The sequence below is a fragment of the Macrococcus bovicus genome (assembly GCF_030376725.1).
Classification (GTDB): Bacteria; Bacillota; Bacilli; order Staphylococcales; family Staphylococcaceae; genus Macrococcus; species Macrococcus bovicus.
Window position 1 is genome coordinate 921,543 of the sequence record NZ_CP128470.1, and the last position, 115,343, is coordinate 1,036,885.

The 115,343-nt window shown below is 46.3% G+C and carries 106 protein-coding genes, 2 pseudogenes and 1 riboswitch (2 of these 109 cut by a window edge); of the genes and pseudogenes, 94 read left to right on the top strand and 14 right to left on the bottom strand.

The window, feature by feature from the left end; translation table 11 throughout:
* The 33 genes from frr to QSV55_RS05240 all read left to right on the top strand — a co-directional run.
* Nucleotides 1-87: the final stretch of a ribosome recycling factor gene (frr, locus tag QSV55_RS05080; protein ID WP_133451920.1), read on the top strand. It extends 471 nt beyond the left edge of the window; the window shows 87 of its 558 coding nt (coding positions 472-558); its start codon lies off the left edge, out of view; its stop codon occupies nucleotides 85-87.
* Between the two features lie 111 nt (nucleotides 88-198).
* Nucleotides 199-948, top strand: coding sequence for an isoprenyl transferase (locus QSV55_RS05085; RefSeq protein ID WP_289650947.1), 750 nt, complete (start codon nucleotides 199-201; stop codon nucleotides 946-948).
* Entirely contained in the window at nucleotides 945-1,733 is a 789-nt protein-coding gene (locus QSV55_RS05090; RefSeq protein WP_289650948.1) for a phosphatidate cytidylyltransferase, read from the top strand. Before QSV55_RS05085 ends, QSV55_RS05090 begins: the two co-directional genes overlap by 4 nt.
* A gap of 8 nt (nucleotides 1,734-1,741) precedes the next feature.
* Nucleotides 1,742-2,872 (top strand): 1-deoxy-D-xylulose-5-phosphate reductoisomerase, encoded by a 1,131-nt coding sequence (gene dxr / locus QSV55_RS05095; protein WP_289650949.1) that lies wholly within the window; start codon nucleotides 1,742-1,744, stop codon nucleotides 2,870-2,872.
* Nucleotides 2,873-2,875: 3 nt separating this feature from the next.
* Complete coding sequence (gene rseP / locus QSV55_RS05100; RefSeq protein WP_289650950.1) at nucleotides 2,876-4,156, top strand: RIP metalloprotease RseP; 1,281 nt, start codon at nucleotides 2,876-2,878, stop codon at nucleotides 4,154-4,156.
* A 14-nt stretch (nucleotides 4,157-4,170) separates the two neighbouring features.
* Nucleotides 4,171-5,874: a proline--tRNA ligase gene (locus QSV55_RS05105; protein WP_289650951.1), complete on the top strand. Its 1,704-nt coding sequence runs from the start codon at nucleotides 4,171-4,173 to the stop codon at nucleotides 5,872-5,874.
* A 79-nt stretch (nucleotides 5,875-5,953) separates the two neighbouring features.
* Nucleotides 5,954-10,255, top strand: a complete 4,302-nt coding sequence (locus tag QSV55_RS05110; protein ID WP_289650952.1) for a PolC-type DNA polymerase III — start codon at nucleotides 5,954-5,956, stop codon at nucleotides 10,253-10,255.
* Nucleotides 10,256-10,368: 113 nt separating this feature from the next.
* Complete coding sequence (rimP, locus tag QSV55_RS05115; RefSeq protein ID WP_133451913.1) at nucleotides 10,369-10,836, top strand: ribosome maturation factor RimP; 468 nt, start codon at nucleotides 10,369-10,371, stop codon at nucleotides 10,834-10,836.
* A gap of 15 nt (nucleotides 10,837-10,851) precedes the next feature.
* A complete protein-coding gene (nusA, locus tag QSV55_RS05120) occupies nucleotides 10,852-11,913 on the top strand; it encodes a transcription termination factor NusA (protein ID WP_133451912.1) in 1,062 nt (353 codons plus the stop codon).
* A gap of 11 nt (nucleotides 11,914-11,924) precedes the next feature.
* Entirely contained in the window at nucleotides 11,925-12,209 is a 285-nt protein-coding gene (gene rnpM / locus QSV55_RS05125) for an RNase P modulator RnpM (protein ID WP_289650953.1), read from the top strand.
* Nucleotides 12,206-12,535 (top strand): YlxQ family RNA-binding protein, encoded by a 330-nt coding sequence (locus QSV55_RS05130; RefSeq protein WP_133451910.1) that lies wholly within the window; start codon nucleotides 12,206-12,208, stop codon nucleotides 12,533-12,535. The genes rnpM and QSV55_RS05130 overlap by 4 nt, the downstream gene beginning before the upstream one ends.
* On the top strand, nucleotides 12,532-14,700 hold the full coding sequence (gene infB / locus QSV55_RS05135; RefSeq protein ID WP_289650954.1) for a translation initiation factor IF-2: 2,169 nt from the start codon (nucleotides 12,532-12,534) through the stop codon (nucleotides 14,698-14,700). The genes QSV55_RS05130 and infB overlap by 4 nt, the downstream gene beginning before the upstream one ends.
* Nucleotides 14,701-14,805: 105 nt before the next feature.
* A complete protein-coding gene (locus QSV55_RS05140) occupies nucleotides 14,806-15,165 on the top strand; it encodes a hypothetical protein (RefSeq protein WP_289650955.1) in 360 nt (119 codons plus the stop codon).
* Nucleotides 15,166-15,339: 174 nt separating this feature from the next.
* Nucleotides 15,340-15,759 carry a hypothetical protein gene (locus QSV55_RS05145; RefSeq protein ID WP_133452453.1) on the top strand — a complete coding sequence of 140 codons (420 nt, stop codon included), beginning with the start codon at nucleotides 15,340-15,342 and terminating at the stop codon, nucleotides 15,757-15,759.
* A 187-nt stretch (nucleotides 15,760-15,946) separates the two neighbouring features.
* Entirely contained in the window at nucleotides 15,947-16,291 is a 345-nt protein-coding gene (gene rbfA, locus QSV55_RS05150; RefSeq protein WP_133452455.1) for a 30S ribosome-binding factor RbfA, read from the top strand.
* Between the two features lie 62 nt (nucleotides 16,292-16,353).
* The gene (gene truB, locus QSV55_RS05155; protein WP_289650956.1) at nucleotides 16,354-17,250 is read left to right on the top strand and encodes a tRNA pseudouridine(55) synthase TruB; all 897 of its coding nucleotides are present in this window, start codon (nucleotides 16,354-16,356) and stop codon (nucleotides 17,248-17,250) included.
* A 20-nt stretch (nucleotides 17,251-17,270) separates the two neighbouring features.
* Complete coding sequence (locus tag QSV55_RS05160; RefSeq protein WP_289650957.1) at nucleotides 17,271-18,230, top strand: bifunctional riboflavin kinase/FAD synthetase; 960 nt, start codon at nucleotides 17,271-17,273, stop codon at nucleotides 18,228-18,230.
* Nucleotides 18,231-18,315: 85 nt separating this feature from the next.
* The gene (gene rpsO, locus QSV55_RS05165) at nucleotides 18,316-18,585 is read left to right on the top strand and encodes a 30S ribosomal protein S15 (RefSeq protein WP_133452458.1); all 270 of its coding nucleotides are present in this window, start codon (nucleotides 18,316-18,318) and stop codon (nucleotides 18,583-18,585) included.
* 101 nt (nucleotides 18,586-18,686) lie between these two features.
* Nucleotides 18,687-20,813: a polyribonucleotide nucleotidyltransferase gene (gene pnp, locus QSV55_RS05170; protein ID WP_289650958.1), complete on the top strand. Its 2,127-nt coding sequence runs from the start codon at nucleotides 18,687-18,689 to the stop codon at nucleotides 20,811-20,813.
* A gap of 48 nt (nucleotides 20,814-20,861) precedes the next feature.
* A complete protein-coding gene (locus tag QSV55_RS05175) occupies nucleotides 20,862-22,010 on the top strand; it encodes a M16 family metallopeptidase (protein ID WP_289650959.1) in 1,149 nt (382 codons plus the stop codon).
* A gap of 57 nt (nucleotides 22,011-22,067) precedes the next feature.
* Nucleotides 22,068-22,319, top strand: coding sequence for a hypothetical protein (locus tag QSV55_RS05180; RefSeq protein ID WP_289650960.1), 252 nt, complete (start codon nucleotides 22,068-22,070; stop codon nucleotides 22,317-22,319).
* Nucleotides 22,320-22,424: 105 nt separating this feature from the next.
* Nucleotides 22,425-24,098 carry a ribonuclease J2 gene (gene rnjB / locus QSV55_RS05185; protein ID WP_289650961.1) on the top strand — a complete coding sequence of 558 codons (1,674 nt, stop codon included), beginning with the start codon at nucleotides 22,425-22,427 and terminating at the stop codon, nucleotides 24,096-24,098.
* 59 nt (nucleotides 24,099-24,157) lie between these two features.
* The gene (locus tag QSV55_RS05190) at nucleotides 24,158-26,392 is read left to right on the top strand and encodes a DNA translocase FtsK (protein ID WP_289650962.1); all 2,235 of its coding nucleotides are present in this window, start codon (nucleotides 24,158-24,160) and stop codon (nucleotides 26,390-26,392) included.
* Nucleotides 26,392-27,102, top strand: coding sequence for a GntR family transcriptional regulator (locus QSV55_RS05195; protein WP_133452464.1), 711 nt, complete (start codon nucleotides 26,392-26,394; stop codon nucleotides 27,100-27,102). The genes QSV55_RS05190 and QSV55_RS05195 overlap by 1 nt, the downstream gene beginning before the upstream one ends.
* Before the next feature lie 4 nt (nucleotides 27,103-27,106).
* Nucleotides 27,107-28,330, top strand: a complete 1,224-nt coding sequence (gene yfmF, locus QSV55_RS05200) for an EF-P 5-aminopentanol modification-associated protein YfmF (RefSeq protein ID WP_289650963.1) — start codon at nucleotides 27,107-27,109, stop codon at nucleotides 28,328-28,330.
* The gene (gene yfmH / locus QSV55_RS05205; protein ID WP_289650964.1) at nucleotides 28,327-29,598 is read left to right on the top strand and encodes an EF-P 5-aminopentanol modification-associated protein YfmH; all 1,272 of its coding nucleotides are present in this window, start codon (nucleotides 28,327-28,329) and stop codon (nucleotides 29,596-29,598) included. The genes yfmF and yfmH overlap by 4 nt, the downstream gene beginning before the upstream one ends.
* The gene (ymfI, locus tag QSV55_RS05210) at nucleotides 29,591-30,277 is read left to right on the top strand and encodes an elongation factor P 5-aminopentanone reductase (RefSeq protein WP_289650965.1); all 687 of its coding nucleotides are present in this window, start codon (nucleotides 29,591-29,593) and stop codon (nucleotides 30,275-30,277) included. The genes yfmH and ymfI overlap by 8 nt, the downstream gene beginning before the upstream one ends.
* Nucleotides 30,278-30,284: 7 nt before the next feature.
* Nucleotides 30,285-31,070: a YmfK family protein gene (locus QSV55_RS05215; protein ID WP_208001529.1), complete on the top strand. Its 786-nt coding sequence runs from the start codon at nucleotides 30,285-30,287 to the stop codon at nucleotides 31,068-31,070.
* 14 nt (nucleotides 31,071-31,084) lie between these two features.
* Nucleotides 31,085-31,900, top strand: a complete 816-nt coding sequence (locus tag QSV55_RS05220) for a helix-turn-helix domain-containing protein (protein ID WP_289650966.1) — start codon at nucleotides 31,085-31,087, stop codon at nucleotides 31,898-31,900.
* Nucleotides 31,901-31,914: 14 nt separating this feature from the next.
* The gene (gene pgsA / locus QSV55_RS05225) at nucleotides 31,915-32,484 is read left to right on the top strand and encodes a CDP-diacylglycerol--glycerol-3-phosphate 3-phosphatidyltransferase (RefSeq protein WP_289650967.1); all 570 of its coding nucleotides are present in this window, start codon (nucleotides 31,915-31,917) and stop codon (nucleotides 32,482-32,484) included.
* A 257-nt stretch (nucleotides 32,485-32,741) separates the two neighbouring features.
* The gene (gene recA / locus QSV55_RS05230) at nucleotides 32,742-33,776 is read left to right on the top strand and encodes a recombinase RecA (protein WP_434784213.1); all 1,035 of its coding nucleotides are present in this window, start codon (nucleotides 32,742-32,744) and stop codon (nucleotides 33,774-33,776) included.
* A 170-nt stretch (nucleotides 33,777-33,946) separates the two neighbouring features.
* Nucleotides 33,947-35,500: a ribonuclease Y gene (gene rny / locus QSV55_RS05235; protein ID WP_289650969.1), complete on the top strand. Its 1,554-nt coding sequence runs from the start codon at nucleotides 33,947-33,949 to the stop codon at nucleotides 35,498-35,500.
* A gap of 136 nt (nucleotides 35,501-35,636) precedes the next feature.
* Nucleotides 35,637-35,861 (top strand): hypothetical protein, encoded by a 225-nt coding sequence (locus tag QSV55_RS05240; protein WP_289650970.1) that lies wholly within the window; start codon nucleotides 35,637-35,639, stop codon nucleotides 35,859-35,861.
* 105 nt (nucleotides 35,862-35,966) lie between these two features.
* On the opposite strand, the gene QSV55_RS05245 is transcribed toward QSV55_RS05240, so the two are convergent.
* Entirely contained in the window at nucleotides 35,967-36,533 is a 567-nt protein-coding gene (locus tag QSV55_RS05245; protein WP_289650971.1) for a hypothetical protein, read from the bottom strand.
* Nucleotides 36,534-36,710: 177 nt separating this feature from the next.
* On the opposite strand from QSV55_RS05245, the gene QSV55_RS05250 reads away from it, so the two are divergent.
* The 7 genes from QSV55_RS05250 (at nucleotide 36,711) to QSV55_RS05280 (ending at nucleotide 43,073) form a co-directional block, all read left to right on the top strand.
* Nucleotides 36,711-37,508, top strand: coding sequence for a TIGR00282 family metallophosphoesterase (locus tag QSV55_RS05250; protein WP_289650972.1), 798 nt, complete (start codon nucleotides 36,711-36,713; stop codon nucleotides 37,506-37,508).
* 93 nt (nucleotides 37,509-37,601) lie between these two features.
* Nucleotides 37,602-39,344 carry a 2-oxoacid:acceptor oxidoreductase subunit alpha gene (locus QSV55_RS05255; protein ID WP_289650973.1) on the top strand — a complete coding sequence of 581 codons (1,743 nt, stop codon included), beginning with the start codon at nucleotides 37,602-37,604 and terminating at the stop codon, nucleotides 39,342-39,344.
* Nucleotides 39,344-40,207 (top strand): 2-oxoacid:ferredoxin oxidoreductase subunit beta, encoded by an 864-nt coding sequence (locus QSV55_RS05260; RefSeq protein WP_133452480.1) that lies wholly within the window; start codon nucleotides 39,344-39,346, stop codon nucleotides 40,205-40,207. Before QSV55_RS05255 ends, QSV55_RS05260 begins: the two co-directional genes overlap by 1 nt.
* A 4-nt stretch (nucleotides 40,208-40,211) precedes the next feature.
* Nucleotides 40,212-40,310, top strand: a riboswitch (TPP riboswitch).
* A gap of 37 nt (nucleotides 40,311-40,347) precedes the next feature.
* Nucleotides 40,348-41,349 (top strand): ABC transporter substrate-binding protein, encoded by a 1,002-nt coding sequence (locus QSV55_RS05265; RefSeq protein ID WP_289650974.1) that lies wholly within the window; start codon nucleotides 40,348-40,350, stop codon nucleotides 41,347-41,349.
* Nucleotides 41,349-41,636, top strand: a complete 288-nt coding sequence (locus tag QSV55_RS05270; protein ID WP_289650975.1) for a thiamine-binding protein — start codon at nucleotides 41,349-41,351, stop codon at nucleotides 41,634-41,636. The genes QSV55_RS05265 and QSV55_RS05270 overlap by 1 nt, the downstream gene beginning before the upstream one ends.
* On the top strand, nucleotides 41,633-42,373 hold the full coding sequence (locus QSV55_RS05275; protein WP_133452483.1) for an ABC transporter permease: 741 nt from the start codon (nucleotides 41,633-41,635) through the stop codon (nucleotides 42,371-42,373). Before QSV55_RS05270 ends, QSV55_RS05275 begins: the two co-directional genes overlap by 4 nt.
* On the top strand, nucleotides 42,366-43,073 hold the full coding sequence (locus QSV55_RS05280) for an ABC transporter ATP-binding protein (protein ID WP_289650976.1): 708 nt from the start codon (nucleotides 42,366-42,368) through the stop codon (nucleotides 43,071-43,073). The genes QSV55_RS05275 and QSV55_RS05280 overlap by 8 nt, the downstream gene beginning before the upstream one ends.
* Before the next feature lie 92 nt (nucleotides 43,074-43,165).
* Here QSV55_RS05280 and QSV55_RS05285 read toward each other — a convergent pair whose 3' ends face one another.
* Nucleotides 43,166-43,819, bottom strand: coding sequence for a VTT domain-containing protein (locus tag QSV55_RS05285; protein ID WP_289650977.1), 654 nt, complete (start codon nucleotides 43,817-43,819; stop codon nucleotides 43,166-43,168).
* A 134-nt stretch (nucleotides 43,820-43,953) separates the two neighbouring features.
* On the opposite strand from QSV55_RS05285, the gene QSV55_RS05290 reads away from it, so the two are divergent.
* The 20 genes and pseudogenes from QSV55_RS05290 to QSV55_RS05385 all read left to right on the top strand — a co-directional run bounded on the left by QSV55_RS05290 (nucleotide 43,954) and on the right by QSV55_RS05385 (nucleotide 69,189).
* On the top strand, nucleotides 43,954-45,669 hold the full coding sequence (locus tag QSV55_RS05290; protein ID WP_289650978.1) for an ABC transporter ATP-binding protein: 1,716 nt from the start codon (nucleotides 43,954-43,956) through the stop codon (nucleotides 45,667-45,669).
* The gene (locus tag QSV55_RS05295; protein WP_133452486.1) at nucleotides 45,662-47,488 is read left to right on the top strand and encodes an ABC transporter ATP-binding protein; all 1,827 of its coding nucleotides are present in this window, start codon (nucleotides 45,662-45,664) and stop codon (nucleotides 47,486-47,488) included. Before QSV55_RS05290 ends, QSV55_RS05295 begins: the two co-directional genes overlap by 8 nt.
* A 72-nt stretch (nucleotides 47,489-47,560) precedes the next feature.
* Entirely contained in the window at nucleotides 47,561-49,093 is a 1,533-nt protein-coding gene (miaB, locus tag QSV55_RS05300; RefSeq protein ID WP_289650979.1) for a tRNA (N6-isopentenyl adenosine(37)-C2)-methylthiotransferase MiaB, read from the top strand.
* Nucleotides 49,093-49,518: a YlbF/YmcA family competence regulator gene (locus QSV55_RS05305; protein ID WP_133452488.1), complete on the top strand. Its 426-nt coding sequence runs from the start codon at nucleotides 49,093-49,095 to the stop codon at nucleotides 49,516-49,518. The genes miaB and QSV55_RS05305 overlap by 1 nt, the downstream gene beginning before the upstream one ends.
* Nucleotides 49,519-49,573: 55 nt before the next feature.
* Complete coding sequence (gene thiW / locus QSV55_RS05310; protein ID WP_289650980.1) at nucleotides 49,574-50,062, top strand: energy coupling factor transporter S component ThiW; 489 nt, start codon at nucleotides 49,574-49,576, stop codon at nucleotides 50,060-50,062.
* Nucleotides 50,063-50,074: 12 nt separating this feature from the next.
* The gene (gene mutS, locus QSV55_RS05315) at nucleotides 50,075-52,564 is read left to right on the top strand and encodes a DNA mismatch repair protein MutS (RefSeq protein WP_289650981.1); all 2,490 of its coding nucleotides are present in this window, start codon (nucleotides 50,075-50,077) and stop codon (nucleotides 52,562-52,564) included.
* Between the two features lie 8 nt (nucleotides 52,565-52,572).
* Nucleotides 52,573-54,438: a DNA mismatch repair endonuclease MutL gene (gene mutL / locus QSV55_RS05320; protein WP_289650982.1), complete on the top strand. Its 1,866-nt coding sequence runs from the start codon at nucleotides 52,573-52,575 to the stop codon at nucleotides 54,436-54,438.
* On the top strand, nucleotides 54,439-54,978 hold the full coding sequence (locus QSV55_RS05325) for a glycerol-3-phosphate responsive antiterminator (protein ID WP_289650983.1): 540 nt from the start codon (nucleotides 54,439-54,441) through the stop codon (nucleotides 54,976-54,978).
* 108 nt (nucleotides 54,979-55,086) lie between these two features.
* A complete protein-coding gene (locus QSV55_RS05330) occupies nucleotides 55,087-55,923 on the top strand; it encodes an MIP/aquaporin family protein (RefSeq protein WP_289650984.1) in 837 nt (278 codons plus the stop codon).
* Between the two features lie 12 nt (nucleotides 55,924-55,935).
* The gene (gene glpK, locus QSV55_RS05335; protein WP_289650985.1) at nucleotides 55,936-57,444 is read left to right on the top strand and encodes a glycerol kinase GlpK; all 1,509 of its coding nucleotides are present in this window, start codon (nucleotides 55,936-55,938) and stop codon (nucleotides 57,442-57,444) included.
* A gap of 118 nt (nucleotides 57,445-57,562) precedes the next feature.
* Complete coding sequence (locus QSV55_RS05340) at nucleotides 57,563-59,233, top strand: glycerol-3-phosphate dehydrogenase/oxidase (protein WP_289650986.1); 1,671 nt, start codon at nucleotides 57,563-57,565, stop codon at nucleotides 59,231-59,233.
* Between the two features lie 79 nt (nucleotides 59,234-59,312).
* On the top strand, nucleotides 59,313-60,212 hold the full coding sequence (locus tag QSV55_RS05345) for an alpha/beta fold hydrolase (protein WP_289650987.1): 900 nt from the start codon (nucleotides 59,313-59,315) through the stop codon (nucleotides 60,210-60,212).
* A complete protein-coding gene (gene miaA / locus QSV55_RS05350; protein WP_289650988.1) occupies nucleotides 60,205-61,131 on the top strand; it encodes a tRNA (adenosine(37)-N6)-dimethylallyltransferase MiaA in 927 nt (308 codons plus the stop codon). Before QSV55_RS05345 ends, miaA begins: the two co-directional genes overlap by 8 nt.
* A 14-nt stretch (nucleotides 61,132-61,145) precedes the next feature.
* Nucleotides 61,146-62,420 (top strand): GTPase HflX, encoded by a 1,275-nt coding sequence (gene hflX / locus QSV55_RS05355; protein ID WP_289651053.1) that lies wholly within the window; start codon nucleotides 61,146-61,148, stop codon nucleotides 62,418-62,420.
* Nucleotides 62,413-63,651, top strand: coding sequence for a methionine gamma-lyase family protein (locus QSV55_RS05360; RefSeq protein WP_289650989.1), 1,239 nt, complete (start codon nucleotides 62,413-62,415; stop codon nucleotides 63,649-63,651). Before hflX ends, QSV55_RS05360 begins: the two co-directional genes overlap by 8 nt.
* 142 nt (nucleotides 63,652-63,793) lie before the next feature.
* Nucleotides 63,794-64,099, top strand: a complete 306-nt coding sequence (locus QSV55_RS05365; protein ID WP_434784214.1) for a MerR family transcriptional regulator — start codon at nucleotides 63,794-63,796, stop codon at nucleotides 64,097-64,099.
* Between the two features lie 18 nt (nucleotides 64,100-64,117).
* Nucleotides 64,118-65,455, top strand: a complete 1,338-nt coding sequence (gene glnA / locus QSV55_RS05370; RefSeq protein ID WP_133452564.1) for a type I glutamate--ammonia ligase — start codon at nucleotides 64,118-64,120, stop codon at nucleotides 65,453-65,455.
* A 530-nt stretch (nucleotides 65,456-65,985) separates the two neighbouring features.
* Entirely contained in the window at nucleotides 65,986-67,464 is a 1,479-nt protein-coding gene (locus QSV55_RS05375) for a hypothetical protein (protein WP_289650991.1), read from the top strand.
* A 101-nt stretch (nucleotides 67,465-67,565) separates the two neighbouring features.
* Nucleotides 67,566-68,710 (top strand): annotated as a pseudogene (locus tag QSV55_RS05380) (IS3 family transposase).
* A gap of 74 nt (nucleotides 68,711-68,784) precedes the next feature.
* On the top strand, nucleotides 68,785-69,189 hold the full coding sequence (locus tag QSV55_RS05385) for an HIT family protein (RefSeq protein WP_289650992.1): 405 nt from the start codon (nucleotides 68,785-68,787) through the stop codon (nucleotides 69,187-69,189).
* Between the two features lie 16 nt (nucleotides 69,190-69,205).
* On the opposite strand, the gene QSV55_RS05390 is transcribed toward QSV55_RS05385, so the two are convergent.
* Nucleotides 69,206-69,751 (bottom strand): hypothetical protein, encoded by a 546-nt coding sequence (locus QSV55_RS05390; RefSeq protein WP_289650993.1) that lies wholly within the window; start codon nucleotides 69,749-69,751, stop codon nucleotides 69,206-69,208.
* 231 nt (nucleotides 69,752-69,982) lie between these two features.
* Here QSV55_RS05390 and QSV55_RS05395 point away from each other — a divergent pair, with 231 nt between their 5' ends.
* From QSV55_RS05395 to QSV55_RS05405, 3 genes are all read left to right on the top strand, one after another.
* Complete coding sequence (locus QSV55_RS05395) at nucleotides 69,983-70,468, top strand: arsinothricin resistance N-acetyltransferase ArsN1 family A (protein WP_289650994.1); 486 nt, start codon at nucleotides 69,983-69,985, stop codon at nucleotides 70,466-70,468.
* A gap of 135 nt (nucleotides 70,469-70,603) precedes the next feature.
* Nucleotides 70,604-71,011, top strand: a complete 408-nt coding sequence (locus tag QSV55_RS05400; protein ID WP_133450545.1) for a MarR family winged helix-turn-helix transcriptional regulator — start codon at nucleotides 70,604-70,606, stop codon at nucleotides 71,009-71,011.
* 77 nt (nucleotides 71,012-71,088) lie between these two features.
* Nucleotides 71,089-72,120 carry a DUF2332 family protein gene (locus QSV55_RS05405; protein ID WP_289650995.1) on the top strand — a complete coding sequence of 344 codons (1,032 nt, stop codon included), beginning with the start codon at nucleotides 71,089-71,091 and terminating at the stop codon, nucleotides 72,118-72,120.
* Between the two features lie 22 nt (nucleotides 72,121-72,142).
* On the opposite strand, the gene QSV55_RS05410 is transcribed toward QSV55_RS05405, so the two are convergent.
* Complete coding sequence (locus QSV55_RS05410) at nucleotides 72,143-73,486, bottom strand: aspartate kinase (RefSeq protein ID WP_289650996.1); 1,344 nt, start codon at nucleotides 73,484-73,486, stop codon at nucleotides 72,143-72,145.
* A gap of 108 nt (nucleotides 73,487-73,594) precedes the next feature.
* Between QSV55_RS05410 and QSV55_RS05415 the strand changes: the two are divergent.
* The 4 genes and pseudogenes from QSV55_RS05415 to QSV55_RS05430 form a co-directional block, all read left to right on the top strand.
* A pseudogene (locus QSV55_RS05415) lies at nucleotides 73,595-74,593 on the top strand (homoserine dehydrogenase); the annotation flags it as partial.
* Nucleotides 74,594-74,760: 167 nt separating this feature from the next.
* Nucleotides 74,761-75,825, top strand: a complete 1,065-nt coding sequence (gene thrC / locus QSV55_RS05420) for a threonine synthase (RefSeq protein ID WP_289651054.1) — start codon at nucleotides 74,761-74,763, stop codon at nucleotides 75,823-75,825.
* Nucleotides 75,822-76,703 (top strand): homoserine kinase, encoded by an 882-nt coding sequence (thrB, locus tag QSV55_RS05425; RefSeq protein ID WP_289650998.1) that lies wholly within the window; start codon nucleotides 75,822-75,824, stop codon nucleotides 76,701-76,703. Before thrC ends, thrB begins: the two co-directional genes overlap by 4 nt.
* Before the next feature lie 18 nt (nucleotides 76,704-76,721).
* Nucleotides 76,722-77,528, top strand: a complete 807-nt coding sequence (locus QSV55_RS05430; RefSeq protein ID WP_289650999.1) for a Cof-type HAD-IIB family hydrolase — start codon at nucleotides 76,722-76,724, stop codon at nucleotides 77,526-77,528.
* A gap of 6 nt (nucleotides 77,529-77,534) precedes the next feature.
* Here the strand turns inward: QSV55_RS05430 and QSV55_RS05435 are convergent, their stop codons facing one another.
* Nucleotides 77,535-78,389: an oxidoreductase gene (locus tag QSV55_RS05435; RefSeq protein ID WP_289651000.1), complete on the bottom strand. Its 855-nt coding sequence runs from the start codon at nucleotides 78,387-78,389 to the stop codon at nucleotides 77,535-77,537.
* Nucleotides 78,390-78,468: 79 nt separating this feature from the next.
* Here QSV55_RS05435 and panB point away from each other — a divergent pair, with 79 nt between their 5' ends.
* The 3 genes from panB to panD are packed head-to-tail and all read left to right on the top strand — an operon-like array spanning nucleotide 78,469 to nucleotide 80,505.
* Complete coding sequence (gene panB, locus QSV55_RS05440; protein WP_289651001.1) at nucleotides 78,469-79,278, top strand: 3-methyl-2-oxobutanoate hydroxymethyltransferase; 810 nt, start codon at nucleotides 78,469-78,471, stop codon at nucleotides 79,276-79,278.
* Nucleotides 79,271-80,125 (top strand): pantoate--beta-alanine ligase, encoded by an 855-nt coding sequence (panC, locus tag QSV55_RS05445; RefSeq protein ID WP_289651002.1) that lies wholly within the window; start codon nucleotides 79,271-79,273, stop codon nucleotides 80,123-80,125. Before panB ends, panC begins: the two co-directional genes overlap by 8 nt.
* On the top strand, nucleotides 80,122-80,505 hold the full coding sequence (panD, locus tag QSV55_RS05450; protein ID WP_133450555.1) for an aspartate 1-decarboxylase: 384 nt from the start codon (nucleotides 80,122-80,124) through the stop codon (nucleotides 80,503-80,505). The genes panC and panD overlap by 4 nt, the downstream gene beginning before the upstream one ends.
* A gap of 23 nt (nucleotides 80,506-80,528) precedes the next feature.
* On the opposite strand, the gene QSV55_RS05455 is transcribed toward panD, so the two are convergent.
* Together QSV55_RS05455 and QSV55_RS05460 are read right to left on the bottom strand one after the other, a co-directional pair.
* Nucleotides 80,529-80,849 (bottom strand): hypothetical protein, encoded by a 321-nt coding sequence (locus QSV55_RS05455; protein ID WP_133450556.1) that lies wholly within the window; start codon nucleotides 80,847-80,849, stop codon nucleotides 80,529-80,531.
* A gap of 70 nt (nucleotides 80,850-80,919) precedes the next feature.
* Nucleotides 80,920-82,365: an amino acid permease gene (locus QSV55_RS05460; protein ID WP_289651003.1), complete on the bottom strand. Its 1,446-nt coding sequence runs from the start codon at nucleotides 82,363-82,365 to the stop codon at nucleotides 80,920-80,922.
* Nucleotides 82,366-82,553: 188 nt separating this feature from the next.
* Between QSV55_RS05460 and QSV55_RS05465 the strand changes: the two genes are divergently transcribed.
* From QSV55_RS05465 to QSV55_RS05480, 4 genes are all read left to right on the top strand, one after another.
* Nucleotides 82,554-83,477: a metal ABC transporter solute-binding protein, Zn/Mn family gene (locus tag QSV55_RS05465; RefSeq protein ID WP_289651004.1), complete on the top strand. Its 924-nt coding sequence runs from the start codon at nucleotides 82,554-82,556 to the stop codon at nucleotides 83,475-83,477.
* Nucleotides 83,478-83,596: 119 nt separating this feature from the next.
* Nucleotides 83,597-84,580, top strand: a complete 984-nt coding sequence (gene guaC / locus QSV55_RS05470; protein WP_133450559.1) for a GMP reductase — start codon at nucleotides 83,597-83,599, stop codon at nucleotides 84,578-84,580.
* A gap of 74 nt (nucleotides 84,581-84,654) precedes the next feature.
* Entirely contained in the window at nucleotides 84,655-85,641 is a 987-nt protein-coding gene (locus tag QSV55_RS05475; RefSeq protein WP_289651005.1) for a CAP domain-containing protein, read from the top strand.
* A gap of 8 nt (nucleotides 85,642-85,649) precedes the next feature.
* On the top strand, nucleotides 85,650-86,066 hold the full coding sequence (locus QSV55_RS05480) for a hypothetical protein (RefSeq protein WP_133450561.1): 417 nt from the start codon (nucleotides 85,650-85,652) through the stop codon (nucleotides 86,064-86,066).
* 32 nt (nucleotides 86,067-86,098) lie between these two features.
* Here the strand turns inward: QSV55_RS05480 and QSV55_RS05485 are convergent, their stop codons facing one another.
* Both QSV55_RS05485 and lexA read right to left on the bottom strand, forming a co-directional pair.
* Nucleotides 86,099-86,536 carry a hypothetical protein gene (locus tag QSV55_RS05485; RefSeq protein WP_289651006.1) on the bottom strand — a complete coding sequence of 146 codons (438 nt, stop codon included), beginning with the start codon at nucleotides 86,534-86,536 and terminating at the stop codon, nucleotides 86,099-86,101.
* Between the two features lie 206 nt (nucleotides 86,537-86,742).
* Nucleotides 86,743-87,363, bottom strand: coding sequence for a transcriptional repressor LexA (gene lexA / locus QSV55_RS05490; protein ID WP_133450563.1), 621 nt, complete (start codon nucleotides 87,361-87,363; stop codon nucleotides 86,743-86,745).
* A 142-nt stretch (nucleotides 87,364-87,505) separates the two neighbouring features.
* Between lexA and QSV55_RS05495 the strand changes: the two genes are divergently transcribed.
* The 6 genes from QSV55_RS05495 (at nucleotide 87,506) to QSV55_RS05520 (ending at nucleotide 91,641) form a co-directional block, all read left to right on the top strand.
* A complete protein-coding gene (locus QSV55_RS05495; RefSeq protein WP_289651007.1) occupies nucleotides 87,506-87,709 on the top strand; it encodes a hypothetical protein in 204 nt (67 codons plus the stop codon).
* A 105-nt stretch (nucleotides 87,710-87,814) separates the two neighbouring features.
* Complete coding sequence (locus QSV55_RS05500; RefSeq protein WP_289651008.1) at nucleotides 87,815-88,054, top strand: DUF896 domain-containing protein; 240 nt, start codon at nucleotides 87,815-87,817, stop codon at nucleotides 88,052-88,054.
* 4 nt (nucleotides 88,055-88,058) lie between these two features.
* Entirely contained in the window at nucleotides 88,059-90,047 is a 1,989-nt protein-coding gene (gene tkt / locus QSV55_RS05505; protein WP_289651009.1) for a transketolase, read from the top strand.
* A gap of 92 nt (nucleotides 90,048-90,139) precedes the next feature.
* On the top strand, nucleotides 90,140-90,370 hold the full coding sequence (locus QSV55_RS05510; RefSeq protein WP_133432703.1) for a YneF family protein: 231 nt from the start codon (nucleotides 90,140-90,142) through the stop codon (nucleotides 90,368-90,370).
* Between the two features lie 112 nt (nucleotides 90,371-90,482).
* A complete protein-coding gene (locus tag QSV55_RS05515) occupies nucleotides 90,483-91,166 on the top strand; it encodes a cytochrome c biogenesis CcdA family protein (protein ID WP_289651010.1) in 684 nt (227 codons plus the stop codon).
* A 1-nt stretch (nucleotide 91,167) separates the two neighbouring features.
* Complete coding sequence (locus tag QSV55_RS05520; RefSeq protein WP_289651011.1) at nucleotides 91,168-91,641, top strand: CcdC family protein; 474 nt, start codon at nucleotides 91,168-91,170, stop codon at nucleotides 91,639-91,641.
* Between the two features lie 9 nt (nucleotides 91,642-91,650).
* Here QSV55_RS05520 and QSV55_RS05525 read toward each other — a convergent pair whose 3' ends face one another.
* Nucleotides 91,651-92,139, bottom strand: coding sequence for a DUF2621 family protein (locus QSV55_RS05525; protein WP_133451044.1), 489 nt, complete (start codon nucleotides 92,137-92,139; stop codon nucleotides 91,651-91,653).
* A 93-nt stretch (nucleotides 92,140-92,232) separates the two neighbouring features.
* Between QSV55_RS05525 and QSV55_RS05530 the strand changes: the two genes are divergently transcribed.
* The 5 genes from QSV55_RS05530 (at nucleotide 92,233) to QSV55_RS05550 (ending at nucleotide 97,457) form a co-directional block, all read left to right on the top strand.
* Nucleotides 92,233-92,436 (top strand): DUF1659 domain-containing protein, encoded by a 204-nt coding sequence (locus QSV55_RS05530; RefSeq protein WP_289651012.1) that lies wholly within the window; start codon nucleotides 92,233-92,235, stop codon nucleotides 92,434-92,436.
* A 33-nt stretch (nucleotides 92,437-92,469) separates the two neighbouring features.
* Nucleotides 92,470-92,688, top strand: a complete 219-nt coding sequence (locus tag QSV55_RS05535; protein WP_289651013.1) for a DUF2922 domain-containing protein — start codon at nucleotides 92,470-92,472, stop codon at nucleotides 92,686-92,688.
* Between the two features lie 76 nt (nucleotides 92,689-92,764).
* The gene (locus tag QSV55_RS05540; protein WP_289651014.1) at nucleotides 92,765-93,880 is read left to right on the top strand and encodes an exonuclease SbcCD subunit D; all 1,116 of its coding nucleotides are present in this window, start codon (nucleotides 92,765-92,767) and stop codon (nucleotides 93,878-93,880) included.
* Entirely contained in the window at nucleotides 93,867-96,764 is a 2,898-nt protein-coding gene (locus tag QSV55_RS05545) for an AAA family ATPase (RefSeq protein ID WP_289651015.1), read from the top strand. The genes QSV55_RS05540 and QSV55_RS05545 overlap by 14 nt, the downstream gene beginning before the upstream one ends.
* 81 nt (nucleotides 96,765-96,845) lie before the next feature.
* Nucleotides 96,846-97,457 carry an SCO family protein gene (locus tag QSV55_RS05550; RefSeq protein WP_133450573.1) on the top strand — a complete coding sequence of 204 codons (612 nt, stop codon included), beginning with the start codon at nucleotides 96,846-96,848 and terminating at the stop codon, nucleotides 97,455-97,457.
* Nucleotides 97,458-97,493: 36 nt separating this feature from the next.
* On the opposite strand, the gene mscL is transcribed toward QSV55_RS05550, so the two are convergent.
* On the bottom strand, nucleotides 97,494-97,862 hold the full coding sequence (mscL, locus tag QSV55_RS05555) for a large conductance mechanosensitive channel protein MscL (RefSeq protein WP_133450574.1): 369 nt from the start codon (nucleotides 97,860-97,862) through the stop codon (nucleotides 97,494-97,496).
* 172 nt (nucleotides 97,863-98,034) lie between these two features.
* On the opposite strand from mscL, the gene QSV55_RS05560 reads away from it, so the two are divergent.
* The 4 genes from QSV55_RS05560 to QSV55_RS05575 all read left to right on the top strand — a co-directional run bounded on the left by QSV55_RS05560 (nucleotide 98,035) and on the right by QSV55_RS05575 (nucleotide 104,281).
* Nucleotides 98,035-99,558 carry a glycine betaine uptake BCCT transporter gene (locus tag QSV55_RS05560; RefSeq protein WP_289651016.1) on the top strand — a complete coding sequence of 508 codons (1,524 nt, stop codon included), beginning with the start codon at nucleotides 98,035-98,037 and terminating at the stop codon, nucleotides 99,556-99,558.
* 65 nt (nucleotides 99,559-99,623) lie between these two features.
* Nucleotides 99,624-100,958 carry a TrkH family potassium uptake protein gene (locus tag QSV55_RS05565; RefSeq protein WP_289651017.1) on the top strand — a complete coding sequence of 445 codons (1,335 nt, stop codon included), beginning with the start codon at nucleotides 99,624-99,626 and terminating at the stop codon, nucleotides 100,956-100,958.
* A gap of 140 nt (nucleotides 100,959-101,098) precedes the next feature.
* Nucleotides 101,099-103,804 (top strand): aconitate hydratase AcnA, encoded by a 2,706-nt coding sequence (acnA, locus tag QSV55_RS05570; RefSeq protein WP_289651018.1) that lies wholly within the window; start codon nucleotides 101,099-101,101, stop codon nucleotides 103,802-103,804.
* Between the two features lie 57 nt (nucleotides 103,805-103,861).
* Entirely contained in the window at nucleotides 103,862-104,281 is a 420-nt protein-coding gene (locus QSV55_RS05575) for an acyl-CoA thioesterase (RefSeq protein ID WP_133450577.1), read from the top strand.
* Between the two features lie 28 nt (nucleotides 104,282-104,309).
* Here QSV55_RS05575 and QSV55_RS05580 read toward each other — a convergent pair whose 3' ends face one another.
* Together QSV55_RS05580 and plsY are read right to left on the bottom strand one after the other, a co-directional pair.
* Entirely contained in the window at nucleotides 104,310-104,588 is a 279-nt protein-coding gene (locus tag QSV55_RS05580) for a HesB/YadR/YfhF family protein (protein WP_133450578.1), read from the bottom strand.
* Nucleotides 104,589-104,592: 4 nt separating this feature from the next.
* Nucleotides 104,593-105,174, bottom strand: coding sequence for a glycerol-3-phosphate 1-O-acyltransferase PlsY (gene plsY / locus QSV55_RS05585; protein ID WP_289651019.1), 582 nt, complete (start codon nucleotides 105,172-105,174; stop codon nucleotides 104,593-104,595).
* A gap of 197 nt (nucleotides 105,175-105,371) precedes the next feature.
* On the opposite strand from plsY, the gene parE reads away from it, so the two are divergent.
* The 3 genes from parE (at nucleotide 105,372) to alsT (ending at nucleotide 111,314) form a co-directional block, all read left to right on the top strand.
* Nucleotides 105,372-107,381, top strand: coding sequence for a DNA topoisomerase IV subunit B (parE, locus tag QSV55_RS05590; RefSeq protein ID WP_289651020.1), 2,010 nt, complete (start codon nucleotides 105,372-105,374; stop codon nucleotides 107,379-107,381).
* Entirely contained in the window at nucleotides 107,381-109,771 is a 2,391-nt protein-coding gene (gene parC, locus QSV55_RS05595; protein WP_289651021.1) for a DNA topoisomerase IV subunit A, read from the top strand. The genes parE and parC overlap by 1 nt, the downstream gene beginning before the upstream one ends.
* A gap of 100 nt (nucleotides 109,772-109,871) precedes the next feature.
* Nucleotides 109,872-111,314 carry a glutamine transporter AlsT gene (gene alsT, locus QSV55_RS05600; protein ID WP_289651055.1) on the top strand — a complete coding sequence of 481 codons (1,443 nt, stop codon included), beginning with the start codon at nucleotides 109,872-109,874 and terminating at the stop codon, nucleotides 111,312-111,314.
* Nucleotides 111,315-111,344: 30 nt separating this feature from the next.
* On the opposite strand, the gene QSV55_RS05605 is transcribed toward alsT, so the two are convergent.
* The gene (locus QSV55_RS05605; RefSeq protein ID WP_289651022.1) at nucleotides 111,345-112,331 is read right to left on the bottom strand and encodes a DUF1002 domain-containing protein; all 987 of its coding nucleotides are present in this window, start codon (nucleotides 112,329-112,331) and stop codon (nucleotides 111,345-111,347) included.
* 112 nt (nucleotides 112,332-112,443) lie between these two features.
* Between QSV55_RS05605 and glcT the strand changes: the two genes are divergently transcribed.
* Complete coding sequence (gene glcT, locus QSV55_RS05610) at nucleotides 112,444-113,289, top strand: glucose PTS transporter transcription antiterminator GlcT (protein ID WP_289651023.1); 846 nt, start codon at nucleotides 112,444-112,446, stop codon at nucleotides 113,287-113,289.
* A gap of 105 nt (nucleotides 113,290-113,394) precedes the next feature.
* On the top strand, nucleotides 113,395-115,343 hold the 5' portion of the coding sequence (ptsG, locus tag QSV55_RS05615) for a glucose-specific PTS transporter subunit IIBC (protein WP_289651024.1). Its footprint extends 121 nt past the window's final position; only the first 1,949 of its 2,070 coding nucleotides appear in the window; it begins with the start codon at nucleotides 113,395-113,397; its stop codon lies beyond the right edge, outside the window.

Below are 115,343 nucleotides of genomic sequence, written 5' to 3' on the forward strand. Positions count from 1 at the left end.
GAAGATGTTCAGGACTTGACGAATGACCACATCAAAAAAATTGATGATTTAACAGCAGCTAAAGAAAAGGACATTATGGCTGTTTAATCACGAGTTGCCGATGTTTCACTTATTGTGAGACATCGGCTCTTTTTTTGTGGTTAAATAGAGGAGTAGATATGTTAGAATGAAGTTTAGTATCAAAGTTGGAGGACCGCTATGTTTAATATATTTAAGAAGAACGCTTCTCAAACCATCGAACATGACGTTGTGCCGGAACATATCGCCATCATAATGGATGGAAACGGCAGATGGGCTAAAAATAGGAAGATGCCTCGTGTCAAAGGTCATTATGAAGGGATGCAGACGGTCAAAAAAATTACGACGCATGCCAGTCAGATCGGGGTCAAGTACTTGACGCTTTACGCGTTTTCGACTGAAAACTGGTCAAGACCGAAAGAAGAGGTCAATTACCTGATGAAATTACCGGTTGATTTTCTGGCCTCATTTCTGCCGGATCTGATGAAAAATAATGTCAAGGTCGAATCGATCGGCTTTACTGAGCAGCTGCCGGACCATACTAAAGAGGCGCTCTATAAAGTGCAGAGAGAGACCGAGAACAACACAGGAATGAAGCTGATCTTCGCACTGAATTACGGCGGGCGAAAAGAAATAGTCGCCGCTGTCCAGCTCCTGGCAGCCGCCTATAAAAATAATGAGATCCAGCTGGACGATATTGATGAGGAGCGCGTCGGGCAGGCTCTCTTTACACATGATTATCCCGATCCGGAACTATTGATTCGGACATCTGGTGAAGAACGTCTCAGTAATTTTATGCTCTGGCAGACGTCATACAGTGAATTTGTCTTTGATGATAAACTGTGGCCGGACTATGCGCCTGCGGACCTCGATCGCGCGATTCATACATACTGCAAGAGACAGCGGAGATTCGGAGGGCTGAACGGATGAAGACAAGAACTATCACAGCCATCATCGCTATGGCTATCTTCCTGCCGATTGTTATCTACGGCGGCATACCTGTTCTGCTCCTTGCCTACTTGCTTGCTATCGTCGCGCTGAAGGAAGTGCTGAATATGCAGCGCATTAAGCTCTATTCCTTGCCGGGTCTGATTAGTACAGCTGCACTCTGTCTAATCATGTCGCCCACGCGCAGCCGCATTGTAGAAAGTGACTATCAAGTCCCTTTTCTGATCATCATCAGCCTTATTCTACTCAGCTATACCGTGGTTTCTAAGAACCGATTCTCATTCGTCGATGCCGCATTCTGTATGCTGGCAGTCGCTTATGTCGGTATCGGATTTATGTATTTCTACGAGACAAGGCATCAGGGGCTTCATTATCTCCTTTTTGCGTTGCTTGTGGTATGGTTAACAGATACCGGCGCATATATATTCGGTCGTCTGTTCGGCAGGCGTAAACTATGGCCGGAGATCAGCCCGAATAAGACGATAGAGGGCTTTATCGGCGGAATAGCGAGCAGCACGATTGTCGCTGTCATTTTTGCACTGAACTATGACATGCCGCTCGGACTCATACCGCTCATCCTCGTGACATGGTTGTTCAGTATTGCAGGCCAGTTAGGCGATTTGGTGGAGTCAGCATTGAAGCGTAACTTCGGCGTAAAGGACTCAGGGACACTGCTGCCTGGCCACGGCGGCATACTCGACCGTTTTGACAGCTTTATTTTTGTCCTGCCATTGATCAATATCTTTTTAATCAACTTTCAGAGTTAGGTGATGACATGAAAAAAATAGGAATTTTAGGTGCAAGTGGTTCGGTCGGCATGCAGGGACTGGATATCATCCGTCAGCATCCGGAAGAATACAAACTGGTTAGTTTTGCGGTAGGTCGCAGTATAGACCTCGCGAAGGAAATTATTGAGGAGTTCAGCCCGGCTATCGTCTCCGTCCAGAATGAAGCAGATAAGCGGGAACTGCAGGATTACGATATTGAAATCGTGCATGGTGAGGCAGGTCTGCTCGCAGTTGCCGGCTATCCTGACAATGATATGCTGCTGAACGCCATATTAGGGAGTGTGGGACTGCGACCCACACTGCATGCGATAGAGCAGGGCATTGATATTGCGCTCGCCAATAAAGAGACACTGGTGGTTGCAGGTGAGCTCGTGATGCAGCAGGCCAAGAAATACGGGGTCAATATTCTGCCAGTTGATTCTGAGCATTCAGCCATCTTCCAGTGCTTAAACGGTGAGAATCCGGACAATATTGAGAAAATCATCATTACGGCAAGCGGGGGTTCTTTCAGAGACAAGACCCGCAGCGAACTGGAGAATGTCACGCTCGAGGATGCGCTGAATCACCCGAACTGGTCGATGGGCCAGAAGATTACCATCGATTCAGCAACGATGATGAATAAAGGACTGGAAGTCATTGAAGCGAAATGGCTCTTTGACTTACCGATCGAGAAAATCGAGACCATCCTGCATCAAGAGAGTGTCATCCATTCGATGGTGGAATTTAATGATACAAGTGTCATCGCCCAGCTCGGGACACCGGACATGCGTATGCCGATACTGTACGCATTCAGCTATCCGGACAGACTGCCGCGTCAGGGCGAGCGCCTGGATTTGGCGAAGCTCGGGACGCTGAACTTCAAGGAGATGGACTTCGATCGCTTCAGATGCCTGAAGTTCGCCTATGAGGCCATCAAGATAGGCGGCACGATGCCTGTTGTCATGAATGCGGTCAACGAAGTCGCCGTCCAGATGTTCCTGAACGGAGAAATCAGCTTCCTCGATATTGAGCGCCTGATTGAGCGGGAGATGCAGCAGCATGAAGTCATCCAGCATCCCGACCTGGAAACAATATTGAAAGTCGATGCAGATTATAAATCGCGTCACTATGAGGTGTAAGATATGATAGGGATTATCGCATTTATATTTGTCTTCGGACTACTCGTGACCGTCCATGAGTTCGGACATTTATACTTCGCTAAAAGAGCGGGTATCATGTGTCCGGAGTTTGCGATTGGCATGGGACCTAAACTGTTTTCTTATAAACGGAACGAGACACTCTATACGATCAGAATGCTGCCGGTCGGCGGATACGTCCTGATGGCAGGAAGCGGCATGGAACAGAATCCGCTGACAGCGGGTCAGACGGTCAGCATCAAACGGAATGCTGCCGGTGAAGTGACCCATGTCATACTGGATGACCAGCATCAGTTCAGACAGATTGAACAGCTGGAAGTAGAGGACAGCGATTTTGAAGACGACCTGTTTATTGAAGGTATTGACAGTTATACGAATGAACGCGTGCATTATACACTGGCCGATGAAGCCTACTTCGTGCGTGAAGGCGATCTTGTGCAGATTGCACCGCGCCATCGCCAGTTCAAAAATAAGAAACCGTGGCCGAAATTTCTGACACTGTTTGCAGGACCGCTCTTCAACTTCTTGCTGGCACTGGTCATTTTCATTGGTCTGGCTTTTGTTTCAGGTACGCCGACTGATAAGGCCATCATCGGTACTATTATAAAAGACAGTCCGGCTGATGAGGCAGGGCTTGTCATGAAGGACAAGGTCCTGGAAATCGACGGCCATAAAATCGAGAAATTCGAAGACATGAGTCAGTATTTAAAAGACGGTAAAACACATCAATTTCTGATTGAACGTGAAGGTGAGAAGCTGACTAGAGCAGTCACACCTAAGCAGATGGAATTTCAGGATAAGACTAAGACGCTTAAGAAGTATGCCATCGGTGTTAACCCGATGATGACACATGATAATGTCCTTGCACCATTTAAATATGGTTTCCTCAAAACAATTGAGATGATGTCTCTGATTTTCATGCTGGTCGGTCAGCTCTTCTCGAGCATTTTTACCGGACATTTCAGCTTTGATATGCTGAACGGACCGGTCGGCATCTACAAGAACACAGAAAAAGTGGCATCGCTCGGCATCATCTCGCTCTTATCATGGGCAGGGATGTTGTCAGTCAATCTGGGTATCATGAATCTGCTGCCGATTCCGGCGCTTGATGGCGGGCGCATTCTTTTTGTGATCTATGAGGCGATTTTCAGAAAACCTGTCAACAAAAAGGCAGAGGTCGTCATTATCACAGCAGGCGCTGTCTTCTTATTCTTTGTCATGATTATGGTGACATGGAATGATATACAACGATATTTCTTTAATTAATAGGGGGCTAAGTTATGAAACAATCTAAAATGTTTATTCCGACATTACGGGAAGTGCCGAATGATGCGGAATCCAAGAGTCATCAGCTGTTACTGAAAGCAGGGATGATCAAGCAGATCGCAAGCGGTGTCTACAGCTACTTGCCGATCGCGAAACGGGTGCTGAATAATATTGAGGCGATTGTACGCGAGGAAATGGAGGCCATTGACGGCGTAGAGATTCTGATGCCGGCCCTGCAGCCGTCTGAGCTGTGGCAGGAAAGTGGTCGCTGGCCGAGTTACGGTGCTGAACTTATGCGCATGACTGACCGACATGGCCGTGAATTTGCACTCGGTCCGACACACGAAGAAATCATCACGTCTTTAGTCAGAGATGAGCTGAAATCATATAAGAAGCTGCCGGTGACATTGTTCCAGATCCAGAATAAATTCCGCGATGAAAAACGCCCTCGTTTCGGTCTGCTGCGCGGACGTGAGTTCATCATGAAGGATGCCTACAGCTTCCATGCGACAGAGGAATCATTGGATGCAACTTATCAGGATATGTATCAGGCCTACAGCAATATCTATAACCGCGTCGGTCTCAAGTTCCGTCCGGTCATTGCTGATAGCGGTGCAATCGGCGGCAGCCATACACATGAATTTATGGCGCTCGCTGAAATCGGTGAAGATACCATCGCTTATACGGACGGCAGTGACTACGCAGCGAACATTGAGAAGGCTGAAGTGGTCTATACGCCGAACGTCCAGCATACGGCGGAAGCGGCGCTTGAAAAAATTCATACACCAGGCGTCAAGACCGCGCAGCAGCTGGCAGACTTACTCGGTAAACGTCTGGATGAGATCGTCAAGTCGATGATTGTCAAGGTGGATGACCGATTTGTCATGTTCCTGATTCGGGGCCATCACGAATTGAACGACGTCAAAGTCAAATCCTTCTTCGGCACTGAAGTGGTAGAGATGGCGACTGAAGCAGAGATTGAAGGTATCATGAATGCAAAACCAGGCTCACTCGGTCCGGTCGGTGTCGATAAGATTGATATTTACGCCGATCATTCTGTGCAGGATATCAATAACCTTGCCGTCGGTGCCAATGAGACGGACTATCACTATATCAATGCGAACCTGGGTCGTGACTTCCAAGTCAAGGCATTCGGTGATTTCCGTTTTATCCTGGAAGGGGAACAGGCGGCAGACGGCAGTGGTCCGGTCAAGTTCGCTGAAGGCATCGAAGTCGGTCAGGTCTTCAAGCTCGGCACCAAGTACTCTGAAGCCATGAAAGCGACATTCCTCGATGAACAAGGGAAAGCGCAGCCGATGATTATGGGCTGTTATGGTATTGGCGTCTCCCGTACGCTGAGTGCTGTCATCGAGCAGCATCATGATGACAACGGTATTATCTGGCCGAAAGCCATTACACCATTTGACATCCATATCATCTCTGTCAATCCGAAACAGGATGCACAGCGCACTCTGGCAGACCAGCTTTACACGGACTTCTCAAAGAACTATCAGGTTCTTTATGACGACCGTCAGGAACGTGCCGGTGTTAAATTCAACGATGCAGACCTGATCGGTGTACCGCTTCGTATCGTCGTCGGCAAACAGGCGGCAGACGGTATTGTAGAAGTGAAACTGCGTGGAACGGGTGAATCATTTGAAGTCCCTGTCAATGAACTGACAGCTAAAATTGAAACATTATACCAGGACTTAGCTTAAAAATTTGCTATAATAGAACTAACTTAAGTAATGCGCTTTTTGGCGTATTACTTTTTCATTTTATAAAGGTGGTCTTGGCGTGAATAAAGAAGAAAAATTTAAGGTTCTGCTGTCACAGCTGAAGATGACAGATGCCTTTCCAGCTGAACTGGAGGGATGCACGCTTGAACGTCTTGATATCTCTCAAAAAGAGCGCCAGTGGTTCTTTCATATCAAGAGTCCGGTGATATTCCCGGCAGATGTCTATATGCATTTTCAGAATGAGATGAAGCAAGCATTCGGTCATATTGCCACTGTTGACTTTCAGATTACAGCTGCTGACCAGTCGGACAAGCTGGACAAAGTGCAGGATTATCTGCATCATTGCGTCGAACAGACGGCACTGAGTCCCAATCTTAAAAGACAGCTTAAGCAGAAGAAGTATACATTTTCAGGTGATGTCATCAGGTTTATCGTCAATAATGAAGTCGAACAGCAGCATCTTGAGAAATCCTGTAATGGTTCACTGCTGAAAGCCTTCAAGAAAGCGGGCTTTCATTTCGATAAAATCATCTTTGAGATAGATGACAGGGACCAGCAGCGTGAACTGGAATCACTGGAAGCGACGATACAGGCGGAAGATACAACCAGTGCTATCCAGACACGTGAACGGGTAGCAGAGATGCAGAAGCAACGTGAAGAGGAAAGTGACGAGGTAACAGAAGCGTCCATCGGCAAAGATATCCATATTGAATCCATCCGCCCGATCTCATCGATTATCGAGGAAGAGTATAAAGTGGCGATCGAAGGGGTCATCTTTGATGCTGAGATCAAGGAGCTGAAGAGCGGCCGCTATATTCTGCAGCTGAAGATCACGGATTACACGGATTCTCTGACGCTGAAGATGTTCAGCCGTAACCGCCAGACGAAAAATGACCTCGAACATTTCAAAGCGCTGACGCCAGGGAAATGGGTTCGCGCGCAAGGTAAGATTGAAGAGGATACCTTTATCCGTGACCTGGTGATGATGATCAGTGACATCCATGAAATCAAACGTTCTCCGCGCAAGGATAAATCTGAGGAGAAACGGGTGGAATTTCACCTCCATTCCAGTATGAGTCAGATGGATGGCATCACCCATATCGGCAAATACGTGGCCCAGGCTGCGCAGTGGGGTCACAAGGCGATTGCAGTGACGGACCATAACGTGGTGCAGGCTTATCCGGATGCGCATGCTGCAGCCGAGAAAAATGGCATCAAAATGATCTATGGCCTGGAAGGCATGCTTGTCGATGAAGGCGTACCGATTACCTATCATCCGGCAGACAGGGACCTCAGTTCGAGCAGCTATGTCGTCTTTGACGTCGAGACGACAGGACTCAGTTCGCAGTACGATAAGATTATCGAACTCGCCGCAGTCAAAGTGCAGGACGGTGAGATCATTGATAAATTCGAAAGTTTCAGTAATCCCGGGGAACTGCTGAATGAAACCATTAAACAGCTGACAGGTATCACCGATGATATGCTCGCGGATGCACCGCCGATTGAAGATGTGCTGCCCCGCTTTAAGGAGTGGGTGGGAGACGCGATTTATGTGGCCCATAATGCCAGCTTTGATATGGGATTCATTGACACAGGATATGAACGTCTCGGCCTGGGGGCCGGTGAGAATGGTGTGATTGACACGCTGGAACTGTCGCGGACCATCAACACAGAGCTCGGCAAGCACGGTCTGAATTTTCTCGCGAAGAAATACGGTGTCGAACTGACTCAGCATCATAGAGCCATCTATGACGCTGAGACGACCGCCCATATCTTCGTCAAAATGCTGAAGCAGATGGCTGAGCGCGGGGTGACGAACCACAGCGAAATTGACCAGAAACTGTCCAATCAGGACGCATATAAACGTGCACGGCCTGTCCACGTCACGCTGCTGGTCCAGAATCAGAAAGGCCTGAAAAATCTCTTCAAGATTGTGTCTGAGTCGCTGGTTCATTACTATTACCGGACACCGCGCATTACGCGCAGCTTGCTGGAGGAGAACCGCGAAGGCATTCTGGTCGGCAGTGCCTGCGACAACGGTGAGATCTTTACGGCGGTCATGAACAAGGATCAGTCAGAGGTTGAGAAAGTGGCTCAGTTCTATGACTATATCGAAGTTCAGCCGAAAGCGCTGTACCAGCACCTTCTAGCGCGTGACCTGATCCGTGACAATGAGACACTGGAGGAGATCTATCACCGCATTATTCAAGTCGCTGATAAATTAGGTAAACCGGTCATCGCGACGGGCAATGTCCATTATCTTCATCCTCATGACAAGATCGCACGTGAGATTCTCGTTGCGAGTATGCCGGGGAACCCGCTAAATAAGAGCGGTTTTCCGGATGCCCATTTCAGAACGACTGATGAAATGATGGATGACTTCATGTTCCTCGGTGAAGAGAAAGCATATGAGATTGTCATCAAGAATACGAATGAGCTTGCTGAGCGTATTGAGCGCGTAGTGCCGATCCGTGATGAACTGTACACACCTTCTATTGAAGGGGCGAATGAAGAAATCCGCGAGATGTCCTATGCGAATGCGCGTAAACTATATGGTGACGATCTGCCTGAAATCGTGGTGGCACGACTTGAGAAGGAACTTGCCAGTATTATCGGCAACGGCTTCGCGGTCATCTATCTGATATCCCAGAAACTCGTTAAGAAGTCTCTCGATGACGGTTACCTGGTCGGCTCGCGGGGGTCGGTCGGCTCAAGTTTTGTCGCGACCATGACTGAAATCACGGAAGTCAATCCGCTTCCTCCGCATTATATCTGTCCGAAGTGTAAAGAAAGCCACTTCTTTGATGATGGTTCTGTATCGAGCGGCTATGATTTGCCCGATAAGAAATGTGAGAAATGTGATGTCCCTTTTATCAAGGAAGGACAGGATATCCCGTTTGAGACCTTCCTCGGCTTCAAGGGTGATAAAGTGCCTGATATCGACCTGAACTTCAGCGGAGAATATCAGCCTCAGGCCCATAATTACACGAAAGTATTATTCGGTGAGGATAAGGTTTTCCGCGCAGGTACAATCGGTACGGTTGCCGAGAAAACCGCATTCGGCTATGTCAAAGGCTATCTAAATGACAACAGCATGCACAAACGGGGCGCAGAAATTGACCGCCTGGTTCAGGCATGCACAGGTGTCAAGCGGACAACAGGACAGCACCCGGGCGGCATCATCGTCGTCCCTGAGAATATGGATATCTATGATTTCACGCCGATCCAGTTTCCGGCTGACGACCAGAACTCATCCTGGAAGACGACGCACTTCGACTTCCACTCCATTCATGATAATCTGCTGAAGCTTGATATACTGGGGCACGATGATCCGACGATGATCCGGATGCTGCAGGACCTGTCCGGCATAGATCCGAAGACCATTCCGATGGATGACAAAGAGACGATGAAGATCTTCTCCGGTCCGCAGAGTCTCGGCGTCACTGAGGAGGATATCATGTGCAAGACAGGCACATTCGGGGTACCGGAATTCGGGACCGGATTCGTACGCCAGATGCTGGAAGACACGAAGCCAAGCACGTTCTCCGAGCTCATTCAGATTTCAGGCCTGTCACACGGTACTGATGTCTGGCTCGGCAATGCACAGGAACTGATTCGTACAGGCACCTGTGACCTGTCTGGTGTCATTGGTTGTCGGGATGATATCATGGTCTACTTGATGTATGCCGGTCTGGAACCGTCACTTGCCTTCAAGATCATGGAATCGGTGCGTAAAGGTAAAGGACTGACCGAGGATTTTGAAGCGGCAATGAGGGAGAACAATGTGCCGGAATGGTATCTGGAGTCCTGCAAGAAAATCAAGTACATGTTCCCGAAAGCCCATGCCAGTGCCTACGTCATGATGGCGCTGCGCATCGCTTATTTCAAAGTGCATCATCCACTGTATTACTACGCCGCCTATTTCACTGTCCGTGCCTCTGACTTTGATCTGCTCACGATGACAAAAGATAAGAACACGATCAAAGCGACAGTGAAGGATTACTACGCGCGCTACCATGACCTCTCGAAAAAAGAAAAGGATGTCCTCACCGTGCTGGAACTCTCCAATGAAATGGCACAGCGAGGTTTTCGTATGCAGCCTGTCTCACTGGAGAAAAGTCAGGCATTCGATTTCATTATCGAGGGCGATACACTGATTCCGCCTTTCAATGCAGTACCCGGACTCGGTGATAACGTCGCTAACAGAATCGTTATGGCACGAGAAGAGGGGCCCTTCCTGTCCAAGGAAGAACTGAACAAAAAAGCAGGGGTCTCCCAGAAGATCATTGATTATCTGACGATGCTCGGCTCTCTTGATGATATGCCGGATAAAGCACAGCTCAGTATCTTTGACTTATAGAATTGAAGCATCTGACGACATGTGTTATAATAAGGATGCTTAACAAAATACTCTATTGACGAAAAGAGTGGGATATCCCGCTCTTTTCTTCTTGTCAGATTAAGGAGGCATATATGAGCAAAATAACAGAACGTGTTGAAGAGATTGTGACGCCCATCATTCAGGATTTAGGTTTTGAGCTTGTTGACGTTGAATACGTGAAAGAAGGCCCGGACTATTATCTCCGCATCGCCATTGATAAAGAAGGCGGCATTGATATTTCAGACTGTGCACTTGCCAGTGAGAAGATCAGTGAAGTGATGGATAAAGAAGACCCGATCACTGACGCCTATTTCATGGATGTATCATCACCGGGTGCTGAGCGTCCGCTGAAAAAAGAAGCGGATTACACAGCGGCAGTCGGTCATCCGGTCTATGTCAAGCTGTACGAGGAAATCGGCGGCGATAAGGAGTGGCTCGGTGAACTGGTGAAGTTTGATGCTGAAACGGTGACGATGTCTGTCAGAATTAAAACACGTACAAAGGAAATTGAACTGCCACGCAAAAAAATCGCAAAAATCAGACGTGCAGTCATTCTTTAAATAACGGAGGACAAAATGAAAAACAACGAATTATTAAACGCTATTGATTTTCTTGAAAAAGAAAAAAGTATCCCGCGTGAAGTACTGATCGAAACAATTGAAGCGGCACTTATCACGGCCTATAAAAAGAACTATAACTCTGCAAGCAATGTCCGTGTCGAGCTGAATATGGATAACGGTAGCTATGCGGTCTACTCCCGTAAAGATGTTGTGGAGGAAGTGGAAAATCCACGTGAACAGGTTTCACTTGAAAGAGCCCTTGAAACGAATCCGGCTTACGAGGTTGGCGATATTTTTGAAGAGAATGTCACACCTTCAGACTTCGGTCGCGTCAGTGCACAGGCAGCTAAACAGGCAGTGATGCAGCGCCTGCGCGATGCTGAGCGTGGCATCCTTTACAATGAATTCATCGACAAGGAAGATGACATTATGACAGGGATCATCGACCGTGTCGATCATCGTTATGTCTATGTCACGCTGGGTAAGACAGAAGCTGTGTTATCAGAAGCAGAACGTAGCCCGAATGATGTCTATCGTCCGACTGAACGCATCAAGGTCTATGTCAATAAAGTGGAACAGACGACGAAAGGACCGCAGATTTTCGTCTCAAGAAGTCATCCGGGCCTGTTGAAACGCCTCTTTGAACAAGAAGTACCGGAAATCTTTGATGGCACTGTCGTCGTGAAATCGGTGGCACGTGAAGCAGGCGACCGCTCCAAGATCAGTGTCCATTCTGAAAATCCTGATATCGATGCAGTCGGCGCTTGCGTCGGTGCCAAAGGGGCACGTGTCGGCGCTGTAGTGGATGAACTGGGCGGCGAGAAAATTGATATCGTTGAATGGAGTGCGGATCCGAAGACATTTGTCAAAAATGCACTCAGTCCGTCACAAGTCGTGGACGTACTGGTCAATGAAGAAAATCAGTCGACGACGGTTATCGTGCCGGATTATCAGCTGTCACTTGCAATCGGTAAGCGGGGTCAGAATGCACGGTTAGCAGCTAAACTGACAGGCTGGAAGATCGATATCAAGAGTGAGACAGATGCTAAAGAAGCGGGTATCTATCCAGTCGAATAAGGGGGAAGATGATGAAACAGAAGAAAATTCCCATGCGTAAATGCATTTTAAGCCAGGAAATGAAACCGAAGCGTGAGATGCTGCGGGTGGTCCGCTCTAAAGAGGGCGATATCGCGGTAGATCCGACCGGTAAGGCGAATGGTCGCGGTGCATACGTATCTATGGACCTGTCAATAATCGAAAAAGCGCGCAAAAAGAAAAGGCTCGAACAATTCTTTGAGGCAGATACAGAAAGGCTGAATCCGATATACGATGAACTGATTCGTCTCGTCTATCGCTCAATGATACCGAAATGAGCCTGAAGGACAGAATACTGAACCTGCTCGGACTTGCCATGCGTGCGCGCAAACTCGTGACAGGGGAGGAACTGGTTATAAATGAAGTGAGAAGGGGTAAAGTCAGATTAGTGATTTTATCAGAAGACGCTTCACTCAACACAAAAAAAAATATCATGAATAAATGTCAGTCATACCAGGTGAAATGTCTGCAGTTCGGCTCGCGACATGAACTTGGATGGGCGATCGGTAAGGATGAACGTGTCATCATCGGTGTCCTTGACTCAGGTTTTGCGAAAAAGCTGAAAGATATGATTCATGAAAGTGATGAAGGAGAGAACCTATGAGTAAACAAAGAATATATGAATATGCCAAAGAAGTAGGTAAAAGAAGTAAGGATATTATCGACGAACTTCAGAAAATGGGTGTAGAAGTAACGACGCATATGAAGACGCTGGAAGATAAAGAAATCAGTGATTTAGATAAAATCTTCAAAAAAGATGCGCCGAAAGCGGAGCCTAAAAAAGAGCAGCCTAAAAAAGCGGAGAACAGTCAGAATAAACCTGCGCAGAACAACCAGAACAAACCTGCGCAGAACAACCAGAACCGCAATCCAAAACCAGGACAGAACAAAAATCGCCCGGGTCAGAACAACAAGCCGAATAACCGCCCCGGCCAGAAAAACAATAAAGGCAAAAAAGGGAAGAATCCAAAACCGCAGACACCACCGCCAGCACCAGTCGTGAAGGAAACACCTGCTAAAATCACTTACACTGAAGGTATCACTGTAGGTGAACTTGCTGAGAAATTAAATAAGGACGCTTCAGAAATCGTCAAAAACTTATTTATGGTCGGCATCATGGCGAACATCAACCAGCCGCTGACTGAAGAAGCGATTGAACTGATCTGTGATGAATATGGCGTTGAAGCTGAGCTTGAAGTGATCATTGATGCAACAGACCTTGAGACTTATTTCGAGGATGCTGATGCAGATGATGCGGATAAAGAGGAACGCCCACCTGTTGTCACCATCATGGGTCACGTCGATCACGGTAAGACAACGCTTCTTGACTCCATCCGTAATACACGTGTCACTGCAGGTGAAGCGGGTGGTATCACCCAGCATATCGGTGCCTACCAGATTGTCAATGAAGGCAAAAAAATCACATTCCTTGATACACCAGGTCACGCAGCTTTCACAACCATGCGTGCGCGTGGTGCGCAAGTGACAGACATCACCATTCTCGTCGTCGCAGCAGACGATGGCGTGATGCCGCAGACTATCGAAGCGATCAACCACGCGAAAGCGGCAGAAGTACCGATCATTGTAGCGGTCAATAAAATCGATAAACCGACTGCTAATCCGGACCGCGTCATGCAGGAACTCGGTGAGCACGGCCTCTACCCTGAGGACTGGGGCGGCGACACGATTTTCGTTCAGCTGTCTGCGTTAACAGGCGACGGTATCGATGATTTACTTGAAATGATTCAGCTTGTAACAGAAGTAGAAGAATTAAAGGCTAATCCGAAACGTACAGCACTCGGTACAGTTATCGAGGCAGAGCTTGATAAATCACGTGGACCTGCTGCATCGCTGTTGGTTCAGGACGGGACACTGGAAATCGGTGACTCCATCGTTGTCGGTAACACATTCGGTCGTGTCCGTGCGATGGTCAATGACCTGGGTAAACGCATCAAGACAGCAGGACCATCAACACCGGTTGAGATAACAGGTCTGCAGGATGTGCCTCTTGCGGGTGACCGCTTCGTTGTCTTCAAAGATGAGAAGAAAGCACGTCGCATCGGTGAAGCACGTCAGCAGCAGAACATCATGGCTCAGCGTCAGGAAAGCCAGAAAGTCTCACTTGATAATCTCTTTGAACAGATGAAACAAGGCGAAATGAAAGACTTGAATGTCATCATCAAAGGGGATGTCCAAGGTTCTGTAGAAGCGCTTGCGGCATCACTGATGAAAATCGATGTGGAAGGCGTCAATGTCCGTATCATCCATACGGCAGTAGGGGCGATCAATGAATCAGACGTTACATTGGCATCTGCTTCAAACGGTATCATCATCGGTTTCAACGTCCGTCCAGATGCGAATGCGAAACGTGCAGCTGAAGCTGAGAAAGTAGATATGCGTCTCCACCGCATCATCTATAAAGTCATTGAAGAAATCGAATTTGCCATGAAAGGGATGCTGGATCCTGAATTTGAAGAGAAAGTGATCGGCCAGGCGGAAGTTCGTCAGACCATCAATATCTCTAAAGTAGGTACAGTAGCCGGTTCATACGTCACAGACGGTAAAATCACTCGTGACGCCAGCGTCCGCATCATCCGTGACGGCATTGTCGTCTACGAAGGTGCAGTCGATGCACTGCGTCGTTTCAAAGACGATGTCAAAGAAGTGACAGCAGGCTACGAATGTGGTATCACAATCGAGAACTTCAACGACATCAAAGAAGGCGACATCTTTGAGGCATTTGTCATGGAAGAGATCAAACGCGTCTAGTCACTCATAAAAAGCTATCTTCTTTTCAGAAGGTAGCTTTTTTAATACATACATTTAAATGTAAAAATAGTATAATAGAGCAAAGAGCATTTTTTCGGAGGGTATATGGCGTATATCAATTTTATTATGGGATGGAAAAATCAGGATCTTCAGGTTCTGAAGGAGATTTGTGATCCGGGTCTAAAAGCATTTTTTGTGGATAGTGACAATCGCCAGGTTGAATATGATTATGAGCAGTTTATCAATCTTCTGGATATTCGTTTTCAGAATGTGCAGGACTGGCAGTTCGATATTATCAACAGATACATGAGAAATGACGAAGAACTGATTCTGATAAATGTCACACGGGAAAATAGTCAGCAGGAACTGATAGAGCCTTTGGCGTTCTGTATCTTTACTTTCAAGAAGTCGAACGAACCGAAGCTGATCAGAATGTATATGGAAACGAAACTGAACCAGCAGTAGCCAAGAATCCTTCACTCACAGAGTGGAGGGTTCTTTTATATGCGGGAAAAAGAATGGATTATTAATATTAGAACATTCTGAAAAAAATATGAATTATGATTGTGATACAACAGAAAAGTTGTATAATGATGGTATAGAACCAATAGAGTCAAATAATTTTAAGGGGTGCTGATAATGGCTAGAGATGCAAAATTATCACATATGCGTATCGATGAGTTAATCAATGTGAATACAACAATGAAAATGAAAAGTGAGTTTGTTTATGCAAACACTTTTAAAGAATATCTGGAGACAATCTACCGCGAAGAGATTCTAGTGAGAGACTATGAAAATGTTCTGCTCGCTTATGATAATGATAAAGCTTACGCCTACATCAAAGAACATGATAAATTCCATTTCATCACTTGCACAAAGAGTGATTCTTCAATCAGTCATACATTCTACAAAGAACCGGTTGAAAAGATGAACGTCAATGTTAAGTCGATTGACCCGTTAGTCATTGAGTCAGTTGATATTTCTATTCGTGGCGATCAGCTGAAACTGATCAACTCAAACAATGATGTGATGTTCAATCGCTTTATCTCAAAATTATAATCATCATATGCCCTGACAGAAGTCAGGGCTTTTTTATTTGATAAAAGGAAGAGTCCGCCATCCGGTAGATAGCGGACATATCGATGCCCGCATAACCCTAGCCACTCTAAAACCCGTTCAATTGACAGGGCTTGGATAAAAATTTTATAATAAGTATCACGAATATAGTCCGACAGAGGTGAATAGTATGAGCATGAGAAGTGAACGTGTTGGTGAACAGCTGAAGAAAGAACTCAGTGAGATTATCAACCAGAAGATGAAAAATCCTAACATTGGATTTGTGACCGTCACAGAAGTTGAAGTGACAGGTGATTTATCACAGGCCACTGTTTATGTGACAGTTCTTGGTGATGAAAAAGAACGTAAGAAATCTCTTGAAGCGCTTGAGAAATCGAAAGGTTTCATGCGTTCTGAGATTGCGCACCGTATGGATCTACGTATTGTACCTGAACTGAAATTTCAGTATGATGAGTCCATCGACTACGGCAACAAAATTGAGCGTATGATTGCTGACCTGAATAAAGGCCACTAAATAGACGACTGACACTTTTTCATGTAAACTCGATTATGAGTTTACTGGAAAGGTGTTTTTTTATGGATGGAATTTTAGCGATCAATAAACCGCGGGGTATGACAAGTCATGATGTGGTCTTTAAGCTGAGAAAAATTTTAAAGACGAAGAAAGTGGGTCATACAGGCACGCTGGATCCTGCAGTGAACGGTGTGCTGCCGATCTGTATCGGTCGTGCTACCCGCGTCAGTGATTATATGATGGACAGCGGAAAAACGTACATCGCAGAAATAACGCTCGGCAGTCAGACGACGACTGAAGATCAGACAGGTGAAGTGATTGCTGAAGAACCCATCAGTCCTGATGCCTTTTCTGCTGAGGAAATAGATGCAGTACTGCAGTCTTTGACTGGCCCACTTGTGCAGATACCGCCGATGTATTCTGCCGTTAAAGTGAACGGTCGAAAACTCTATGAATATGCGCGGGAAGGTAAAGTGATTGAACGGCCGGCACGTACAGTCCAGATTGATGCTATAAGTCGGCTGTCACAGCCTGTCTTTCAAGATCATAAAGTCATCTTCGAGATTGAGATCGTATGCGGCAAGGGCACTTATATCCGGACGCTTGCCACGCAGATAGCGGAACGTCTGTCGACAGTCGGACATATGTCCAGACTGACCCGCACGTCTTCCGGCGGCTTTCAGCTGGATGACAGTCTGACACTGGAACAGCTAGCGATGATGCCGCTTGAGCAGGTACAGGCTCATCTGCTGCCGCTGGAACGGGGCTTAAAAGACTTGCCGCACATCGAAGTCTCAGCAGCCATAAAGGACCGTATACTAAACGGCCAGAAACTGAAGCAGTTCAGTGAGCCGCTGACTGGAGAGACGGTGCTGACATATCAGAATAAGGCGCTTGCCATCTACATGCCGCACCCCGATCTGGACGGTATCATCAAAGCACGGAAAGTCTTCAACTAACTTAAAAAGGAGCTCTGTAAATGCATACTATACATGTCAACCGCATTGAAGAAATGTACCAACATCCCGATATCGCACTTGCCATCGGTTTCTTCGACGGCATTCATCTGGGTCATCTGACTGTCATCAACAAGATGATTGAGATCGCTGAGGAGAAGAAGCTCAAAAAAGCAGTGATGACATTTGATCCGCATCCGTCAGTTGTTCTTAATCCGGAAAAGAAACGGACGGATTATTTAACACCATTAAATGAAAAAAAACGTATCTTTGAATCATTAGGGGTGGATTATCTCTTTATTGTGCCGTTCACTTCCAAGTTTGCGGCTATGGCAGAAAAAGATTTTATCCGCGACTACTTAACCAATAATCACGTCAAGGAAGTGATTGCAGGCTTTGACTTTACTTACGGTAAATTTGGTAAGGGCAATATGCTGAAGCTTGCTGAAGACCGGCAAGGCTTCAATGTGACGGCTGTGTCCAAGAAAGCCCTGAACAACGAAAAAATATCGACGACTGATATCCGCCGCATGTTGACTGAAGGCGAAGTCCTCAAGGCGAATGAACAGCTGGGACGCCCGTATAAGATTGCCGGCATCGTCGTCCAGGGGGAAAAGCGCGGCCGTACGATCGGTTTTCCGACTGCGAACGTGATGCCTGATGAAGATTACGTCATGCCGAAGCTCGGCGTCTATGCGGTGACCTTGAAGCAGGTGGCGACAGGCGAGACGTTTAAGGGGGTCTGTAATATCGGCTATAAACCGACATTCCATGACCCGTCGAAATCCGCCGTTTCAATAGAAGTGCATATCTTTGATTTCAGTGAGTCCATCTACGGGGAACGTGTGGAAGTCTTCTGGCATGAGTTCCTGCGTCCGGAACAGAAGTTCAGCGGGATTGACGCGTTGATCGCACAGATCAATCTCGACAAGAGACAGGCAGAAGAAATTCTTCGTGACATCGATCGTTCATCTGTGCTATAATATTCGGGTACCTTTCCTTGGCTTGTCGACACTCCGACGACGCGCTCGGGTTACGGTGTAAATTATAATAGGAGGTCATTTAATTATGGCAATTTCACAAGAACGTAAAAATGAAATCATTGCACAGTACCGTGTACATGATACAGACACAGGATCACCAGAAGTACAGATCGCAGTCTTAACTGCAGAAATCAATGCGTTAAACGAACATTTACGTACTCACAAAAAAGACCACCATTCACGTCGTGGACTTTTAAAAATGGTTGGTCGTCGTAAAAACTTACTGACTTACCTTCGTGAAAACGATGTTCAACGTTACCGTGAATTAATTAAATCATTAGGTTTACGTCGATAATCATAACAGTCGAAAGGAACTCACGTTTCTTTCGATTTTTTTATGACTAACTTTTTAATAAATGATATGATGAGAGATATAAAGTTGAGAGGAGCATTTTAATGTCTCAGAAAAAAGTATTTACAACTGAATGGGCAGGCCGCCCGCTGACGGTTGAGGTAGGTCAGCTCGCTAAGCAGGCGAATGGCGCTGCGCTCGTCCGCTACGGCGACACGGTCGTCCTGTCTACAGCGACTGCATCAAAAGAACCGAGGGATGTCGATTTCTTCCCGCTGATGGTGAACTATGAGGAGAAACTCTATGCAGCGGGTAAGATTCCAGGCGGCTTCAATAAGCGTGAAGGTCGTCCGGGTGAGGATGCGACTTTGACGTCACGTCTAATTGACCGTCCTATCCGTCCGCTTTTCCCGAAAGGCTATCGTCACGACATCCAAGTGGTCTCCATCGTCATGAGCGTCGATCCGGACAATTCACCTGAAATGGCAGCGATGCTCGGTTCTTCGGTGGCATTATCTGTCTCTGATATTCCGTTTGAAGGCCCTATCGCAGGAGTCAATGTCGGTTTGATCGATGATGAACTGATCATCAATCCGACTGTCGAACAGCGTAAATCCTCACTTCTTGACTTACAGGTCGCGGGTCACCATGATGCTGTCAACATGGTGGAAGCAGGTGCCAAGGAAGTCACTGAGGAAAAGATGCTTGAAGCGATTATGTTTGGTCATGCGGCGATTAAGGAACTGGTGGATTTCCAGCAGACGATCATTGCCGACATTCAACCTGTGAAAACAGAATTCGTCCCGGTCGCACCGAACCTCATCCTTGAGAATGAAGTGAAAGAACATGCTGAGGCGCTGGAACTTTCCAAAGCCATTCAGACGAAAGATAAACTGCAACGTGAAGAGAATATTACGGCAGTCAAACTGCAGATCATTGAGAAATATGAAGGTCATCCTGAGGAGACGCTGACAGTCGTCAATAAGACATTCGATAGTCTGATCAAGGAAGAGGTCCGCCGCTTGATCACTGAAGAAAAAGTCCGTCCGGATGGTCGTCGTCCAGAGGAAATCCGTCCGCTCGACAGTGAAGTCGGACTGCTGCCCCGTGCCCATGGGTCAGGTCTCTTCACACGTGGCCAGACGCAGGCGTTATCTGTCGCTACACTGGGCGCGCTCGGTGAACATCAGGTGATCGATGGTCTTGGCGTTGAAGAAGAGAAGCGCTATATGCACCATTACAATTTCCCGAACTTCTCTGTCGGTGAGACTGGTCCGATCCGTGCACCGGGACGTCGTGAGATCGGTCACGGCGCACTCGGTGAACGTGCGCTGCTGCAGGTCATTCCTGATGAAGCGGAATTCCCTTATACCATCCGTGTCGTTTCTGAAGTGCTTGAGTCGAATGGTTCTTCTTCCCAGGCTTCTATCTGCGGTTCGACACTCGCATTAATGGATGCAGGGGTGCCGATCAAGGCACCTGTAGCGGGTATTGCGATGGGCCTCGTTAAAAAAGACGAAGACTATACGATTCTGTCCGATATTCAAGGGATGGAAGATGCTCTCGGAGATATGGACTTTAAAGTAGCCGGTACGAGCAAAGGGATCACAGCCATTCAGATGGATATTAAAATCGATGGTCTCTCTGAGGAAATCCTGCGCGAGGCATTGGAACAAGCGCGTATCGGACGCATGCATATCATGGAGCACATGCTAGAGACAATAGCAGAGCCACGCAAAGAATTAAGTGCCTATGCGCCGAAAATCGAGGTCATCCATATCAATCCGGACAAAATCCGAGATGTAATCGGACCGGGTGGTAAGAAGATCAATGAGATCATTGATGCAACGGGCGTAAAAGTTGATATTGAACAAGATGGCACAGTCTTCATCGGTTCAAGTGATGCGGCGATGATTAAAGAAGCGGTACAGATCATTGAAAATATCGTACGTGAAGCGGTTGTCGGAGAAGTTTATCACGCTACGGTGAAACGTATTGAGAAGTTCGGTGCATTCGTTGAGATCTTCCCGGGTAAAGACGCACTTGTGCACATTTCCCAGCTCGCACATGAACGTGTGAACAAAGTGGAGGATGTGATCAAGATGGGCGATCAGTTTGACGTCAAAGTCACTGAGATCGACCGCCAAGGACGTGTCAATGCATCGCGCAAGGTGCTGCTTGAAAAGCCGAAAGAAACACCTAAGGCAACGGAAGCTAAAAAAGAAGATTAATCTTAAAGACTGCTGATGCAGTCTTTTTTAATAGAAAGAGGAGCCTATTTGAAAAATGAACTGACTATCACGACCAGATTATCGCCACATGAAACTGTCCATATCGCAGTCTATGTTAAAGCGGGCAGCAATCATGAAGCAGGTTATCCTGCAGGCATTGCACATTTCGTTGAACATATGCTGTTCAAAGGAACCACCAACTTCTCCGCACAAGCCTTCAGTGAGGAGATAGATGCGATTGGGGGCGATGTGAATGCCTACACGACGAAAGAATATACATGCTATTCAATCAAGACGCTCAAGCGATTTGAAGACCGTGCTGTCAAGCTGCTGCAGGAGATGCTGACTGAAGCTGCATTTCCCGTTGAGGAAATCGAAAGGGAGAAACAGGTTATCTTAGAGGAAATCAAGATGACTGAGGACGATCCCGAGGACTATATTTATGACCTGCTGCAGGAAAGAACCTTTTCAGAGAGCTGCCGCTCACCTATACTCGGTTATCGTTCTTCACTTGCTGAGATGAACCGTACCGACTTGATGCGATTTTACAAGGCGCATTATACAGAAGACAATATCATTCTTTCCTATGCAGGGCAGCAGCCGTCACTTATTCAGACTTTGAAGCCCTTCAGCCACCCGTCTGTGAAAGCGGAACCGGTCTATGCCTTTACACCTGTCACACTCACGATGGACCGGTCACTTGAGCAGTCGCATTTCCTGATGGGTTTTGAGGCTGTCGGCTATCATCATCCGCTCTACGATGCATTTAGTCTCTTCAGTGCTTACTTCGGTGAATCGATGTCATCCCCGCTATTCAGACGACTGCGTGAGGAACTGAGCCTGTGCTATAATGTCTACTCCTCACTTGAATCTTTCGTGGACGGGGGATTGTTCACGGTATATATCGCCTGTGATGAACAACACGTACCGGCTGCAGAACAGGAGATCCTGCAGCTGCTGGCAGCACCGCTGACGCCTCGGAATCTGGAGAAGGCACAGGATTATCTGATCACTTCAGCCTATATGGATAATGATTACGAGGGCTCCATCATGGCGCGAGACGGCAGAAGTCTGATGTATTACGGCAGATTGATCACACTGGCAGAGTTTGAAACACGTATCAGGGCCGTGACACTAGAGGAGATCGGTCAGGTGCAGGCCATGCTGCAGTCGCCGGCAAAGATTCTATTTAAATAATTGTACTTCAAACCAAGTTGGTATAAAATTCAAGTATAAAGAGTAGGAGGCGGTTGTATGGTATTTGATAAAATTGCAGTGAATAATCATATTATTGAAGCAGAGGGTCAGTTTACGCAGGAAGATAGTGCCATTAGACTGACAACATCTGCCGGCAGTATCGGCCAGTATTTCAACCAGCTTGAATCATCTAGGGAAGCCGTGAATCTGGTGATTTTCAAAGATGATGAGGAACGTTTAAATGAAAAAGAACTGCAACTGGACAATATTACTGTTGATGGTGGCAATTACCGCATACAGCTTGTCTAGAGGGTAAGGCGCTCAGGCGCCTTTTTTTATTGTCTTATTCCTTTCAAATAGCTTATAATAGAATCAATATGGATTGAACGGGAAAAGATTTTAGGAGGAACTATTTTGAATTTAGTTAAAAAAGAAAATAATCAAGTGAGAATCACACCGCTCGGCGGTGTCAGTGAAATTGCCAAGAACATGTATATCGTAGAGGTAGACGATGAAATGTTCATGCTGGATGCCGGACTGATGTTTCCGGAAGATGAAATGCTGGGCATAGATGTCGTCATTCCTGACATCCAGTACGTCATCGAAAATAAACACAGACTAAAAGGCATATTCTTATCGCACGGCCATCTCGATGCCATCGGTGCGCTGAAATATATCATGCCAAAACTGGACGTGCCGATCTACGGCTCTCGTCTGACGCTTGCCCTGGTGAAAGACCAGATGAAAGATATCAAGCTGGAGAAGAAGATCAAGTACTATACCGTCAATAATGATTCCGTCATGCGCTTTAAAGGGGTTAATATCACATTCTTTAATACAACGCACAGCATTCCGGATGCCTTGGGGGTCTGTATCCATACTTCCTATGGTGCGATTGTCTACACAGGAGAATTTAAGTTCGATCAGAGCGTGCAAGGTGCTTACCGACCGGACATCAGCAAGATGACCGCAATCGGTGAGGCTGGGGTCCTGGCGTTGATCAGCGATTCAACAGAAGCAGAAAAACCAGGCTATAATACGCCTGAGAATGTCATTGAGAGTCATATCAATGATGAGTTTGCCCGCGCGAAAGGCCGTATTATCGTCTCGTGCTATGCGTCTAACTTTATCCGTATCCAGCAGGTCATCAATGCAGCAGCGAATAATAACCGGAAAGTGACCTTCTTAGGCAAGTCTCTTGAAAGTTCATTTAATATCGCGCGGAAAATGGGGTACTTCGATATCCCTGAACAGTTACTGATTCCGATCAAAGATGTAGCCAAGTATCCGAAAAATGAGCTGGTGGTCATCTCGACGGGTGCTCAAGGTGAGCCGATTGAAGCGTTAGGTCTGATGGCGCAGCAACGTCACAATATCATGAACATCGAGGAAGGCGATACTGTCTTCATTACGACAACTCCGTCTTCAGGCATGGAGGTGATCCTCGGTTCTACGACTAACCATCTCGTTAAAGCAGGTGCTCACGTCGTCTCACCTGACAAGAAGATCCATGCATCCGGACACGGCTGTATGGAAGAACTGAAAATGATGCTGAACTTCATGAAACCTGAATACTTCATCCCTGTACAAGGTGAATTCAAGATGCAGATTGCGCATGCCAAGCTCGCAGCTGAGACAGGTGTACTGCCGGAACATATCTTCCTGCTGGAAAAAGGTGATGTGGTGACCTACGACGGCCAAGAAATGCGTGCCAATGATAAAGTCGTTGCAGGCAACGTCTTAATCGATGGTATCGGTGTAGGGGATGTCGGCAATATCGTTCTGCGTGACCGCAGACTGTTAGCGGAAGATGGTATCTTTATCGCGGTGGTGACGCTTGACGCCAAGAACAAACGAATTGTTGCAGGCCCGCAGATACAGTCACGCGGCTTCGTCTATGTCCGTGAAAGTGAAGAGCTGCTGAAAGAAGCGGAAGACAAAGTACGTGCGATCGTTGAAGAAGGCCTGATGCAGAATCGTATCGAATGGTCAGAGATCAAACAGGATATGAGAGACAAGCTCGGGAAATTTCTCTATGAGTCAACTAAACGCCGTCCGATGATTATCCCTGTCATTTCTGAAATTTAATGAATGACCTATAAACAAGCTTTTTAAAGCTTGTTTATTTAGTTTTATGAGGTGAAGACATGGCAATCACTAAAAAAAAGAGTACGAAGAAAAGACGGACCCAAAAAACAGCGAAGCGGAAAGACCCGCCTTATATTTATCTTGTGGCGCTCATTCTGCTGTGTCTGCTTTTGCTCGGGTTATTTCAGTTCGGCCTGATCGGGCTTGGCATCGACTGTCTGATGATACTTTTCACGGGGACAGCCCGCTACTATACATATCTGCTGTTATTTTTAACAGTCATCTACGTCACTATCAACCAGAAATTCATGCCTCTGAACCGACGGCTGACAGGCTTGCTGACGCTTCAAGTGGCATTAAGTCTGCTGTTTGAGTTCGGTAGCCGGCTGATAGAGAATAAGCACCGGCCGAGGTTTAATCATATCTATGAACTGGAATCCGATTCTCATTTTCATTACCAGGGCGGAGGTGCTGCCGGTTATTATTTAGAGAGTATGACCACAGCCCTGATCAGTCCGGTCGGTACCTTCATCTTAATCATCGCTTTATTCGGTCTGACAGGCATTCTGATAGCAGGACGTTCTATCAGACAGGAAGCAAGGACACTGTTCATGACCTTGATGTCAAGTATGGCTGCGGTCAGACGGAAATGGCAGGAGCGTGAGAAACCGCAGCCTAAAGATGTCTCAGCACTCGTCGAAATCAAAGAGGAAGCACCAGAGACTATGCCGGTGCCTGAGAAGATAGAGCCGGCACACGAACAGGAAGATATACCTGTCTATGAAGAAAATAAGCGTAAGAAGCCGGCTGTCACAGAGCCGGCTGACCTGGAAAATGCTGACCTGGAGCCGGCTGATATAGAAACAGTCAATGACGAAGACTCAGCCTATCAGCTGCCGCCTATTACCTTATTGAATCCGCCTGCCCATGCTGCGCAGTCGGACACGAAGTCAGTGAAGCAAAGAGGACAGCTTCTTGAGAATACACTGAGAAACTTCGGGGTGGATGCAAAAGTGAGTCAGATTCGTATCGGTCCAGCCGTCACCCAGTACGAAGTCCATCCGGCGCTGGGTGTCAAAGTCAGCCGTATCGTCAATCTGTCTAGTGATATCGCACTTGCCTTGGCGGCGAAAGATATCCGGATTGAGGCACCTATACCCGGTAAATCTGCAGTCGGAATAGAAGTCCCGAATGCCACGACGTCTATGGTGACATTGCGTGAAGTGCTGGAAGAGGAGCCGGCAGCGACCAATAAACTGAAAGTCGTCCTGGGGCGGAATATCTCCGGGGAAGCGATCACTGCTGAGCTTAACAAGATGCCCCATCTGCTTGTCGCCGGGTCTACTGGCAGCGGTAAATCAGTCTGTATCAACGGCATTATCACGAGTATCCTGATGAATGCGAAACCGCATGAAGTCAAACTGATGATGATCGACCCGAAGATGGTGGAGCTGAATGTCTATAACGGCATTCCGCACCTCCTCACACCGGTCGTGACCAACCCGCAGAAGGCGAGCCAGGCCCTGCAGAAAATTGTCGGGGAAATGGAACGGAGATATGATCTGTTCAGTCATACAGGGACACGTAATATCGAAGGATATAATGAGTACTTGAAGCGTCAGAACCAGGAACTGGATGAAAAGAATAGCCTGCTGCCTTACATCGTTGTAATTGTCGATGAACTTGCCGACTTGATGATGGTCGCGAGTAAAGACGTTGAGAGTGCCATCATGCGAATCGCACAGATGGCACGTGCGGCCGGTATCCATCTGATTATTGCGACGCAGCGTCCTTCGGTGGATGTCATCACGGGATTGATCAAGGCGAACATCCCTTCACGTATCGCGTTTGCCGTGAGCTCCCAGGTAGATTCAAGAACAATACTGGATTCACAAGGTGCAGAAAAACTGCTCGGTCGAGGCGACATGCTGTTCTTACCTTCCGGGCAGTCTAAGCCGACCCGCGTACAGGGAGCTTTCTTGTCGGACAGCGAGGTGGAGGCGGTTGTCAATTATGTGACGTCTCAGCAATCAGCGAACTATATGAAGGAAATGGAACCGGAAGATATCGTACAGTCTGATTCACCCTCAGACGACGAACTCTATTATCAGGCCTATGAATTTGTGGTGAGAGAGCAGAAGGCAAGTGCTTCACTTCTGCAGCGCCAGTTCAGAATAGGCTATAATAGGGCTGCAAGACTTGTGGATGATTTAGAACTTAATCAGGTAATCGGACCCGCCCAGGGCAGTAAGCCGAGACAAGTATTAATAGCACCTGAAGAAGGAGGAGAATAATGTCTGCCAAACAAACGGTAGTAGAAATCAAAGACTGGATTATCGAACGCATTCAGGACGGGGCGTTTACGACCGACCGGCCCCTGCCGAGCGAATATGAGATTTCACGAACTCTGGACGTGGTTCAGGACGATGTAGAAGAAGCTCTCCAGGAGCTTGTCACAGAGCAGCTGTTATCAGAACGTTTCCATCAAGGCTACTTTGTCAAACATGAGCCGACTTTCTTCTATCCTGTCCATAACCTGAAAAGTATTACGTCAATGATAGAGGAAAAGGGATATAAGGCAGGCTCTATCATCATCAGTCAGGACCCGGAGACCCCGTCGATTGATGACAAGCGGGTTCTCGAGATCACTGATGACCGTAATATCATTGTCCTTGAGCGTATCCGTACAGCTGATAACGAACCGATTGCGTACTGTCTTGACAAGATGGTTGACGAATCATTGATACTCGACCATTCTATGAAGGTTTCTTTGTTTGAGGTGCTGAAGAATCGTCCGGAATTTCAGATTACGTCTGCCACATGTGAAATTGAATCGATCAGCTATGAACCCTATATTTCCAATATGCTGGAATGTGCACCGGAGGAAAGTCTGGTTCTTGTCCGTCAGATTCATAAGAATAAGGATGATAGACCGGTCCTTTATTCGCTGAATTATTTTAAGTCCAGTCAGATTAAATTCCAAATTAAGCGAGAGTTGAAGTGATTTTATGATACCTATTTACATCAAGAATGAGAAGAAGTTTAAGACCATCACCCTGACGCTTAAATTTAAAGCACCTATTGAGGCTGAGCGTCTGACAGAACGGTCACTGCTCGCCAAACTGCTGACCAAGTCGACGGCTCGTTTTCCGAGTGAACAGAAACTCTATGATCACTTGTCGGATCTATACGGGGCACATCTATCAAGCTATGTGACGAAGCAGAAGACCGCACATGTCATGACTTTCAGCATGGAGTTCATCCATGATAAGTTTGTCGATGAGCCACTGTTTGACGCGTGCTGCCAGCTGCTCAGCGATGTCATTAAGCATCCTGATATCAGGGAGGGTGCCTTTGACGCGCAGAAAGTCGCCCAGGAGAAACAGCTTCTGGCTGCACGCTTTGACGCTATCAAAGACAATAAAGCACAAGCAAGCTTCCAACGCATGCTGCAGGAGATGTTTCAGACGAGCTACCGTTACCCGAGCATCGGGATTGAAGCACATCTGCCTGCTGTTACACCTGAGTCTTTATATGCGGCCTATGATTCGATGCTGCAAGATGAGAAGGCTTTATACATCATTGGTGACGTAACAGAGGACGTTCGTGCTAAGCTTGAATATTACTTTGATTTTCTGTCGAATGAGGCTGCTTTAGAGCCCCTTAAACTGGAACCGAAGGACAAACCGGTCTATGTCACTGAATATACGCATACTTCACAGGCCCGTATCAATATGGGGATGACCGCGCCGGTTGAATACGGGACACGTGACTACTTTGCCTTTATCGTCATGAATCAGATTTACGGTGGTGATGCAACGAGTCTCCTGTTTATGAATATCCGTGAAAAAATGAGTCTTGCTTACCAGATTCACTCGCAGATAGATGCAAGGCTCGGTCTATTGTATGTCGTTGCAGGCGTTCAGAATGCGACTTATCAGCAGGCAGTTGATATGATTCTCAGCCAGCTTGAGATGATGAAAGAGGGGCAGTTCTCTGAGGAGCTGCTGGCCATCGCCAAGAAAATGCTTGTCAGTCATAGACGGGAAAACTTTGACCGCCCGAGAGGATGGATTGAGACCAGTTATGCTTCGACTTTCGACGCTGTAAAGCTGTCGACTGATGAGTGGATAAAGGGCATTGAAAGCGTGACAAAAGAAGAAGTGATGGCGATTGCAGCACAAGTCAACGTTCAGACAATCTATTGTCTTGCAGAAGAGGTGACAGCATGAAAAAACAATACTATCCGGAAATAGATGAGACACTCTATGAAACCAGACTAGAAAATGGCTTGCAGCTTTTCATCATCCCAAAAGCAGGATTCCAGAAAACCTATGTGACCATGACGACGAAATACGGTTCCTTACATACTGATTTCATACCTGCAGACCGTTCAAATATGGTCAGTACCCCGGCAGGTGTGGCTCACTTTCTAGAACATAAGCTGTTCGAGAAGGAAGCGGGTGATATGTTCAATGTCTTCTCTGAGCAAGGGGCTTCTGTCAATGCCTTTACGTCTTATGACCGCACCAGTTACCTGTTTACTGCTGTCGACCGTGTCGAGGATAATATTAAGTCACTGATTGAGATGGTTCAGAAGCCTTATTTCTCAGAGCAATCTGTGCAGAAAGAAATCGGTATCATCGCAGAAGAAATCAAGATGTACCAGGAGCAGCCGAATTACAGGCTGTATTACCAGACGTTACAGGCGATGTATCATCATCATCCTGTGCGCCAGGATATAGCAGGCACCATCAGTTCGATTAATGAGATTACAGCAGAAACTCTCTACACGTGCTATGACACGTTCTACCGTCCTGAGAATATGGTCATGTTTGTGGTCGGCAATGTGGAGCCTGCTGCTATCGCTGACCTGGTCAGCGAACAGCAGCTCACAACAGACCAGCCTGCTTATCTGCCGGTGATCGCTGACATCAGTGAACCGCAGGAAGTGAAGGACAAGCAGGTGACAACGCCTACAGATGTCTCACGGCCGAAGCTGATGCTCGGTATTAAAAGCGACTGTCATCTGCAGAATCGTCCCTTGATCCAGACAGAGTTTGAGATGATGTTTATCTTGGAACTTCTTTTAGGTGAGCAGAGTGATTTTTATCATGAACTGTTAGCTGACGGCTTAATAGATGATTCATTTGGCTATAGCTTTATTCTGGAGCCGACCTTCTCCCATATGCTGATAGCAGGGGCGACATCTGAACCGGACACGCTGAAAAAACGGATTATGGAACGCTTTGAAACGGCAGAATTTGATGAGAGCGCCTTCAGAAGATTAGTGAAACAGACAACGGGTGAATATATCGCAAGCTTTAATTCGGTTGAATACATCGCGAATCAGTTTACACGTTACTATTTCAACGGGGCTATTCTCTTTGATATCATGCAGGTCCTTCAGCAGATCAGCCTTGAAGAGGCTGTGACCACATTCCGGCAGGCGGTTGATATGTCCCATATGACTGATAGCAGACTGGTGCCTCGTGGCTAGTTATTTAGTGACAGGCGGCAGCGGCGATATTGGACGTGCGATTGTCACAGAACTATTAGCAGCAGGACATTCGGTTATCTGTCAGTATTTTAAAGCTGATGTCGAGTCGCTGAAAGGCTCGATGTCTGGCGATGTGACTTTCTGGCAATGTGATTTAACAAGACTGGACACAAGACCTGCATTTCTTGAAAACATCGACGGCTTGATCTATGCCGCTGGAACGGAGAGCTTCGGCCTTGTGCAGGATTTCACTGCAGAGGAGATTGATCAGCAGTATCATCTTCACTTGAAGGGCTTGATTCAGCTCGTGCAGTGGCTCGTGCCTGTTCTCTGTAGAAAGCAGTATGGTAGAATAGTCGTGATCAGTTCAATCTGGGGCGAGACAGGGGCAAGCATGGAGAGTGTCTATTCTGCGATGAAAGCAGCTCAGATCGGATTTGTGAAGTCTATGGCCAAGGAACTCGCGCTGAGCGGCGTGACAGTCAATGCCATTACACCGGGTGTCGTACGCGGGCGAATGACCGATCAGCTGGATGTATATGCTCTGCTGGAAGATATTCCGCAGGGGGAGCTTGTGGAAGTGGATGAAATCGCATACTTAGTCAGTTATTTACTACATAAGAGAGCTCAGCATATGACAGGACAAGTCTTACGTCTGAATGCAGGATGGCTCATTTAGGGGGCTTATGATGAGAGAGTGTTATCTTGAATATGAAATCAAAGTGAACCGGCCGGGTCTGCTCGGGGATGTCTCCAGTCTGCTGGGTACACTAGGTATCAGCATTATTACGATCAATGGCGTCGATGAAGGGCGCCGCGGCATGCTCCTGCGAGTGGATAATGACGAGAAAATCATCCGCTTTGAAAATATTGTCCGTGAACTGGATGAAATTCGCATCATCAAGATTCGGACACCCCTTCTTCAGGATAGACTGGCCGTCAGACATGGGCGCTATATTCAGCGCGATGTGACAGACCGAAAGACCTTCCGCTTTGTCAGAAATGATTTAGGTATACTGGTTGATTTCATGGCTGAGCTCTTCAAGGAGGAAGGGCATTGTCTGGTCGGTATACGAGGTATGCCTCGTGTCGGTAAAACTGAATCAGTAGTGGCCGCCAGTGTCTGTGCCCATAAGAAATGGTTGTTCATATCATCAACCATGATTAAGCAGACTGTGCGCAACTCGTTGTTCAAAGGTGAGTATGACAGTAGCTACATCTACATCATCGACGGCGCGCTGACATCCAAGCAGCAGGATATGCGGCATATGCAGCTCGTCAAAGAAGTGATGAATTTACCTGCTGTAAAAGTGATAGAGCATCCGGATTTATTTGTGGCGAATAGCGACTTTACATTAGAGGACTTTGATTACATTATCGAGCTGCGTGAGAGCGATGATCAGGAAATCACTTATGAGCAGGTGCACAAGAATAATCTATTTGACACAGATGGATTCGGATTTTTTGAATAATGGGAGGCGTTTCAATGAAACCCATTGGTGAAATTTTGAAAAGTAAACGGGAAAGGCTCGGCATGACGCTTCTGGATATGGAGAAACGCATCAGGATCAAGAGAGAATATATCTCGATGCTTGAAAAAAATGAGTTTGATCAGCTGCCGAATCCCGATTATGCAGTAGGTTTTATTAGAAAGTATGCGGAGAGTGTCAATCTGAACGCGGATAAACTCATAGAAGAACATCAGTCGGAGCTTCCGATACATAAGATGACTGCCAAAGAAGCGAAGAAATCACTTAAGACACCCGATGTCCAGGAAAATCAGAAGTTATTACCTTTGTTCAGGCTGATTCTGCTCGTCTCTGCTGTCTGTACGTTACTGTGGATCGTCTCGGTCTATTTATTTCCGCATCCCCGGCAGTGGCATGCTGCAACGATTAATCCGAGTAGAGATGTGGCAATAGAGACTAAGAAAGAAGCGCAGAAGCCGGATAAGAAGAAAGAAAAAGAAGAACCGGCTAAAAAAGAGGAAAAAACGAGGGTCAGCTATAAATCATTTGACGGTGCTACACTCAGCTACACAGTCAAGACGAAAGAGCCTGTTGTCATTCGTGTGACATCGAAGACACCGACGTGGCTCCAGCTGCGTAGTGATGACCGGTCAGAGAACTATCAGAATGTCAACGACCGGACATTAAAGGTAGGTAAGGGGGCACGCACTGTCACACTGATTGCGGGATCAACAGCTGACCTGACGGTGTATTGCAATGGTGAGAAAGTGGAGGTCCCGACCAGCGCGGATGCTTTAATTACACGAACCTATCAGTTCAATATTTCAAAATAGAAAGGAGTCTACAAATGAACATTCCAAATCAGATTACAGTGGCACGCGTAGTGCTGATTCCGATTTTTCTTGTCTTTCTGCTGGCCGACTTCCATATGGGGAATATTCAATTCTTGAACAGCATGGATATGCGCATCGAACAGTTCATTGCAGCAGTCATCTTTATCTTTGCCTCTCTGACTGACTGGGTAGATGGCTATCTGGCGCGAAAATGGCAGCTTGTCACAAATATGGGGAAATTCCTGGATCCATTAGCAGATAAGCTGCTCGTTGCATCCGGTCTTATAGCGTTAGTTGAACTGGATGTCATACCATCCTGGATGGCCATCATTATCGTTGCACGTGAGTTTGCGGTGACGGGTCTTCGTCTTCTGCAGATAGAACAGGGATTTGTCTCAGCAGCGGGTCAGCTCGGCAAGATCAAGACAGCTGTAACGATGGTCGCCATGATTTTACTGCTTCTTGCAGAACCATTCGGCATGAACCTCGGCTACTGGCTGATGTATGCTGCTGTTTTCTTCACCATTCTATCAGGCATTGAATACTTCTATCACGGCAGAGATGTGTTCCGTGGCTCTAAATAACAGGTCGTCATAACCTGTTATTTTTTTATGAAAAACAGCTGGTGAATGGGACTGTTTTCATGAAAAACTGTCTGTCTGTCATCAAAAACTGTCGTTAAAAAATACGAACAGACGTTTGCTTTTTGCTTGCTATTTGAGCCCGAAATCAGTATAGTAAGAGATGTAAAACAAATTAAATTAACGAATAAACGGCAACGTTTAAGGAGGATATACATTTGAGCGAACGTCAAAAAGCACTCGATACAGTCATCAAAAATATGGAGAAATCATTCGGTAAAGGCGCGGTCATGAAGCTCGGCGAAAGCACAGCTCGCAATGTTTCCACTGTTTCAAGTGGTTCTATTACCATCGATAATGCATTAGGAGTAGGGGGCTATCCTAAAGGGCGTATCATTGAGATCTACGGACCTGAAAGTTCCGGTAAAACGACCGTGGCCCTGCACGCGATCGCTGAAGTACAGGCTCAGGGCGGAACAGCTGCATTCATCGATGCTGAGCACGCATTAGATCCTGTTTATGCGAAGAATCTGGGTGTGGATACTGAGAATCTTTATTTATCACAGCCTGACCATGGTGAACAAGGTCTGGAAATCGCTGAAGCATTTGTTAGAAGCGGTGCGATTGATATCATCGTTATCGATTCAGTGGCTGCCCTGACACCAAAAGCGGAGATCGAAGGAGAGATGGGTGACTCTCATATGGGTCTGCAGGCGCGTCTGATGTCACAGGCACTGCGTAAACTTTCCGGTGCCATTGCGAAATCTAATACAATCGCCATCTTTATCAACCAGGTCCGTGAAAAAATCGGTGTGATGTTCGGTAACCCAGAAACGACACCTGGCGGCCGTGCGCTTAAATTCTATAGTTCAGTCCGTCTGGAAGTCCGTCGTGCGGAACAGCTGAAACAAGGCATGGACGTGGTAGGTAACCGTACAAAGATTAAAGTCGTGAAGAACAAAGTAGCGCCACCTTTCAAAGTAGCTGAAGTTGATATCATGTACGGTAAAGGTATCTCCCGTGAAGGTGAGATTGTAGACCTCGGTACTGAGTTTGAAGTGATTGATAAATCAGGTGCTTGGTATTCTTATAATGGCGAGCGCTTAGGTCAGGGTAAAGAGAACGTGAAGAACTACATGAAAGAGAATCCCGAAGTCATGGCAGAGATTGACCGTAAAATACGTCAGGAAATGGGAATCATCGCGCCGGATGAAGTGACTGAGACAGCAGAAAAAGAATCTGCAGAACCTCAGAAAGAAGAAGCAGATACTTTATTTGATGACGAATTAGTCTAATCACAGAGAACTGAAGTCTCCGGACTTCAGTTTTTCTATTCCATATACTAGATGACGCCTTGACTTTAATATGACAGAAAACGTACAATTGAAATGTATATGATTTTAATTATATATTCTTTATTTTTAATACTTTAACTAGATAATAAGCAAAAAGGAGGTGTTTATGTATGGTTATCCTCTTATACATTTTGCTTGGCATCCTTGTAGGTGTTGCTGCAGGTTATTATCTAGCAAAAACGAATTTGACGAACCAGCAGATTCAGGCACGGCAAACTGGTGAGCATATTGTGAAAGAAGCTAGAAAAGAAGCCGAAAGTCTTAAAAAAGAAAAACTGCTAGAAGCTAAAGAAGAACATCAGCTGCGCAGTGATCGTCTGGAAGACGAATATCGCCATAGACGAGCAGATCTTTCAAGACAAGAAGCACGATTACTTCAAAAAGAAGAAAACTTAGATCGAAAAAGTGAACTCTTAGATAAAAAAGATGAGCTTTTAGAACAAAAAGAATCTAAAATTGAAGCTAAACAACAGCAAGTTGATGCGCTGGAGCAAAGTGTTCAAGATATTATCGCCAGACATGAACAGGAATTAATACGCATCTCCGGACTGACTCAAGAAGAAGCGAAACAGGAAATTATCGACCAGGTTGAAGATGAACTTTCTCATGATATAGCCGTGCTGATCAAAGAGAAAGAGCAAGAAGTCAAAGACACAGTCGATAAGAAAGCCAAAATGTTACTTGCGACTACTGTTCAGCGCTTAGCCGCTGATCATACTTCAGAATCAACGGTATCAGTGATCAATCTGCCGAATGATGAGATGAAAGGTCGTATTATTGGTCGGGAAGGACGAAATATCAGAACACTTGAAACATTAACGGGTATTGATCTGATTATTGACGATACACCGGAGGCAGTGATACTGTCGGGCTTTGATCCAATCAGACGGGAAGTGGCGAAAATCGCGCTGCAGAACCTGGTTTCTGATGGTCGTATTCATCCAGGTCGTATCGAAGAAATGGTTGAAAAAGCGAAAAAATCAGTGGATGAAAGTATCCGCGAAGCAGGTGAGGCTGCGACATTTGAACTGGGTATCCACAATCTACATCCGGACTTAGTGAAAATACTCGGCCGTATGAAGTTCAGAACGAGCTACGGCCAGAATGTGCTGAAACACTCAGTAGAGGTGGCGCATTTAGCAGGCATGATGGCAGCAGAACTCGGTGAAGATGTGACACTCGCTAAGCGGGCAGGACTTCTTCATGATATCGGTAAAGCCATTGACCATGAGGTGGAAGGCAGTCATGTTGAAATCGGTGTAGACCTTGCGAAGAAATACAAGGAGCATCCGGTCGTCATCAATGCAATCCATTCACATCATGGTGACATCGAACCTAATTCGGTCATTTCGGTCTTAGTGGCGGCTGCCGATGCACTGAGTGCAGCTAGACCAGGTGCTAGACGCGAGACTTTGGAAAATTACGTCAGACGTCTGGAACGACTTGAACAGATTTCAGAGAGCTATGACGGCGTCGAGAAATCATTTGCGATCCAGGCGGGACGAGAAATCAGAATTATCGTCTCTCCTGAGGAAGTGGATGATCTGAAGGCCCATCGATTAGCGCGTGATATCAAGAATCAGATCGAAGAAGAACTGCAGTATCCAGGTCATATTAAAGTAACAGTCGTACGTGAAATGCGTGCGGTTGAATATGCTAAATAACAGAACTTCAGTGAGTGTGGACTCACTGAAGTTTTTTTATACTGATAAGATTTTAAAGGTGCATATTTATCGGTTTTTATTTATATGGATGAGTGATTCTGTTATGATGGATACAAAGATCAAGGGGGCGAAGGTTATGTTAGGCAATTATTCAGTGATGACTACTTCATACTTTACGCATGGCAATGAATGGTTTCGTGTAGAGTTTCTGAAGAATGATATCCGTGGTGGACTGTCCGTTGTGAAATATATCGCGATCACAACCAAGGACAACGAGACGAAGTTTTATGAGTTCGATGAACCGATTACAGAATATAAGTTTGTGCAGAAGGTTATCGAAAAACATTATCTAAACAAATAGACACAGAGCCGAGGCTCTGTGTTTTTTTGAGTTATTAATAAATATAATTTTGTTATGTAAACTTATATGTATAGAATAAAGATCACTATAGTAGTGACCTTATTTTTACTCTAAGCCTTGCTGAACGTTGATTGAACTCTGATAGGCTTGCATCGTTGTGCCGCCGTCCATATGTCCGGGTGGAATGATGCCATTTGCTACGGCTGCATTATAGGCTTGTCTTTTTTCCGCCTCCGTATAATCACCGAACATGATCTGCTGAAGCTGGTCTGCAGATGTCACGTTGTCAGCTGGATTTTCTGTGCTGACAGACTCTGTTGTGATGGCTTCTGTTGTCAATGCTTCTGTCGTCGGTGCCTCTGTTGCTGGGGCGGGTGTGACAGGAATTTCCGTCGATGGTAACTCGGTCACTGACTGTTCAGTTGTTACGTCCTCGGTTGTATCACGGCCTGTCTCTGATGTCGCCGGTTCTCTTGATGACTGATTTTCCTTCTTATTTTTTTCAGCTTTCGCTTGCCCGCGTTTTTTACTTTCTTCAATCGCTTTTTTGGCATCACTTGAAATCTGGCTTGTCGCAGTGGTTTTAGTTTCTGCAGGTTCTTCTTTTGTGCCGCACGCGGCAAGGAGGGCCACTGAGGTACATAAAATAACTGACATTTTCTTAAGTGACATGCTTCAACCTCTTTTTCTTGGATTTATCATTAGTTTATCATATCCTTATTCATTTTTTACATGCTTTTAGTCTTTATCTGGAATACGATTCCAGTCTTTTTATCCTGTTCATTATTGAACTAACTCCGTCTTCTTTTTGGTACAATAACTAAGAATGAAAAATTAAAGGAGTAGATGATGAGAATATTATTTATCGGAGATATAGTGGGAGCCATTGGCCGGGATATGCTCAGCGAATATTTGCCTCACTTAAAGAAGAAATATCAGCCTAATTTCACGATAGTCAACGGTGAGAATGCGGCACACGGCAGGGGCATCACTGAAAAAATCTATAAATCATTTATGACACAAGGCGTGGATTTTGTCACACTCGGTAATCATACATATGGTCAGCGTGAAGTGTATGATTTTCTCGATCAGGATATCAAGATGATCCGTCCAGCCAACTACCCAGCGGAGGCACCCGGTGTCGGCATGAAAATTGTCAGATTCAATCAGGATAAACTCGCTATCATTAATCTGCAGGGGAGAGCATTTCTGCCGGCTATCGATGACCCTTTCAAGAAAGCAGATGAGCTGATTGAAGTGGCACGTAAGGAGACAGATCATATCTTTGTTGATTTTCACGCTGAAACGACATCCGAAAAAGGCGCGATGGGCTATTATCTGGACGGCCGCGTCAGTGCGGTTGTCGGTACTCATACTCATATTCAGACAGCGGATGACCGTATTCTGCCTCAGGGGACCGGCTTTATCACTGATGTGGGGATGACGGGTGACTATGACGGCATTCTCGGCATCAATAAGGACGAAGTGATTCACCGCTTTATAACAGGTCTGCCTGTCAGACATGTGCTGCATGAAACAGGGCGAGGGGTCTTATCAGGCGTCTATATTGAACTTGATAAAGCAGGCAAAACCAAGAAAATGGAGCGGATATTGATCAATCCTGATCATCCTTTTATCGGCCATTAGTATGAATTTAACGGAAATACCCGCACAAGTCATGTGACTGTGCGGTTTTTTTGTTATATTGGTTGATGAGATAAATTGTAGGAGGATGAAACTTTGAAATCACAAATTTCATGGAAAGTCGGTGGACAGCAGGGGGAAGGGATAGAATCAACAGGTGAGATATTCTCTACTGCCTTAAACAGACAAGGGTATTATTTATATGGCTATCGTCATTTCTCAAGTCGTATTAAAGGGGGGCACACCAACAATAAGATCCGTGTCTCAACCACCCCTGTCTACGCAATCAGTGACGATTTAGATATTCTCGTGGCGTTTGACCAGGAGACGATTGACCTTAACTATCATGAGCTGACAGCAGAAGGGGTCATCTTAGCAGACGGTAAATTTGCGCCTGAGAGACCGGCAGATTTTGAAGGTCTGCTGATTGAAATCAACTTTACGGAGATCGCTAAAGAACTAGGGACTGCACTGATGAAGAATATGGTCGCAGTCGGTGCGACTGTGCAGCTTCTCGGTCTGTCTCTTGAACCTTTTGAAGAACTAGTAGAATCGATGTTCAAGAAAAAAGGCGATAAAATCGTTGAACTGAATAAAGAGGCATTGAAGAGCGGTATCGCTGAAATATTGAAATACGGTGCAGAGATTGGTGACCGTTTCAATCTGGCGGATAGTGACGGGATAGGTCACCTCTTCATGATCGGTAATGAAGCCATTTCACTCGGTGCATTAGCGGGCGGTGCCCGTTTTATGGCGGCCTATCCGATTACACCGGCATCAGAAATCATGGAGTATATGATTGATAAGCTGCCTCGTTTCGGCGGTACAGTGATACAGACTGAAGATGAGATAGCGGCAGCCGTCATGGCTATCGGCGTCAACTATGCCGGTGTCCGGGCATTCACAGCTTCAGCAGGTCCGGGGCTTTCCCTCATGATGGAAGCAATCGGTCTGTCCGGCATGACAGAACAGCCGCTCGTTATCGTCAACACGATGCGCGGAGGTCCTTCAACTGGGCTGCCGACAAAACAGGAGCAGTCAGACTTGATGCAGATGATCTACGGGACGCACGGCGATATACCGAAGATTGTTATCGCGCCGACGACCGTGGAGGATGCTTTTTACTTAACGATGGAGGCTTTTAATCTCGCAGAAGAATATCAGTGTCCGGTTATTCTGTTAAGTGACCTGCAGCTCTCCCTCGGCAAACAGACGGTACCTGAACTTGATTATAGCCGTCTTGAGATCCGCCGCGGCAACATTGTCAGTGATGTGCCTGACTCAGATACGAAAGACTATTTCAAACGTTATGCAGTGACAGAGACAGGTGTTTCGCCGCGTACGTTACCTGGCACTAAGAACGGCATCCATCATGTGACGGGTGTTGAACATGCTGAAGACGGTAAGCCGTCAGAATCACCTGTCAACCGTATTAAACAGATGGAGAAAAGGATGCGCAAGATTGAGGCGCTGAAGATTGAGCAGCCTGTAGTTGAAAGCGGCGGCCACGATGAAGCAGACGTCCTTGTCATCGGCTTTATCTCAACGCACGGGGCCATTGAGGAAGCAATGACGCGTACAGATCTTAAAGTCAATCACATGCAGATCAGACAGCTGCATCCGTTCCCGACTGAGGAGGTCCAGGCTGCACTTGATAAAGCGAAGAAAGTGATTGTCGCTGAAAATAATTATCAGGGTCAGCTTGCACAGATCATCAAAATGAATACACTGCATCACAATAAAATCACAAGTTTCGTCAAATATGACGGAACACCATTCCTGCCACATGATATTGAAGAAAAGATCAATACAGTGGTGGATGAAGGAGTCGAGAAATAATGGCAACATTCAAAGATTTCAGAAATACTGTTAAACCGAACTGGTGTCCAGGCTGCGGTGATTTCTCCGTCCAGGCTGCGATTCAAAAAGCAGCAGCGGGTGTCGGACTTGAACCGGAGAACCTCGCCGTCATTACGGGAATCGGCTGTTCAGGCCGGTTATCAGGTTATATCAACTCTTACGGCTTCCACAGCATCCATGGTCGTGCACTGCCGCTTGCTCAAGGTGTGAAGATGGCAAACCAGGAACTGACCGTCATTGCTTCAGGTGGGGACGGCGACGGCTTTGCGATTGGTATGGGCCATACGATTCATGCGCTGCGCCGTAACATCGATCTCACCTATATTGTCATGGATAATCAGATCTATGGGCTGACAAAAGGTCAGACGTCACCTAGTTCAGCGCATGGATTTGTGACGAAGACCACACCTAAAGGTTCAATCGAGAAGAACGTTTCACCGCTTGAACTGGCGATTACAAGTGGCGCTACATTCATCGCCCAGAGCTTTTCATCAGATATCAAAGAACTGACGGCTATCATTGAAGCGGGTATTCAGCATAAGGGCTTCTCGTTCATCAATGTCTTCTCACCTTGTGTCACCTATAATAAAATCAATACGTATGACTGGTTCAAAGAAAATCTGACTAAGATCGCTGACATCGAAGGCTATGACCCTTCAAATAAAGCGCAGGCGTTATCCACTGTCATTGAGCATGACGGCCTGGTGACGGGGATTATCTATCAGGATACGGCAACACCAAGCTACGCAGAACAGATAGACGGCTACAGTCAGAACTTATCGCAGGCCGAGATGAAAATTACACAGCCTGAATTCAATGAACTTATGTTACAATTTAAATAAATCATAAAAACACTAGGGGAGCTTTTTGCTGAGACTGGAGGAATCCTAAACCCTTTTAACCTGGTCAGATAATGCTGACGGAGGGAAGTGTCTCAAACACAACCTTCTGCAGGTTGTGTTTTTTTAATGGAGGATAACTGATGAAAAAACTTTTGATAGGTGCAAGCTGTCTGATTCTACTGGCGGGCTGCAGTGAGCAAGGGACGAAGAAAGAAGACAAGAAAGAGGCTAAGGAACTGAAGAAAGTCACACTGATGCTTGACTGGACGCCCAATACCAACCATACAGGAATCTATGTGGCGAAAGAAAAAGGCTATTTCAAAGCGCATGGTCTGGACGTGACTATTAAGACACCAGGCGATGTGACAGCGGACCAGCTTGTCGCTGCTAATAAAGTTCAGTTTGGAATCAGTGCACAGGAGCAGGTCACGCAGGAACGGACAGAAGGTGTGCCGGTCAAATCGATCGGGGCTATTATCCAGCACAATACGAGCGGCTTTATGAGCCTTGCTTCTAAAAACATCCATTCACCTAAGGACTACGCAGGGAAAACTTACGGGGGCTGGGGCGCACCTATTGAGCGGCCATTTATTGATGCAGTCATGAAAAAAGACGGCGCGGATGTCAAGGATGTTAAAGTCGTCAATATGGGCAATACGGACTTCTTCACAGCCTCCAAGAAGAATATAGATTTCGCCTGGGTATTCTACGGCTGGACGGGTATTGAAGCGGAGACACGCGGCGAGAAAGTCAACATGCAGTACTTAACAGATTACGATAAAAATCTTGACTATTATACGCCGCTGATCATTGCGAACGAAAAATATATCCAGTCAGATAAAGAGACGGTTGATGCCTTTATGGCGGCTGTACAGGAAGGCTATGAGTTTGCGATTGATAAGCCGAAAGCAGCCGCTGATATTCTGCTGACCGAGGCGCCGGAATTAAAAGAGAGTAAGGAACTGGTCTATAAGAGTCAGGAATACCTGAAGGATAAATATCAGGATGACGCGAAGGAATGGGGCCTGCAGGACAAGAAGGTCTGGGAGAATTTTGCGCACTTTATGAAGGAAAATGATATCATCAACAACGACTTCAATGCTGACGATGCATTTACAAACGAATTTGTGGAGGGAAACTGATGGCAGACACTTTGATGAGCATTCAAATCATACCGAAGACGCCTAACGGTGAAGATGTGATTCCATATGTCGACAAGGCGATTGAAGTCATTCAGGCGAGTGGCCTGCCTTATGTTGTCAACCCGCTGGATACAACGATAGAAGGGGATATGCCGGAACTTCTTCAACTCATTGAAGATATGAACAAGAAAATGATGGCTGAAGGCGTGGTCAGCGTTATTTCTCAAGTGAAGTTCTATCATGCTGAAGAGGCTTCTATGGCAGAACTCGTCAAGAAATACCGATGAGATACTCTCTGAAGTTTGGTCTCTTCATCGCCGTCCTGCTGCTGCTCTGGGAGATGCTCGTTCGCCTGCTTCATGTCGATAGCTATACGCTACCTGCACCGAGTGCTATTGCAACCGCATTCATCACAGCATTCCCGGACTATAAGGATGACCTGGTGCCGACCATCCTGCTTGTGCTGGCAGGCTTGCTGGTCTCTATAGTTGTCGGTGTAGGGATGGCCGTGATGCTGCATCTGATCCCTGCACTTGAGCCGTTTATCTATCCATTACTTGTCGTCAGCCAGAATGTACCGGTCATCGTGATAGCACCGCTTCTTGTCATCTGGTTTGGTTTCGGCCTGCTGCCGAAGCTGATTGTGATCACACTCGTCTGTTTCTTCCCGGTGACGGTCAGTCTGCTGGAAGGATTCAGATCAGTGGATCAGGATTTAAGGAAATATATGCTGATAGCCGGGGCAAGTCGTATGCAGATCTTCAGAAAATTAGAATGGCCGGGCAGCATGCCTTTTCTGTTCAATGGTTTGAAGATTGCCGGGACATACTCTGTTATGGGCGCCATTATTTCAGAGTGGTTGGGCAGTGACAAAGGTCTCGGCAAATATATGATCATTGCCCAGCGTGCCTTCCAGGTGGACCGTGTCTTTGTAGCACTTGTATGGATCGTGATTTTTGCGCTGGTCATCTTCAGTGTGATCAAAGTCTTGGAGAAGCTGACGGTGAGGTGGAAACATGATTAAATTAAAACTGCAGAATATCAGCCATTCCTTTGGCATGAACCCTGTTCTAGAGCACGTGAACCTCGAGGTGAAAGACCAGGAGTTTGTGACGATTCTTGGACCTTCCGGCAGCGGGAAATCGACGATCTTCAACATTATCGGCGGGCTGTTAACCCCTGTCGCAGGTGACGTCATATTAGACGGCAGGCAGGTAGTAGGACACACGGGCCACGTCGCCTATATGCCGCAGTCACCTTCACTGATGCCGTGGCGCACCGTTGCCGCCAATATCGCACTGGGCAGTGAGATCAAAGAGGGTACGACCGGCAGGCTGGATGAACTTTTAGAGCGAAGTGGCTTCGAAGATATTCGTCATCAATATCCGGACCGTTTAAGCGGTGGCATGAAACAGCGTGTCTCCTTTCTACGCACACTAAATACACCGGGGGATTTGATGCTGCTGGATGAACCTTTTTCCGCGCTGGATGAGATCACCAGGTTCGATATGCAGAAATGGCTGCAGGAGATACTGGCGGCAGAAAAAAGGACGGTGCTGATGATCACGCACAGTATTGAAGAAGCGATCAGACTGTCTGACCGCATTGTGGTGCTCGCAGGCAAGCCGGCGAGTATTCAGCATATAATCGAAGTGAAGCAGATGACTGAAGAGGAGAGACGCCTGTTAAAGCAGCAGCTGCTGGAGATGTTGACAGGAATATGAAAAATGCTGTTCAATTTAAAAATTGCACAGCATTTTATATAGAACGGCAAGAATGCTAGATGCCTATAGCGTGAAAAAATAGAAGTCATTCATTACGAATGACTTCTATTTTCTCTCCAGGCTTTGAAGGCACTGAAGACAGCAGGTAAGACAGAGACGACGATGATGAGAATCAAGACAATCTCAAAGTTATCTTTCACGACTGGAATGTTACCGAAGAAATAGCCGAGACCCAGACAGATAGCAACCCAGAGAAATGCGCCGATCACATTATAGAGAATGAAATAACTGTAATGCATGCGACTGGCACCAGCTACAAAGGGAATGAAGGTCCGGATGAATGGCATGAAGCGAGCCATGACAATGGTTTTTCCGCCGTATTGATTAAAAAAGCGCGTGGCTTTCAGCAGATGTTCTTCCTTGATGAAGCGCCCGAAACGCGGATGGTTCGTAATGCCGAGGCCGGCCCATTTACCGATATGATAATTGAGGGTATCGCCTAACACAGCCGCAATCAAGCAGACTAAAAACAATAACCCTATATTAAGGGCACCTTGCGGGGCAAGTGCAGCGGCTGCAAACAGCATGGAATCACCCGGCAGAAAAGGCATGATGACCAGTCCGGTCTCAATAAAAATAATTAAAAACAAAATACCATAAGTCAGCGTGCCGTACTGACTGACAATGCTGATTAAATGCTTATCAATATGCAGGATGAAATCCATGAGCTGAGAAAGAAAGTTCATTTTGTGCTCCTATCTGATTTAGTAACTCTTATATTATAATCGGCCGCATAGTTTCAGGCAAACTATTGAATATTTCTGAGAGAGATATGGCATAATTAAACTAATTCGGAATACGAAAGAAAGGGGTTTTTACCTTGCAGACCGTCATCAAGTATACACGTCCTTATCTCGGACTGATGTTATTTGCACTTCTACTGATGCTGTCAGAACTTTTTGTCGATATGTATGCGCCTATCCTCATGAAGAATATAATCGATAACGGCATCCTGCAGAATGATACCCGCTATATTCAGACTTATCTGCTGGTCATGCTCGGCATCAGTCTGGCTGCTTTCTTTGCGGGTGTGCTGAACTCATTTATTTCTTCTCACGTCTGTCATATGTTTTCCTACGATCTACGTAATGCTATTTTCCGCAAGATTCAAGGTTTCTCCCTCGAAACACTCGGCCGGTTTAAAACGTCCAGTCTGATCACCCGGCTGACCAGCGATATTATTGCGAACGAAATGGTACTCTTCATGAGTCTGCGCATCATGCTGAAAGCGCCATTATCGGTCGTCGGTAGTATCATCATGAGTTTCATCGTCGCCCCGGAAATCGCCCTCTATCTGGTGATAGGGACACCGCTCTTAGCTGTCTTTCTCTTTATCACTGCGCGCAGCGGGATGAAGCTCTTTTTGCGTATCCAGAAGCGGACTGATCATCTAAATCGCTTTGTGCAGCAGAACTTAGAAGGGGTGCGACTGATTAAGTCGACATTGAACGGCCCCTATGAAGCTGAACGATTCGATGAAGTGGCGACACCTATCAGACAGGATACGGTCTATGCGCTCAGACTGATGGAGAGCATTATGCCGGTGCTCCTCATCATCATGAATTTATCAATGCTGCTCGTCATCTGGTTCGGCAGTGACCTTATACAGTCTGACTCACTTGAAGTGGGCTCTTTAGTGGCGGTCATCAACTATGCACTGCGGATGCAGGGTGGTTTCTCAATGTTCGCCTTTATTATCATTGCCTTTTCACGTGCAAAAGCCAGCGCTGACCGTATCAGCGAGGTTCTGACTACGCCGGAGGATGAGATTCAGGTCGCAGATGACAATGCGGCTGAGAAGCTGAACAACACGGTTGAGTTTAAGCATGTCTATTTCAAATATCCGTCTGCACAGCACTATGTCCTGCAAGATATCTCCTTTAAAGTGAAGGGCGGAGAAAAGTTCGTCATCATGGGTCAGACAGGTGCCGGAAAATCTGCATTATTATCGCTTATCCCTAAGATGTATGAAGCATCGTCCGGCGAAGTCCTTATTAACGGCCAGAATGTCCGTGACTGGGATATCCGTACACTGCGCGAATGGATCGGCTATGTGCCGCAGAAGACGACGCTCTTTACAGGCTCGATTATTGATAATGTTCGCTGGGGCGACAGTGAAGCAAGTGCCGAGGAAGTCTTCCGTGCAGCGCAGATCGCCCAGATTCATGATTCGATCATGAATTTTGATGATGCATACAGCACGAAAGTCGGCCAGCAGGGTGTGAATTTATCTGGCGGTCAGAAACAGCGGCTTGCCATCGCACGTGCACTGATCAAAAAACCGGGCATTCTGATTCTGGATGACAGTACATCAGCACTGGATATCCATACTGAAGGCCGTCTGTTTGATGCGCTGAAAAATCTCGATATGACACGTATCATCGTCACTCAGAAGATACATACCGCTAAAACGGCCGATCAGATCCTGCTGCTGGATCAAGGACGAATCGTCGCGCTCGGCACCCATGAAGAATTGATGAATTCAAGCCGGCTATATCAGGATATAGCACGCAGTCAGGAGGAGGCACATGATTAAAGATGTATTTTCTCATCCGCCGGTCTTGAAAAAAGAAGATATCGGTCGGAAAAAAGATAAAAAGCGGGCAGATGACTGGCAACATACAGTCAGCAGAATATGGCAGCTGATGGCCCACCGCAGATGGATGGTTTTCTTTGTCATTATACTCGTCATCATCACCTCTCTCCTGAGTCTGGTCGGCCCGTATCTGATCGGTCATATCATCGATCATAATATTATGACGAAGCGCTTCAGCTCCTTGCCGCAGAAGATCGGCTGGCTGCTCATTATTTTTGCTGCCTTATCGCTTCTGACCTATCTCGCTGCCTATCTCATGGTCGATATCGCACAGGAGACAGTCTACAAGCTTCGCATGCAGCTCTTCAGTCATATGCAGCAGCTGCCGATCCGCTTCTTTGATGAACGTCAGCACGGTGATATCATGAGCAGAATGACAAACGATATTGAAAATATCTCAAAAGTTCTGAACTCATCATTTATCCAGTTCACCTCCAGTATTGTGACACTGGTGGGAACAGTCATCGTGATGCTGACCCTGAGCCCGTTACTGACACTACTGACGATGACGATTATACCCGTGATGTTCTTTGCGACGCGCTGGATCACCAACCGCACAGGTCCCCTTTATAAGATGCGTCAGCAGGCGCTCGGGGATATGAATGCCTATATTGAAGAGATTGTTTCCGGCCAGTCAGTAGTCAAAGTTTTCTCACAGGAAGAAGTTGTGATACAGGGCTTCGAAGAGAAGAACCGTTCGGTCCGTGAACGGGGGTTCTGGTCTATCAGTTATTCCGGTACCATTCCTAAAGTCATGAATACCTTGAACAACCTTTCATTTGCCATCGTCGTCGGTATCGGCGGCCTCCTTGCATTGAACGGTCAGGCGGTAACTGTCGGCACGATCGTGATCTTCGCTGAATATGCGCGCCAGTTCACTAGACCGTTATCTGACCTCGCCAATCAGTTCAATGAAGTACTGTCAGCGCTGGCAGGAGCGGAACGTGTCTTCGCGATTATCGATGAGGAAGAAGAACCGGACACGAATCACGGGGAAAGGGTGATTCAAGGTCATATTCAGTTCAATGATGTCACCTTCAAATATAATGACAGTCAGCAGAAAAATGTGATCAATCACGTCTCATTTGATCTGGCTGCAGGAGAGTCACTCGCACTGGTCGGCGCAACGGGTGCCGGTAAGACGACGATCATTCAGCTGCTGAACCGCTTCTATGATATCAATGGAGGCGAGATTCTGATTGACGGCGTTTCAGTATCGCGCATGCCACGACGTACATTAAGACGTCAGATCGCCTATGTGCTGCAGGATCCGATTCTTTTTGACGGCACCGTCCGGGATAATATAAAGTACGGCAATCATGAAGCGACAGATGAAGAGGTGGTGCAGGCGGCGAAAGATGCCAATGCCCATGACTTTATCATGCGTCTTGAAGAAGGCTATGACACGGTGATCTCCGGTGAGGAATCAAGACTTTCTCAAGGTGAACGTCAGCTGTTATCCATCGCACGTGCGCTCGTCCAGAATCCCAAGATTCTCCTGCTGGATGAAGCGACAAGTTCGATTGATACGGTGACAGAGATGCAGCTGCAGGAAGCGGTGGATCGTCTGATGGCAGGACGTACAAGCATCGTGATTGCCCATCGCCTGAACACCGTGAAGAAAACAGATAAAGTCATCGTGCTTGCACAGGGCGAGATTATTGAGCAGGGTTATCAGCACGAGCTGCTTGAGCGGAATGGCCTCTACAGCCAGATGGTTCATTCTTCAAATGGTGATTTTGATGAGCTTCTCGACTGATAAAAACCTTTGAAAATGTCTGGTATAAGTAATATACTAAATAGATGATAAATGACTGGAGAGGGTTTTGAAATGAACGAAGAAAGTCGGATCCTAGGTTCTCAGGCCAAGACAGAGAAGAAGCCTGAGAAGGATTACAGCAAATATTTTGAGCATGTCTATCAACCGCCAAGCCTGAAAGACGCTAAAAAACGTGGAAAAGAAGCGGTGAACTATCACCATGACTTTACGATTGAGGAAAAATATCAGGGTCTGGGTAAAGGCCGTAAATATTACATCAGAACATATGGCTGTCAGATGAATGAACATGATACAGAAGTGATGGCCGGGATATTTGAGGCACTGGATTATACAGCAACGAATGATGTCAACGATGCGGATGTCATTTTGCTGAACACTTGTGCCATCCGGGAGAATGCTGAGAACAAAGTATTCGGTGAAATCGGTAACTTAAAGCATCTGAAGCTTGAGAAGCCGGATGTACTGATCGGTGTCTGCGGCTGTATGAGTCAGGAGGAATCTGTCGTCAACAAGATTCTGAAATCCTATCAGAACGTCGATATGATCTTCGGGACGCACAACATTCACCGCCTGCCGGCTATTTTAGAGGAAGCTTATTTATCTAAAGCGATGGTCGTTGAGGTCTGGTCTAAAGAGGGCGATGTCATCGAGAATCTGCCGAAGTCACGACTCGGTGAAACGAAGGCATGGGTCAATATCATGTATGGCTGTGATAAATTCTGTACCTACTGTATTGTACCGTTCACCCGCGGCAAGGAACGAAGCCGCATGCCGGAGGAAATCATCCAGGAGGTAAGAGACCTCGCACGACGCGGGTATAAAGAAATCTGCCTGCTCGGTCAGAATGTCAATGCCTACGGTAAGGACTTAGGCATCCATTACGGACTCGGCGATTTAATGGCAGATATCCAGAAGATTGATATCCCGCGCGTCCGTTTCACGACAAGCCATCCGTGGGACTTTGACGACCGTCTGATTGAAGTGCTGGCTGAGGGCGGCAATATCGTGCCGCATATTCATCTGCCTGTGCAATCAGGTAATAACGATGTCCTGAAGATCATGGGCCGTAAATATACACGGGAGAGCTATCTGGAACTCGTCGCTAAGATCCGTGAGCAGATGCCGGATGTCGCGCTGACAACAGACATCATCGTCGGTTATCCCAATGAGACAGAAGCACAATTTTTAGATACAATGGACCTGTACGAACAAGTCGGCTTTGAACACGCCTATACGTATATCTATTCCCCGCGTGAAGGGACGCCGGCAGCCAAAATGAAGGATAATGTGCCGATGCGTGACAAGAAAGACCGTCTGCAGCGTCTGAATAAGATAGTGGAGAAATATTCTGAGAAGACGCTGCAGAATTATTTAGGTCAGGAGGTCATCGTCCTCTGTGAAGGACCATCGAAAAAGAATGACGAGATTCTTGCAGGTTATACCGATAAGAACAAGCTCGTCAATTTCCGTGCACCTAAGGAAGCCATCGGGCAATTTGTCAAAGTAAGAGTAACAGAGACTATGCGCTATTCAATGAATGGTGAATTAATCGCTATTTTAGACCAAGTAGGAGTGAGCCATTAATGTATACAAACGATCAGATCTTAGAACATGCGAAACAGCTCGGCCGGATGATGGCTGAGACGGATGCGGTAGAATTCTTTAAGCGTGCTGAAGCTCAGATTCACGAGAATCAGACTGTGCGCGAGAAAATGGCTTCATTGAAGTCTCTGCAGAAACAAGCGGTGAACTTTGAACAATACGGCAAAGAGAAAGCCCTGCAGATGACAGAAGAGAAAATTGCGAAAGTGGAAGCTGAACTGGATGACATGCCTTTAGTGGATCAGTTCAAGGAGGCGCAAGGTGAAGTCAACTCACTTCTGCAGATGGTCTCTCATGCGATCAGCCAGACTGTGACGGATGAGATCATTGTCTCTACCGGTGGAGACGTCCTGAAAGGTGAGACGGGCGCTCAAATAGCAAATAGTGCACCTGGTTGCGGTAACTAATAGACAAAAGTCGGTTCATGGATGAATCGACTTTTTTAACGAAAGGACGGTTAAGATGCAAAACAATCAGACCAGGAAACTGACTTTAACGGCAATTATCACGGCAATCAATGTAGTGCTGAGCCAGATGATCTATATTCCGCTCGGCCCTATAAAAGCCTTTCCGGTCCAGCACTTCGTCAATGTACTATGCGCTGTTTTTGTCGGCCCTTGGTACGGTTTAGCCCAGGCATTTCTGACCTCAGTCATCAGACTGATCTTCGGGACTGCGACACCTTTTGCCTTCCCCGGCAGTATGATCGGTGTATTACTAGCAGGACTCATCTATCAGCGCAGCCGTAAAGTGGGCTTCGCCGTTATAGGAGAAGTCATCGGCACCGGTATTATCGGCAGTCTCGCCACTATACCGCTGATCTATATGATGAACCTTGACTTCAGCAAGTTCTATGTGATTGCCCCTCTCTTCCTGGCCAGTACTGTCGTCGGCAGTCTGACTGCATACGGACTTTTAATCGCACTTACGAGACGAAATCTATTGAAATAAAGGATTGATTGTATGAAACCGACACCTATGATGGCTCAATATCTTGAAATCAAAGCGCAGCACGCTGACTCTATACTTTTTTTCAGACTGGGTGACTTCTATGAGATGTTTTACGACGATGCCGTCACGGCCGCCCGGGAACTGGAAATCACATTGACCCGCCGCGATAAGAAGAACCCGATTCCGATGTGCGGTGTGCCGTATCATTCAGCAAAAGGTTATATCGAGAGACTGATCGATAAGGGATATAAAGTCGCAATCTGCGAACAGATGGAGAATCCGCGTGAAGTGAAGGGCATGGTCAAGCGTGAAGTCGTCCAGATCATTACGCCTGGGACAGTCATGGATGGTTCCCTGGATGAATCATCGAATAATTACTTGATGGCGATTCTGCAGGACCGCGACTACCATATCGCTTATGCCGATATCTCAACAGGTGAACTGAAAGTGACCACCTGTACAGAGGAAATATTGCTGAATGAACTGGCGAGCATCAAGCCGAGTGAGATTATTCTAAGAGAGCCCCTGGCCCCGGAACTGCTGGCGAAGGTCCATCAGATCACCACTGTGGTATCTGTCTATGAGGCGACAGGGACTGTGCCGGCGCAGGCAGCGGAACTGTCGCCTTCAGCACAGGCCGTCACGGCGCTGCTGTTTGATTATGTCACTGAGACACAAAAACGGGATCTCGCTCATATTGAACAGGCGGTCAGCTATCAGGCGATTGATTATATGCGGCTTGATCTCTATGCCAAACGTAACCTCGAACTGACAGAAAGCATCCGTCTGAAGACCAAAAAGGGGACGCTCTTATCCATATTCAATGAAACAAAGACGCCGATGGGGCATCGCCTGCAGAAAGAGTGGATAGAGCGGCCGCTGATCAATCAGGAGGCGATCACGCGTCGTCACGACCAGGTGGCGCTTCTGAATGAGCGGTTCATAGAGCGCGATGCACTGCGTGAACATCTGGCAGAAGTCTATGATATCGAGCGCTTAGTCGGACGTGTCAGCTTCGGCAATGCCAATGCGAAGGATTTGATTCAGCTGAAATATTCTATTGAGCAGCTGCCGAAGATCAATCAGGTGCTTCAGTCAATCGGGCTGACGGAGGTAGACGACTGTGAAGTGATGAGCCTGGTCCAGCTCCTTGAATCATTGGAAGAAGAAGCGCCGATCTCTATTAAGGATGGCGGTATCTTTAAGACAGGTTATCACGCAGAGCTCGACGGCTATCGTGATGCAGCCAGGAACGGAAAACAGTGGCTGAGTCAGATGCAGCAGACAGAACGGGAACGGACGGGGATTCGGTCCTTGAAAGTCGCCTTTAACAAGGTGTTCGGCTATTACATTGAAATCTCAAAAGCCAACTTACATCAGTTCAACGCTGACGACTTCGGCTATATGCGTAAACAGACGCTGACGAATGCCGAACGATTTATCACGGAAGACTTAAAGGACAAGGAGGCTCTGATTCTTGGTGCTGAGGAGAAGATGATTGATCTGGAGTACCAGCTCTTCATCGAACTGCGCAATCAGGTCAGAACCTATACGGTGGCACTGAAGCGTATCGCGAGAAGAATAGCTGAACTGGACTGTCTGCAGAATTTCAGTCAGGTCGCCATGAAGAACGACTACGTAAGACCTGTATTCAGTGCGCGGAAACTGCAGCTGACTGAGTCAAGACACCCCGTTGTCGAGCAGGTGATGTCGAAAGAAGACTATGTCCCGAATGACTGTCAGCTGGATGACGAGCAGTATATCGATCTGATTACCGGCCCGAACATGTCGGGTAAGAGCACTTATATGCGGCAAGTCGCCCTGATCAGCATCATGGCGCAGATGGGGTCATTTGTCCCTTGTGCAGCTGCAGAGATGCCGATTTTCGATCAGATTTTCACTCGGATAGGCGCAGCGGATGACCTGGTCTCCGGACAGAGTACTTTTATGGTTGAGATGCTTGAAGCACGCAATGCGCTGAAGAACGCCACGGCTGACAGCCTGATCATCTTTGATGAGATCGGCCGCGGCACATCTACGTATGATGGTCTCAGCCTGGCACAGGCCATGATTGAGTATGTGCATGACCATATTAAAGCCAAAACGCTTTTTTCAACCCATTATCATGAACTCGTGCAGCTGGAAGACACATTGCCGGCACTTGAGAATATTCACGTTGCAGCCAAAGAATATAAGGGTGAGCTCATCTTCCTGCATAAAGTCATGCCGGGGGCTGTTGAGAATAGCTACGGCATCCATGTCGCGCAGCTCGCGGATCTGCCGGCAGAAGTCATCAGCCGTGCCAGCGCTCTTCTTGACCGCTTCGAAAAGGCAGAGGCAGCCGTGCAGCCGGTATCTGCTGAACAGGTTAAAGAACCGCAGCTGTCATTTGACCTGTTTGGCAGCAGTGTGGAAGAAGAACTGAAGCAGCTTGATATTGCGCGTATGACGCCAATAGAAGCACTCCTTAAATTACAAGCATTACAGGATCAACTGAAGTAGGTGAGAATATGGGTAAAATTCAGGAGCTGGATAGACAGCTGGCCAATAAAATCGCGGCAGGTGAAGTGGTTGAGCGCCCGGCATCGGTCGTTAAGGAGCTCGTAGAGAATGCGATAGATGCAGGGGCGACCGAGATAACAGTGAAAGTCAGGGAAGCGGGTCTCGAGTCGATTGCTGTGACAGATAACGGCAGCGGCATTCTGGAGGAGGATATTCCGCTTGCTTTCGGCCGGCATGCCACCAGTAAAATACATGACAACCACGATCTCTTTCATATCCGGACGCTGGGTTTCCGCGGCGAGGCACTCGCAAGTATCACCTCAGTCAGCCGCGTCATCCTCCGGACCTGCGCCGACCATACAGTCGGTCATGAGGTCACAGTCGAAAACAGTGAGATTATAGACCAGACATTGACTAGAGCCAGAAAAGGGACGGAAATCATCGTCAAAGATTTATTTTATAATACGCCGGCACGTCTGAAATATGTAAAAAGCCTGCATACAGAGCTGGGCAAGATCACCGATATTATGAACCGTTTTGCGATGAGCCATAGCCACATCCGTTTTAAACTGGAGGCGGATGACAAGGTGCTGCTGCAGACAACAGGCAGCGGGCGTCTGAATGAAGTGATGGCGCAAGTCTATGGTATGACGATTGCCCGCGACTTGATTGCGATAAACGGTGAAACGGGCGATTATGAAGTGACGGGTGAAATAGCGCGTCCTGAGCACACACGGGCGAACCGTCATTATATGTCGCTATTTATTAACGGCCGCTATATTAAAAACTTTATGCTGACGAAAGCCATTCTGGAAGGCTATCACTCATTGCTGCCTATCGGCCGCTATCCAGTGGTCGCGATTCAGATAAAAATGGATCCGGGACTGGTGGATGTCAATGTCCATCCGACCAAGCAGGAAGTCCGCCTGTCTAAGGAGCCAGAGCTGATGGCGCTGATCACGCGGCTGATCAAGGAAGCCTTACTCGGCCAGAGTCTGATACCTGAAATCACAGTGCCGAAGAAAAATAAGGTGCTGGAGAAATTTGAACAGCAGCGGTTTATCTATGAGCAGACGAGACCCGTTCAGTCGCTCGATAAGCCGGTCGTACAGGAAGATAAGCCCTTTTTCCCGGAAAGTACAGAGCATGCCGGCAGCTCCGAAGAGAAACCGTCTCAGCCCTTTACCGTCTACCAGGAGATGACTCGGCAGGATGAGACGCCGGAAGCACCTGACAAAAATGATAGGCCGGTAACTGCCACCAGCCATGCTGCTGAGAGCGTCCGTCCTGAACGTAAACTGCCGATGATGGAAGTGGTCGGTCAGGTACACGGGACCTACATCATCGCCCAGAATGAGGAGGGGATGTATATGATTGACCAGCATGCAGCCCAGGAGCGTATCAAGTATGAATATTACAGAGAGCGCATCGGTCACGTGGAACATCAGGTCCAGCCGCTGCTCGTGCCGATTGCCCTCAGTTATACACGTGACGAGGCACTGCGTATTGAGAAATACCGGGATGAACTGGCTGCAGTCGGTCTGGAGCTGGAATCTTTCGGTGGCAGCGATTATCTGGTCCAGGCCGTGCCGACATGGTTTCCAGCAGACGCTGAAGAGACCATCAAGGATATTATCGAGTATTGTCTGACGCATCAGTCTCTCAATCTCAATAAATTCAGAGAAGACACTGCCATCATGATGAGCTGTAAGAAATCAATCAAAGCGAACCATTATCTTCGTCAGGAAGATATGGCAAGACTTCTGGAAGAACTGGCATACACACGTGAACCTTACACTTGTCCGCATGGGCGTCCCATCACCATCAAATATACGACCTATGAACTAGAAAAAATGTTTAAGCGAGTGATGTAAATGATATTACCGGCAGTGAGAGATTTTAAAGATATTGAAAAACTGAGCAAGTCCAATTATAAGCAATGTGTCATTCTTGATACCCATATCGGTCACCTGGGGAACATATTAGCCATGCTGAAAGATAAGCAGGTCTTCATCCATCTGGACCTGATCAAAGGTTTATCCGGGGAAGAAGCGGCCGTCGAGTATATCGTCCAGAAATATAAACCTTATGGTATCATCTCGACGAAGACGAAAATCATCAAAAGAGCAAGTCAGCTCGGAGTGAAAACGATTCTACGTGTTTTTATCATTGATTCAAGCGCATTAAAACGTTCAATCGGCATCATCGAGCAGTGTGACGCTGATTATGTGGAGGTGCTCCCGGGCATCGCCTCTAAAGTCATTCAGGAAGTCAGAGAGAAGACAGGCAAGCCGATTATTGCAGGTGGGCTGATTGATCAGGAAGAAGAAGTCGAGCAGGCATTGGCACATGGCGCTTTTGCCGTCACCACCAGTCGACGTGAATTATGGGAAAAATTTGAGTTTAGGAATTGACAGCGGTTTCACAATTCTGTAACATATAAGACAAGTTAATAAAAGACGTGAGACTTGAGACCCTTCTGTTAAGTAAAGGGTCTCTTTTTGTCTTATTATTGACACAAAATGAAGGGAGTGGAAAAAATGAGTGAATTTTTAGCTGAACTGGTTGGTACAGCCATACTCATTCTGTTTGGTGCAGGTGTTTGTGCGAATGTGAATTTAAGAGGTTCTTATGCTAAGGACAGCGGCTGGATTGTCATCGCTCTTGGCTGGGGACTGGCAGTTGTCATGGGGGTGTACGCGGTCGGCAGTATTACGGGGGCTCACCTGAATCCCGCTGTAACGATTGGCTTAGCGGTTGACGGTGCATTCGACTGGGGTAAAGTACCGATGTATATTCTGGCACAGATGCTTGGAGCTATGCTCGGTGCACTGATTGTCTGGCTGCATTTCATGCCGCACTTTAAAGCAGAGGAAGATCCAGGCACCAAGCTTGGCGTCTTCAGTACAGGTCCTGCTTATCCGAACTATGTCGCGAACTTAGTGTCAGAGATTATCGGAACGATGATTCTGATGATGGGTCTGCTCTTTATCGGTGCCAATAAGTTTACAGATGGGCTTAATCCGCTCATTGTCGGTGCATTGATCGTCGCGATTGGTCTGAGTCTCGGTGGTACGACAGGTTATGCCATCAATCCGGCGCGTGACCTCGGTCCACGTCTGGCCCATGCTATTCTGCCGATTCCAGGAAAAGGACCTTCTAACTGGGCGTATGCAATCGTGCCAGTGATCGGACCGATTGCAGGCGGTATGCTCGGTGCGACCCTTTATCATCTGCTGTTTAAAGGCGAGATTGAGATGATCGGCTGGGTGTCAATTATCGTGACGATACTGACCATTGTACTTGGTTTTATCATGAATAAGACTGTTTTACGCGGCCAGCAATCCAAACTATTATAAGGAGTGTATGATATGGAACAATATATTTTATCAATTGACCAAGGCACAACAAGTACACGTTCAATGATCTTCAACAAAGCAGGCGAAGTAGTAGGCGTCGCTCAGCGTGAATTCAAACAGTATTTCCCGAAAGCGGGCTGGGTAGAACATAATGCCAATGAAATCTGGCAGACCGTCCTTTCTACTATGTCAGACGTCCTGGTGTCTACAGATATTAAAGCGAATCAGATCGCCGCGATCGGCATCACGAATCAACGTGAGACGGCTGTAGTCTGGGATAAGAACACTGAGCGTCCTATTCATAACGCCATTGTCTGGCAATCACGTCAGACGCAGGAAATCTGTGATGATTTAAAGGCGCGCGGCCTGGAACAGGAATTTCGGGATAAAACAGGGCTGTTACTTGACCCTTATTTCTCAGGGACAAAAGTGAAATGGCTTTTAGATCATGTGGAAGGTGCACGTGAAAAAGCGGAAAAAGGCGACCTGCTCTTCGGTACGATTGATACTTGGCTCGTCTGGAAGCTTTCCGGCGGCAAGGCCCATGTGACAGATTACTCCAATGCAAGCCGTACGCTGATGTACAATATTTACGATCTTGAGTGGGATGACCAGTTACTCGACTATCTGACAGTGCCGAAACAAATGCTGCCGGAAGTTAAAGCTTCAAGTGAAGTGTACGGTGAGACGGTGGCTCATCATTTCTTCGGCCAGAATATTCCGATTGCCGGTATCGCGGGAGACCAGCAGGCTGCACTCTTCGGACAGGCTTGCTTTGAAGCAGGTGAAGCTAAGAATACTTACGGCACAGGCTGCTTCATGCTGATGAATACGGGCGAGAAAGCTGTGAAATCAGAAAGCGGGCTGTTGACGACTCTTGCCTACGGATTAGACGGCAAAGTGAATTATGCACTTGAGGGTTCAATCTTTGTCGCAGGAAGTGCTATTCAGTGGTTACGTGACGGGATGCGCATGGTCAGAAATGCCCCTGAATCAGAAAGCTATGCCAACCGCGTCACTTCTACTGAAGGCGTCTATGTGGTGCCTGCCTTTGTAGGACTCGGGACACCATACTGGGATTCTGAAGCACGCGGCGCTGTCTTTGGTCTGACACGTGGCACAGAGAAAGAGCACTTTATCCGTGCAACCCTGGAATCACTTGCCTACCAGACACGCGATGTACTGGATGCGATGGAGAAAGACTCCGGTATTCAGCTGAAGGGACTGCGTGTTGACGGAGGTGCTGTTAAAAATAACTTCCTGATGCAGTTCCAGTCAGATCTGCTTAATGTGCCTGTTCAGCGACCGGAAGTCAACGAAACGACGGCACTCGGTGCAGCTTATTTGGCAGGACTTGCCGTAGATTACTGGACGTCTAAAGAAGAGATCCGCGACCGCTGGAAACTGGAAAAAGAGTTCTCTCCAGCAATGGAAGAAGCAGAACGTGAAGAACTCTATGAAGGCTGGCAGACAGCGGTGAAAGCGACTCAAGTGTTTAAAAGAAAAAAGCAGGCAAAATAAGGGTTTAAATATCTGAAAAGTGGTATACTGATTACAAGTTAATAATTACAAGAGATACGAGACTTTGAATACAGTAATGTAGGCGAAGTCTCTATTTTTTTAAACAGGAGGAAATAAAATGACATTTTCAAATCTTTATCGTAAGCAGATTATCCACAATCTGAAGAACAATGAATATGATTTAGTCGTTATCGGCGGTGGGATCACCGGTGCAGGTATTGCGCTTGATGCGACGCAGCGCGGCATGAAAGTGGCCCTGGTTGAGATGCAGGACTTTGCTGCTGGTACAAGCTCACGTTCGACTAAACTTGTCCACGGTGGACTGCGTTATCTGAAGCAGCTGCAGGTCGGGGTCGTGGCTGAGACAGGCCGTGAGCGTGCCATCGTCTATGAAAACGGTCCGCATGTCACCACGCCTGAATTCATGCTCTTACCGATGCATAAAGGCGGCACTTTCGGTCCTGCCACTACTTCAATTGCCTTAAAAGTTTATGATTTTCTGGCAGACGTCAAAAAAGAAGAGACAAGAAAAATGCTGAGCCGTGAACAGACGATCGAACGTGAACCGCTTGTCAAAAGAGACGGTCTTAAAGGTGGCGGCTACTACGTTGAATATCGTACAGATGATGCCCGCATGACGATTGAAGTCATGAAACGTGCCGTTGAAATGGGTGCTGAAGTCATCAACTACACAAAATCAACCGGCTTCATCTATGACAAGAATAAGAGAGTCATCGGCATCAATGCTGAGGATCTGCTCACTCATGAGAAGTTTGAAATTCTCGGCAAGAAAGTCGTCAACGCAGCGGGTCCATGGGTAGACTCAGTACGCGAGGATGATTACAGCAAAAATAACAAGCAGCTCCGCTTGACTAAAGGGGTTCACCTCGTATTTGATCAAAGTGTCTTCCCGTTAAGACAGGCCGTTTATTTCGATACAGAGAAAGACAAACGGATGATTTTCGCGATTCCACGTGACGGCAAGACTTATGTCGGTACGACTGATACATTCTACAATCGTGAAAAAGCACATCCGAAAGTCACTCAGGAAGACAGAGACTATGTCATCGATGCGATTAACTACATGTTCCCGACTGTCAAAGTAACAGATAAGGACATCGAGTCAACCTGGGCAGGTATCCGTCCGCTTATTCTGGAAGAAGGGAAAGATCCTTCTGAAATCTCCCGTAAAGATGAAATCTGGGAAGGTAAATCAGGTCTCCTGACGATTGCCGGTGGTAAATTAACAGGTTACCGTCATATGGCTGAAGAAATTGTGGACCGTGTAGCGCTGAGATTAAAGGAAGAGTATGGTCTCAAGTTTGCGGAATGCCGCACTAAAAATACGACGATTTCCGGTGGTAGTGTCGGTGGATCGAAAGGTTTTGAACTCTACAAGAAAGAACTGCTGCAGTCGATGCCAGACGTCGGTCTAACCCGCGAAGAAGTGATTTCGCTGATTGACCGCTACGGTTCAAATACACCGCTTATCCTGAACATTGCGCAAGCTCAGCGCGGAGATACTAAAGGTCTGCCGCTCAAAGTGTACAGCCAGCTTGTATACAGCATCCAGAACGAAATGGTGCAGACACCATCTGACTTCTTTGTCCGTCGTACCGGTGCACTTTACTTTGACATTCATTTTGTCAACCAGTACAAAGAAGCGGTTATTGCGGCGATGACGGAACTGCTTCACTATAACGACCAGCAAGTGAATGAATACACAGCGGAACTCGAGCAGCTGATCAAGGAAGCGACACATCCATCTGTTCAAGTATCCAAAGAATAAGACTAAAGAGGCTGCGGCCTCTTTTTTTATGCGATTAATCACTGAATTAATAGTATAATAGTGCCAAGGAGTGAGATTGATGGAGAAGTTTACAGTTACATTAGCAGATAATCATCAGACAGAAGTCATGACCTTCACACCAGACCATCCGATCGGTACGGTGCAATTTCTGCACGGGATGGCGGAACACATGGACCGTTATCAGGATTTAGGTCAGTATTTTAAGGCACGCGGCTATAAAGTCATCATGCATAATCACGTCGGCCACGGCGGTCTGGTTCAAGATGATGAGAAAGGTCATTTCGACAGCATGCAGCAATTAGTGCAGCACAGCGCGGAAATTCTTGAGACATTCAAAGTCCCTGACAGACCGGTCGTCCTGATCGGTCACTCTATGGGATCGGTAGTGGCGAGACGCTACGTGACGATGTATCCCGAACACTTTGCGGCACTTATCCTGAGCGGGACGAGCTACTTTGATGCAAAAATGGCGGCAGCCCTACAGCTCCTCAGAGGAATGATCGCAGTCAACGGTAAAGATCATAAAGGGGACTTTGCCAATAAGGTGACGCTTAAGCAGTTCAACAGGAAGTTCAGACCGCTGAAAACACCGTCCGACTGGTTAAGTGCAGATCCTGAGAAAGTGCAGCGGTTTATTGACGATCCGCTCACCGGCTTCAATATGTCGCTGAATGCCTATAAGGAAATTTTAAAATCGCTGAAACTGACGCAGCAGAAACGCCAGCTGAAGAGAATGAATAAGCACATGCCGATTCTCCTCGTGTCAGGAAAAGAGGATGCCTTCTCAAACTTTGGTAAAGGCATCGATCGTCTAGGTCACCTCTACAAGGAAGCAGGCATCGAGCATGTCACAGTGCAGCTCTACAGCCATTCACGGCATGAAGTGCTGCTGGAATCCAATCAGACTGAAGTCATGGAGCGTATGGCACGCTGGCTGGAACAGGTGAGCCATGACTAAGATTCCACTGGTCATCATTGTCGGTCCGACTGCTGTCGGAAAAACGGCGCTCAGTATTGAACTGGCGAAGCGTATCAACGGGGAGGTTATCAGTGGTGATGCGATTCAAGTCTACCGTGGCATGGATATCGGCTCAGCTAAAATAACGACCGAGGAGACAGAGGGTGTCCCCCATCACCTGATTGATATTTTAGAGCCGGACGAGAGCTATTCTGCTGCCGCCTTTAAAAAAATGGCTGAAGCCCTGATTGAAGAGGTCCATGCACGGGGTCATATTCCGATGATTGTCGGCGGTACCGGGCTATATGTTCAGTCAGTCATCTATGACTACGGTTTTTCAGATGAGAACCCGGCCGAGACTCAGAAGTATGAAAAACAGTTTGAAGCCCTGTCTCCGGCAGAACGGTATACTTTATTGCAGCAGTCAGACCCGGCAGCAGCAGACGAGATTCATCCTCACAATCAGCAGAGAGTGCTCCGCGCGCTTGTCTATTATCACGTACACGGTCAGTCGATCACTCAGCAGTCAAGAAGTGCAGCGCTGGCAGAACAGTATGATGTGACATTAGTCGGCCTGAATATGGAGCGGCGTCATTTGTATGACCGCATCAATCAGCGCGTGGATAAGATGGTGGAAGCAGGACTGATTGAAGAGGTCACACGACTCAAAGAAGCGGGTTATGGACACTCCCGTAGTATGACCGCAATCGGCTATAAAGAAATCATCAGCTATTTAAACGGCAATCTGACATTGGAAGAGGCGTTGACACAGCTGAAACAGAATTCCCGTCGTTTCGCTAAACGTCAGCTGACCTGGTTCAGAAATCAGCTCAGTTTGACGTGGTATGATACTGAACAGCAGACAACCGAGGAGATTGTGACAGATATCATCAGAAGAATGGCAGAAAATGAGGTGTGAGCTTGAAATCAAAAATGAATGAAACTAAAAAAGCGCGCGAACGTGCTATCATTCTTGCTGTGCAGCTGAAGTCTCAGGATGATTTTGAATTCAGTGAGTCTCTGAACGAAATCAGTTCATTATGTGAGACAGCTGGCCTGGATGTAGAAGCGCAGTATACCCAGAACAGAGAGCGCTCAGACAGCGCGACTTATTTAGGTAAAGGACGTATAGAAGAGATCCTTGAACAGAGAGAACGTGAGGATATTGAGTTTGATGTCATCATTGTCAATGATGAACTGACGACCAGCCAGTCGAAACATCTGGCGGAAGCATTCGATGTTAAGGTCATTGACCGGACGCAGCTGATTCTCGATATCTTCGCTCAGCGTGCCCGGTCTCGTGAAGGTCAGCTGCAGGTGGAGCTCGCACAGAATGAATATCTGCTGCCGCGGCTGTCCGGACACGGCGTCAGCCTGTCAAGGCTGGGCGGAGGGATCGGGACGAGAGGTCCAGGGGAGACAAAGCTCGAGACCAATCGCCGGCATATCAGGTCGCGTATCCATGACATCAAGGTTCAGCTGGAAGAAATCAAGAAGCACCGGGCACGATACCGTGAGAACCGACGGAAACATGAGGTCTTCCAGGTTGCGCTAGTAGGCTATACCAACGCGGGGAAGTCTTCCTGGTTCAATCAGCTGACTGACAGTGAGACATTCGAAGAGAATCTACTCTTTGCGACACTCGATCCGAAGTCCAAACTGATGACGGTTAATGACGGCTTCCAAGTCCTGCTGTCAGATACAGTAGGCTTCATCCAGCACCTGCCGACTCATCTTGTTGAGGCCTTCAGTTCGACGCTGGAAGAAGCGAAATATGCGGATATCCTGATTCATGTGGTAGACCGCAGTCATCCGAATTACAGCGGCCATATAGAAACGGTGCAGACACTTCTGAAGTCACTGGATATGAGCCATATTCCCGTCCTGACCTTGCTGAATAAGCGTGACCTTTTAAGCGAGCAGCCGGTAGAGAATACATTCGATACTCGCTATGTGACGTCACGTAGCGCCGCTGATGTGGCAGAGGTCAAGAAGACATTAAGTGACTTCATCCAGACACAGTTCACCCCCTATGACACTAAACTTGGAGCTGACAGCGGTAAAATCATCAGTCAGCTCAAACAGGAGACACTTGTCGAATCCATTGAATTTGATGAGCAGACAGAACAATATGCGGTGAAGGGATATGCACGGGATAACAGCAGCATTGTCGGCAGAATAACGGAAAAGAGAGAGAGTCATGAATGAATTAATTAAAGAGATAGAACAGAAGATCAGACCGATCCATGAAGAGATTGAAGCACGCGCACTCAGCAATCAGGAGAAGGTGCTGAGTGCCTTTCAGGCGCAGCAGATTGCTGAAAGTGATCTTATCGGTACCTTCGGCTACGGGTATGATGACACGGGACGTGATCAGCTTGAAGCCCTTTATGCCAGGGTCTTTAAAGCAGAGGACGCGATTGTCCGTCCGCAGGTGATTTCAGGTACACATGCGATCACCCTCGCTTTGTCCAGCCATCTGAAATATGGAGATGAACTCCTCTATATTACAGGTGAACCGTATGACACACTACTAGAAGTCATCGGCGTGAACGGCAACGGTATCGGCTCCCTCATAGAGAACGGGGTCACGTACCGGACTGTCGACCTGAAAGACGGGGACATCGATTTAGAAGCGGTGATGGCGACTGTGACAGCAGAGACGAAAGTCATCGCCATTCAGCGTTCAAAAGGATATGCCTCCCGGCCATCATTAACTATCCGTCAGCTGGAGACAGCTATTCAGGCTATCAAAGAAAAGTTCCCGGACAAGATCATTTTTGTCGATAACTGTTACGGGGAGTTTGTAGAAGAACGGGAACCGATAGAAGTAGGCGCAGACCTGATCGCCGGCTCTCTCATCAAGAACCCGGGCGGAGGTATCTGCAAGATAGGCGGCTATATAGCTGGACGTCAGGCGCTCATTGAACGGATCGGCTACAGACTGACAGCGCCTGGAATCGGTAAAGAGGCAGGCGCATCCTTATACAGCCTGCATGAGATGTATCAGGGATTTTTCCTGGCGCCTCATGTCGTCAGTCAGAGCTTGAAAGGGGCTGTATTTACAGCGGCGCTCCTGGAAGAGCTGGGGATGACGACGAGTCCGAGATTCGACGATGTACGCACGGATTTAATCCAGTCAGTCACTTTTAATGACGCCGAGAAAATGATCACTTTCTGTCAGGCTATCCAGAGTGCGAGTCCGATCAATTCCAGATTTGCGCCGATGCCTGCCTATATGCCGGGGTACGAAGATGATGTCATCATGGCAGCGGGCACATTCATTCAAGGTGCCTCAATCGAACTGACAGCTGACGGTCCGCTGCGTGCGCCTTATGAGGCGTATGTCCAGGGCGGACTGACTTATGAGCACGTCAAACTCGCTATCATCAGCGCAGTGAAAACCATGCAGGAGAAAGGGATTCTCTCTGCCAGATAACCGATCATAAAATCCATGTCAGCTTTCCTGACATGGATTTGTTTTCTGAAAAAAAGTATGTTAGATTATAACCATGCAAGGAGGAGATGCCGTGTCAGATCGATTAAGAAGACAACTGCCCGTGTTTCCGATCAGCGTTGTCATGAAACTGACGGAGCTTACTGCCCGCCAGATTCGTTATTATGAAACGCATGACCTTGTAGCACCACAGCGGACAGAAGGCAACCAGCGATTATTTTCGATGAATGATTTAGACAGACTGCTGGAGATCAAACTGCTGCTTGAAAAAGGCTTCAACATCAAAGGAATCAAGCAGATCATGCTTGAGGAAAACAAGGATCTGTCGAAGGATGAACAGAAATTAAGAGAGAGTCTATATGATGACATCTTTAAACCGACCGGCAGAGTTCCACTTAACCGCGGGGATTTATCAAGATTTTATCAATAAAAAACATTGGAGGCTATTATGGCTAAATTTACGAGAGAAGATATCATCCGTTTTGCAAATGAAGAGAATGTACGATTCTTACGTCTGCAGTTTACAGACATTCTGGGGACCATCAAGAACGTAGAGATTCCAGTCAGCCAGCTTGAAAAAGCACTCGACAACGAAATGATGTTCGATGGTTCGTCAATCGAAGGTTTTGTCCGTATCGAGGAATCAGATATGAAACTTTATCCTGACCTTGATACATGGGTGATCTTCCCGTGGACTTCAGACAAAGGTAAAGTGGCACGTCTCATCTGTGATATCCATAAACCGGACGGCACGCCCTTCTCTGGCGACCCACGTGCGAACTTAAAACGTGTCTTAAAAGAAATGGAAGAAATGGGCTTTACAGACTTCAACTTAGGACCGGAACCTGAATTCTTCTTATTCAAACTGGATGAAAAAGGCGAACCGACAACTGAACTGAATGATAATGGGGGTTATTTCGACCTAGCACCGACTGACCTCGGTGAGAACTGCCGCCGTGATATCGTGCTTGAATTAGAAGACATGGGCTTTGACATCGAAGCGTCTCACCACGAAGTAGCGCCAGGTCAGCACGAAATCGACTTCAAATATGCCGATGCGGTCACTGCATGTGATAACATTCAGACATTCAAATTAGTAGTCAAAACAATCGCTCGTAAACATAACCTTCATGCGACATTCATGCCGAAACCTGTATTCGGTTTAAGCGGATCAGGTATGCACTTCAACGTTTCACTCTTCAAAGGACCGAAAGAGAATGCATTTTACGATCCAAATGGTGACATGGAATTATCAGATGATGCACGTCACTTCATCGCAGGGATTATGAAACATGCAAGAGGATTTACAGCGGTATGTAACCCATTGGTCAACTCATACAAACGATTAGTACCAGGGTACGAAGCACCTGTGTACATCGCATGGAGTGGACAGAACCGTTCACCACTTGTCCGTATTCCAGCATCACGTGGTATCTCAACGCGTGTAGAAGTACGTTCAGTAGACCCAGCAGCGAACCCATATATGGCGCTTGCGACGATTCTGCAAGCAGGACTTGACGGAATTAAGAACAAATTAGAAGCACCAGCACCAGTGGATCAGAACATCTATGAAATGAACCGTGAAGAGAGAGAAGCGGTCGGTATCGAAGATCTTCCATCAACCCTGTATACAGCCATCAAAGCGATGAAAGAAGACGGCGCAATGAAAGAAGCATTAGGCGAACATATTTACCGTCAGTTCATCAATTCAAAAACAATTGAATGGGATATGTATCGTATGCAAGTAAGTGAATGGGAGAAAGAGCAGTACCTGAAACAATATTAAGAGCTGAAAACCCCGAAACGACAAGGTTTCGGGGTTTCTTTTATTATATACTTTGGTGACAATCTGATTTTAATGATAAACCAATCAACCTTGAAAAGAGGGTTGCATCTACTTTGAAAGGTTCTATATCGGCAGCAGCATATATAGGGATTGCAGCTGCAAGAATAAGTGAGGACATCTTCATGTATTTATATCGCGACTGGTGTCTTTGACTTTTAGAAGATAACAATTTATTTGATTCATCAATCATTCGTTGATGTTGGCCTCGATTTTCACGTTGCACCACAATTCTGAAATAGCTGAACTGTGAATCTAGTGATCATCTAGAGTGGTTATTTATTGCCTTGATTTTGAATGATAGCATCTGATTCTTGTGCTCATTGATTGTGTAACTCTTGAGAAATCTTTCCATTGCATATATAGAGCATGTGAATCATTTATTTTAATAATTTTTCCCTCACGATTTTCATAAACGAATGTTAAAATAAGAACTAATAGATAAAGTTGATTGAATTAAGGGAAGTGATGTTTTGAATAAGTTTAAGATTAACCGGTACGGTGAGATTAATGTCTTCAGCAACTCGGTTGAGTATGTTTCACCGCTTGAGAATTTTAAGGATATCTATACGAACAAGGAGAAGCTGATGGAGGACTACCAGGCGTTCTCCCGTGATTTCAATCATGATCATGTATTCTGCCGGATTACTCGTTTTAATGACTGGGGTAAATATATTTCATTTGATTATTTTCTGCAGGATGCGACGATGTATTCTGAAATCCGCAATGATGATTTTATGACACAGCTTGAACTGTTCTCTTCACTGACCGATGTGGCAGAGTTTCAGGACCAGCATCAGGTACGTGTACTTTGGGACTTAAACAACTTTGTTATTGCGCATCATAAAGATGAGAAGGATAGAGTGAAAGCTGTCCTGCATAACTTTGGAGATCTAGTCGTCTATGATGATACAACACCTCTAAATGGACTGAAGCGTCTGATTATTCTGGGTCTCACTCATCTGCAGACAGGCGATGTCAAGCCGCTTAAATCTGATTTTATTCACCAGGATGAGGATGTTTTCCAGTTTGCTGATGAAGTTCTGCGTGCGAAAGATATTCAGTCTATTCGCCATAGTATCACTGCACGTCTCAGCCAATCTAAAGGGATGGGTGCTGTGCCGGTGAAAAGGACTGTAGCCAGTGGTTCCGGTCGTAAGCCTTTGCGTTATCTATTAATGACATTAGCCGCACTGCTGGTGATGGCTGGCGCCTTCTTCCTATATCAGAACCTGTCAGAGAAGACAAAGGAATCTGAAGCACTGAATCAGCAGCTGAAGCAGCAGCAGAGAGTGAATGATATTTTCAGTGAATACATCAGCGGAGATCATCAGCAGGCTAAAAAACAGATGGCGTCTTTAAAGTATGACGAGCTGAACAGTGATAAACAGCGCGCCATTTATCTTAAGTGGCTGGTTGAGGACCAGCAGTATAAGAAAGCACTCAGTCTGGATAAAGAAGCGGTGTACTTGATCGGTCCGGAGATTAATCAGAATAATCAACCGGCAATTAAGGCGCTTGCGAAAGAACAGGACAATGACGTCCTCAACTTCTATCTCGCCAGCAGAGAAGGTCGATACGATGAAGTCATCAAGTTGCGTGACAAGGTTGATTTAAAAGAGCGCTCTGCCGCAAATGAACTCGTTAAAGCGTATGTGTTAACTGATCAGATGGAGAAACTGAATGACGTCAATGATAAAGAGCATCTTCTGTCAGTAAAAGAGCATTATAGACCATATCAAAAATCTCTGGAAAAGGCACAGACTCAGTATGATGATAAGCGGGAAGAGATTAAATCTCTGAAAAAGCTGCCGAAGAAGAAAGCCAGTCAAGCAAAAGCGAAAAAACAGTTAGCACAGGCACGGAAAGAACTGGAAGATTTAAGAAGTCAACTTGCGGAAGAAAAAACGAAGATTGCCAGTATCAAGGTGACGGACCTAAAAGAAAAATAGACACTCGGCAGCCATAGAATCAAGGTAAATCGTCTACACTTAGTTGGACAATTTCTATGTGAATAGATATTGTTAATCTAAGAAAGTAGGCGATTTTATTTATGTCACGAGAAAGAAGAAGCTTCAGTCCTGAATTCAAGTTACAGATGGTCAAACTTTATGAGAATGGTAAACCTAGAAATGAAATTGTACGTGAATATGAGCTGACGCCTTCGGCATTAGGAAAATGAATCAAACAGCATCAATATACCGGGTCATTTCAGCACAATGACAATCTGAGCGATGAAGAGAAAGAACTGAAAAAATTACGTAAAGAGAACCAGCAGCTGAAGATGGAGAACGACATTTTAAAGCAAGCAGCGCTGATCATGGGACGAAGATAGCCGTCATTCGTGAGAATGCCGAGAAATATTCAGTATCAGCAATGTGTAAAGTCCTGCAGATTCCCAGAAGCACCTACTATTATGAAGTGAATAAGCTGACTGACAGAGAAAAAGAGCATCCCGACGGAGATGTCACTGAGAAAATCATTCAGATCTTCAATACAAACCGGCATTGTTTTGGCACGAGAAGAATCAAGATTCATTTAGAAAAACAGGGACTTAAGGTTTCTAGGAGACGGATTGGCCGTATCATGAAAAACCAGAATCTTGTCTCCACCTATACATCCTTGCGTTACAGAGCCTTTCCGGCTCAGTCAAATGAACGTCATATCACTAATGCTCTAGGCAGAGCATTCCATAGAGAAAGGCCGATGGAAGTGCTTGTGAGCGACCTGACATATGTAAAGGTGGCAGGAAAATGGCATTACATATGTCTGTTTATTGATCTCTTTAACCGTGAAATAGTCGGTTACAGTGCAGGACGCCGGAAAGATAGTTGTCTCGTTTCAGTGGCTCTCAGCACCATCAGGCATGATCTGAGGGAGGTACAGATGTTTCATACCGACAGAGGAAAAGAATTTGATAATCATCTCATTAATGAAGTGCTTGATACCTTCGGTATTCAGAGATCGTTGAGTATGAAAGGGTGTCCGTATGATAATGCGGTTGCTGAAACAACTTTTAAAGCGGTGAAGACCGAATTTATTAATCAATTTCACTTTCTTTCTCTCAATCATTTGAATATTGAACTTTTTGATTATGTGAACTGGTATAACAATGTCAGACCGCACGGTGCGTTGAATGATCTAACTCCGAAGGAATATAAAGAAATGTTCTATAAAAACTGTCCAATATTATGTTGACAGACCACGACTTTTCCTGGGACACTTACCTCTAAAGTATAGGATTCTATGGCTGTCATTAATGGAGGGATTATATGAATTCAGAAACATGTATTTTCTGTCACCATCTTAAGAAAGAACAAATTCTTATGACATCACATTACTTTAAAGTCGTCTTTGATATTGATCCAATCCAGTATGGGCATTTACTGATTATATCCAAGCGTCATGTCATGAATTATTGTGACCTTTTAACAGAAGAAGTATCAGATATAGCAGATTTACAGAAGGAATTAATCACTCTGCTGGAAAGGGAAGTAGGGATAGGTGTGACGGTCGTTTTTAACAATGGAAAAATGATGGATCAGAACACACATTTTCATGTTCATCTTATTCCCAGATATGTGAAAGATAATTTCTGGAACGGGATTCATGTTGAAAAGCATGACTCTCAAATTACTCGTAGGATTGAGATGCTATTAAAAAAAGACCGCAGATGATTAATCTGCAGTCCGGTTAATGTTCTGATACTTTATAGAGTGCTTTTTGACCGTTTATATCAAATAGAGGACCGACTTCTACGTCAAACTGTTTAATCTCTGGATTCAATCTGAATGACTGGCTCACTTCAGCTGTGTCACCCGGTTGAATCATTGCTGACTTATCAGAAGAAAGGGCATAGGCATCTGCCGTTTTACCTTGATAATAAATTGTCGCGCTTTGACCCGCATAGTAGGGTGCAGCTGATGTGTTTTTGACGGTATAGTAGACGGTCACAATATCATCAGGCAGACTCGCATCCTCTTCCTGTGCTGCTTTCACTTTCGTTAATGTGAAAGTCAGATTATGGATTGCTCTGCTTTCCCCGATTGCAGCCGCGTCTGCCAGAGATTCGTGAGGTAACTGTTCGGGTCCATTAATGACGCTGTCCATTTCCTGTTCGATGTTATAGACAGTATGGTTGATGGATTTCTCAAAGGCATGAGCTTGTGTTGTGTGACTGAGTGCTGACAGCAAGAGAGCTGACGTCAGTACTGAACCTGCTATGATTTTATTGTTCATATCAATTCCGGCTTTCTGTATAAGATGATTTCTGAAAGAGCTGGGTCTTCCAGAAGAATAGTCCTATTATAAGACCAGAATCTTAAATGACCAAGCAATCTGCTTCATGAAAATATTAAAGTTTTGTAAGCAGTAATAAGATTTATATTTACTCTATTTTGTAATTTACAGTATGAGGTGTGAGATATAAAATAATCTTAGCAGTAATCTAACATGAAGTGAGGCACATCATTGAATATCAGACCAGGAGAACTAAGAGACCTTTCGGCTATTACCGCTATATATAATCAAGGCATAGAGGATGGAATAGCGACACTTGAAGTAAGAGGAAAAACAGAAGAGGAAGTGCGCCTGTGGTTGTTCGACCGCTCGGAACGCTATACCAAATTAGTGATTGAAGATGAGGGTATGGTTGTGGGCTGGACAGCTTTACAGCCTTATCGTTACCGGGCTGCCTATGAAGGTGTTGCGGAACTTTCTATCTATATTGATCGCAATCAAAGAGGAAAAGGAATTGGTCGCCAGCTGCTCAGCGCTCTCGAAAAAAGTGCTCAGGCCAATCATTTTCATAAAATGATGCTGATGGTGCTGGAGGTTAATGAAGCAGCGCATCAACTCTATCTGAAATGTGGCTTCAGAGATATTGGCATCTTTGAAAACCATGGGTACCAGAACGGACAATACTATAACGTCAGAATTATGGAGAAACTCATTTAAAGCATACGTTCGTATGCTTTTTTATTTCACTTTCGTTAATAGGGTAAATTATAATGTATTGATTTAATAGCATTTGTTATATATTCTATAAGTGTTTATAATATAAGTAGATATATAAAAGAAGAGGTCGATTTGATGAGTGAAGGATTATTAGCAATAAAAAATCTGCAGACATTGCAGTCTGAATGGACGGCCTTAAGCCGTCAAATATTGAAGGGTTATGATATCACATACCCCCAGTTCAGAGTATTAAACGGCATGCATATATTAGAGGCTTCAGGCAGAAGAATGACTCAGTCCATGATCAGTGAACAGACAGGGATAGATGTGATGACACTTTCAACGATTCTCCGAAATCTTGAAAGTCGGCGACTCATCAGAAGACAGGACTCACGTTCTGACACTCGTGCGAAGAATGTCTATTTAACATCTATGGGTCTCAGTCTTATTGAGGAGATGGAGCCAATCATTGAACAGGCGGCTGAAAGTTTTTTTGATGATTTTTCATATGACTTAAAAACTCAACTTTGTCAACTTTTTTAATCCACTTTTCTTTATTTTAATACGCTTTTATAGTATGATTACTCTTCAATAAACAGCCGATAGGAGAACAAACCATCATGGCTTTAAAATATAAGGAAATCATGCTAGCCTACAGCAATGCTGTTGAAGAGAAAAGTCCTTTATACCATCAACTGGGGCAGCATATGGCAGAAGATAAAGAGATGAAGGGGCTGCTTAGCCCGTTTACAGGCAATAAACAGTTCATCCCGCTCTTCATGTCTGCCGTCTTAAGCACTTTATACGCTACAGAACATGAGCTGAGAAACTATTACTTAAACTTTTCGGAGCATCCTCTGGAAATGGATGCCCGTGGTTTTGAAGTCTATAAGTCATTTGTCACCTCGCATTTAGATGAAATCATGATTCTTGCCCGCAGCGGTGATCTGAAGAAAAATATCGTCGAACGCTCTGCACTGTTGATTCCTATCTTTCACTATATGATGGAGCAATCTGAGCGTGAGAGTTTTAACGTGATTGAATTAGGGACGAAAGCAGGGCTGCTCCTTAATTATGACTGGTATGGTTATACGTTTAACAAGAATCATAAAGTGGGTCACACAGAAGATATTAATATCAAGATGAAGATCAAAGGCTACCCGCATGACACATTAAGACCGCTGACACATCCACGTCTGAAATACGGCCTGTCATCTGATGTTATACGGATAGAAGAGGAAGAGGCTTTTAACTGGATGATGAGTTTATTCTATCCGGAAGAAGTCAAGCGTCGCCATAATCTGAAGAAGGCACGTGATATCTTTCTGGCGCATCCTGTCGAACTGCTTGAAGGTGATGAGCTGGATTTACTGGAGAAGACTTTGATGATTATGCCGGATGATGAACCGGTCGTCATATTTCATATCCATCATACGAAGAACTGGTCTGACGAAAAAAAAATAGCCCTCCTTGAGCTGATTCAGCGCTATTCAGCAACGAAGGAGATCTATCATATTCATCATCAGCTGTTCGGACAGGACATTTTTATAGATTACACACATAATAAAGTCATCAAACGAGAGAAACTGGCTCATCTTGAACTGGACAAAATGAAAATAGAGTGGCTGCTCGGACAGCCGCTCGTACTTTAAGACACCTCACGAGGTGTCTTTTTTAATGGAAAAATGCCTCATAGACAGCCTTGACTGCTGTCTCTGCCTGATTGGCATCTAGACCGAACATCATAGAAATCTCTGATGAACCTTGATTGATCATCTTCAGGTTGACCTGCTGCCGGCTGAGGGCAGCAGTCGCTTTGTTAGCAGTGCCGACAGCCGTCTTCATCCCTTCACCGACAATCATCAAAATGGCCAGATCTTCCTCCACATCGATTTCATCGACGCTGAGTTCCTGCTGGATTCTGCTGATCAGCGCTGTCAGTTTGCCTGTTAACTGATGACTTCTGAGGACGATGCTGATGTTATCAATACCGGATGGCATATGATCGTAAGAGATTTGCATCTCTTCCAGTATCGTCAGTAATTTCCGTGTGAAGCCTATTTCTCTGTTCATCAGATATTTCTTCATATTGATGCTCGTAAAGCCCGTATCACAGCTGACCCCTACAACCCCCGTGGATGCATGGGCTGACACTATACGGGTGCCGGGTGCTGCCGGGTCATTTGTATTTTTGATGACGACAGGTATACCGGTGTGAATGAGCGGCGCTACAGCCTCATCATGAAAGACCTTGAAACCGGCATAGGAAAGTTCCCGCATTTCATCATAGGTGAGTTCATCTATCTTTTTCGGCTGACGGATAATCATCGGACTTGCACTGTAGATGCCGCTGACATCTGTAAAGTTTTCATAGAGTTCAGCGTTCATGGCCCGTGAGATGATTGCACCTGTCAAATCTGAGCCGCCGCGTGAGAAAGTGATGATTTCTTTTGTCTCTGAATAGCCGAAGAAACCGGGGACGATGATTTTTTCATGATAGCTGCTTAGACGTTCACGGATCGTCTCGTAGCTATCCGGCAGTATCATGGCATTACCGGGTTGATCAGTCACCATGAGTCCGATGTCCAGCGGTGATAAGTAGCGGGTAGGGACGCCTTGCTCAACATTATACTGAGCGATGAGCTGTGCATTAAAATTTTCTCCGCATGATTTGAGCGCATCCAGAAGGTAGAGAGGCCTGTCACGAAGCGAGACGATGATGTGAGTCAGTTCTGTCCTTATCTGATACTTGATAGAGTGTCTGAGCTTAAGTTCTTCCTCAATTTCCTCAAACCGTTCTATCACCGCTTCCAGCTGACTTGAGCAGTCTCGGCCCGCCATTACTGCCTGATAGATCTGGATCAGCAGGTCAGTCACTTTCGTGTCTTTGTCATTTCTTTTACCTGGCGCTGACACGATGATGATATTCCTGTCAGGGTCTTGGTTGACGATATTCAAAATCTTTTTAATCTGCTCTGCACTGCTGACAGAAGAGCCGCCGAATTTACATATTTTCATGTGAAACCTTCTTTCCACTTGATTAGTCTATAGTTTCAGTTATACTATAACTAACAATCCATTACAAGTGGACAATTGTTTTTACTGAAAGTACAAAGGAGTTTTGTGATGATTAATATAGCGATATTAGGAATGGGTACAGTCGGCAGTGGTGTCATCAGAATATTGGAGCAGAATCAGCAGCAACTGAAGGACTGCATGCAGACAGAACTGAATATTAAGCATATCTATGTGAAGAATGTCAATAAGCAACGTGAGGTGGACCTGTCTCCTTATCATCTGACAGATAATATTGATGATATCCTGGCCGATGATCTTGATATAGTAATTGAGGTCATGGGCGGTATAGAACCGACTATTTCCTATATCCGTCATTTCCTGAACAGGGGCGTCCATGTTGTGACCGCTAACAAGGATATGCTGGCCGCGCACCTGGAGGAGCTTGAGACCTTGGCGGCTGAACGGCAAGCCGCTTTGAAATATGAAGCAAGCGTGGCGGGAGGCATCCCGATTGTTAATGCCATCAACAACGGCCTGAATGCGAATGCCATCCATCATTTTATGGGCATCTTTAATGGGACGTCTAACTTTATTCTAAGCAAAATGACGCACGATAATCTGTCATTTGAAGAAGCGCTGCAGCTTGCAACTGAAAGAGGTTTTGCTGAAGCGGATCCGACAGCTGATGTCGACGGTATCGATGCACAGCGTAAAGTGGTGATTACGAGTTATCTCGCCTTCAACGCATTTATCCAGTTAGAGGACTGTGACGTCACAGGCATACGTGACGTCAGTCTCAGAGATATCAAGCTCGCTCAAGCACTCGGTTACCGGATTAAACTGATAGGACAGGCCTCGTATGACGGTGGACATGTCCAGGCCTCTGTTAAGCCGTGTCTGCTGAGCGACAAGCATCAGCTCGCGCATGTTGAAAATGAATATAATGCGATCTATGTCGACGGGGATGCTGTAGGCGATACGATGTTCTATGGACGCGGGGCAGGGAGCCTTGCGACGGGCAGTGCTGTAGTCAGTGACCTCATGTATGTGATCAGTCAGCTGGAGACGAAGAAACATACACTGCCGCCGCATTTTACGCTCGGTAAATGTCAGCAGCAACCCGGTAGACGTTATGTGGTCATCAGCAAGCAGAAGATTGGACTGTCCGGACCATGCGCTCAGTACGAGGACCATTATGCCTACGAAGTGAATGAGGCTGAACTGAAGCAGCTGAATCAGCCGGAGTTGAAAATTTATCAGATTGAAGGTGCAGAATAATGAGATGGCAAGGGTTATTACACGCATATAAGGAATTTCTTCCAGTTACAGAAAAAACACCGTTACTGACGCTGAATGAGGGCAATACCCCGCTGATTCATCTGCCTTATTTATCTGAACAGCTGAATATTGAGCTGTATGCGAAGTACGAGGGGGCCAATCCGACGGGTTCATTCAAGGACCGCGGCATGGTCATGGCTGTAGCTAAAGCCAAGGAGGCAGGGCGCAAGGTTGTCATCTGCGCCTCTACCGGCAATACGTCTGCCGCTGCCGCTGCATATGCTGCACGAGCTGGCCTGAAGACGATAGTCGTTATTCCTGAAGGCAAGATAGCACTCGGTAAACTGGCGCAGGCGATGATATACGGGGCCGATATTGTCTCTATAAAAGGGAACTTTGATGAAGCGCTGAATATTGTGCGTAGAGTTGCGGACAAGAGTGAGGATATTGAGCTCGTCAATTCAGTCAATCCTTACCGCATTGAGGGTCAGAAGACGGCGGCATTCGAGATTGTCGACCAGCTCGGCAGCGCACCGGATGTGCTGGCCATTCCAGTCGGTAACGCCGGCAATATCACGGCCTACTGGCAAGGATTTAATGAATATCATGAGCAGAAAGGGTCTGCGCTGCCGAAAATGTACGGCTTTCAGGCAGAGGGGGCATCACCTATTGTGCAGAATAAAGTCATCGCACAGCCGGAGACAGTAGCAACAGCGATCCGTATCGGTAACCCAGCAAGCTGGCAGCGTGCTGTTGAAGCGCGTGATTCATCTGAAGGGCTGATCGACAGTGTGACGGATGACGAGATATTAGCTGCCTACCAGCTGATGACAACAAAAGAAGGTGTTTTTGCAGAGCCTGCGAGTAATGCATCTATCGCCGGCCTTCTTAAACTTCATGAACAAGGTAAACTTGCAGGCGGTCAGAAAGTCGTAGCGGTGCTGACAGGAAACGGCCTGAAAGATCCTCAGACTGCAATCCATCAGGTCGAGCGAGTCCCTGCTGTCCTGGAGAACGACGAAGAAGCGATTATCCGCTTTATAGAAGGACAGTTATCATGATCCGGATACGTGTGCCTGCATCGACTGCGAACCTCGGACCTGGATTTGATTCGTTAGGAATGGCACTCAACCTCTATCTCGATATCACAGCTGAGCGAGCAGAGCACTGGCACTTTGAACATCATGGGGACAAACTGGTCTCATTACCAATAGATGAGACCCATTTTATCGCCCGGCAGGTCACTCAGTTCTGTCGCATGCTGAACGTGGAGCCGTTCTGTCTGCATGTCAAGATGACGTCAGAGATTCCTCTGGCGCGTGGCCTCGGCAGCTCTGGCACGGCTCTGATCGCCAGCCTCCTTCTGGTCAATCATTACGGCCGGCTGAATCTAAGCAGGCAGACGCTGGTTGATATTCTTACAGAGGAAGAGGGACATCCTGACAATGTCGTTCCGTCATTAGTAGGGGGTGTCATTGCCGGCTGTTATGACCGTGAGACATGCCGCTACATGACACTGCCTGCCATAGAGTGGCCGCTCTACCTTGTTATACCGCCCTACGAACTGAAGACAGATGAGGCAAGACAGGCACTGCCGCGCACGCTTCCGTTCGCTGAAGCGGTAGAGGCAAGTGCCATCTCCAATGTCCTGGTCGCCGCCCTTGCCGGGAAAGATTATCAGCTGGCAGGGCAGCTGATAATGCAGGACCGCTTCCATGAACCTTATCGTGCCGCACTGATCCAGGATTATCAGGCCGTCAAAAGCGTGGTGCAGGATAAAGGCAGCCTCTTTATCAGTGGTGCAGGTTCTACGCTGTTTGTAATGGGTAGACCTGACTCTCCGGAGCTGGGAGCATTATTGACTGCTGCGCTGCCGCATTGTATTGTCAGGGCCGTCTCGGTTGATACAACCGGGGCCATCTGTGCTAAGATAAGGTAAAACCCTAGGAGTGACATAATGTATAAACTGATTGCACTGGATATGGATGACACACTGATGACTTCAGAAAATGTGATTTCTGACCGGACCAGAGAGGCGCTGATCCAAGCGCAGGCTGCAGGTGTCAAAGTCATGCTGGCATCGGGCCGGCCGACTTCAGGTATGACGAAAGCCGCGAAGGAACTGGAGCTTGATAAACGAGAATCATTTATTCTGAGCTTTAACGGCGCTGTTCTGACCCGGATGAAGGATATGACCGTTGTTAAGGAGAAACCTCTTTCGAAGTCTCAGTTCGACGCGGTCTATGATTACTGCAAAAAGCATGGCTTCTTTATTCTGACCTATATGGATGACACAATTGTCTATGAAGGTCACCATCCTTATATGAATGTAGAGCATGAGTTGACCGGTCTGCCGATGAAAGAGGTTCAGAACTTAAAGGATTATGTACAAGGCAATGTACCAAAAGCAATGGCGGTGGATTTTGAGGAGAGGATTGCGGCTGCTGACCGTGAGCTTGATGGTCGTCTTAATGACGATATTCATGCGACGACTTCTAAACCCTTCTTCCTTGAGTTTATGGCTATGGGTGTTTCTAAAGGTGTGGCATTGAATGCATTTGCTGAATCACAGGGCATACAACCGCACGAAGTCATGGCTTTCGGAGACAGTGATAATGATAAGGATATGCTGGAGTTTGCAGGGCTTGGCGTCGCGATGGGCAATGCCAAGGACAGCATCAAGCAGATTGCAGATGTTGTCACAGGCGACCATAATCATGATGGTATTGCAGATATCATTGACCGATATATATTAAAACACTAGAGAATTCTAGTGTTTTTTATATTGATAGGCCGATAAGAGCGTACAGCAAGTATCCAGTACTGGTGTCGTCAGATGATAAAGACGCGCCAGCCTGTAGAATTCACCCTGGATAAAGTCATATTCCAGCTGGCGGCCCTCCAGCATGTCATAGTACATACTAGTGCCCATTTCAGGCGGATAGCCGTCGTAGATAGCCATGATCTCATCAACAACCTCATGTGTGAATGATTCACCGTGGGTATTGGCTATTAATATGCCTTCCTCCAGCAATGTCTGCACTAAATCTCTTACCTGTGATAATTCCAGGATCTGAGCGGTATTCTTGGACAGGGCAGTCACCGTATTGATACCCAGATTGACGAGCATCTTATACCAGATAATCGTCAGCTGGCTGGAACTGATCTCAATGACAAGTGCTGTATCACTGAGGGCCTGCTTAAGCTGGCGCATCAGCGGATGGTCTGGCAGAACCAGTTTCTTGTCACGGAAATGCTTGACTCGTAGCCCGTTTTTCTCTCCGCTGATATAGACGGCAGCCTGGAAAGAGGACGCCATATCGAACTGAGAGAGCTGGCCGATACCATTCTGACAGACGATGATGACTGTATGGTCATGACACATTTTGTTTAACGCGCTTTTGATTTCAGCGATACGAGTTGCTTTGACAGCTACAAAAATGTAGTCAAACTTCTCCTGGTTGACGACGAGTGACGTCACATTCAGTTTCACCTGCTGCGGCAGTGAGAGGATGATCTGCTGTTCCTGGCGACCAAAAAGACGGACATTTTTGCCGGCACTTTTCAGCTCGTGTGCAATGACACTGCCGACAGCGCCATTACCGATGACTGCGAAATTAGTCATAATAAGCTCCTTATGGTTATAGTCTTTTCACTTATACTTGATTATAATAAATTATCCATGTGAGAAGGAAGTGGTCATATTGAAAAAATTGAAAGATTTAATGACAATGAAACAAGAGAGTATCAAAATCTCTATGATGACAGCTTATGATTATCCGAGTGCAAGACAAGTAGAGGAAGCGGGCATTGATATTATCCTAGTCGGAGACAGTCTAGGGATGACAGTACTCGGCTATGACAGTACAGTCTATGTCACACTTGATGATATGATCCATCACGCTAAAGCTGCAAGGCGAGGTGCACCTGATACCTATATGGTAGTCGACATGCCATTTGGTAGTGTCGGTATCAGTGATGAACAGGATATGAAGTGTGCCATCACATTATACAGTGAGACAAAGGCAGAGGCCATCAAGATAGAAGGCGCTCATCTGGAATTGATTGAGAAATGCAGGCTGATTGGCATACCGGTCGTTTCTCATCTTGGTCTGACGCCGCAGAGTGTCGGCATCACGGGCTACAGTGTGCATGGGAAGTCGAAAGAAGCAGCAGAGCAGTTGATTCAGGATGCCCTGGCCGTTGAGCGTGCAGGTGCTGTAATGCTGGTTTTAGAGGCGATACCAAGTGATCTCGCCGCTCATATCGCTGAACGACTGAAGATTCCAGTGATTGGCATAGGGGCAGGAGTAGAGACGGATGGTCAAGTATTGGTCTATCATGATGTTCTGCAGTATGGTACAGAACGCAAGCCGAAATTTGTCAAGATATACGGAGACTTCCGACCAGGTATTGAGGCATTAAAGACTTACCATGAGGAAGTAAGAGCAGAAAGATTTCCGAGTGAAGAATATATTTACAAAGTACAGATAATGGAGAAGAATAATGACTGAAATAATTAGAACAGTTAAAGACATGACTGCCATCAGTCGTCGACTCAGAGCGCAGGGGCGTTCAATTGGTTTTGTGCCGACGATGGGCGCTCTGCATGAAGGTCATGAGGCACTGATGAAAAAGGCGCGTCATGAAAATGATATCGTTGTGATCAGTGTCTTCGTTAATCCACTGCAGTTCGGACCGAATGAGGATTATGATGCTTATCCGAGACAGCTGGACCTGGATCTCGCTGTTGCAGAATCTGCTGGCATCGATTATCTTTTTCATCCCGAAGCCGAGGAGATGTATCCAGAGCCGGCAGCGGTCACGCTGCATGTAGGCGCTTTAGCCGATGTCCTGGAAGGTGCAAAACGTCCGGGCCATTTTGACGGTGTGGTCACAGTGGTCAATAAACTTTTCAATATAGTTAGACCTTCTGCTGCTTACTTCGGCAGGAAGGATGCCCAGCAGCTTGCTATCATTGAAGCGATGGTCAGAGACTTCAATCATGATATAGAAATTGTCGGTGTAGAGATTATCCGGGAGAAGGACGGATTAGCTAAAAGCTCACGGAATGTCTATCTGACAGATACCGAACGGCAGGAAGCGGCTCATCTGTCAGAAAGTCTTGAAATGGCCCGACAGCTAATCACTGAAGGTACAAGAGATTCAAAAGTAATTGAAGCAGCCATCGAAAGTTACTTGAATGAACACACTAACGGCATTGTAGATGAAGTAGCTGTCTACCGGTACCCTGAACTGACAGAGACCGAGAAGATTGACGGACAGTGTTTTATATCTCTTGCAGTTAAATTCAGTCACGCACGTTTAATAGACAATATAATAATAGGAGAATCAGAATGAACAGAACGATGATGCATGGTAAAATCCACCGTGCAAGAGTAACACAGGCAGATCTGAACTATGTCGGCAGCATCACAATAGATGCAGATATACTTGATGCAGTGGATATCTTGCCGAATGAAAAGGTCGCTATCGTTAATAACAATAACGGTGCCCGCCTTGAAACCTATGTGATAGCTGGAGAAAGAGGCAGTGGTGTCATCTGTCTGAACGGTGCTGCAGCAAGGCTCGTTCAAGTAGGCGATATTGTCATCATCATGAATTATGTCCAGTTAACGACTGAAGAAGCGCGTCTACATCATCCTAAAGTCGCTGTCCTGAATGAACATAATCAGATTGTTGAAATGATTGAAGAAAAAGAGGCAACCATCATTCTATAAAGAAAATAAGAGGCCATGGCCTCTTATTTACTCGTATGGGTCCATTCGTCACCAGGATGACGATGACGTTTTGTATGCGCATAAATGTGATCAGCAGCATAATCTTCATTCGTATAGACGGTGATATCAAAAAATGCCTGATCGGTGTCGAACGGTTCATTTAAGTACTGGTCCTTAAGATGCTCAAAAAGACGTTTCATCGCTGTATGATCAAGGCTCGGGTATTCCCTCAGAATCTTCTTGATCAGCTGGCCCTTCTTGTTGTAGACACCTTGAACAACAATAACAAACGTCTCATTCTCCTTCATCACGTCATCAAAAATATTAATCTGTCCGATAGCCATAGGAATCCTCCTTGTTAGCGTTTTCTTTATTATAACTGAAAAGCAGGGAACTGACATCAGTTCCCTGCTTTTATTGATTCATATGATGTTTAGAGAGGTCAATTTCATGAAGCGGAATCACTTTTGTTTTACGCACCGTTTTATAGATGAGATATGAGCCGACCGCAATAAGAATCGGGAGGACTGACTCAACCAGTTTCGGCCAGTTGAGCGCCATGATATCAGCGGATGACTGACCGATCAGCAGGAATAGCACAGTGCCGATGACCACGATATCGCCCAAAGGATGAAGCGGTGCTTGGTAACTGAGCAGCCCATTGATATCTTTATGCTGCGCCTTAATGGCAGCACGCAGTCTGAAGTGACTGAGGACACTGATAGCCCAGACGATGAGCACGAGCGTACCCAGCATGTTCAGCAGTTTGGAATAGCCGCCCATGTCGATATGTGCATAGATGATGGTCATGATGATTAAGGCTGTGGTTAACAGCAGCGCGTTAAACGGCATATTGCGTTTATTCAGTCTGCCGAGAAAAGCAGGTGCCTGTTTGTCCTGACTGAGAGAATAAAGCAGACGGCTCGTCGCATACAGCCCGGAGTTACCGGCAGAAAGCACGGCGGTCAAGATGACTGCGTTCATGATAGATGCCGCAAATAAAATACCGATTTTCTCGAATATCAGCGTGAACGGACTCATGGCAACATCAGATGCCTCGTTTAGGAGTCTCGGGTCCGTATAAGGAAGAAGGGCGCCGATAACGAAAATCGAACCGATGTAGAAGATCAGGATACGCCAGAAGACTTGCTTGATCGCTTTAGGCATCGATTCCTGTGGATTGTCTGATTCCCCAGCCGTCACTGCGACGACTTCAGTGCCGCCAAACGAGAAGCCCGCAACGACCAGAACGCCCAGTAATCCAAGCGTCCCGTTGACAAACGGTGCATCGCCGACTGTAAAGTTCTTTAGACCTACCGGCTCTCCGCCGATGATACCGAATATCATCAGGACACCCATGATCAGGAAGAGAATAATCGTCAATACTTTAACAAATGAGAACCAGTATTCTGCCTCACCGAATGATTTAACGGAGAAGGCGTTCAGCAGGAATAACAGGGCTAAAAAGACAAAACACCAGACGAGTGAGCTGACGCCACTGAATGTATCCCAGTATGACAGGACTTTCGCTGCTGTGATGATATCTATACTTGCTACCAGTGACCAGATGATCCAGTACATCCAACCGACAGTGAAGCCGGCAGCTGGATCGATAAACCGCTGCGCATATGCACTGAAAGAACCTGAGACAGGATAAAAAGTAGCGAGTTCTCCGAGAGAGGTCATCAAGAAATAAATCATGATACCGATCAGCATGTAGGCGATCAATGCACCTCCAGGACCTGCCTGGCTGACAATGGCGCCGCTCGCCATAAAGAGGCCGGTACCGATTGATCCGCCAATGGCAATCATTGAAATATGGCGGGTTTTTAAATCTCTATCCATTTGTTTCTGTTCCATTCCATTCACTTCCTTCTTTCAACTATGTTTCAAATTGTATAATGTTAGAGACGATTTATCAAGCAAAAGTTTTAACGCTTAAAAACTTAAACGCGTTAAAGCGAAATAAAATATGTTATCGCCCTTGCATTCTTGCTAAAAGGAGGCTAGTATATATATCGAAATGATTACGATTAGGAGATGTAAATATGAAAAGACTTACAAAACTATTATTAATGGGCACTCTTGTGCTGGGTGCATGCGGCCAGAATGACAGCCCTCATGAAGAACAATTAAAGGTCTATACCACCGTCTTTCCATTTAAATCAATGACCGAACAGATAGGCGGCAGCCATGTAGATGTCAAGAGTATCTATCCGAATGGCACTGATATCCATACGTTCGAACCGACGCAGCAGGATACTTTAAATATCGCGAAGGGTGATCTCTTCATCTATTCCAGTGATGAACTTGACCCGGTCGCAGCCAAAATGAACAAAGCGGTCAATGGCAGCAACACGTTAGCGGTCGCAGCGAATCTCGCTGAAAAGCAGCTGCTCGAACATCATCATGATCACGATGAGCATGAACACGAAGAAGTGGAAACCGCTCATGATCCCCATGTCTGGCTGGATCCTGTCATGAATAAGGCCTTTGCAGAAGAAATCAAAAATCGTCTGATCAAGCTTGATCCTGACAACAAGGCGGACTATAACCAGAACTATCAGAAACTGGTCAAAGATATTTCGGACATTGACGCTCAACTGAAAAAAATCACTCAGCACCCTAGAAGGGACACGATTTATATCTCCCATGAGTCCATCGGCTATTTAGCTAATCGTTATCACTTTACTGAAAAAGGTGTTTCAGGGATGAACAATGAAGAACCTTCGCAACAGGAGATTGTCACGATGATCAATGATATCAATGAGCTGAAGATTCCTTATATTTTATATGAACAGAACATTCCTTCCAAGATTACCGATGTCATCAAGGCTAAGACAAACACGGAGGCACTTAAGTTTCACAATATGTCGGTACTGACAGATGAGGATGCGAAGAACAAAGATGTGACTTACCAATCTCTTATGAAAGAGAATATTACTGCTCTGGATCAAGCTTTAAATCATTAAAATGGTAAATTACTGATTTTTTTACTTTACAAATCGCTGATTAACCTGTAAATTACCCTATGGACGAATTATTTAATGGAAAGTCTAATAAAAGTTCGTATTTGAAAAGAGGGGTAACAATGGAAGAAGTATTTGATTATGAAGATATCCAATTGATTCCGAACAAATGTATCGTAACTAGCAGAAGTGAATGTGATACTTCCATAGAATTTGGACCTAAAACCTTTAAGATTCCTGTTGTACCTGCCAATATGCAGACTGTGATGAATGAAGAGCTGGCAGAATGGTTTGCACAGCATGATTATTTCTATATCATGCACCGTTTTGATGAAGCGGCACGTATCCCATTTATCAGACGCATGCAGGAAAAAGGGCTTTTCGCCTCTATTTCTGTCGGTGTCAAAGAAGGTGAATACCGTTTTGTCGAACAGCTGGCAGCAGAAGGACTCGTTCCTGAATATACGACGATTGATATCGCGCACGGTCATTCCGATCAAGTCATCAATATGATCAGACATATTAAAAAGCATCTGCCGGGCACTTTCCTGATCGCAGGGAACGTCGGTACACCAGAAGCTGTACGTGAACTGGAGAATGCTGGCGCTGACGCGACGAAGGTCGGAATTGGACCGGGGCGTGTCTGCATTACCAAGATCAAGACTGGATTCGGGACAGGCGGCTGGCAGTTAGCAGCGGTCAAACAATGTGCGAAGGCAGCCCGTAAACCGATCATCGCTGACGGTGGCATCCGGACACATGGCGATATCGCAAAATCAATCCGCTTCGGTGCTTCCATGATCATGGTCGGTTCACTCTTTGCAGCTCATGAAGAGTCACCTGGTGAGACTGTGGAACTTGACGGAAAATTATACAAAGAATACTTCGGCAGCGCTTCTGAATACCAGAAGGGTGAGAAAAAGAATGTTGAAGGCAAAAAAATGTTCGTCGAGCATAAAGGTTCATTACAGGACACACTGATCGAGATGCAGCAGGACCTGCAGTCATCTATTTCCTATGCGGGCGGTAAAGATCTGGAATCCATCCGTAAAGTCAATTATGTCATTGTTAAGAACTCAATATTCAATGGTGATACAGATCGCTAAGAACATGACTTCGGTCATGTTTTTTATTTTGTGACCGACTATGATATAATCTTATTTATTTCTGGAGTGAGGTCATGAAAAAACTTCTAATATTCTGCTTGCTGGCCCTGTTGCTCTTCTTGGTACCGGTCAACTTTTCGACATTGCCCGACCGGCTGACTTTAACCGTAAAAGACAGCCTGAGACAGATGACAGAGCCGAAACAACCTGACAGGACAGAGGCATTAACAGTCGGACAGATCAGGATGAATATGACTAAAGAACAGGTGGACCATCTGCTGGGGAAGGAACAACGCGTACTGAGCAACCCTTACGGAAAATGGACCCTCTATCATCAGCAGTACCGGCACTTTGTCATGATTGGGTACCTGCACAACCGTGTAGCCGCACTCTACTCCAATGATCCGCGCTATCTGGACAGTCAGGGTGTGCTGACTGCCATGTCTCCCGCAGAGCTCATAAAACTGAAAGGGACACCGTTAGCGGTAGAAGCGGGTTCAAGTTACCGCGTCAGGTTCAGCGATGAGCATGTCTTCAGGTATCAATCAGCCGACATAAGGTCAACATTTTATTATGACCAGTTTAATCGACGTGTGGATGCACTTATGCTGATGTCTGCAGCCTATTTCAATCAGAAGCATCAGTTTTACGGGACGCCATCTGCACAGCTCGCAAGAAGCAATGAACAGCTGGATTTTGAGCTGATCAATGCCTCGCGTGTGAAACGAGGGTTATCAGCGCTGAAATTTAATGATAAAATAAGTGGAACTGCACGGCGGCATTCAGAAGATATGGCTGACCATCACTTCTTCAGTCATACGAATCTGCAGGGACAGTCACCCTTTGACCGGATGACACAGGACGGCCTGCCATATACGACAGCAGGAGAGAATATCGCCTATGGACAGGTCTCGTCCATAGAAGCGCATCACGGGCTGATGAATTCAAAGGGGCATAGACAGAATATACTGAACCGACGTTTCCGTGAAGTAGGGACGGGGGTTGCCTTTAACGAGAAGAATGCTCCGTATTATACAGAAAATTTTATCACTGAGAATTAGGAGAATATATGGCTAAAGAGAGAATTTTTTCATCATTACTTATCACGACAGAAGAGAGTATTTTAGTAGAGGACATTGGCAATAAACAGATGAAACTGCCATCTGTAGTGAAGAGAAGCAATCAATCGATTCAGCAGAGTGCCAATAATTTTGCTGCAAGTCTGCATAAACAGCTGAAAGTAGGAGGCATTCTGTTTGTAGTGGAAGACAAGAAGCTGCTGAAGACCTTTTTCTCAGCTTCAACCGTCAATGCCACCTCGTTCGTCTTTAATGTGCGGAACCATGACGAATTCAAGGTAAAGAAACCTTATGTCTGGCTGTCATTCGATCATCTTGACCAACTGGATATCGCAGATGAACTCAAACAGATCATTATTTCGAACCAAGTGATCAAGTCAAGTGTGCCACTTGTCAATCTGCATTAAAAAACCGATGGACATTTCCATCGGTTTTATTGTTAGAGACGGGTAATCGTCATATTGAGTCGTTCTGTCACTTTCTGACGGCTGCTTGTACGCTCTGCAATCCGGTGATCTTCCTGATCGATGATATGCAGCATCGTATCGATATGCCCCAGACGACGGAACTCCTCACCGATTGATTGTGCCGTTGAAGGATGATCTGCATCCACATGCGCATCTATCGCATTGAAATAATGCTGCACATCCGCAAAGTTAAGCGTCTGTTCGTTGTCCCGATAGTTTTCGAGCGATGAGGTAAAGCCGTCTTTATTGCTGAGTGAGGGCTGATAAAGATTGGCGATAGCCAGAAGAGATTTCTTGATACTGCCTTCCCCGAAACCGAAGTTGAAGGCGAATTCTGATTCACTTAAGTTTTTTACTTTATCCAGTACTTGCTGACGTTCAGATTTTACCCAGTTATAGTCAATAGCCATAATCATTCTCCTTTAGATGTATTTACATTGTTCATACCCGTAATTTTATGAAATATGTTTGTTTATCCATATTCATTAGCGGGTAACCAGAATCTAGAAAAGAGGAATGGCAATGAATCAAGACAAAACTGAAACTAAAGACATCTTAGAGCAAGTCAAAGAAATACTTGGACGTAAATAGGTCACGCTGAACAGCGTGACCTATTTTAAAATTCACGGAAAAGACCGACTACTTTACCGAGTACTGTCACTTTATTCAAGTAGATCGGTTCCATCGTCGCATTTTCCGGCTGCAAGCGGTAACGGTTACTTTCCTTGTAGAAGCGTTTGACGGTGGCTTCATCCTCTTCAGTCATCGCCACAATGATATCCCCGTTCTCTGCAATCGACTGACGGCGCACGATGACTTTATCCCCGTCCAGAATACCCGCTTCAATCATACTTTCTCCGATGACCTCCAGAATGAAGACGTCACTATTATGACTCGATGTAAAGTGGGAAGGCAGCGGGAAGTACTGCTCAACATTCTCAACAGCCGTAATCGGCAAACCAGCCGTGACTTTACCGACGACCGGCACCATGATCGTCTCATCTAAAAATGCAGATGCTGGCGTGGAATTGACGATTTCAATGGCACGCGGTTTAGTCGGGTCACGCTTGATATACCCTTTTTCCTCTAGCCGTGAGAGATGGCCGTGAACGGTAGAACTGGAGGCGAGACCCACTGCTTCCCCGATCTCTCTGACACTTGGTGGATAACCTTTAGTTGAAACAATATGTTGTAAATATTCATAAATTTCTTGTTGTCGTTTAGTTAATTCTTTCATGAGAACACTCCTTAGTGTACTTTCTATGTGTATTATAGCATACTTGTTCGGGTGTCACAAACGTTTGTTCGTATTTCTGTTGACAACGAACACGTGTTCTGTTATTGTAGGAATACAAACAAATGTTCTGGAGGAAAATCACATGATTATTAGAATTTCTAAGGAATTTTTAGCGTATTTCTTCTTCTTTTTAATGATGGCAACGTTCGGAATCATATATATGGCACAATCTAACGCCCTTTACGAAAAACCTCTGACACATGAAGGAGGCCAGCCTCAAGTTCAAGCGACTGCGAACACACATTCCGCCACCATGAACGGCGAAGTGCTGGGCATCGTCCGGTAATTTTAACGTCTGACAGGAGTCAGGCGTTTTTTTGTGCTGAAAAAGCACTCCTGATAGCATTGGGCTATAAATTTTGATATCTTAATTAGTGAAAGGATGAGGTTTATGTTAGAAGAACACAAAATTAAAAGACTGAATGAACTCTCACAGAAAAAGAAGGAATCAGGTTTAACCGACGAAGAAGGAAAGGAACAGACTGGCCTGCGGGCTGAATATCTGGCCAACTTCCGGAACAGCTTTAAAAAGACCATTGAAAACACTAAAATCATCGATCCGGAAGGCAATGATGTGACACCGGACAAAGTAAAAGAAATTCAGCGTCAGAATAATATCAGAGAAGAATAGGGGAATGATGATGACAAACGATCAGTTAGCAATTGATACATTACGCGCGTTAAGTATTGACCAGATTGAAAAGGCGAACTCAGGCCATCCCGGCTTGCCGATGGGTGCAGCACCGATGGCTTATACGCTGTGGACCAAGCATCTGAGATTTAATCCGAGCTCAAAATATTTCTTTGACCGCGACCGCTTTGTTCTGTCAGCGGGCCATGGCTCAGCGCTTCTTTATTCACTGCTGCATGTTTCAGGTGCGCTTGAACTTGAGGAACTGAAGAATTTCCGTCAGTGGGAATCTAAGACACCGGGCCATCCGGAATTTAATCATACAGACGGGGTGGACATTACAACCGGACCGCTCGGACAAGGGTTTGCGATGAGTGTCGGTATGGCCATGGCCGAAAAGCATCTAGCTGCTAAGTTCAATAAAGAGGGTCATGATATCATTGATCACTTTACTTATGTCCTTGTGTCTGACGGGGACCTGATGGAAGGTATCTCGCACGAAGCGGCTTCACTTGCGGGGCATTTGAAATTAAATAAACTGATTGCTTTATATGATTCTAATGACATCTCCTTGGATGGTGACTTGGATAAAGCCTTCTCAGAACAGATTAAAGGCCGATTTGAAGCATACGGCTGGCAGCATATCTTAGTGGAAGACGGCAATGATGTGAGTGCGATTGATGCAGCCATCAATCAGGCTAAACAGGCTGACCGTCCGACTATCATTGAAGTTAAAACCGTGATCGGTTATGGTTCACCGAACAAGCAGGGCACGAATGGGGTCCACGGTTCTCCGTTAGGCGCTGACGAACGTAAGCTTGTTTTTGAAAACTACGGCCTGGATCCGGAACAGACATTCAACGTACCTGAAGAAGTCTATGAAATCTTCCGGGATACGATGCTGAAACGTGCGAATGACAAAGAAGCTGCCTGGCATGAGGCATTCAAGGCATATAAAGAAGCTTTACCTGAACTCGGTGAGGAGCTGGATGCAGCGATAGAGAACCGTCTCGCGGAAGATTATGCCGCTGCACTGCCGAAATTTGAAGTAGGGACATCAGATGCAACGCGGAGTACTTCCGGTCAGGTGCTTCAGGCATTATCTCAGTCTGTACCGCAGTTATTCGGTGGTTCTGCTGACTTAGCTTCTTCTAATAAATCAAATATCAAGGAAGAGGCGGATTTCTCTGCTGATACACCTGAAGGACGTAATATCTGGTTCGGGGTCAGAGAATTTGCGATGGCAGCGATGATTAATGGTATGGCTGCCCATGGCGGGGTCAAACCTTACGGTGCAACATTCTTTGTCTTCAGTGACTACCTGAAACCTGCGCTGCGTTTAGCTGCGTTAATGGGTGTGCCGTCCACTTATGTCTTCACCCATGATTCAATCGCTGTCGGTGAAGATGGTCCTACCCATGAACCGATTGAACAGCTGGCTGGTCTGCGGGCGATGCCGTATCTGAATCTGTTCCGTCCGGCTGATGGTAACGAAACGCGGGTTGCATGGCAGGTGGCGATGGAATCGAAGAAAGATCCGACGGCATTGGTGCTGACTCGTCAGAATCTGCCTGTACTCGATGTAGAAGAATCGGTCCTTGAAGAAGGGGTGCGCCGAGGCGGTTACATCGTCTACCAGTCTGAGACACCTGAATACTTGATCATTGCGACAGGTTCAGAAGTCTCGCTTGCTTTAGAGGCAGGAAAGCAGCTTGAAGCACAAGGTAAAGGGGTTCAGGTCGTCTCTATGCCGAACCTGAATATGTTCGATCAGCAGGACGCTGACTACCGAGCACAGGTTCTGCCACGCAATCTGACTAAACGGGTGGCGATTGAGATGGGCGCGACAGACGGCTGGTATAAATATGTCGGTCTGGATGGTCTGGTCATTGGTATTGACCGCTTCGGTGCCAGTGCCCCTGGAGACATCGTCATGGAGAAATACGGCTTTACGAAAGAAAATGTGGTCAAGGAAATTCTGAGTCATTTTTAAGAGAGCTACCGGGTGACCGGTAGTTTTTTTATGGTTGAAAAATGAGCTGTATTTTAGTAAAATTTGATAGGAATGAGAAAGTGGGTGAAAGAATGGCAACTTGGATCTGGATTTTATTAATTATTCTTGCAGCAGCCGCTGGAGCAGCCGCTGGTTTTTATTTCGCACGTCAATATATGATGGATTATCTTAAAAAGAACCCGCCGATAAACGAAGAAATGTTACGCATGATGATGATGCAGATGGGTCAGAAACCATCACAGAAGAAAATCAATCAGATGATGTCTATGATGAACAAAAACATGAATCAGAATCTGAAATAATGATGAGTTCCTGTCCTGGCTGGATAGGAGCTTTTTTGTCATCAAGTGTTCAAAATATCATGGCTCATCCTCTCTGTCTCTTTGCTAATATAGAAAAGAATGGGGTGATTAAATGGGTGATGTGACAATGGCGCTTGCGTTCGGCGCAGGTATTTTAAGCTTTATTTCACCATGTGTACTGCCGATCTATCCGGCATTTTTATCGTATATAACTGGAGTATCGTTCAATGATCTGCAGGAGGGGCAGATTAATCGTAAGGCAATCCTGCATACGCTGTTATTCCTCCTCGGCTTTTCAATCGTCTATATTTCATTTGGAATAGGAATAGGTTTTGTCAGTACATTGCTGCAGACTTATGATGATACGATACGCATGGTCGGCGGTCTGTTGATGATTGTGTTCGGACTCATCACGCTTGGCATCTTTACACCGGACTTCCTGATGACAGACAGGAAGTTCAACTTCAAGAACCGGCCGTCAGGTTACATCGGTTCTCTTGTAATCGGTATCGCATTTGCGGCCGGCTGGACGCCGTGTATGGGACCGATAGTAGGCTCTATTATTTCGCTTGCTCTCTCGAATCAATCACTTGCTCTGTTTTATATGATTCTCTATGTCCTTGGTTTCTGCATTCCGTTCTTCCTGCTGACATTTTTCATTACGAAGCTGAAGTTCATTCGCACTTACAGCCAAGTACTGATGAAAATCGGCGGTGTCATTATGATTGTGATGGGGATACTGCTTTTCTTCGACCTGTTGGTTGAAATTACTAGACTATTCAGCTGGGGGATCTAATATGTATGTCATTTTGTCGATGGTTGTAGCGGTTTGTATGGGGCTTATCGTCATTGTAGTCAGAATGAAAGCCCAGAACTATCCTACCAACGTAAAGAAGATTATTTTACCGCCATTTTTTATGGCGACAGGCGCTTTAATGTATATCTTTCCTTATTTCAGGCTGACACCGATGGAGATTCTGGAAGCGGTGGTCGTCGGGATGTTCTTTTCCTTGTTCCTGATCTATACTTCTAATTTTGAGGTAAAAGGTAAGCAGATCTATATGAAGCGCTCAAAACTGTTTCCGGTGATATTGATCACGCTGCTGGTGATACGCTCCGTGATGAAATACTTTCTCAGCAGTACGATTCATCCCGGCGAACTCGCAGGTATGTTCTTCCTGCTGGCATTCAGCATGATCGTACCCTGGCGTATTGCCATGTACCTGAAGTACCGTAAAATCGAGCAGCAAATAAATAAGACAGTCCATTGATGGACTGTCTTATTTTTTTTGAGCCAGCTCTGAATGATCGAAGATGGAGAACTTCTTCTTCTCATCATCTGCATACTCAAAGTATTTCATATAGGGGCTGTAATCGATATTCAGTTCCTTCAGCTTCTTCTTCATAAAGCCGTGGTCCCGTTTAGGCGTTGCAATAATATAGCCGCGCATCATATGATCGAGCTCAATTTTTTCTGCTTTCTCGTCCAGCGCAATCTTTGAGATGCGTCCTGCTATTCTTTCCTTAGCGACATCCCGAAAGAGTTCCGGTACAGGAGAGACGAGTTCATTGAGCAGGGCTCTGCTGTCCTCCTGCCAGAGCGGCAGCGCCTGCCGGATATAATAATCCTGCCAGTCCAGTTCACTTCTGCCGTCTTCTTTTGGCATCCGCTTTAAGAACTTCCGGAACATGAAGAAGCCGCCGATTGCGAGTAAACCGATAAAAATAAGCGTCCATAAGAAGATTAAATACATAAACGTGTCGTTCAAATCTTTCACCTCAAGCCTCATTATAGAAAATAAATGGAGCTGTGTCTATTTCTCCCTCTTCATTCGATATATAGGGTGAAAGGAGGTGAAGAGATGTTAAAAGAACTGACTTTAGTCCTGACATTCGTCGCATCAGTCGATGAAAATGGCAGAGAGACCAAGAAAACACGGCGTTTCAATCAGGTCAGACTTGATCTGACGAATTCACAGGCACTTGAGCTGCAAGGATTGATCAGCGAACTGACAGGTGAGACCTATGTGACTGCAGAACTGACAGAACAGAAAGTCGTCAACTAAAGAACTGACCATTAAAGAAAGGAGGACACCATAATGAAAACACTTCAGATGACTTTCCTGACGGATTTCGGTAAAAGCTATCAATTTTCAGTTGCCAATCCTAAAGTGAACCTGAATGCACAGACTGTCGAAAATGTGATGCAGACGATTATTGATAAGCAGTATTTTGAAACTAAGGCAGGCCGCCCAGTGACGATTAAAAGCGCAAAAATCGTTGACCGCGTTGAGAATATCCTGCTTAAAAAAGACTGATCAATTTTTCATCTACCTAGGACATGACCCGAAAAGGGCATGTCTTTTTTGTGTATAATAGCATTGAGGTGAAGTCATGAAAATCATGCATATTGCTGACTTACATATCGGCAGAACATTAAATCAGCATCCCCTGCTTGAAGATCAGATCTTTATGCTCGACCAGCTGATTGCTGAGATAGACAAAGAAAGCATAGAGCTTGTAATCATTGCAGGGGATATCTACGACCGTGCACTGCCATCGAAAGAAGCGGTCCAGGTCTTTGAATCATTCATTCATAAAGTCAATATTGAGAGAGATCTCCCTGTACTGGCGGTCAGCGGGAACCATGACGGTGCTGCGCGGCTCGGCTACGGCAAGGAATGGTTCAGGCAGCATCAGTTCCATCTCGGCACTCATATTGCGGACAGCTTTCAGCCGGTGACCTATCAGAATATAGATTTCTATCTGATTCCTTATGTGGAGCCCGCTGAGGCCCGCCTTTATTTTGAGGATGACGACATTCGGTCCCATCGTGACAGTTACAGCCGTATTGTCGAGCAGATCAAAGGGACCATGAACCACGAACGAAAATCCATAGCAATCAGTCATCTGTTTATTCAGGGAGGACAGGAAAGTGACTCTGAACGCACCTTATCTATCGGTGCTGTTGAATACGTGCCGGAGAAAGTCTTCCATGACTTCGACTATGTCGCACTCGGTCATCTTCATCATCCCTTTGCGATTCAGTCCGAGCGCATCTTCTACAGTGGCAGTCTGATGAAATATTCCTTTTCTGAAGTGCAGCAGCCTAAAGGCTACCGGCTGGTGACGGTAGATGACGAGGTGCGCAGCGTCTTTGTGCCACTTAAGCTGTACCGGGATATGCACGTGATTGAGAGCAGCTATGACCAGGTGCTGAATAACGAACTGGCTTTAAAGCAGGATGATTACTATCAGTTCCGTCTGAGTGGAATGCGTCATATCAAGGATCCGATGTCACGCCTCAAGACAGTTTTTCCCTATGTACTGGAGCTGCGCTATATTGAGGATACTGCACCTGCAACAGCGTTCAAAGCGGAGGTCGATAAACGGGATGACCTTGAAATCATTGAACAGTTTATCGGGGCTGTCTCTGAAGGTGGCGTTAATGCTGAACAGAAGCAGATACTTGAGCGTCTGTTAAAGGAGGTCAATGATGAAACCTATTAAACTGGAGCTGAAAAACTTCGGCCCTTTTATCAACGAAACGGTTCATTTTGATGAACTGAAAGAAGAACAGCTTTTTCTCATCAGCGGACGGACCGGGTCAGGCAAAACCATCCTGTTTGACGCGATGACCTATGCATTGTACGGTGAGGCCTCGACTAAGGACAGGGACAAGAATGCGCTGCGCAGCCAGTTTGCTGATGACAATGACATTGCCAGCGTGACGTTTACCTTCAAGATAAACGACGCGATCTATGTAGCTGAGCGCCAGCTGCCCTACAGAAAGCCGGGCAACAAGACGATGACAGACACTAAGTTTCAGCTGCATGATATCACGGCTAACAAGAAATTACTGGCAGCAAAACCCGCAGAAGGTAGACAGGCCGTGCATGACATCATGAAAGTGGATGTGAATCAGTTCAGACAGATACTTATCCTGCCGCAAGGGGAGTTCAAGCGCTTCCTCCTATCATCCAGTAAAGAAAAACAGCCTGTCTTAAGAACGCTGTTTGGCACCGTCCGCTTCAAATTGCTTGAAGATCAGTTGACAGCAGAGACGAAAGCGCTGGAAGCACGCGTCCATTCATTGGAGGAACGGCTGTACATTCTGCTGGAGCAGATCAAGAGTGAAACAAAGTCTGAAGGGACAGTCAGACAGCAGTTCATGTCTTACCAGGAAGAGGTGCAGCGGCAGCAGCAGGCACTTGAAGCCGTACAAGCTGACTGGAAGGAGAAGAGCGAACTGCTGTCAGCCAAGCGGCGGACACTTGAAGAAGCCGCCCAAGTCAATGACTGGCTGCAGCAGTTAAAGGCCACAGAAGAACAGCAGCGTGACTTAATAGCAAAGCAGGGCTATATTCAGGAAGTCAGGGACAAAGTCAGCCAGCTGAAGGTACTGGACTATCTGAAGGAGAAGAAGGAAGCGCTCGCCAAATTACAGGACAGACGTGCAGCGTGGGGCGCCAAGCAGAAGGCATTGACTGCCGACAAAATCTCTGAGGAGAATCTGCTGGCATCCTTAAAGGAAAGTCAAGCGCAACTCGAACAAGATAAGTCTTCAGCTGATGAGAAGAGACGCTTCAGAGACCATCATCGGCATTATATCGTTGAAGAAGAATGGCAAGAATTAGAATCAAGGATTGCGCTGATTGACGAAGAGATTCAAGCGCATCGACAGAAGCTGGAGAACATCAGGCCAGTCGATACTGGGGCGCTTCTGAACGAGCTGACCACAGTGATGGAAGAACGTGAGGCGCTGAGCCAGCAGATACAGGACAAGCAGCTCATGATCTCACAGCTTGAGCGTGAAAAGAGTGACTACGACAAGCAGAATGAACAGGCTATGGCCAAAGAGACGTATGAAAAAGAGTTAAATGAGCTGAATCTTATCCAGACAGAACCGCTGATAGCTGCCATCGCTCAAATGAGAGAGCACCTGCATAGTGGTGAGGAATGTCCGGTCTGTCTGCAGCAGGTCAGTGAAGTGCCGCCGTTACCCGATCCAGAGGCCTTGGCAGCCTACCGGAAAATAGAGCACCGCAAGATCAGGCTGGAAAGCTTGATTGAACCTTTACAGGCATACAGTTTCCATGAGACAGCTGAACTGACAGCGCGTATTGAGAGCCTGCAGACAGAGTTATCAGCGCTTACTCTGGCGAAAGATCAGTGTGACATGCGTTACCAGGCATCAGCTGCTCGTTATCAGGAAGACCTGAAAAATGAGCAGACTTATCAATCGCATCTGCAGCGTGATGAAAAACTGCAGCATGAATTACTGACGCAGACACAGCTCTATGATCAGTTCAGGTCTCGGACAGGGTCCCTGAACTACAGACAGTTTGAGGAAACCTGGCACCGATACGATCAGGTGATTCAGGACTATGAAACAACAGAAGCGGAACTTAACAGTCAAGTACATGATAAAGAACATGACATAGCCGGGCTTGAAAATGAAGTAAGCCATGTAACGGCATTGCTGGCTGACAGTGAAACAGAATATGAAGCACTCACATTAAAACTCAGATCTGACCTTGAGAAGAATAAGCTGACGGAAGAAGCATTGGCACTGAATATAGATATGAGCCTTCTGGACACTCTGCAGGCAGAGATTGAGGAGTATCGGTCAGCGGTTCAGGCTGTTCAGTTCAAACTAGATGAGCTGAACGGTCAGATTGCAGGGCGTACTTTCACTGATATCCGTCCGATGGAAGAGGCCGTCAGGAATCTGGAGGACACAGTGACGATGCTCGAGGCAGAGAAGCATACACGGCTCATCAGAGTGAAAGACAATGAGAAACTTCTGCAACAGATTGAAGCAGGACTGAAGGAATATGAGGCGAAGGTGCTGAAGCAGCAGGATACTCTTGAGCTGTCGAGACTCCTCAGCGGTAAGAACCCGCACAACCTGACATTGGAGAATTATGTGCTGACCTATTATTTGGAACAGACCCTTCTTCTCGCTAATGTCAGGCTGAATGATATGACCCATCATCGTTATCAGTTCAGACGTAAGAAGGAGAAGTCGCTCGGCTATAGCGGACTGGATATCGAGATATTTGATCGCTATTCCAATCAGGTGAGGGATATCACTACACTGTCAGGTGGCGAGACGTTTTTGGCCTCTCTTGCGCTGGCGCTTGGGTTAAGTGACTATGTGACGCAGCTGTCTGGTGGCATCAGCCTGGAATCAGTCTTCATTGACGAAGGATTCGGCACGCTGGACAATGAGACGCTCGAGACGGCGATTGAATCACTGATAGAGCTGGAAAGAAGCGGTAAGATGGTCGGTCTGATCTCGCATGTTGAGATGCTGAAGTCAAGAATTCCGGCAATTCTTCATGTTGAAAGTAGCGGCTATATCAGCACGACACGTTTTGCGGTCAAATAAATTGTTACAGTTTAGTCAAAATTTCTGATCATGTACTAAAAAACTCTGTGATATATTATTTATATCAAGGAGGATGCTGTTATGAAGAAATTAGTTTTTTTGATGGGTATGATCTTATTTTTAGCGGCCTGCAGTAACTCGAGGCTCGAACCTAAGCCGAGTTACGGCAATCAGGTCTCAGAATTCAAGGCGACAGACGAAGACGGTAAAATGTTCTCGAGTCAGGATATGAAGGGCAAAGTCTGGCTTGCGGATTTCATCTTCACGAACTGTGAGACTGTCTGTCCGCCGATGACCTATAACATGACGCAAGTCGTGGATGAACTCGAAAAAGAGGGCGTCAAAGATTACGGTATCATCAGTTTCAGTGTTGACCCTAAACGGGATACGCCGGCCAAGCTGAAAGCCTATTCTGAGCAGTACGGCGCCAAGACAGATAACTGGAAACTGATGACTGGCTATGATGAAAAATTCATCCGTCAGTTCGGTGAGGAGAACTTCAAGACCATCGCTGTCCCGCCGACCGCAGGAAATGATCAAGCTACACACGGGACTTCTTTCTATCTGATTGATCAAAATGGCACCGTCATCAAGGATTATATCGGTAAAGATACAGGCGACCAGAAGTTCCCGAAAGGTGAAATTGTAGAAGATGTGAAGACAATGATCAAAGAAGGACCGTATAAAAAATAATACCGCGCTGCACAGATGTGCAGGCGGTATTTTTAATTAGATATTTCTGTTGCGCAGTAAGTCACGGATCTCCGTCAGTAATGCAGTATTCGCTTCAATCGTTTCTTCTTTCGGTTGTGCTCTCGTTAATTTATTGAAGACCTTAACAAATAAGAAGATGGAGATTGCAACGATTAAGAAGTCAATGATGGATTGAATGAATACGCCGTATTTGATACCCATGTATGCCCAGTCGCTGGCGAAGTCGGTTTTGCCGCCGAAGACGAGTGCGATGATAGGCATGATGACACTTTCAACTAACGCTGTAACAATTTTACCGAATGCAGCACCGATGACAACAGCGACTGCAAGTTCAAGGACGTTACCTTTAATAGCAAATTCTTTGAATTCTTTAATTAATGACATGTATAGTCACCTCCTGTGTGAACATTTTACATGATATTGCACATAAAAGAAACACTTAATTGAAATTAATGAAAGCGTCTCTATCCAACTGCTCAACCGTGCAAAGTTGAAAGTTTACTCTAAGTGCGTTATGATGTACATTGCTTTTATCCTAGAGTAAAGGAGATGCAAAATGGAAAAAGCTAAAATTACCAAAGTATTTTATATCTCAATGGTGCTTGTACTGATCACGGTGCTGCTCGGAGCCATCTGGCCGGCGCATTTCGAGAAGGTGACAGGTCACATCAACAATTTGATCTCGAAGGAATTTGGCTGGTACTATGTCATCATTTCGACAGTTATGGTCATCTTCTGCGTGTTCCTCATTCTGAGTCCGATCGGCAAACTGAAGCTGGGCAAACCGTCAGATCAGCCTGAGTTCAGCCTGGTTTCATGGTTTGCGATGCTATTCAGTGCCGGCATGGGTATCGGACTGGTCTTCTACGGAGCTGCCGAACCACTCAGTCACTTCTTGACGCCACCTACTGCCGAAAGCGGTACAGATCAGGCGTTCAGAGATTCTCTCAGAATGACGTTCTTCCACTGGGGCTTCCATGCGTGGGCCATTTATGGGGTTGTTGCACTTGGACTTGCTTATTTTCAGTTCCGAAAAGGAGAGCCGGGACTTATATCACGGACGCTACGTCCTATTTTCGGACAACATGTTGAAGGTGTATTAGGTACTATCATTGATGTACTTGCAGTATTTGCGACAATTGTAGGTGTTGCAGTTTCCTTAGGGATGGGTGCTCAGCAGATCAATGGTGGATTACATTATCTTTTCAACGTGCCGAATACCTTCGGCGTGAAAGTGATCATCGTCATTATAGTGACAGTTCTGTTCCTGATGAGTGCATGGTCAGGCTTATCTAAAGGGATTCAGTATTTGAGTAACTTAAACATCTTTTTCGCGGCACTGCTGCTCTTCGCAGTTCTCTTTGTCGGGCCGACGATTCTGATCATGAATATGTTCTCCACGTCTATCGGTAACCTGCTGCAGAATTTCATCTCTATGAGTTTTGATGCAGCACCGCTTAATGCAACGAAACGGGAATGGATGAGTTCGTGGACCATCTATTACTGGGGCTGGTGGATGAGCTGGAGCCCGTTCGTCGGCATCTTTATTGCCCGTGTCTCTAAGGGCCGTTCGATCAGAGAATTTCTTTTAGGGGTCCTGCTTGTGCCGTCACTGTTAAGCTTCTTCTGGTTCAGTGTCTTCGGTACTACCGCAATAGAAGCCGTCAAGAAAATCCCGGCCATCGGTAAGATGTCGGTTGAGACGCAGTTATTCGGGATTTTCCACGAGATGCCGCTCGGTATCGGCTTATCGATTCTTGCGTTACTGCTGATCGGTACGTTCTTCATCACCTCTGCGGATTCCGCAACTTTTGTCCTGGGTATGCAGTCTACACACGGTTCATTGAATCCGCCGAATACAGTGAAAGTCATCTGGGGAATCTCCCAATCTCTTATCGCGCTTGTACTGATCTATGCAGGCGGTTTAAATGCCTTGCAGAGTGCCGCGATCATTGTGGCCTTCCCGTTCTCGTTCATTCTGATCGGTATGATGGTGTCCTTGTACAAGGATGCGAATAAAGAAAGATTACATCTCGGTCTGACCTTGAAACCGGACAAACGTTTCAGGAAAAAGGATTAAATGAAAGACGAATCAGTCGATTCGTCTTTTTTCTATTGATTAATTTCTGTTTTAACAGATAATAGATGAGTGAGGAGGGGGCCATTATCAAAAAGAAATCCAATCCCTATACGATTATTCTGCTATCTTTTCTGATCACACTATGTTTCGGTACATTGCTACTGGCACTGCCTATCGCACAGAAGCACCCGGTGCCATTGATTGATCATTTCTTTATCGCGACAAGCGCCTTTACAGTGACAGGGCTTGCGACAATAGACATTACAGCGGACTACACTTATTTCGGTCTGACGGTCATCATGCTGCTCATTCAGGTCGGTGGACTCGGTATTGTCACACTCGGGATGGTCATCTTTATCCTGATCGGCAGGAAGGTCGGTCTGAAGAACCGCTTCCTGATCACTGAGGCGCTCAATCAGACGAGCATCGGCGGCATCTTACGTCTCGTCAAGTTTGTCCTCTTGATCAGCCTCGGCTTTGAATTCGCCGGCACGCTGCTGCTCGCACTTGAGTGGATTCCCGCCTATGGGTTCTGGAACGGCTTATATCGCAGTCTGTTCACGTCCATCAGTGCCTTTAACAACGCAGGATTTGCACTGCATAGTGACAATATGATGTCACATCGCACAAATCCGGTCATCAACTTCATCGTGACATCACTCATCATCATGGGCGGACTGGGCTTTACGGTCTATATCGACCTCTTCAAGAAGAAATCTTTCCAGGCCCTGCGCGTGCATACGAAAATCATGCTGATCGGAACACTCCTTGTCAACTTCTTCGCGACTGCCGTGATCTTTCTGCTGGAGATTCATAACCAGAAGACCTTAGGCGGTTATCACTGGTTTGATCAGCTCCAGATGGCTTACTTTCAGGCTGTAACGACAAGGACTGCCGGCTTTAATTCCATCGACATCGGAGCGATGAATACGGATTCCCTGCTGCTGATGATGCTCCTGATGTTCATCGGCGGAGGCTCCACTTCGGTTGCCGGAGGGATTAAGCTGACAACAGCAGCCATGATTATTTTTGGTACCATCAGCTATATCAGAGGGCGGGAGGAAATCAACATTTTCGAACGCGCAATTGAAATGAAGTTCTTGCTGAGAAGCTTTGCGATTGTGGTTCTCAGTTCCACGCTTATATTTGTGATCACTTTTTTACTCGTCCAGGTTGAGCACGACCTGCCTTTTCTGCCGCTCTTCTTTGAAGTGGTATCAGCCTTCGGGACTGTCGGACTGACGATGGGGATTACTGCGAAGCTGTCTGTTGCCGGCAAACTGTTGATCATCCTGATGATGATGATAGGTAAAATCGGGGTCCTGACCATCGTCTTCACTTTCTCAAAACCGAAGAAACAACTCTATCATTATCCTAAACAGGATATACTGACGGGTTAAAAAACGCCGAACAGGCGTTTTTTTTATAAGCAAAACTTATGGTTTATTATTGGTTATTCAAAATCAGAGTCTGTTTACTTCTTTTTGGCAATTGATTAAAATGATAGTGAAAGGGCTTTTAATTAATAGGGGGGAAACATATGAATTCAAATCTTCAGCAGTCATCGAAGCAGACTTTTGAATTGAACGGCAAGACATACACATTTTACAGCTTAAAATCACTTGAAGAACTCGGACTCGGTGAAATCAGTCAATTGCCTTATTCTATCCGTGTGTTACTGGAATCAGTCCTGCGACAGTTTGACGGACGAGTGATTACAGAGGACCACATCAAGCATTTAGCAAAATGGAGTAAAAAAAATGATCCGAATGCAGAAGTGCCTTTTAAGCCGTCGCGTGTTATTCTGCAGGATTTCACAGGCGTACCTGCTGTCGTTGATTTAGCTTCACTGCGTAAAGCGATGGATGATGTCGGTGGCGACGTCACGAAGATCAATCCGGAAGTGCCGGTTGACCTTGTTATCGACCATTCCGTACAGGTCGATCAATACGGGAACGAGTCAGCCCTTAAACGCAATGTCGAACTTGAGTTCGCTCGTAATAAAGAGCGCTACCAGTTCCTGAACTGGGCTACGAAAGCATTTGATAATTATCGTGCAGTGCCGCCTGCAACAGGTATCGTCCACCAGGTGAACTTAGAATACTTAGCGAATGTGGTTCATGTAAGAGAAATCAACGGTGAGCAGGTCGCGTTCCCGGATACACTGGTCGGTACTGACTCTCATACAACGATGATCAATGGTATCGGTGTGCTCGGCTGGGGCGTCGGCGGTATTGAAGCGGAAGCGGGTATGCTCGGCCAGCCGTCATACTTCCCGATTCCGGAAGTCGTCGGGGTCAAACTGACAGGTGAACTGCCTGAAGGAGCGACAGCGACAGACCTGGCTCTTCGTGTGACGCAGGAACTCCGTAAAAAAGGGGTAGTAGGTAAATTTGTTGAATTCTTCGGACCGGGGGTTGAAAAATTGCCGCTCGCTGACCGTGCAACAATTGCCAATATGGCGCCTGAGTACGGTGCAACTTGTGGTTTCTTCCCGGTTGATGAAGAATCTCTTGCATATCTGCGTCTGACAGGCCGTGACGACCAGCATATTCAGGTGGTTAAAGAGTATTTAGTGCGTAATGATATGTTCTTCACTGTCGATAAGCCGGAACCGACTTATACCGATATTGTCAACCTTGACTTATCAACAGTTGAAGCTTCTCTAGCAGGTCCTAAACGTCCACAGGACTTAATCAAGCTGAGCGACATGAAAAAAGAATTCGTGCAATCTGTCACAGCACCTGCCGGTAACCAGGGACATGGCTTTGATGACTCTGAGTTTGATAAGAAAGCTGTCATCAGCTTTGCCGACGGTCATCAAGGGGAGATCAAGACAGGTGACATCGCGATTGCGGCGATTACGTCTTGTACGAATACGTCCAATCCTTACGTCATGCTCGGCGCAGGACTCGTCGCGAAGAAAGCTGTCGAAAAGGGACTGCAGGTGCCGGAGTATGTGAAGACTTCACTTGCGCCGGGTTCTAAGGTAGTTACAGGCTACCTGGAAGCAAGCGGACTTCAGGACTATTTAGATCAGTTAGGCTTCAACACTGTCGGCTACGGCTGTACGACATGTATCGGTAACTCAGGACCTTTATTGCCTGAAATAGAGGAAGCGATTTCGCGTGAAGATCTTCTCGTGACATCCGTCTTATCGGGTAACCGTAACTTTGAAGGACGTATTCATCCGCTTGTTAAAGCGAACTATTTAGCCTCTCCGCAGCTTGTTGTCGCATATGCGCTTGCTGGTACAGTCAATATCGACCTGCAGAACGACCCGCTCGGTAAAGGGGCTGATGGTCAGGACGTCTACCTGAAAGATATCTGGCCGACTATCGAGGAAGTCAAAAATACGGTTCACTCAGTCGTAACGCCGGAATTATTCCGTAAAGAATATGAATCCGTCTTTGATTCAAACAACCTGTGGAATGCGATTGAATCTACAGACCAGCCATTATATGACTTTGATCCGAATTCAACCTACATCCAGAATCCGACGTTCTTCCAGAACTTATCGAAGGAACCTGGCATCATTCAGCCGCTTAAAGATTTACGCGTAATGGGTAAATTTGGTGATTCAGTGACAACTGACCATATCTCACCAGCCGGCGCCATCGGTAAAGATACACCAGCCGGCCTGTATCTGAAAAACCACGGTGTTGATATCCGCGACTTCAACTCTTATGGTTCACGTCGTGGTAACCATGAAGTGATGATGCGCGGTACATTCGCCAATATCCGTATCAAGAATCAGATTGCCCCGGGCACAGAAGGCGGCTTTACAACTTACTGGCCGACCGGCGAAGTGATGCCGATTTTTGATGCTGCGATGAAGTATGCAGCTGACGGCACCGGACTCGCTGTACTGGCGGGCCATGACTACGGTATGGGCTCATCACGTGACTGGGCAGCTAAAGGAACCAATCTTTTAGGCGTTAAGACAGTCATCGCACAGAGTTATGAGCGTATTCACCGCTCGAACCTTGTCATGATGGGTGTGCTGCCGCTTCAGTTCATGCAAGGCGAATCGGCAGAGTCGTTAGGCCTGACTGGACGCGAAGCGATTTCAGTGGATATCCATGAAGGCATCCGTCCTCGGGATATTGTTAAAGTGACAGCTGTTAAAGAAGACGGCTCTCAAGTGACATTTGATGCGCTTGCACGCTTCGATTCAGAAGTCGAGATCGATTATTATCGTCATGGTGGCATTCTCCAAATGGTGCTCCGTAATAAACTGGCTTAATGCAAAACCGGCTGAATAGCCGGTTTTTTTGATATAATGGAGCGAAGGAGTGAGAATATGTTTATGACAGAGACAGAAATAACAGTCAGATATGCTGAAACAGACAAGATGGGTGTGGTCTATCATGCCAATTATCTGATATGGTGTGAAGTCGCGCGGACGGATTTTATAGAAAAGGCAGGGTTTCATTATGCGGATATGGAAGCGGCAGGAATCATTTCACCGGTCATCAATATCAACTTAAACTACAAACAGTCTGTGACCTATCCGGAGAAGGTCATTGTCAAAAGCTGGATTGAGTCCTACAGCAAGCTCAGAACGATTTACGGCTATGAAATCGTTAACGCGGCGGGAGTGGTGGTCGCAGATGGTACCTCGACGCATGTCCTTCTGAAAAGAGGATCAGACAGACCTGTCAGACTTGACCGCTATTTTCCGGAGTGGCATGACAAATACATAGAGCTTTCCGAGCGATAAAAAAATACCACGTCCAGAGGACGTGGTATTACTTTGTATATATGACTTCGTCGTTCTGCACGGTCACATGCAGTGTATCATCTTCAAAATACCAGATATCTTTAGCATCAACGAAGTACGTGATGCCGTTAATCGTTTCGTTATAACTGTCAGCGGGTAATGGCTCAACAGTGAAGCCGATGCCAAAGCCTTGCTTCAGCTGGAATTCCCCCCCGTATCTCGGATAGAACTTGACCGCCATGTCATCTGACAGATTAAGTTCCTCTTTGAACCAGGTTTGTGCGTTTTCGTCTAAAATGATTTTCATTTTATCACATCCATTTAATTTTTGGCTCTTCGTGATTCATTATACGACCGATGTTGGCTTTATGTCTAACAATAACAATCACCATGATAACAAAGGAGATACCGGTAATGATCCAGTCGCCGAAAGGAACGGCGGCAATAAAATTAATGATGCTGGCAAGTATACTTGCCAGTGAGACATACTTAAATGCATAGAGGACACTGAAAAAAGCGACAGCCGTCAATATGAACAGCACAGGGTTCACTGCGAGAACGACGCCCGCTGATGTCGCGACAGCCTTGCCGCCTTTGAATTTCAGGAAGATGGAGAATACATGTCCTAAAACCGCGAAGAGACCGACAATGATGCCGTGCACTTCACTATGGAACAGGACGGGCAGCAGGGCACCGAAAATGCCTTTTGCCATATCAAGCAGTGTCACCACGATACCGGCATTGCGACCGAGTACGCGGAATGTATTGGTGGCGCCCAGATTGCCGCTGCCGAAGTTTCTGATATCTTTATGAAAAAATATTTTACCGATCAGTAGGCCGGGCGATAGGCTGCCGACGAGATAAGCAATCAAACACATCCATATAATAGTCATTCAAGCACTCCTTTTGATAGCAGGTACTAATAGTTTACCATATCGCTTGATTATCGATAAGTAGCTACCATCAATTTTATTTAACTAATATAACTTTATTATGTAAACTAATATAAAACTTGATTTTTTAATTAAAATGTAGAAGAATAATGATTGTATGAAAAAATAACGAACATATGTTTGCGGGAGGGTCCGATTTGGTACAAAACACTCAATATAATGATGAATCCATTCAGGTGCTTGAAGGCCTTGAGGCTGTAAGAAAACGACCGGGTATGTATATCGGTTCGACTGACAGCCGGGGATTACATCATCTCGTCTATGAAATATTAGATAACTCTATAGATGAAGCACTGAACGGCCATGGTTCAGCGATAGATGTCACGCTGAATAAAGACGGCAGCGTCACGGTCGCAGATAATGGACGCGGTATGCCGACCGGTCTGCATAAGACAGGTAAACCGACGCCGGAGGTCATTTTCACTGTCCTGCATGCAGGCGGTAAGTTCGGCCAGGGCGGCTATAAGACGAGCGGCGGTTTGCACGGTGTCGGTGCCTCAGTCGTCAATGCGCTGAGTTCATGGCTGAAAGTCACGATCTACAACAACGGTAAGATTCATGAACAGCGTTTTGAAGAGGGCGGCCGGCCGGTGACGACACTCGAGGAAGTGGGGACGACGAGACGCACGGGCACGACCGTCACCTTCATGCCGGATCCTAAGATTTTCAAGCAGACCGTCCATTTTAATTATGACACACTGGCTGAACGGCTCAGAGAATCGGCATTCCTCTTACAGAACCTGAAGATCACGTTGACGGATAAACGAGGCGAGGAGAAGCAGGATGTCTTTCATTTTGAGGAGGGCCTGAAAGCATTTGTCGCCTTCGTCAACGAGGGGAAGGAGACGCTGCACGATGTCGTCATGTTCAAGGGTGAGTCAGCTGGTATTGAAGTAGAGGCTGCTTTTCAGTATAACGACCAGTACAGTGAGACCATTCTGTCCTTTGTCAACAATGTCCGTACAAAGGACGGCGGGACACATGAAGTCGGCATGAAGACCGCGTTTACCCGTGTATTCAACGAATATGCCCGTAAGATCGGGGAACTGAAGCAGAAGGATAAGAATCTCGACGGCAATGATATCCGTGAAGGCATGACTGCCGTCATATCGGTCAAGATTCCTGAAGAGCTCCTGCAGTTTGAAGGACAGACGAAATCGAAGCTCGGTACCAGTGAAGCACGGAGCGCGGTGGACAATGTGATTGCTGATCAGCTGCCTTACTTCCTGGAGGAAAACGGGAAATTATCGCAGAGTCTTGTCAAAAAAGCCGTCAAAGCATCACAGGCACGTGAAGCTGCTCGTAAGGCGCGTGAAGAGGCCCGTAATGGCAAGAAGAAGCGCAAGGAGACACTCTTGTCAGGTAAGCTCACGCCTGCTCAGAGCAAGAATACAGAGAAAAATGAACTCTATCTTGTGGAGGGTGATTCTGCCGGCGGTTCAGCTAAACAAGGTCGTGACCGTAAGTTTCAGGCGATACTGCCCTTAAGAGGGAAAGTCATCAATACGGAGAAAGCGAAGCTTGAAGATATTTTCAAGAACGAAGAAATCAATACGATCATCCATACCATCGGCGCCGGCGTAGGTAATGATTTCAACTTGAAAGACAGCAACTACAATAAAGTCATTATTATGACGGATGCTGATACGGACGGAGCCCATATCCAGGTGCTGCTGCTGACGTTCTTCTTCAACTATATGCGACCGATGCTGGAAGCAGGACGAGTCTACATCGCGCTGCCGCCTTTATATAAGGTCTCTAAGGGAAAAGGAAAGAAAGAAGTCATTGAGTATGCCTGGACAGATGATGAGCTCATGGCAGTCCAGAAGAAAGTCGGGAAAGGCTTTACACTGCAGCGGTACAAAGGTCTAGGAGAAATGAACCCTGACCAACTATGGGAGACCACCATGAATCCGGAGACACGGACGCTGATCCGTGTGCAGATCAATGATGAGGTGAGAAGCGCGAAACGACTGACGACCCTGATGGGTGATAAGGTTGAACCGCGCCGGGACTGGATTGAACGCCACGTTGAATTCGGTATGCAGGAAGATGTCGGCATCCTGGAGAATGATGAAGTGCAGCTGATGAAAGAAGAAGAGGATATCCATGTGATAGAAGATGTCGAGTTAGGAGATGAAGCTTAATGGCTGAACAGATACAGATACTGCCGCTTGAAGATGTCATTGGCGACCGCTTTGCACGCTACAGTAAATATATTATTCAGGACCGGGCGATACCGGATGTGCGCGACGGTCTGAAGCCGGTGCAGCGTCGTATCCTGTTTGCGATGCATCAGGAAGGCAATACATTTGATAAGAACTTCAGAAAAAGTGCGAAGACTGTCGGTAATGTGATCGGTAACTACCATCCGCATGGTGATACATCAGTCTATGACGCAATGGTCCGTATGAGTCAGGACTGGAAGCTCCGCCACGTGCTGGTTGAGATGCACGGCAATAACGGGAGTATCGATAATGATCCACCGGCAGCGATGCGTTATACAGAAGCCAAGTTATCAAAGTTAGCCGATCTTCTGCTGAAGGATATTCAGTATCAGACCGTGGACTATGTCCAGAACTTTGATGATACAGCAATGGAACCTGTCGTTCTCCCGGCTAAATATCCGAACCTTCTGGTCAATGGCTCAACGGGTATTTCAGCGGGCTACGCGACAGATATCCCGACCCATAACCTGAAAGAAGTGATAGATGCCACACTTTTAGTGATGGATAACGAAAACGTAGATTTGGACCGTATCATGGCGGTCATGCCGGGTCCTGATTTCGCGACCGGGGGCATCATCCAAGGGAAAGCGGGAATCAGACAGGCCTATGAGACAGGTAAAGGGAAAATCGTTGTCCGGGGCAAGGTGGCGATTGAAGCACTGCGCGGCGGTCGCAGTCAGATCATCGTCTCTGAGATTCCTTATGAAGTCAATAAAGGTGTGCTGGTCAAACGGATCGATGAACTCCGTGCAGATAAGAAGGTTGACGGTATACTGGAAGTCCGGGATGAGACAGACCGTGAAGGACTGAGAATTGCTATCGAGCTTAAAAAAGAGGCCAACGCAGAAGGTATTCTGAATTACCTGTATAAGAACACAGAACTGCAGATCAACTATAATTTCAATATGGTCGCTATCAGTGACCGCCGGCCTAAACAGCTCGGTGTACGTGAGATGCTGAACAGCTATATTCGACATCAGTATGAAGTGGTGACGAGACGCAGTGACTATCAGCTTCAGCAGGCACAGCGCCGCATGCATATCGTTGAAGGGTTGATCAAGACTGTTTCTATTCTGGACGATGTCATTGCGGTCATCAGAAAGTCTGCCCATAAACAGGATGCAAAGCAGAATCTCGTCGACTCATTTGACTTCACGATGGAACAGGCAGAAGCCATTGTCAGCCTTCAGCTGTACCGCCTGACCAATACGGATATCGTGGCGCTTGAGAAGGAGCATGACCAGCTGAAAGCACAGATCAAGGAGCTTGCAGAGATTCTCGCAAATCCTAAAAAGCTGAAGCAGGTCATCAGAAAAGAACTGAAACAGGTGCAGAAGGAATACGGTGAGCCTCGTCTCAGCCAGATTGAGGAGAAAGTAGCCGAGCTGAAAATCTCCAAGGACATCACGGTACCGAATGAAGAGGTAATGGTCAGCATCACCCGCGACGGTTATATCAAGCGGACTTCACTGAGAAGTTACGGTGCGAGTGATCTGAGTGAGGTGGGTGTTAAAGAGGGCGACGCACTTCATATTCATACGCAGACCAACCTGCAGCATACGCTTCTCATCTTTACCTCACAGGGTCACTACCTTTACGTTCCGGTCGTTAATCTGCCTGATGTGAAGTGGAAAGACCTGGGGACTCATATCTCGCAGATCGTGCCGCTTAAAGAGCAGGACCGCGTCCTTAACCTGGTGGCAGTGGAATCATACGATGAGCGCTTCGTGGTGACGGCGACCCGTCACGGTATGATTAAGAAGACGCCGCTTAAAGATTATCAGACATCACGGTTTACCCGTCCGATTGTCGGTATAAAGCTGAAGGCAGATGATGAAGTCATCTACAGCGATGTGGTTGATGATGGCACGGTCGTAGTTGTGACACAGAATGGCTATGCACTGAACTATGCGTTAGCTGAGGTCAGTGAGCAGGGCTTGAAGGCAGCGGGGGTTAAATCGATTAATCTGAAGGATGATGAAGTGACGGCGACCATGATGCTGGCGGACGGCGATCTGCTGATTGCGACGCAGCGCGGGGCCGTGAAGCGGATGAAGATGGACTTCGAAGTCGCTAAGAGAGCAAACAGAGGGCTTCTCTTACTCAAGGAACTTAAAACCAATCCGCACCGTATTGTCGCAGCGGCGATAGTCCAGCCTGAAGCGCACTTCCATCTGTTATCAGACACCGGTCAGACGGTCAGTCAGCCAGTGAAATCCATCCGTCTGACAGAACGCTATACCAACGGCAGCTTTGTCGTCGATGAAAGCGACTTCGGCAAAGTCCTGGACATGTTTATTACGGAATAATATATCTTTGACCAATCCTTTTGTGATAATATACATGATGTACGTATATTTTTCGCAGGAGGATTTTTCGTTGGATTTTAATAAAGTAAATTTTGATGCTATGATACCAGATTGGTTCAAGACCATTGTATCGACTGGTAATGATTTAATCTGGACGCAGTTCCTGATCGGACTGTTACTGCTGGCCGGACTGTTCTTCAGTTTAAGCTCACGTTTTGTCCAGCTGAGATGGCTGCGTGAGATGTTCCGTGTGATCGGGGAGAAACCTGAGACACTTGATGATGGACAGAAAGGGATTTCCTCATTCCAGGCATTTGCCATCAGTGCGGCGAGTCGTGTCGGCACAGGTAATATTGCCGGGGTGGCAACAGCGATTGTGCTCGGTGGTCCCGGTGCTGTCTTCTGGATGTGGGTGATTGCGTTTTTTGGTGCAGCATCAGCATTCTTCGAGGCTACTTTGGCACAGGTCTATAAAGTACCGGACAAAGAAGGCGGATTCCGCGGCGGCCCTGCCTATTACATGGAAAGAGGGCTCGGGCAGAAGTGGTTAGGTGTGACGTTTGCTATTCTCATCACTGTGACATTTGCTTTTGTCTTCAACACAGTGCAGTCGAATACTATTGCTGAAAGCTTTAATACGCAGTACAAAATAGCACCTTGGATCACCGGTCTGATTCTTGCTGTTATTACAGCAATTGTTATCTTCGGCGGCGTGCGTTCTATCGCTAGGATATCCTCTGCCATTGTACCTGTCATGGCCATTTTTTATATTTTACTGGTGCTGTTCATTCTGCTCACGCATGCGAATATGATCATCCCGATGCTGACTTCTATCGTGAAGGGTGCATTCGGCATGGAACAGGCCTTCAGTGGGGCGCTCGGTTTCACTATCATGCAGGGAATCAAACGGGGTCTTTTCTCTAATGAAGCGGGGATGGGGTCAGCCCCTAATGCGGCCGCTACTGCTGCGGTATCACACCCGGTTAAACAAGGGCTGATCCAGTCTCTTGGCGTATTCTTTGATACGATGGTCGTATGTACAGCGACAGCGATCATGATTCTGCTCTATTCGGGACTAGAATTCGGAGAGAAAGCGCCTCAAGGTGTCGCGGTGACACAGGCCGCACTTAATAGCCATGTCGGCGCGTTCGGTGGGATGTTCCTGACAGTCGCTGTCTTCTTGTTCGCCTATTCGTCTGTTATCGGTAACTACTATTACGGGCAGTCAAACATTGAGTATTTAACGACCAATAAGACGGTGATGTTCATTTTCCGTCTGCTCGTGGTATTCATGGTATTCTTCGGTGCAGTTGTCAAGGTTGAGACAGTCTGGGCAACAGCCGATTTGTTCATGGGTCTGATGGCTATCCTGAACATAACAGCGATCATCGGGCTCGCACATGTCGTATTTGAAGTTGCGGGTGACTATGCAGAACAGCGTAAGAAAGGCCTTAATCCGGTCTTCAGAACGAAGAACGTTAAGGCTGATTTATCAGCAGTTGAGACATGGGGCGACAATCCTTACCATCATGAAGACAAATAGAAAAGACTATGCAGCTGCATAGTCTTTTTTCTATCCTAATAATGACTTGAAGAAATTGCCAATAGCGGTGAAGAAGGATTTGATTGCTTCGACGATTTTATCCCAGACGCCTTGTTCTTCTAATGAATCCTTTAAATCTTTGCCGGCTTCTTTTGCTTTTTCTGCAGCATTTTTGAAAGTATCGGAGTTCTTGATGTCATTGACATAGTCTGTTGCACTATTGATGATTTTATCGGCATTTTCACCTGTAAAGACGCCTTGCTGCTGAGCGTTATTGATGAAGTTGACGATAATATTGATCTGGTTGTCATTTAAGACGTTGTTTAATCCGTTGTTATTAATTTTTTCAGTCACGACATTTTTAATTTCAGTCACAGATAAGTTGCCGCCTTGTTTAGCGATTTCTGCCTTTGCTTCAGCAATTGCTTTATTCAGCTGCTCTTGTGAGAAGCCGTCTTTATTCTGATTTTCTTCCGTGATGCTGGTGATTGAATCGAGCTCGTCCTGTGCAGCTTTTGTCTGTGTCTGGTCAATCGGCTCACCTTGCGCTTCAAAGGCTTTATAGACGCCCGCTAATGCACTTTCACCTGTTACGTCTTCGGCAGCAGCAATCTTGACGTCAGCATCAGTGACACCGGCAGTCAAGAGCGCATTCTTATATGTGTCTTCAGTGATTTTAGTGATTTTCCCTTTGGATTGGTCAATGGTCAATGTCAGGCCCGCACCTTTGGCAAGCTTCGTGATACGGATACTTGATTTAAGCACATTATCAGAAGACTGCAGGTTTAAATATTTACCGAGGTCCGCTGCTGTGACATAAGTGATTTTATCATTGTCCTGCGTGCCGAGCAGGTCGTGAGTGGTATTTCTCAGATTGTCATTGGACTGAAGGGCAGCGCCGTATACAGTGACAGCCTCCTGCCAGGCTTCCTCTGTAACAGCATAGGAAGGTTTGGAGAAGGTCAGTATCATGATGAATGACAGGAAAGCAGCAAATAATTTTATTTTCTTTTTCAAGTGGGTCATCTCCTTTTTAATTGTAGTGATATTCGCTATACTATGTATAAGCTTACGAATATTATAGCATGCGAGAATCGTTCTGCCATGAGACTTAAGTACGAGGTGACAGATGGGCAACTACATTATAGACAAGACGCTTAACAACAATGTTTTAGTGGCCACATACTACGGCGATGAAGTGATTTTAATCGGTAAGGGTATCGGTTTCGGCAAAAAGGCGGGAGAAGTCATTGATACCGATCAAATCGAAAAGATATATGAACTGAAAACCTTCCAGGATAAACAGCGTTACCGGACATTGATGGATATCGGCGATGACGATGTGATGAAAGTCGTCATAGAAGTGGTCGACCAGATAAAAGATCTGATTGAAGAAGACGTCAGTGATAGCCTGCTTCTTTCACTGACTGATCATATTATCTTCGCCATCAAACGTTTAGAGGACCAGATTTTTATTTCCAATCCATTCATCAATGAGACAGAAGCCCTTTATCCAAGAGAGTATAATGCCGCTTATATTGCCGTCAGTATGCTGAATGAACGACTGAAAGTAAAGCTGCCGGAATCGGAGGTCGGCTTTATTGCGCTACATATCCATTCCTCAATCAGCCGTCAGAGTATCCGGGATATGAACCTGATGGCTGAGGTCATTACGCGGTCAGTCAGGATTATTGAGCATGATCTGAAGATTCAGGTGGATAAGAATTCAATCATCTATTCACGCTTTGTGAGACATATCAGCTTTGCAGTGCAACGCGTTATCGCCAATGATTCTGCGCCTGAACAAAGAAATCTCGAAAACCTATTGAAAATTCAGTATCCTGTCTGCTATAATGTGGCTATTAAGATAGTCAAAATGATGCAGACATTGCTGAATAAACCGGTCTATGAATCGGAGCTGGTTTATCTGACAATGCATATACAGCAGTTCAATACTGAAGCTACAGACGTGTAACTGGTTATGCAGGCATGAGTCTAAGGCTGGTACATAGGGACCAGTCTAGACTCATGCCTTTTTGCGTCATTGAAAATGTCTTAACAATAAAAGGAGGGTATTTCTATGTTTAAAATGTTGTTCGGTCAGCTGCAGCGAATCGGTAAAGCGCTCATGCTGCCAGTAGCGATCCTGCCGGCTGCAGGTATCTTACTGGCCTTTGGTAATGCGATGCACAATGACCAGCTTGTACAGTTCGCACCTTGGCTGAAAGCTGATTTCTTCGTCATGTTATCAGGTATTATGGAATCTGCCGGTCAGGTTATCTTTGACAATCTGCCTTTATTATTTGCGATTGGTACGGCGCTTGGTTTAGCAGGTGGGGACGGCGTAGCTGCGCTGGCTGCACTTGTCGGCTTCTTAATTATGAATGCGACAATGGGTAAATATCTTGGCATTACAATTGATGATATCTATTCATATGCGGACGGGGCTAAAACACTGGGTCAATCAGCAAAAGATCCGGCCTATGCATTAGTGCTCGGTATTCCGACACTGCAGACGGGTGTATTCGGCGGTATCATCATGGGTGCCATTGCTGCATGGTGTTACAATAAGTTCTATAATATACAGATGCCAGCATTCCTCGGTTTCTTCGCAGGAAAACGTTTTGTACCTATCATCACGTCTGTTATGGCAATTCTGACAGGTATCGTCCTTGCGTTAGTATGGCCATTCATTCAGCATGGTCTGAATGGTTTATCTCAGTTCCTACTCGATAAGAACTTAGTATTAACGACATTTATTTTCGGTATCATTGAACGTGCATTAATTCCGTTCGGTCTGCACCACATTTTCTATGCACCATTCTGGTTCGAGTTTGGTAGTTATACAGATGCAGCCGGTAACCTGGTTCGTGGGGACCAGAAAATCTGGATGGCACAGATGAAAGACGGCGTGCCGTTTACAGCAGGTATGTTCACAACAGGTAAATATCCGTTTATGATGTTCGGTCTGCCTGCAGCGGCATTTGCTATCTACCGTCAGGCACGTCCTGAGCGTAAAAAAGTAGTAGGGGGCTTGATGCTTTCTGCTGCGTTGACGTCATTCCTGACGGGTATTACAGAACCACTTGAATTCTCATTCTTATTCGTTGCACCGATTCTCTATGTGATCCACGTATTATTAGCGGGTACATCATTCCTGGTCATGCATTTACTGCATGTTAAAATTGGTATGACGTTCTCCGGCGGTTTCATCGATTATACATTATTCGGTTTACTGAACTGGGATCGTACGAATGCATTGATGGTCATTCCGGTAGGTCTTGTCTATGCAGTGATCTACTACTTCCTGTTTACGTTTGCGATTAAAAAGTTCAACTTAAAAACGCCAGGTCGTGAAGTAGAGGAAACTACTGCTAAAGTTTCAACAGCAAGTGAATTACCATTCAACGTTTTAGATGCGATGGGTGGCAAAGACAATATTAAGCACCTGGATGCTTGTATCACACGTTTACGCGTAGAAGTTAAAGATAAATCTAAAGTTGATACGAATGAATTGAAAGCTTTAGGCGCAGCGGGTGTGCTTGAAGTAGGTAATAACATGCAGGCGATATTCGGGCCTAAATCAGACCAGATCAAGCATGATATGGCTCGTATCATGTCAGGCGAGATTACGCGTCCTGAACAGACTGCAACAGCAGATGCACCTGATGAGGTTGTAATTGAGACATCAGGAAATCAAGATCTGACAGAAGTGTTTGCACCGATTTCAGGTGAAGTGGTAGATATTACTAAAGTGCCTGATGAAGTATTTGCCGGTAAAATGATGGGTGAGGGGGTCGCAGTTATCCCTGCAGAAGGCGTTGTTTACGCTCCATTCGATGGCACGGTGAAAATGGACTTCCCGACTAAACATGCTCTCGGTCTTGAATCTGAAGCTGGCACTGAGATGCTGATTCACTTTGGACTTGAAACAGTCGGTCTGAAAGGTGAAGGATTTGAAGTGCTGGTTAAACCAGGTGATACGATTGTGATTGGACAGCCGTTACTGAAAGCTGATCTTAACTTTAT

Coding starts and splice junctions, on each gene's coding strand:
- rimP (WP_133451913.1), top strand. CDS start 10,369: ATGAGCAAAATAACAGAACGTGTTGAAGAGATTGTGACGCCCATCATT.
- QSV55_RS05345 (WP_289650987.1), top strand. CDS start 59,313: ATGGAGAAGTTTACAGTTACATTAGCAGATAATCATCAGACAGAAGTC.
- QSV55_RS05545 (WP_289651015.1), top strand. CDS start 93,867: ATGAAACCTATTAAACTGGAGCTGAAAAACTTCGGCCCTTTTATCAAC.
- plsY (WP_289651019.1), bottom strand. CDS start 105,174: ATGACTATTATATGGATGTGTTTGATTGCTTATCTCGTCGGCAGCCTA.
- hflX (WP_289651053.1), top strand. CDS start 61,146: ATGAATGAAACTAAAAAAGCGCGCGAACGTGCTATCATTCTTGCTGTG.
- rbfA (WP_133452455.1), top strand. CDS start 15,947: ATGAGCATGAGAAGTGAACGTGTTGGTGAACAGCTGAAGAAAGAACTC.
- glpK (WP_289650985.1), top strand. CDS start 55,936: ATGGAACAATATATTTTATCAATTGACCAAGGCACAACAAGTACACGT.
- QSV55_RS05285 (WP_289650977.1), bottom strand. CDS start 43,819: ATGAACTTTCTTTCTCAGCTCATGGATTTCATCCTGCATATTGATAAG.
- thiW (WP_289650980.1), top strand. CDS start 49,574: ATGCAAAACAATCAGACCAGGAAACTGACTTTAACGGCAATTATCACG.
- mutS (WP_289650981.1), top strand. CDS start 50,075: ATGAAACCGACACCTATGATGGCTCAATATCTTGAAATCAAAGCGCAG.
- QSV55_RS05105 (WP_289650951.1), top strand. CDS start 4,171: ATGAAACAATCTAAAATGTTTATTCCGACATTACGGGAAGTGCCGAAT.
- QSV55_RS05480 (WP_133450561.1), top strand. CDS start 85,650: ATGGCTAAAGAGAGAATTTTTTCATCATTACTTATCACGACAGAAGAG.
- QSV55_RS05385 (WP_289650992.1), top strand. CDS start 68,785: ATGAATTCAGAAACATGTATTTTCTGTCACCATCTTAAGAAAGAACAA.
- QSV55_RS05160 (WP_289650957.1), top strand. CDS start 17,271: ATGCATACTATACATGTCAACCGCATTGAAGAAATGTACCAACATCCC.
- thrB (WP_289650998.1), top strand. CDS start 75,822: ATGATCCGGATACGTGTGCCTGCATCGACTGCGAACCTCGGACCTGGA.
- tkt (WP_289651009.1), top strand. CDS start 88,059: ATGATGATGACAAACGATCAGTTAGCAATTGATACATTACGCGCGTTA.
- QSV55_RS05275 (WP_133452483.1), top strand. CDS start 41,633: ATGAGATACTCTCTGAAGTTTGGTCTCTTCATCGCCGTCCTGCTGCTG.
- QSV55_RS05140 (WP_289650955.1), top strand. CDS start 14,806: ATGGCGTATATCAATTTTATTATGGGATGGAAAAATCAGGATCTTCAG.
- lexA (WP_133450563.1), bottom strand. CDS start 87,363: ATGAAAGAATTAACTAAACGACAACAAGAAATTTATGAATATTTACAA.
- QSV55_RS05500 (WP_289651008.1), top strand. CDS start 87,815: ATGTTAGAAGAACACAAAATTAAAAGACTGAATGAACTCTCACAGAAA.
- QSV55_RS05530 (WP_289651012.1), top strand. CDS start 92,233: ATGTTAAAAGAACTGACTTTAGTCCTGACATTCGTCGCATCAGTCGAT.
- QSV55_RS05535 (WP_289651013.1), top strand. CDS start 92,470: ATGAAAACACTTCAGATGACTTTCCTGACGGATTTCGGTAAAAGCTAT.
- recA (WP_434784213.1), top strand. CDS start 32,742: ATGGAGAAATCATTCGGTAAAGGCGCGGTCATGAAGCTCGGCGAAAGC.
- QSV55_RS05435 (WP_289651000.1), bottom strand. CDS start 78,389: ATGACTAATTTCGCAGTCATCGGTAATGGCGCTGTCGGCAGTGTCATT.
- miaA (WP_289650988.1), top strand. CDS start 60,205: ATGACTAAGATTCCACTGGTCATCATTGTCGGTCCGACTGCTGTCGGA.
- truB (WP_289650956.1), top strand. CDS start 16,354: ATGGATGGAATTTTAGCGATCAATAAACCGCGGGGTATGACAAGTCAT.
- QSV55_RS05190 (WP_289650962.1), top strand. CDS start 24,158: ATGGCAATCACTAAAAAAAAGAGTACGAAGAAAAGACGGACCCAAAAA.
- yfmH (WP_289650964.1), top strand. CDS start 28,327: ATGAAAAAACAATACTATCCGGAAATAGATGAGACACTCTATGAAACC.
- QSV55_RS05330 (WP_289650984.1), top strand. CDS start 55,087: ATGAAGGGAGTGGAAAAAATGAGTGAATTTTTAGCTGAACTGGTTGGT.
- QSV55_RS05360 (WP_289650989.1), top strand. CDS start 62,413: ATGAATGAATTAATTAAAGAGATAGAACAGAAGATCAGACCGATCCAT.
- QSV55_RS05455 (WP_133450556.1), bottom strand. CDS start 80,849: ATGGCTATCGGACAGATTAATATTTTTGATGACGTGATGAAGGAGAAT.
- QSV55_RS05410 (WP_289650996.1), bottom strand. CDS start 73,486: ATGAAAATATGTAAATTCGGCGGCTCTTCTGTCAGCAGTGCAGAGCAG.
- QSV55_RS05270 (WP_289650975.1), top strand. CDS start 41,349: ATGGCAGACACTTTGATGAGCATTCAAATCATACCGAAGACGCCTAAC.
- QSV55_RS05565 (WP_289651017.1), top strand. CDS start 99,624: ATGAGTGAGGAGGGGGCCATTATCAAAAAGAAATCCAATCCCTATACG.
- QSV55_RS05495 (WP_289651007.1), top strand. CDS start 87,506: ATGATTATTAGAATTTCTAAGGAATTTTTAGCGTATTTCTTCTTCTTT.
- QSV55_RS05245 (WP_289650971.1), bottom strand. CDS start 36,533: ATGTCACTTAAGAAAATGTCAGTTATTTTATGTACCTCAGTGGCCCTC.
- QSV55_RS05305 (WP_133452488.1), top strand. CDS start 49,093: ATGTATACAAACGATCAGATCTTAGAACATGCGAAACAGCTCGGCCGG.
- QSV55_RS05130 (WP_133451910.1), top strand. CDS start 12,206: ATGAGCCTGAAGGACAGAATACTGAACCTGCTCGGACTTGCCATGCGT.
- QSV55_RS05515 (WP_289651010.1), top strand. CDS start 90,483: ATGGGTGATGTGACAATGGCGCTTGCGTTCGGCGCAGGTATTTTAAGC.
- guaC (WP_133450559.1), top strand. CDS start 83,597: ATGGAAGAAGTATTTGATTATGAAGATATCCAATTGATTCCGAACAAA.
- QSV55_RS05460 (WP_289651003.1), bottom strand. CDS start 82,365: ATGGAACAGAAACAAATGGATAGAGATTTAAAAACCCGCCATATTTCA.
- QSV55_RS05260 (WP_133452480.1), top strand. CDS start 39,344: ATGGCAACATTCAAAGATTTCAGAAATACTGTTAAACCGAACTGGTGT.
- mutL (WP_289650982.1), top strand. CDS start 52,573: ATGGGTAAAATTCAGGAGCTGGATAGACAGCTGGCCAATAAAATCGCG.
- QSV55_RS05520 (WP_289651011.1), top strand. CDS start 91,168: ATGTATGTCATTTTGTCGATGGTTGTAGCGGTTTGTATGGGGCTTATC.
- pnp (WP_289650958.1), top strand. CDS start 18,687: ATGTCTCAGAAAAAAGTATTTACAACTGAATGGGCAGGCCGCCCGCTG.
- rnpM (WP_289650953.1), top strand. CDS start 11,925: ATGAAACAGAAGAAAATTCCCATGCGTAAATGCATTTTAAGCCAGGAA.
- miaB (WP_289650979.1), top strand. CDS start 47,561: ATGAACGAAGAAAGTCGGATCCTAGGTTCTCAGGCCAAGACAGAGAAG.
- mscL (WP_133450574.1), bottom strand. CDS start 97,862: ATGTCATTAATTAAAGAATTCAAAGAATTTGCTATTAAAGGTAACGTC.
- QSV55_RS05145 (WP_133452453.1), top strand. CDS start 15,340: ATGGCTAGAGATGCAAAATTATCACATATGCGTATCGATGAGTTAATC.
- QSV55_RS05405 (WP_289650995.1), top strand. CDS start 71,089: ATGGCTTTAAAATATAAGGAAATCATGCTAGCCTACAGCAATGCTGTT.
- QSV55_RS05400 (WP_133450545.1), top strand. CDS start 70,604: ATGAGTGAAGGATTATTAGCAATAAAAAATCTGCAGACATTGCAGTCT.
- QSV55_RS05540 (WP_289651014.1), top strand. CDS start 92,765: ATGAAAATCATGCATATTGCTGACTTACATATCGGCAGAACATTAAAT.
- QSV55_RS05510 (WP_133432703.1), top strand. CDS start 90,140: ATGGCAACTTGGATCTGGATTTTATTAATTATTCTTGCAGCAGCCGCT.
- QSV55_RS05325 (WP_289650983.1), top strand. CDS start 54,439: ATGATATTACCGGCAGTGAGAGATTTTAAAGATATTGAAAAACTGAGC.
- QSV55_RS05085 (WP_289650947.1), top strand. CDS start 199: ATGTTTAATATATTTAAGAAGAACGCTTCTCAAACCATCGAACATGAC.
- QSV55_RS05390 (WP_289650993.1), bottom strand. CDS start 69,751: ATGAACAATAAAATCATAGCAGGTTCAGTACTGACGTCAGCTCTCTTG.
- QSV55_RS05575 (WP_133450577.1), top strand. CDS start 103,862: ATGTTTATGACAGAGACAGAAATAACAGTCAGATATGCTGAAACAGAC.
- QSV55_RS05180 (WP_289650960.1), top strand. CDS start 22,068: ATGGTATTTGATAAAATTGCAGTGAATAATCATATTATTGAAGCAGAG.
- rny (WP_289650969.1), top strand. CDS start 33,947: ATGGTTATCCTCTTATACATTTTGCTTGGCATCCTTGTAGGTGTTGCT.
- parC (WP_289651021.1), top strand. CDS start 107,381: ATGGCTGAACAGATACAGATACTGCCGCTTGAAGATGTCATTGGCGAC.
- infB (WP_289650954.1), top strand. CDS start 12,532: ATGAGTAAACAAAGAATATATGAATATGCCAAAGAAGTAGGTAAAAGA.
- QSV55_RS05550 (WP_133450573.1), top strand. CDS start 96,846: ATGAAGAAATTAGTTTTTTTGATGGGTATGATCTTATTTTTAGCGGCC.
- QSV55_RS05220 (WP_289650966.1), top strand. CDS start 31,085: ATGAAACCCATTGGTGAAATTTTGAAAAGTAAACGGGAAAGGCTCGGC.
- QSV55_RS05265 (WP_289650974.1), top strand. CDS start 40,348: ATGAAAAAACTTTTGATAGGTGCAAGCTGTCTGATTCTACTGGCGGGC.
- nusA (WP_133451912.1), top strand. CDS start 10,852: ATGAAAAACAACGAATTATTAAACGCTATTGATTTTCTTGAAAAAGAA.
- glcT (WP_289651023.1), top strand. CDS start 112,444: ATGGGCAACTACATTATAGACAAGACGCTTAACAACAATGTTTTAGTG.
- dxr (WP_289650949.1), top strand. CDS start 1,742: ATGAAAAAAATAGGAATTTTAGGTGCAAGTGGTTCGGTCGGCATGCAG.
- QSV55_RS05465 (WP_289651004.1), top strand. CDS start 82,554: ATGAAAAGACTTACAAAACTATTATTAATGGGCACTCTTGTGCTGGGT.
- panD (WP_133450555.1), top strand. CDS start 80,122: ATGAACAGAACGATGATGCATGGTAAAATCCACCGTGCAAGAGTAACA.
- pgsA (WP_289650967.1), top strand. CDS start 31,915: ATGAACATTCCAAATCAGATTACAGTGGCACGCGTAGTGCTGATTCCG.
- rpsO (WP_133452458.1), top strand. CDS start 18,316: ATGGCAATTTCACAAGAACGTAAAAATGAAATCATTGCACAGTACCGT.
- panC (WP_289651002.1), top strand. CDS start 79,271: ATGACTGAAATAATTAGAACAGTTAAAGACATGACTGCCATCAGTCGT.
- QSV55_RS05580 (WP_133450578.1), bottom strand. CDS start 104,588: ATGAAAATCATTTTAGACGAAAACGCACAAACCTGGTTCAAAGAGGAA.
- QSV55_RS05250 (WP_289650972.1), top strand. CDS start 36,711: ATGAGAATATTATTTATCGGAGATATAGTGGGAGCCATTGGCCGGGAT.
- QSV55_RS05215 (WP_208001529.1), top strand. CDS start 30,285: ATGATGAGAGAGTGTTATCTTGAATATGAAATCAAAGTGAACCGGCCG.
- QSV55_RS05280 (WP_289650976.1), top strand. CDS start 42,366: ATGATTAAATTAAAACTGCAGAATATCAGCCATTCCTTTGGCATGAAC.
- alsT (WP_289651055.1), top strand. CDS start 109,872: ATGATACCAGATTGGTTCAAGACCATTGTATCGACTGGTAATGATTTA.
- QSV55_RS05475 (WP_289651005.1), top strand. CDS start 84,655: ATGAAAAAACTTCTAATATTCTGCTTGCTGGCCCTGTTGCTCTTCTTG.
- QSV55_RS05240 (WP_289650970.1), top strand. CDS start 35,637: ATGTTAGGCAATTATTCAGTGATGACTACTTCATACTTTACGCATGGC.
- QSV55_RS05340 (WP_289650986.1), top strand. CDS start 57,563: ATGACATTTTCAAATCTTTATCGTAAGCAGATTATCCACAATCTGAAG.
- QSV55_RS05090 (WP_289650948.1), top strand. CDS start 945: ATGAAGACAAGAACTATCACAGCCATCATCGCTATGGCTATCTTCCTG.
- QSV55_RS05295 (WP_133452486.1), top strand. CDS start 45,662: ATGATTAAAGATGTATTTTCTCATCCGCCGGTCTTGAAAAAAGAAGAT.
- yfmF (WP_289650963.1), top strand. CDS start 27,107: ATGATACCTATTTACATCAAGAATGAGAAGAAGTTTAAGACCATCACC.
- QSV55_RS05430 (WP_289650999.1), top strand. CDS start 76,722: ATGTATAAACTGATTGCACTGGATATGGATGACACACTGATGACTTCA.
- QSV55_RS05195 (WP_133452464.1), top strand. CDS start 26,392: ATGTCTGCCAAACAAACGGTAGTAGAAATCAAAGACTGGATTATCGAA.
- QSV55_RS05560 (WP_289651016.1), top strand. CDS start 98,035: ATGGAAAAAGCTAAAATTACCAAAGTATTTTATATCTCAATGGTGCTT.
- acnA (WP_289651018.1), top strand. CDS start 101,099: ATGAATTCAAATCTTCAGCAGTCATCGAAGCAGACTTTTGAATTGAAC.
- QSV55_RS05365 (WP_434784214.1), top strand. CDS start 63,794: ATGAAACTGACGGAGCTTACTGCCCGCCAGATTCGTTATTATGAAACG.
- QSV55_RS05485 (WP_289651006.1), bottom strand. CDS start 86,536: ATGGCTATTGACTATAACTGGGTAAAATCTGAACGTCAGCAAGTACTG.
- glnA (WP_133452564.1), top strand. CDS start 64,118: ATGGCTAAATTTACGAGAGAAGATATCATCCGTTTTGCAAATGAAGAG.
- rseP (WP_289650950.1), top strand. CDS start 2,876: ATGATAGGGATTATCGCATTTATATTTGTCTTCGGACTACTCGTGACC.